This is a genomic window from Streptomyces sp. CWNU-52B (assembly GCF_047444975.1).
Classification (GTDB): Bacteria; Actinomycetota; Actinomycetes; order Streptomycetales; family Streptomycetaceae; genus Streptomyces.
In genome coordinates this window covers 115344-230686 of sequence record NZ_JBLFJV010000030.1, presented here as the reverse complement: position 1 = coordinate 230686, position 115343 = coordinate 115344, and the positions used below count along the sequence as shown (strand labels likewise).

Genomic DNA, 115343 nt, shown 5'->3' with positions numbered 1-115343 from the left:
CTTCGGCGGCGGTGAGGGTGACCCTGGTGTTGATCACCAGATTCTCCGCGTACGTCCCTGGGCGGACGCTGATGAGCGCGCCGGTACGGGCGGCCGCGAGTGCCTCACCGATCGTCCGGTAGCGCTCCCGGTCCCCCGGACCGACCGTCAGTACCTGGCGCGACACGCACCAACCTCCTTGCTACGGCGGCGTCTTCAGCGGACGTTCCCCTCGACGAGGGAAACGTGTCGGCGAGCCGACGGTGCCATCATGCCTCGCCCTGGGGGCGGGCGGGTGTAGAGAGTGTTGCTCTCGGTCCGCGAGCGTCCTGTCAGACGCTCCACTTCTGGTTGTCGCCCCCGTTGCAGCTCCACAGCTGCAGCCAGGCGCCACTGTCCGCGTTGTTGTCCTTGATGTCGACACATTTGCCGACAACGGTGTTGACCAGGTCGTGGCTGCCGTTCAGGGCGAACTTCTGGGCGATGTTGCCACTGCACCAGGCGATCTGGATACGCGTACCGTCGTTGAAGTTCGCGTCGGCCACGTCCAGGCACTTGTCCTTGATCCGGATGGTGCCGTCGGAGGCGAACCGCCACTTCTGCGCCTCGCCGTTGTTGCAGTCCCAGACGAACAGCTGCTTGCCGTCGCTGAAGTCGCCGCCCGGTACGTCGAGGCAGCGGCCCGAGAGGTGGCTGCGCAGGGAGACCGGGGCACTGAAGGTGACACCCGAACCGCCCTTCGCGGGCTCGTCCTTGTCGCCGTCGGACTTCTTGCCGTCGCTCTGCTTCTTCGACGGGTCCTTGTCGGCGGCGGGCTTCTTCGAGGCGCCCTCGCTCTTGACCGCGGAGGCGGGGGCCTCCTGCACCGTCTGCTTGCTCTTGCCGGAGTCCTTCTCGGCGTCCTGCGAGGCACTGGCGTCGGGCTCGGTCACCGCGAAGTCGCCCGGTGTCTCCCCCGGGTTCCCGTTGAGCACGGTCTCCGCCGCCGTGGGCGCCGACCGTTCGTCGTTGTCGTGACCGCCGAGGAGCAGGAGCGGCACGGACACGAGCAGTACGCCCCCGATCGCGGCCCCGGCCAGCACCGCCTTGCCCGGCCGGCCGACCGGGCCGGTCTGCTGCGGCTTGCCGATCGCGGTCGCGGTGACGGTCCGTACCAGCGCCGGCAGGCGGCTCTTGGCCTCGGCGGCGGCCTCGGGGTGGGCGTCGGACCCGGCCTCTGCCTCCGGCCGGGCGCTGGAGGCGGCCCCGCGGTCGGGCTCGCTGTCGGCACCGGCCTTCGCCGCCGGTGGCTCGGCAGCCGTCTCGGCCTCCGCCTTCGCCTCTGCGGGCTCGGCCTCGGCCTCGGGGCGCGGCTCGGGGCGGGACTCGGGGACGGTTGCGGGTTCGACGGCGGTGGCGGCCGCGGTGGTCGCGGTCGTCTCCTCGCTGTCGGTTCCGGACTCCGCGCTCATGGATGTGGGGGGTTGCTCGGCCGGACTCTTCACGGGGTCCTCCCTGTGGTGTGGGGCCAGGGTTCAGGGGAGTTGTCGGCCCGGCCCGCGGGTGGGGCCGCGGCCGAGGCGTCGGTACGGTCCGCCGTACCGGAGAGGGAGGCAGGAGGGAGGGAGCCGGCATCGGGACCGGGTCCGGGCGCGGGAAGGCTGTCCGCCGGGGTGAGCAACGGGGCCGCGGCCCCGGCGTTGACCATCAGCAAGGTGCCCGAACCACTCAGTGACCGGGCCAGCTCCCGAGCCGGAAGGGTGTCATGGACAAGTGCCGGGGACATGAACTCGTGTTCCGTGGAGGTGAACACCAGCACCACCGGCGCCCCGTCCTGCCCGGCGGCCGTGAGCGGCCCGCCGTCCGGTCCGCGCACCACCGTGACGTCCGCCTCGGCGAGCGCCGCGAGCGCCTCGTCCACCGAGCCGTAGCCGGTGGCGGCCCGCTGTGCCGCCGCGTCCACGGGGTCGGTGGGCTCGGGCCAGCCGAGCACACGGGCCGAGGGACGGTACGCCGGGTTGGCGCGGTAGTCGCCCACGCCTCCGTCGTCGTCCGACTGCCATTCGCCCAGCACGGCCCACTCCGGCGGGGTCCGCTCCTCGGTCCACTCCGGGTCCACCATCCCGATCCAGTGCCCGGGGGCCTGGCGGGCGGCGGCCCGCACGGACTCGGGTATCTCGGGGACGACGGCAACGGTGTGGGGCGCCACCGACGAGGCGTCGTGCCCGCCCTCTTGCCGTTCTCCGGGCCGCATCTCCACCTGAACTCTTGGGTCCGTACGAATTCCTCGGTGCCGAACTGCATGCGCACACGCCGACACTGATCAGGTCGGGGAGTCAACAGGATGCCACACGAGCCCCTCGCACGGCGGGCGGGGGAAGCCCCGTATCGGGCCCCCACGTGCCCGTTCACGGCCCGGATCGGGAACTTTCCGGGAGCAGTGAGGCGTGAAGGGACAAAGCGATGAGGCAGTTGGGGTCCGAGTTGCTGCTGTCGTCCCCGTGACGGGCTAGGTTGGGCACGCCATCGGACTCGTCGACGTACACATGTCTTCCGCCGGACGTCCAAGCCAGGGCCGTACGGATCAGGGCCTCGCAGCCCGGAAGGCATCCGATCGGTCCGCGGCCGCCACCGCGGCGGGTCACGCGGGACTCGACGACCGGGACCGAGCCGAACTGGTCCGTCTCGACGCGGCACTTGACCGGTGCCCGCCGAGCTTGTCCGGTTCATCGGCGTCTGTTCGACCCCGGCCGCTGCGCGGGCCCGACCAACCCCCCCGTCAGCTCCGCCATCGAGGAGGAGTACCGCATGTCCCCCCAGCACCACACCCCCGGCGCGAACGCGGAGGCGGCCGCCGCCCGCGCGGAGGGGGCCGGGTCCCCGCCCACGCCCCCCGCGCCCGCACCGGCCCCCTCACCGGCACCGGACGCGCAGGCACCGAGCCCGGCCGCGTCACCCAAGGCCGCCGAGACCGCCGAGGCGAAGGCCGCCGCTCCGTCGGAGGAGCCCACCGCACCGCCCGCGCCCGCCCCCTCGCCGGCACCCGCCGCCACGGCCGCCCAGGCACCGGAGGAGGGCGTCGCCATCGCGGCGGCCGTCGGAACGGCGGCGGCACCGGGCGTCAAGACCGACACCGGCGTCGACCGCACCCGCCCCCGCAAGCCGGTCCTGGCCGGGGCCGCGATAGCCGGCGCCGTCCTGATCGCCATCCCGCTGCTGCTGGCAGGCAGCGCGCAGAAGGACCGCCACGACGGTGCCAAGGGACTGGCCGCGGAGGGCACCGACACGGTCCTCAACCCGGCCACCTCGCCCGCCACCGTCGAGGACTACGTGGCCGGCGAGCCCAGCGCCTCCCCGAGCAAGGAGAAGAAGGCCGAGGCCCCGAAGGTCGCCGCCGTTCCCGCGGCCCCCGCCCCGGAGCCGACGCCCTCCAAGAGCAGCGAGGCCACGAAGAAGCCGAAGTCCTCGCCCAAGCCCAAGGCGGCCGCGAAGCCGAACTGGGGCACCAAAACCGTCTACGCGACCAGCGTTCTGCAGGTCAACCAGGCCTGGAGCACCAACCGCATCCGCATGGTCATGCAGGGCGACGGGAACCTCGTCGTGTACAACGAGAAGAACAAGCCCATCTGGGCGTCCATGACCTTCGGCTCCAACCACCGGGCGATCTTCCAGGAGGACGGCAACCTCGTCGTCCACAACGGCGACGACCGCCCGATCTGGGCCTCGAAGAGCCACGGCCACGCGAACGCGCAGCTGGTCCTGCGGGCCGACGGCAAGGTGGTCATCCTGCACAACGGCGGAGTCATCTGGTCGACCTGACCGGCACGTGTCCGGCCCCGCCCAGCACGTCCCGGGACGTGCTGGGGTCAGGGGCCGGACACCCCCGCCTACGGCGGCGGTTTCGTCTCCCTGGACGCCGCCCGCAGGTCGGCGAGCAGTTCGGCCTGGTTGGCGAGCACTCCGGACAGGATCGTCCGGGCCACCCTCAGCAGCTCCGCCACGTGCGGACTGGTCAGCGAGTAGAAGACGGCGGAGCCCTCCTTGCGGGTCACCACCAGGTTGGCCCGGCGCAGCACGGCCAGTTGCTGCGACAGGTGGGCGGGTTCGATCCCGACCTCGGGCAGCATCTCCGCGACGGCGTGCTCACGCTCACTGAGCAGTTCCAGGACCCGGATCCGCGCCGGGTGGCCCAGTGTCTTGAAGAACTCGGCCTTGAGTTGGTACAGCGGCGTGCTCACCGAACCGGCCTCCTGCCCTGCTCGTCGGCGGACCGCCATGAGGGTCGTCGCGCGTGCGCCACGCATCGCGTCCGCCCGGAAATCGTCAGCATGGGGTCATCCTCGCTCCCACCCGAACCTGTACGGGCCACAGGGGCCGGGTGATCGGTCACAGGGGCAGGGTGATCCAGATGCTCTTGCCCCCGCCGTCGGCGTCCTTCCGTACGACCGCCGTGCCCGAGAGGGCGAGAGTGAGCTCGACGACGGTGGCGAGCCCGCTGTCGCCCGGACCGAGCGACGCCCCGTGCAGGACGGGCTGAAAGGGGTGCCGGTCGTGCACGCCGAACGCGAGGGTGTCGTCGCTCGCCGCGTAGATGACCGTGGTCTGCGGTGATTTCTCGGCGGCGTGCCGTACGCAGTTGGTGACCAGCTCGCTGAGGATCAGCAGGGCGGGGTCCATCGCCGGGTGGTGCCGGCTGATCCCCCACTCGACCAGGGCCTGTTCGGCGGTCTCCCGCGCCATCCGTACGGCCGACGGGGCCGTCGGCACGGTCAGCACGTGCCGGTAGGGCAGGGCCGCGAGGCCGCCCGCCATCATGCCGGTGCCCCGGTGGCTGTCTCAGCGTCTGCCTCGGCGGCTGTTTCGGCGCCGACGGCCCTCTCGCCCTCGACCGGGCGGGGTGGAGCGGACTCTGTGGTGGTCACGCGGACTCCTCTCCTGTGGTGCGGGCGGTTCCGGCGGGTACGTCTGCGGACGCGGTGGGACCCACAGGGCCCGCGGGCCCTGTGGGTCCCGCGGGGAGGATGCCGGCGTGTTCCAGGTGGGTGCGGGCCCCCGCGATCGCCTCGGGTGTGGTGGCGTACTCCCGGCCCTTCTGCCGCAGCAGGCCCAACGCCCCGACGGAGTCGAGGACTTGGCGCTGCCCGGTGCGTATCCCGGAGGCCATGACGACGATGCCACGCCGGTTCAGTTTCTCCACCGCGTCCTTGAGGACCAGCGCGCCGGTGGCGTCCATGGTCGTCACCCGGGACAGGCGCAGCACGACGACGCGGACGTCGGCGACCTCGCTCAGCTCCAGCAGGAAGCGGTGGGCGGCGGCGAAGAACAGCGGTCCGTCGATGCGGTACGCGACGATGTGCTCGGCCAGCAGCTCGTGCTCCTCGGCGGAGTGGTCGCCCCGGTCCAGGGGCACCTGGTCCATACGGACCTGCTTGGCCACCGCCCTGAGCGCGAGCACGCCCGCGACCACCAGGCCGATGATCACCGCGTACACCAGGTCGAGGGCCAGCGTGGCGACGGCGGTCAGGACGAGGATCAGCGCGTCGGAGCGGGTGGCCCGCGCCATCGCCCTGAGCGAGCCGACCTCCACCATGCGGACCGCGGTCGCGATCAGTACGCCCGCGAGCGCGGCCAGGGGGATCCTCGACACCAGCGGGGCGGCCGCGAACACGATCGCCGCCAGCACCGCGGCGTGCGCGAGCGCGGCCAGCCGGGAGCCGGCGCCGGTCCGTACGTTGACCGCGGTCCTGGCGATCGCGCCGGTGGCCGGGACACCGCCGAACAGCGGGGCGGCGATGTTGGCGAGGCCCTGGCCGAACAGTTCGCGGTCGGGGTCGTGCTTCTGCCCGACGGTCATGCCGTCGGCGACCGAGGCGGACAGCAGGGACTCCAGGGCCGCGAGCGCGGCGACGGCGACGGCGGGCGCGAGCAACGAGCCCAGCGCGCCCAGGTCCAGGAAGGCCAGGGACGGCGCGGGCAGTCCGGCCGGCAGGTCCCCGATCGGCGGGGCGGCGTCGAGGTGGAAGAGCTGTGCGACCAGGGTGGCCGCGACGACGGCGACGATGGAGAAGGGGATGGTGGGCCGCCACCGGGCGCCGACGAGCATCACGGCGGCCACCGCGAGGGCGAGGGCGAGGGCCGTCCAGTTCGGCCGCTTCGCGAACTCCCCGACCGCGTGCCAGGTCACCAGGAGGACCTTGTCGCCCTCGGGCTTGGCGACGCCCAGCGCGTTCGGCACCTGCTGCAGCCCGATGACGCAGGCGATGCCGAGGGTGAAGCCCTCGACCACGGGCGCGGGGATGTACTGCATGTACTTCCCGGCCCGCAGCACCGCGAGGGTCACCAGCAGCACACCGGCGAGCAGTCCGACGGTGAGCACACCGCCCGGCCCGTGCTGCGCGACGATCGGCACGAGGACCACGGTCATCGCGCCGGTGGGCCCGGACACCTGAAGGTTCGACCCGCCGAAGACCGCGGCGAGCGCGCCGGCGACCACCGCCGTCGCGAGACCGGCCTCCGCGCCGAGCCCCGAGGAGACCCCGAAGCCGAGCGCCAGCGGCAGGGCCACGATCGCCACCGTGAGCCCGGCGAGCAGGTCACGGCGCGGGCTGCGCCGCATCTGGGCCAGATCCGCCGGGACGGGCAGCAGGGAACGCACCGGGCTCCACACCCGGGACAGCAGAGCGCTCACTACGCGGTGACCTCGGCTTTCCGTAGTTCCGCAAGGAGTTCGTTCCGCCCGGCCAGCACCACGGTCAGGATCCGCCGTGCGGCCTGCATCAGATCCGCGACATCCCCACCGGCGAGGTCGTAGACGACCGCGGAGCCCTCCCGCCGGGAGGTCACTATTCCGGACCGGCGCAACACAGCCAGCTGCTGCGACAGGCTGGAGGGCTCCACCTCGATCGCGGCGAGCAGCTCCCGCACCGGCGTCGGCCCGTCCTGCAACAGCTCCAGGACCCGTATCCGTACGGGATGGCCCAGCATCCGGAAGAACTCGGCCTTGGCCTGATACAGCGGAACCGACACGATCCCTCGACTTCCCTCTCGCCTTCTCGACTTCTCGGCTTCCCTCGCACGCCCTGTCCACGGCTGCCGATACAGCCGCCTCACCATCTAATGAATTGCGAAATTTAGCAATTCAGCTAACCGATACCTACACTGCTGCCGTGAGCGAGAACCTTCCCCCCTGCCCCGAGTGCTCCGGCGCCTACACCTACGAGATGGCCCCACTCCTGATCTGCCCGGAATGCGGGCACGAGTGGTCCCCGGCGACCGCCACGGCCCCGGACGGCAGCGGTGGAGCCGTCGCCGTCAAGGACTCGGTCGGGAACACGCTCGCCGACGGCGACACGGTGACCGTGGTCAAGACCCTGAAGGTCAAGGGCAGCCCGACCGGGATCAAGGCGGGCACCAAGGTCCGCAACATCCGTCTCGTGGACGGCGTGGACGGCCACGACATCGACTGCAGGATCGATGGATTCGGGCCCATGCAGCTCAAGTCCGGCGTGGTCAAGAAGGCCTAGCCGGCCGGTCAGCGCCTGACGATGCCGAGTTCGGCGGCGGTGGCGACGGCCGCCGTACGGGAGTCGACACCGAGCTTGGTGTAGATGCGGGCCAGGTGGGACTTGACCGTCCCCTCGGTGAGGTGGAGCCGCTTGCCGACGCCCTGGTTGGACAGCCCTTCGGCGACCAGTGCGAGAACCTCGGTCTCCCGCCGGGTCAGCGCGCTACCGGGGGTACGCAGCCGGTTCATCAGCCGGTCCGCGACGGTGGGCGCCAGTGTGGTGCGGCCCGTCGCGGCGGTGCGTACGGCGGCGGCCAGTTCCTCGGGAGGGGCGTCCTTGAGGAGATATCCGGTGGCGCCCGCCTCGATGGCGCGAAGGGTGTCGGCGTCGGTGTCGTAGGTGGTGACGATCAGCACGCGCGGGGCCTGGGGGCGCGCGGTGATCGCGGCGGTGGCCTCGGCACCGTTCATCCCCCTGCCGAACCGGTCGAACTGGAGGTCCATCAGGACGACGTCGATGTCGCCCAGGGCGGCACGGGCGACGGCGTCCTCGCCGGTGGCGGCCTCGGCCACCACGTCGATGCCGGCCTCGGTCTCCAGCACGGCGCGCAGCCCGGCCCGTACGACGGGGTGGTCGTCGGCCAGGAGCAGGCGGACAGGGGTGTCGGTCATGGACGGGCCTCGGACTCGTTCTCGGCGGAGTGGGTCGCGGTGTGGGGCAGGGGAAGCTGGGCCGCCAGCGCGGTGCCGTGGCCGGGAGCGGACTCGACGGTGAGGGTGCCGCCCAGGGCGTCGACGCGGGCGCGCATGGCCGCCAGCCCGAATCCGCCCTCCCGCGGATCGGCCGTGAGCGGCTGCCGGGGATCGAAGCCGCGCCCCTCGTCGACGATGTCCACGGCGACGAGGTCGCCGAGGTAGCTGAGGGTGACCTCGACGGCGTCGGCCCAGGCGTGGCGGACGGTGTTCGCCAGCGCGGACTGCGTGATGCGCAGCAGCGCGACCTCGTACGCGGTCGGCAGCGGTACGGGGGAACCGGTGAGGTGGAAGCGTGCGGTGAGCCGGTCGCGGGAACTGGTGGTGGCGCACAGCCGTTCCAGGGCGCCGGCCAGGGTGGTGCCCTCCAGGGCCGGCGGGGCGAGGGCGGCGACGAAGCGGCGGGCCTCGGCGAGGTTGTCGACGGCGGCCCGGCGGGCCTGTTCGACGTGGCGTGCGGCGTTGTCCGGGCTCCCGGGCAGGGCTCGCCCGGCGGCGCTCAGCAGGAGCTGGATGCTGGACAGGCCCTGGGCGAGGGTGTCGTGGATCTCGCGGGCCAGGCGTTCGCGCTCGGCCAGTACACCGGCGGTGTGCTGGGCGGTGGCGAGATCGGCGCGTGTGGCGGTGAGCTCCTCGATCAGGCGCCGGCGCTGTTCGCTCTCGCGGTACAGGGCCTGATAGCCCCACACCACGGCCACCGCCACGGCCGCGCCGAGGGCCGGTCCGATCACCATCGCCACGCCGAAGCCGCCCTGGTGCGCGGCGAAGCCCGCGACGGCGGCCACCGCGGTGAGGGCCACGGCGGCGAGTCCGGCGCGCCGGGGCAGCAGGTGGAGCTGGAGGAAGTACAGCGGGAACGCCACCCACACCCCGTCGGCGGTCACGGCGAGCAGTACCAGCCAGACGGCGCCCACGGCGGCCAGCCACAGCGCGGCGGCACGCCGCGAGCGGCTGACGCGGGGCAGCAGGGGGCCTGCGGCGTAGACGAGGCCGCAGGCGGTGGCCGCGGCGACGACCCGTGCGGTGTCCGCCGCGGCGTCCGGGCCGCCGCCGGTCACGGCCCGTCCGACGGCCAGCGCGAGCAGACCGGCGACCAGCAGGTGCAGGCACCGGGCCAGCGCTCTGGTGGTGGGGGTCAGCACGGGGGCGATGGCGTTCACGGTCCTTGCAGCCTGATGACGTTCACAGTCCTTCCAGCCTAGGGAGAAGGCGCCGGCGTGGCCTCTGTCGAAAGGTACAACCGGCCTGCCACCTTTCGACGCACCCCGTGCTGTCCTGGGCGGGATGCCTCTCCGAGGGGTCGGCGGCGATGGTGGAGACGTACCGCTTCCCGCTATGAAGGAGCAGGCCAGAGCCGTGTTCGTCGCCTGGAGAGACCTGAGATTCGCCAAGGGGCGCTTCGCCCTGATGGGTTCCGTCATCGTGCTGATCACCCTGCTGGTGGGGCTGCTGTCCGGCCTGACCGCGGGCCTGGGACAGCAGAACGTCTCCGCGATCACGTCCCTGCCCGCCGACCGGATCGCCTTCGGCGCGCCGGGCGAGGGCGAGGACCTGTCGTACGCGAACTCCACCGTCACCGAGCGGCAGTGGCAGCAGTGGGCGCGGACGCCCGGCGTGAGCGGCGCCGAGCCGCTGGGCATCACCACGACCAGGGCGAGCGCCGGAAGCCGGAGCACCCCGGTCTCCGCCTTCGGGGTGCGGCCCGGCTCCGCGCTCGCCCCCGACAGCGGCCGGATCGACGACGGGGCGGCGGTCCTGTCGTCCGCCGCGGCGGACGGCCTCGGTGTGACGGCGGGCGACAGCATCACGCTCGCCGGGCGGCGGGTGAGGGTCGCGGCCGTGAGCGGTGACGCCTCCTTCAGTCACACCCCGGTCGTCTGGACCGGCCTCGGCCTGTGGCAGCGGACCACGCCCGCCACGAGCGGGCCGGACGGACCGACCGCCACCGTGATCGCCCTGAGCACCACGTCCGGCGCGGGCCTCGAAGCGGCCGACCGGGCGGCGGGCACCAGGACGGTCTCCAAGGACGACTCGCTGTCGGCGATCGGCTCCTACGCCTCCGAGAACGGCTCCCTGCAGCTGATGCGCGGCTTCCTGTTCGCGATCTCCGCGCTGGTCATCGGTGCCTTCTTCACCGTGTGGACGATCCAGCGCGGCGGGGACGTCGCCGTCCTCAAGGCGCTGGGTGCCTCCACCCGGAGCCTGCTCAAGGACGCGCTCGGCCAGGCCGCCGCCCTGCTGCTCGGCGGCACCCTGCTCGGTACCGGTATCGCCGCCGGTCTGGGCGCCCTCGTCGCCGGCGGAGCGGTGCCGTTCCTGCTCACCCCCGCCACCGTCCTCGTACCGGCCGCCGTGACGATCGTGCTCGGTGCCGCCCTGTCCGTCCACCGCATCACCTCGGTCGACCCGCTGACCGCCCTGGGGAGTGTCCGATGAGCCTCGGCCTGACCGACGTCACCCTCACCTATCCCGACGGCGAGGACCGCCTGACCGCACTGGACCGCGTCACCCTTCAGGTGCCCGAGGGCAGCCTGACCGCGGTCGTCGGCCCGTCCGGCTCCGGCAAGTCCAGCCTTCTCGCCGTCGCCGCCACGCTCATCACCCCGGAGGCCGGCACCGTCACCGTCGACGGCACGCCCACCACCGGTCTGAGCCGCGGTGACCTCACCGACCTGCGCCGCCGCACGATCGGCATCGTCTTCCAGCAGCCCAATCTGCTGCCTTCCCTCACCGCGGCCGAACAGCTCCAGGTGATGGCGCAGATCGACGGCCGCCGACCGCGCACGGCCCGGAGCCGGGCGATGGAGCTGCTGGACGCGGTCGGTCTCGCCGGCCAGGCGGACCGGCGCCCCCACCAGCTCTCCGGCGGCCAGCGCCAGCGCGTCAACATCGCGCGCGCCCTGATGAACGACCCCACCGTCCTGCTGGTCGACGAGCCCACCAGCGCCCTGGACCACGAACGCGGCGCCGCCGTCATAGCCCTGATCACCCGCCTCACCCACCAACGGGCCACGGCCACGGTCCTGGTCACCCACGACCGCACCCACCTCACGGCGGCGGACCGGGTGGCGGAGGTCCACGACGGCCGGCTCCGCTCGCCCGCTCCCGCTCCGGTTCCGGCCGACCCGTCGCCGGGGAGTCGCTAGACGACCAGTTGCACGTCCCGGCAGGAGTACCCGAGCGCGTGCGAGTAGACCTCCAGGGTCCACAGGCCCGCTTCGGCCCGCAGCTCGGCGCGGAAACGGCCTCCTCCGCACGACCGCATCGGCTCGTCCGTCGCGGACCTGCCGTCGTCGCCGACGCGGCGGACCCGCAGCCCCATCGCGGGGTCCGCGTCGGTCGCCCACACCTCGAAGGGCTCGCCGGCCCGTGCGAAGTCGGGGAACTCGACCCCTACCGGCTCCCCGGTACTCAGCACCCCGGCGGGTTCGAGGCCGTCGCAGATCCGCCTCAGCTGCTTGAGCGCGTGACCGGAGTTGATGAGGTCCGCGTGCCTGCTGTCGAGCCACACCGTCCGGCCGGTGTCGTGCCACTCGGGCGGGGTCTGCGCGACATGCGCCACGGTGCCGTCGCCGAACAGCGGCAGCCCCCGGTCCTGCGGATCACCGGACTGCGAGAAGTCCTGGTGGAAGGTCGGCCTGCCGTCCGAGGTCAGGGACAGGGCCTGATCGGTACGGTGCTTGTCGCCTCCCAGCGCGACCAGGGTGTACCGCTCGCGTCCGGGCACGGCGTCGTTGTCCTCGATGGCGTTCTGCACCTCCTGGAAGAAGGCGAAGGAGTCGTCGACCATCCGCGTCTGCACCCCCTCGACCGGCTGCCCGGTCAAGCGGGACCTGCGATCCCGGGCGTCGACCACCACCCGATAGGTGGGGATGAGCTGGCCGAGCGAGGGGTAGGTCGAGCAGACCTCGTGGATCCACTCACGGAACGGACTCGGGACCCACCGCACCTGGCCGGTCAGGAACCGCAGCGCCTTGACGCTCCCCGAGAAGGGGGTGCCCAGCGTGGCGACCGACCGGGTCTGCTCCCAGCCGCCGAGCACCTCGGTGTAGTAGCGCACCACCAGGCCCCCCATGGAACGGCACAGGAAGATCACTTTGGCCTCCCGGGCGCGGGGGAACCGCCGCGGGTCGGCGCTCTCCTGCCACCGCGTCAGCCGCTCCTCGACGAACCGCGCCAGCTTGTGGGCCGAACCGCGGTTGCTGAGGCGCCAGTCGTAGGGAAACTCCGCGAATCTCTCCCTCTCGACGGCGAGCACCTCGCGGAGGTCGGGGTACTCCAGGCTGGAGACCAGACCGGGCAGCAGCCGCCGCCCGTGGATCACGCCCCCCACGTCCAGGGCGTGCGACGGCTCCGGGTCGTCGTCCCCGATGCCCTTGGGCAGCTTGAGCAGTTCCCTCGTCCGGCCGGGCCGCAGCAGCCCGTTCATCGCCTCCGGGGTCAGGTCCCAGACGTCGGTCCCGTCACGGGTCAGGGCCGTGCCCATGACGCCCGGGACGAGAACCACCAGATCGTCCTTCACAGGATGCTCCTCGTGTCGCGGGCGAATTCCCCGGCCCGCCGACCGTCGCTGCGGCCGGCCCGCCAGGGCACGTACACCTGATCGCAGCGGACGCTGTTCTGCGCCACGCCCTGGACCATCAGCGTGATGCCACGGCTGTCGAAGGCCGAGTCCACGCCCGTCACTTCGTACCCCCGGGACTCCATGAGGCCCAGAGCCCTCTCCTGTCCGACGTCCCAGAGCCGCAGGCAGCCGGAGTTCCGGCTCCAGCCCACCAGCAGGGGCCGCTCCGCCGGGCCCGCCAGAGCGACGCCGTCCAGCGCTCCGCCCGGCTGCCCCGCCAGGACGCTCGCCGTCCCGTAACCCCCGTCGCACTCGATGTACTTCACCTTCGTCCCGGTGGTGAAGGCGATCAGCGGTACCGGCGCGTCCCGGCTCCGCAGCAGTCCCGTCGCCACCGCCTTCGCCCGGGTGACGGCCACCGACTGCGGCTCGGTGGCGGGCCCGGTGAGGTCCCAGACCCGGACCGCGTTGCCGCCCCACGCCGACAGCCACGACGGGCCCGCGGGAAGCCCCACCACCTCCAGCCGCTGCACGGCGCCGGCCCCGCCCATCCAGAACGTCCGCCCCGGGCGCCACGCCCCGCGCCCGCGCGTCTCGCGCTCCCAGGTGACCACGCTCTGCTCCGACGGCCACAGCAGACGCAGCCCGCCGGACCCTGTGCCGTGCAGCGCCATGGAGGGCACCGGCCCCTCGGCCCGGCCCGGCAGCACGAAGCTCTCGGTCGCCAGCGGTTCGAGTCCCGGCCCCAGGTCCCAGAGCAGCACGCGTCTGCGGCCGACCGCCGCGGCCAGCCAGCCGTCGTCCGTCCTCGTGGCGGCGAGCGCCTCCACCGCGTCGGGGTGCACGAGGCGAATCCCCTCACCGGTCTGCCCGTCGGCGGAGTGCAGGCTCAACAGCACATCGGGGCCCTGCGAACGGCTCAGCAGCACGGTGCCGTCAGGTCCGGGGCCCGTCACCCGCAGCCGTGTCCTGCCGACCGCCCTCACCCCGGTGCGGCGGGGGACGGCCACCTCGCCCTCGCCCGGCGGGTCGTGCGGTTCCCAGACCCGGATCCGGGTGTCGTCCGCCACCGCGATGCGCCCTGTCCCGGAGGGGTCGAAGGCCAGGGACCGATGGTGGTGGTCGCAGGGCAACGGGACCTGTTCCCGGCCCCCTTCGTCCCAGACCCGGACCGCGGTGTCCTCCCGGACCGCGGCCAGCAGCCCGCGCGGGCCCCGCCCGAGGGTCACGGCCCGTCCGGCGCTCGCGGGGCCGGGGCCGAACAAGGGGCGGACCGCTCCGTGGAAGAGGTCGTCCGTCCGCCAGACATGGAGCGTGTGTCCGTCCAGCGCGCCGATCACCGCCCCGGTGCCGTCACCGCCCGGCAGGACCAGCGCCGAGACCGCGACGACCTGCTCGATCCCCTCCCCCAGCGACCGGAACAGCCGTAAGGGTTCGCGCACCGTCCTGCGGCCGGGCACCTCCCACACCTTGACCCCCGCGGGACCCCCGGTGACCACCACGGCCCTCTCCCCCATGGCCAGGAGAGACACACAGCGGACCGGTACACCGAGGGTGTGCTTGCGGACCTCGGCCCGGGAGTACTCCGTGGTGCTGTCCCACCGCCACAGCCACAGCCGGTCCCCGTCGACCGTGGCGAGAAGGACCTCCCGGCCCCAGCGCACCGAGGCGACGGCACCCGGGGTTCCGCCCCAGTACAGCTCCTCCACCGGGTACCTGCCGTTGCCGTGCCACATCCGTACGCACAGGCCGTCGTGCGTGGCGACCACCCGGCCGGCGCCCCGGCCCGACGCCGTCACCCCCCTCTGCCGCGGCGGCGCGGCCCAGGTGGCGGGGCCGGTGTCCCTTCCCCGGATCTCGTGTCCCTCCGCGGTCCACGACTTGACCTCGCCCGCGCCCGACGCGTGGATGTGCCCGTCGCCGTGCGCCTCCCAGTGCACGGCGAGTGCCCCGCCCGGAGGGGCGCTCCAGCTGCGGTGCAGCGGAAGCCGCGCCGCGCTGCTCCACACGTCGTCCCAGAACACCGAAGGCGGCTTGGGCACGCCGGCGAGGAACTCCCTGGAGAACATGGCCAGTGCGGTGGCACGGAGCATCGCCCATCTGGCGTCCTCCGCCGCGTGCCGACGGAAGTGGCCGGTGACGCCGAGGTACAGCGCGCTCTGCGGGGTGGTGGAGAGCCGGGCCGCGACCAGCGGTTCGAGGATGTCGGGCGAGGCGGCGACTAGGAAGTGGAAGTCGCCCACCAGTTCCGCCAGGAGGTCGTCCCCGCCGAGCACGGCATGTGTGGTGAGGTGGCGCCTCACGTACTGCTCCGCGGTCCGCCAGTCCTCGCCCCTGCGCGGGGTCAGGGCCCGGTGGACCGCTCGGTGCTGTTCCCGCCGGCGCAGCTCGTCGCCGAGCAGATGGGCGCCGAAGCTGGGGTGATGGAGTCGGTAGACCTCCTCGCCCGCCTCGACGTCCTTCGCGATGGTCACACCGGTGGCTCGGCGGATCACGTCCCGCAGGTCCCGCTCGTCGTACTCCCTGTTCCCCGGAGCGCGTACCGCGTTGGTCATGGCCAGCCAGACGCGGGGCTGGGGCAGTCCGATTCCCTGGGCCAGGGCGAGGGCGGTCATGAAGTCCCGGATCCGTGCGGTGTCCCGCGGGTCGAGCCGTGCCAGCTCCTCGGCCAGCAGGGAGTCCAGGACGGACGTCCCCTGGCGTAACTCCCCGTGCGCCTGCTCCGCGTCGGACGGCGGCGGCCGCCTGGCCATGTGGCGGGCCCACAGCGTGGCCACGAGGAAGAGGCCGTTGCTGCCGGCCGCGATCCGACGGGCGACGGCGTCGCGTTGCCGCGCCGCCTCGGGCAGCCGGTAGGGGGAGTCGCCCTGGACGAGCAGCCGTTCGACGTGCCGGGCGATGTCCCGCTCGGTCTGTTCCTCCCGGTCCAGCTCCATCAGGGTGGTGCGGTGCAGCACGTCCAGCAGTGTCTCGGCGCGCAGCTCACCCGGCAGACCGCGCCGGGCGTTCGGCCGGGTGGCGACCACCACCCGCACCGCGGGCAGGGCGGCCAGCGGATTGAGCAGGCCGCGTGCGATGTCGAAGGAGTGCCCCGCGGCCGCCTCGTCGAGCCCGTCGAACATCAGGGTGAGGCTGCCCTTGCGCTCCGCGAGGGCCGCGACCTGGCGTACGAGGCCGTGCGGGGACCCCTGTTCGAGCTCCGTCGTGTCCAGCCCGAGCGGTGTCAGACCGCGCGCCAGTTCCTCGCAGAGCGCCGACAGCGTCCTGCCACGGCAGTGGAGCGCGGCGTTGACCGACCGGAGTTCGGGCAGGGTCCGCGGGCGACGGTCGCCGGAGAGGGAGTTGACGAAGTGGGCGACCGTGAGGTGGGCGACGTACGCCAGGAGCGTCGACTTGCCCGCGCCGGACTCCCCCGTCACCGTGAGCATCCCGGACTCCTGGACGCGCAGCCAGTCGACCAGGTCGGCCACCACCCGGTGCCGGGGGGCGAAGTCCCGCAGGTGCCAGCTCTCGCCCGAGCCGGCGAAGACCGGCAGCTCCTCGCTGGCGAGTTCCTCACCGATCCAGGCCAGGTCGTCCTCGGGGCGCAGCGCGGACCGCACCCGCGGGGACCAGTACGGGTTGGGCAGGAACCAGGCGCGCAGCGTCTGTGGCTCCTGCCAGAACGGCACCTGCTCCCCCGCCCGGCTCCTGACGGCGCTCATCAGCTGCTGGAAGGGGACGACGTCGTTCTCCCGCTGGAAGATCCGCGCGCTGCCGTCGATGACCTGGTCCGGGGTGGAGAGGACCTGTTCCAGGCAGTCGACCCAGTGTCCCTCCAGCGCCTCCTGGCGTGACCCGGCGGTCGCGACGACGGCGAACCCGGCTTCCGCGTCGTCCAGACCGGCCCTGAGGCGTGCGTCCTTGATGTGGTGGCTGACGTCCCGCACCGCCTCGCCCGAGAAGCAGGCGTCCAGGATCAGCAGGGTGTCCGTGGGGTCCTCGGCGAGCCAGGAGACCAGTTCCTCGGCGGAGACGGCCCGTCGGGGATCGAACACCCCTTCCTGGTAACTGTCCTCACAGGCGAGGTGAAAGGCACCCGACGCCGACACCTCGCCGTGCCCGGTCCAGTACAGGATCTTCCGGTCCGCGGCCTGCTGTCCCAGGCGCCGCACCAGCTCCCGGATCTGCTCGCGTGCCGCGGAGGGTTCCGCCCCCTGGTCCCCGCCGGTGCTCCTGACCCCCAGGGAAGGCGCGTCGAAACCCAGCCGGGCGGCCTGCTCCACGAAACGAGAGGCCACGCTCATCAGGAGGGGGCGATCCCTGACCCGCCGTGTGCCGCCCCGGTATTCGTCGACCACGACGGTGGCAACCACACCGTCCCGTTTCTGACCCCGGTCCAACCGAACTCCCCCTCCAAAGAGTTCAGCCACCCCATGTGTGCCGCGCAGCAGGATGGTTTGTGGAAACCTGACGTCTCACACCACACACGGTGTGCTGCTCACGCTACTGGACATGGGGCGCTAGGAGGACTCGTGGAGCCGCGCGACCGCATGGTTGTCGGAAATCTGGTGTCGGACTGCCACATCTTCGAAGGGGACGGCACCCGCCCGATCCAGCAGGAGAACGTGCAGATCATCTACGAACCGGGGCTCCGGCACGTGGACCTTCCCGTCGAGGTCCAGCGGTGGCGGGAGGACATCGAGGCGGACATGCAGCGCCGCCAGGCGGCCGGTGAGGCGTATGCCTGGAACAATCCCCGGTTCGCCGTCGAGAGCGTCATCGTCTCGCGGAGCGACGAGGAGGAAGTACCGCTGGTACGGATGAGTCTGTGCGACGCGGACTACTACGACTTCCTCGCCACCTCCGTCAACCTCGACGAGCCGCTGCGTGCGGGGGAGGCGGCCACTCTGCGTTCCCAGTACCTCGAGAACGCCGACCCGGTGGCCGCTCCCGCGTTCCTCTCGTGCAGCTTCGGCGTCAACGTGGCGGTGGAGACGGGGCCCGACCGGAAGATGGTCTTCGCCCGGCGCAGCGTGAATGTGGAGGGCCACAACAAGGTGCGCTGGAATTCCTCGGTCAACGAGGGACTCGCCGCCATCCACGACGTCCCCGAGGACGGTTCCCCCATCAGTCTGCACGCGGTGGCGCGCCGCGCGCTGCGCGAGGAACTCGCCGTCCAGGACGAGGACGACGTCGAGCTCGAACTGCTCGCCTTCGCGCTCGACCTGCGCAACCACCAGTGGGCGGCCTTCTACCGGGCCGTGCTCACCGACCTGACGGCCGACGCCCTCGTGGCCCGGCGGAGCCGCGGCATCGAGGACAAGTGGGAGCACGACCGGTTCGACTTCGTCCCGGCCGACCCCGACAGCGTGCTCGACTTCATCCTGCGGAAGGACCCCGCGGAGTGGACCCCGTGCGGACCGGCGCTCTTCTACCTCGCCCTGGTCCGCGCCGCCGTCGTCGCCCGCGGCGGCAACCGCTCGGGCCGCCTGGACGTCGAGGCGGCCGAACGCCGGGCGACGGAACGGCTCCTGGCACCCACCGACCGCACCTGAACGCGCTGCGCCCCCGCACCGAAACCGGCACCGGCACCGACACCGACACAGAGACAGGGACAGGGACAGGCCGTCAGAAGACGTTCCGCTCCCGGTGCTGGCGGCGCAGTTCGAGGAATTTCGCGCGCACCTCGTCCGGCGGCATACCACCGCCGGACTGGATCCTCAGGTCCGCGAGCGCGTCCCGGGACTCCATGAAGCCACGCCACTTCTGCTGGGGTTTCAGCCAGGTGTCCACGGCCGTCATCACCGCGACGGCCAGCGCCAGCGCGGGCACCCACGCGATCAGCCAGCTCCCGTGGCCGCCGCCGAGGTTCTGGTCGGCGGCCACGACGGCGCTGGCGATGATGAGCAGGATCCGGCTGAGGTAGTAGGTGACGCCGTAGTTGAAGGTGGCGGTCCGCCACCGACGCATCTCCCGGTCCATCTCCCTCAGGAGCGGCTCCGGCAGACGCCCGGCCGCCGCGCGCCCGTCGCCCTCCACCGGGGTCTCCACGAAGTCCTCAGCCATGCGCCCCCCCCTACGAACTCCCCGTCACGCTCCCTGTCACGGCATGAACATCCCCATTCTCACCAACGGACACCGGCGGACGGACGACATCGCCGAACTCGCCTAGCTTTCGTCGACCGCCATCTCACCGAGCGGCGACCAGTCGTCCTGGGGCACCTTCACGTTGATGATCCTCGGCGTCGCGGCGAGGTGGGGCGGCAAGGTGTGCTGCGCCGCCCTGAAGTGCGCCGAGCCCACGTGCGCCGCGCCGGCCTCGTCGTCCTGGAAGGCCTCCACCAGGACGTACTCCGCCGGGTCCTCGACGCTGCGGGACCAGTCGAACCACAGGCAGCCCGGCTCGGCGCGCGTCGCCCGGGTGAACTCCTCCACCACCTCGGGCCATCGGTCGGCGCTCTCGGGCAGGACACGGAACTTCACGGTGATGAAGATCAAGGGGTCACTTCCTCTCCGGTGCGGGGTTCTGGTGCAGGGTTACCGGGGCCGGTCACGGGGTGAGGATCGCCCGGCCCCTGATCCGGCCCGCCCCGAGGTCGTCCAGGGCGTCCTGGAAACGGTCGAGCGGGTACTTGACGGTGTGCAGGCGTACGCGGCCCTGCGCGGCGAGGACCATCAGCTCGCACAGGTCGTTGTAGGAACCGACCAGGTTGCCGATGAAGTTGATCTCGGCGGAGATGATGTCGATGGTCGGGAGGTCGATGTTCTCGCCGTAGCCGACCACGTGGTAGTCGCCCGCCTGGCGCAGCATACCGACGCCGTCCTTGGTGGAGCCGCCCTCACCGACGAAGTCGATGACCGCCTCCGCCCCCTGCCCGTCGGTCAGTTCGCGCACCCGGTCCACCTGGCCGCCGTCGGCGACGACGCCGTGGTCGGCCCCGATGGAGACGGCGAGGTCCACCGCGTCGGGGTTGCGGTCGACGACGACTATCTCGGCGGCGGTGACGGCCTTGAGCACCTGTACGCCGATGTGTCCGAGCCCGCCCGCGCCGATCACCACGCAGCGGTCACCCGGCCGCAGTGTGCGGGCGGCCTTGGCGGCGGCGTGGTACGCCGTGAGACCCGCGTCGGCGAGCGCCGCGACATCGGCTGGTTCGAGCGAGTCGTCGATGCGTACGACACTGCGCGCCGAGGTCTTCAGGTACTCGGCGTAACCACCGGCCGTGTCGATGCCCGGGAAGAGGTTGTTCGCGCAGTGCACGTCGTCTCCGGCACGGCACGCCCGGCACAGACCGCAGGTGATCAGCGGGTGCACGATGACCTTGTCGCCCTCGGCGACATTGGTGACGGCGCCGCCGACCGCGTGGACCCAGCCGGCGTTCTCGTGCCCGATCGTGTAAGGCAGCGTCACGCCGGACTTCTGCGCCCACTGGCCCTCCAGGATGTGGATGTCGGTGCGGCACACGCCGGCCCCGCCGATCCTGACGATCACGTCGTACGGGCCGGTGGCCTCGGGGACCGGGACCTCGGCCAGTTCGAGGTTCTTTCCGTAGCCCACGACCTGGACTGCTTTCACGAGACGTTCTCCTTCTGCGGAACGGTGAGGTGGAGGAGTTCCCCCGCGTCGGCATCGGCGGGTTCCCCCGCGCGAGGGGACTGGTCGGCCGCCGACTGCGGGTACCGGGTGCGGAGCAGGCCCCGGCAGAAGTGCGCGTTGCCGTCGATCGACACCCGGACGGCGCGGGCGAAGCGCAGCCGGACCGGGATCTCCTCCGGCTCGTAGCGCCGCCCGTTCTCGTCCACCAGGACCGGGTCGGTCGGCGCCACCCCGAGCCCCAGCGCCGCGCGCCGCCGCAGCAGCGCGCCGGAGGCCGTCGCGTCGGGCAGGTCGCCGAGCACCACGTCGTGGAGGGCCTCCTCGGTGAGGTCCGGGTCCGCGCGGAGCAGGAGGGCCAGCGCCCGCTCCATCGCCGCGGTGTGGGCCTTGCGGCGGAACGTGAGCCGCAGTTCTTCGAGATCCTTCTCCGCCTCGGCCCCGAAGGTCCCGCGGTAGCCCGCGTCGGCGGCCAGGCCGCGGTTGATCAGGTCCGAGTCGTGGTGGTCGTCAAGCAGCACCTCGACCCGCCGTGCCCAGGGCAGCGCGGTGAGCGCGTCCTTGGAGTCGGAGGCCATCAGATACGCGAAGTTCGGCGAGCAGAAGGAGGTGGGAAGCCGCAGACGCACGGTGAGCGCTCCGTCGGCGGCCACGCTCACGGAGCGTACGAAGCCGAGGTCGGTGATCGGCTCGTCCAGCTCCGGGTCGAAGACCGCGTCCAGCGCCGTGCGCACGTCCTGTTCGCGAGCCGCCTGTTCGCGAAGTGCCTGTTCCCGTATTGCCTGTTCGCGTATTGCCTGTTCCCGTGCGGCGGCGAGCATCTCAGGCCACCGCCGGTTCGGTGACGCCCAGCCCGGCCGGGACCTCGATGTCGTACATGGCGGCCGCGTTCAGTCCGAGGATCTTCTTCTTCTGCGCCAGGGTCAGGGGCGCGTACTCGGTCATGTCCTCGGGGATCCGGAAGTCGACGAACCGCTCGATCAGCCACCGGGGCGTCCACAGCGCGTAGTCGCTGGAGAACTGGATGCGGTCCTCGTCCAGCCAGTACAGCAGTTCGCCGATGATCTGCGCGAAGTACCGGGGCCGGCTGTGGATGAAGGGCATCGCCACCGCGAGACCCGCGTGCACGTTGGGCTCCTGCGTGGCGATCCAGCAGAAGTCCTCCAGGCGGGGCAGACCGCAGTGCTCGACGACGAAGTTCATCTCGGGGAACGTCGTGGCCGCCTTGTCGACGTCCGCCACGTCGAACGCGTCCCGGTCGAGCGGCCGGATCGTCGGCCCCTTGTGGACGTGGATGTTGTTGATCCCGAGTTCCTGGCACGCCTCCAGATAGCGGTACGTCCACGGGTCATCGAGCTTGTAGCCGCGGCTGTCGCCCTTCCACTCGGCGGTGTACAGCTTCGCGCCCTTGAGCTGGAACCGCTCGGCGTCCCGCCGCAGCTGTTCGAGCCCCTTCGCCTCGTACCGGGGGTCCCAGGAGTGGTTGTACGTGAGCTTGTCCGGGTGCCGCTGTGCGAGCGCGAAGGACTCCTCGGTCTGCCCGAAGCCGTTGCGGTAGAACGCCCCCAGCCGCGCCGGCTGGAAGATGGCGTGGTCGACGTACCCGTCGGTGAAGAGGTCCTTCATCAGCCGCTCGCCGCCGTAGTAGAGGTACTCCTCGTACGGCCAGAGCTCCGACTCCGGGCTCAGATTGCGGTGGTAGTCGTAGAAGCAGTCGATGAACTGCTTGCCGTGGATGTTCAGCTGGTTCTCGGGGCGCGCGTCCCACAGCGCGACGTGCGCGTCCACGATGAAGTAGTTCTCGCCGTCCTTGGAATACATCTCGCTTCTCTCCATTCGGTTCGCGGTGGGCGGAGTTCGCGGTGCGTGCTCGACGCGGCGCGTCAGGAGAACTGGATTCCGCCGTCGATCATGACGGACTGGCCGGTCATGTAGTCCGAGTCCCGCGAGGCCAGGTAGGAGACGAAGGAGGCGACGTCCTCGGGCTCCTCGACCCGGCCGAGCGCGATCGCCTCCGCGTACTTCTTGATGGCCCGGCCCTTCTGGAGGCCCTCCTCCTCGGCCAGCCGCTCGTCGATCAGGTCCCACATCGCGGTCCCGACGATCCCCGGGCAGTACGCGTTGACGGTGATGCCGTGCTGCGCCCACTCCATGGCGGCGGCCTGGGTCAGCCCGCGTACGCCCCACTTCGACGCCGAGTACGTGCCGAGCAGCGCGAACGGGCGGTACGCGACGATCGAGGCGGCGCCGATGATCTTGCCGCCGCCGCCCTGGGCGATCATCTGGCGGGCCGCGGCCTGGTAGGAGAGGAAGACGCCGCGCAGGTTCACCGCCATGACCTGCTCGAACTCGTCGAGCCCGGTGTCCAGCAGCGGGGTGACCTTGGCGATACCCGCGTTGGCCACATAGACGTCGACCTTGCCGAAGCGGCCGGCCACCTCCGCCACGAGCGCGTCGGTCTGTTCCTTGCTGCTCACATCGGCGTGCACGGCCAGGGCCCGGCGCCCGGTCTTCTCGATGCCGGCCGCCACCTCGCTCAGCTCCTCCCCCATACCGGGGAGGTCGGCGACGGCCACGTCCAGCCCGTCCCTGGCCAGCCGCTCCGCGATGCTGCGGCCGATGCCCCGGGCGGCGCCGGTGACGATCGCGGTACGGGTCTCGTTGCCGGAGGAAGTCATGGGTGCTCCTGTGCTCGACGTTGAGCGGCCGCACCCTTTTGTGCGGCCCTGCGGTGCTGTTCCTCAGCGTGGCGGCAGGGGGCGGCGTCGAGTTTCCCAATGTGGAACACACCCGGCCCGCGCTCGGCAGAACGCGCGGACAAGCCTCGGCGAACCAGCCATTGACAGCCGCAAACGCGTTCGTAATATGGCGGAAACACGCTCATCGGAGGCGCCATGCTCAGTGACGGCACAGCGCGGGACCGGACCATCGCGCGGGCGCGCCTGAAATTCCTCGAGAGCGCGGAGCTGCCGGCGGCGATCGTGCCCGAGGGCATCCGCAACTCCTGGCAGCGTTCGAAGTACCTGGGGATCTGCACGGACGAGGTGGTCGTCCCCTACCAGCCCGACTACGACCGGGAGAGCCGCCTGGTGCGGGCCGCGACACCGGTCCTGGACCGCCTGGAGCGGGCGCTGGCCGGTTCGGACGCCTGTGTGATCGTGACGGACCGCAAGGGGTGGGTACGCGACCGCCGCGTCGGGGAGAAGCGGCTCTCGGCCCACCTGGACCGGGTCCATCTGGCGCCCGGCTTCAACTACGCCGAACAGTTCGTCGGCACGAACGGCATCGGGGTCGCGCTGGAGGAGCGCCGGCCCAATGTGGTGCTGGGCACCGAGCACTTCAACGAACGCCTCCAGGATGTCTCCTGCGCGGCCGCCCCGATCCGCAACTCGGTCACCGGACGGGTCGAGGGCGCCATGAACCTGACCTGCTGGAGCGGCCCGGCGCGTACCTTCATGGCGGCCCTGGTGCAGGAGGCGGCCGCCGACATCGAGCGGGTGATGTACGAGTTCAGCAGCTCGCACCAGCGGGCCCTGCTGGAGGCGTTCCAGCAGGTCACCCACTACGGAGACCGGCCGGTGCTGTGCCTGGGCCAGGATCTCGTACTCGCCAACTCCGCCGCCTCGACGCGGCTGACCGGCGACGACCACCGGCTGCTGCACGAGGCCGCCACCGAGCTGGGGCACGCGCCCCGCACCCGCAAGCAGGTGCAGCTGACCGGCGGGGAGACCGTCCTGATGCGCTGCCGCCAGGTCGACAGCCCCGCGGGCGCGGCCGGATACCTGCTGGAACTGGCCTTCACGGAAACCCTCTCCGACCGGACCGGCTCCGGGGCCGGCGCGGGCACCGGCAGGGGCTCCCGCTCCCGTGCGGAGCAGCACGACTCCCGGCCGTGGCCGCTGCCGGGCCTGGCCGGCACCGACCCGGCGTGGAACACCGTCTCCCGTACGGTGTCACGCTGCGCCCGCGACCGGACGCCCCTCCTGCTCCAGGGCGAGACCGGAACGGGCAAGTCCGCGCTGGTCCACGCCGCGCACGCGCTCACCGGAGCGGCCTCGGCGCCGGTGATCGTGGACGCCATGGACCCCAGGGCCGCCGCCCCCGGGGCCGACCTGGCGGCCGACCTGCGCGCGGCGCCCACCGGTCCCGGCCACGCCCTCGTCCTGCGGAACGTCGACGCCGTACCCGCCGGGCAGGGGCCCGCCGTCGCTCGGGCGCTGGAGGCCGCGGCGGCCCGGGGCACCTGGACCGTGGGGACGCTCCACCGCGCGTCGGGCCTGCCGGAGACACCTGGCGTGCCCGAGCCCCTGCGGCGATGTTTCGTCGAGGCGGCGGCGGTGCCCGCCCTGCGGCACCGCCTCGCGGACCTCCCGGCCCTGGTCGACTGTCTGCTGCGGCGCGTCGACCCGGGTGTGGAGTGCGCGCCGGAGGTTCTGCCGCTGCTGCGCCGGCACGACTGGCCGGGCAACGTCCGCCAGCTGAACTTCGCCCTGACCGAGGCCGCCGCGGGCCGCCGCACGTACCGGATCGAGCTGGGCGACCTGCCGCCGTCCCTGCACAGCGCGGGCGGCCGGTCCCTCAGCGCCTGGGAGGCGTCGGAGCGCGACACCCTGGTCCAGGCCCTGCTGGAGGTGGACGGCAACAAACTCCTGGCGGCCCGGCGGCTGGGCATCTCCCGCACGACGATCTACCGCAAGATGCGGACGTACGGCATCACGCTCCCCACCCGCCACTGACGGCACGTTCCTCCACCGCCCTCGGCGTCAGGGGGACGTGCGGGCCCCCGGGGTCAGGCGTACGGTCACGATCTGGAACGGGCGCAGCGCGAGCGGGACGCCGTCGGCGGTGACGGGCAGGGCGGGTCCGTCCGGCAAGGGCCGTTCGAGCAGGTCGGTCAGGGTGGCGGTGGCCAACGGGAATCCGGCGCGCAGGGTCGTCGTGGCGCGGGCGCCCAGCGACTCGTAGAGCCGCACGATCACGTCCCCCGAGCGGTCGTCGGCGAGCTTGACCGCCTCGATCACGACGCCGCCGTGGTCGACCTCGGCCGGCGGGGCGACAGCGGCCGTGCCCGGGACGGTCCGTTCGGCGAGGTTGAACCGGTAGCCCTCGCGGACGGCGTCGCCGATGTCCGCGCCGATCACCAGGCCGTAGCGCAACCGGTGTTCGCCCTGGTCGGAGTCCGGGTCCGGGAAGAGCGGAGCGCGCAGCAGCGAGAGCCTCGCGGTGGTCGTGGTGCCGCCGTCGGGGCGGACGTCGCGGGTGACGTCGTGGCCGTACGTGGAGTCGTTGACCAGCGCCACCCCCCAGCCCGGCTCCGCGAGGTGCAGGAAGCGGTGGGCGCAGATCTCGAAACGGGCCGCGTCCCAGCTGGTGTTGGAGTGGGTGGGCCGCCGGACGTGGCCGAAGGGGATCTCGCTGGTGGAGTCGGCGGCCCGGAGGTCGAAGGGGAACGCGGCCTTGAGGATCTTCTCGCGCTCCCGCCAGTCGACGGCTGTGTCGATGTCCAGTCGGCGGGCTCCTTCCCGCAAGGTCAGCACCTGGCGGACGCGCGAGCGGTTGACGCTCCGTACGACCTCGACGGTGTCGCCGTGGACCGTGACGCTGTCGGCTCGGGTGAGGTCCTGCACGGTGTTGCGGTAGAACGCGTCGACGTCCCAGGCGTCCCACTGGTTGGGGAAGTCCTGATGGAGCTGGAGCAGGTTGCCCACCGACCCGGGGGCGAGCGCCTCTCGTCCGGCGGTCAGGTCGTACGCGGACGTGATCAGTCCGCGGGCGTCGACCGTGATCCGCACCAGCCCGTTGTCCAGGACGAGGCTGCCGTCGTCGCCCGGCCGTACGGGTGTCGTCCGCGGTGGCGCCGTACGGGGTGCGGCGGCGAGTGCGGGCACCCCGTCGCGGTGGTGCGGGGCGGCGTTGAAGACGACGTGGCCGCCGTCGGCGTCCGCCGGGCCGGCCAGGGCGCGCTGGGCGGTGTCGATGAGGGCGTTCAGTTCCCGGGCGACCTCCTCGTGGGCCCGCTCCGTCTCCCGGTGCACCCAGGCGATGGAGGAGCCGGGCAGGATGTCGTGGAACTGGTGCAGCAGAACGGTCTTCCAGACGCGGTCGAGCGCCGCGTACGGGTAGGGCTCACCGGTCCGCAACGCGGCCGTGGCCGACCACAGTTCGGCCTCCCGCAGCAGGTGTTCGCTGCGCCGGTTGCCCTGTTTGGTGGCGAGCTGGCTGGTCAGTGTGCCCCGGTGGAGTTCCAGGTACAGCTCGCCGACCCAGACCGGCGCGTCGGGGTACTCCTCGTGGGCCTTGGTGAAGAAGTCGGCGGGCCCCTCCATCTCGACCTTCGCGGAGCCTTCCAGGTTCGCGAGCCGGTCGGCGCGCGCCAGCATCTCGCGGGTGGGGCCGCCCCCGCCGTCGCCGTAACCGAACGGCACCAGGGAGCGGTTGGCGGCCCCCTTGTCGCGGAAGTTGCGTTCGGTGTGGCCGATGTCGGCGCCGGAGAGGTCGCCGTTGTAGGAGTCGACGGGCGGGAAGTGGCTGAAGACGCGGGAGCCGTCGATGCCCTCCCACCAGAAGGTGTGGTGCGGGAACGCGTTCGTGGTGTTCCAGGAGATCTTCTGCGTGAGGAACCAGTCGATGCCGGCGAGCTTCATCAGCTGGGGCAGCGCGGCGTTGTAGCCGAAGGTGTCCGGCAGCCACATGTCGCGCGTCTCGACGCCGAACTCCTCCAGGTAGAACCGCTTGCCGTGGACGAACTGGCGGACCAGGGACTCGCCGCCCGAGAGGTTGGTGTCGGGCTCCACCCAGAGGCTGCCGGTCGGCAGGAACTGCCCCGTCGCCACCTTCTCCAGCACCCTGGCGTACACCTCGGGGCGCTGCTCCTTGAGCCAGGCCAGTTGCTGGGCCTGCGACATGACGAACCGGAAGCCGGGGTGGTCGTCCATCAGCGCGGTCACGTTGGACATGGTGCGGGCGGCCTTGCGGACGGTCTCGCGCACCGGCCACAGCCAGGCCGTGTCGATGTGGGCGTGGCCGACGGCCGAGATCCGGTGGGCGCCCGCGTGCGCGGGGGCGGCGAGCGCGGGGGTCAGCAGTGTCCTGGCCCGTCCGGCGGTGCCGCCGATGTCCTGGAGGTCGATCGCGTCGAGGGCCGCGCCGACCGCGTACCGGATCTGGCTGCGGCGGGTGGAGTCCTCGGGCAGCTGGTGCATGAGCCCGGACAGGACGTCGAGGTCCTGGACGAGTTCCCAGACGGTGTCGTCGAAGACGGCGAGGTCCATCCGCGTCAGCCGGTACAGCGGTTCACCGGCGGACTCGGTCCGCCCGTCGGCGCGCAGCCAGGACGCGACGTCGCCCGCGCGGGTGGGTACGAAGGGGTCGCCCGCGGCGTCGAAGTCGAAGATCAGCGGGTTGGCCGCGGCCTCGATGTGGAACTCGAAGTCCTCGCCGCCCTGGGCCCGTTCGGCTATGAGGAGCCAGGTGTTGCGCGGGTTGAGGGCCTTCACGGGGGTGCCGTCGGCGCGGTACACGAGCCCTTCGGCGGAGAATCCGGGCTGGGTGGCGCCGAAGCCGAGGTCGAGCACCGCTTCGATCCGTTCCCCCGCCCAGTCGGCGGGAACGGTGCCGCGGATCTTGAACCAGCTGGTGGACCAGGCGGGGCCCCAGTGCGCGCCGGTGCGGATCGGCTCGTGGGGTCCGGCGATCCCCTCGCTCACCGGGACGGGTTCGCCGCGGACGTGGTGCGCGCTCACCTCCAGAGGGAGGGAGCGGGCGTGGACTGCGGGCCGAAGACGCTGGTCGAGCACCCGGGCGAGCCGGCGTTCGGTCAGTGTGCGGTCGTCGTGCATGGAGACTCCATCGGGGGTTCCGCGCCAGGGGCGCGGGTTCGTCCGCCGGCCCGTCGCACGGCGACGGCGCTCCCGACCGAAACCGGCGACGCGACGGCAACGGCAACGGCAACGGCAACGGGCGGACGGTGTGCGGCTTACGGTCGGTCGGTCCCGTACCGGATGACTTCGGTGGGGACCACGGAACGTCGTGCGGGCAGCGGGGTGCCGGGGGCGGCGTTGATCCGGTCGATGAGCAGCCGGCCGGCCCTGCGCCCTATCTCGTCGGCGTCGTAGGACGCGATCGTCAGCGGGAGCCCGAGGACGTCCGCGAGGTCGAAGTCGTCGAAACCGGCCAGGGCCACCGGGACTTCGAGGGTGCGGACGGCCCGGATGGCGCCCTGGGTCAGCCGGTTGTTGGTGCAGAAGAGGGCGGTGGGGGCGGCCGGCTCCCGCAGCAGGGCGACGGCGGCGCGCTCGGCCGTGGCCACGTCGGCCAGTCCGCGGCGGATGTGCCGTTCGTCCGGCTCCAGACCGGCCGCCTCATGCGCCGCCCAGTAGCCGCGGAAGCGTTCGGCGCCGGTGTAGAGCGCGGGCGGGTTGCCCAGGAACCCGATCCGCCGGTGGCCGTCCTCGATCAGCCGGCCGGTGGCCGCCTCCGCTCCGCCGAAGTCGTCCACCAGGACGCAGTCGGCGTCCATCCCCGCCGGTGGCCGGGAGGCGAGGACGATCGGCGTGCCGCGCAGCGCGGCCGGTGCCAGGTGGCGGTGGCTGCCGCCCGCGGGGACCACGATCATCCCGTCGACCTGGCGGGACGCCAGGTCCTCCACCAGCCCTCGTTCCCGGTCGACCTGCTCCGCGGTGTTGCCGAGCAGGACCCGCAGGCCGTGTTCGTCGGCGACCTCCTGGACGCCGAGCGCCAGCCGCGAGTAGAAGGGGTTGGCCAGGTTGGTGACGACCAGACCGATCATCCCGCTGCCGCCCACGCGCAGCCGGCGGGCGGTCTCGTTGCGGCGGTAGCCGAGCGCGTCGACGGCGTCCAGCACCCGCTCCCGGGTGGCTTCGGTGACCCGGGGATCGTCCTTGAGCACCCGGGAGACGGTCATCGCGCTGACCTTGGCGCGGGCGGCCACGTCACGCATCGTCGGCGTGGTGACGTCGCTCGGTCGATGCTGCGCCACAGCCGGTCCTTCCTTCGTACCGTCAGGGGGTCTGTGCCGTCCGGGACATGTGCCGTCGGCGGGGCCGGGCCGGCGGCTGGTCCGTGGTCGGTGGGGCTGTGCGGTCCGTGGGCCGCCGGAGCCTCGGGCGCCGTCATTGTAGAGAGTGACCGGCCCGTGGTGCCGTCCGCCCCGGCGGGCGGATCCGGCGGCTCCGCCGGCACGGGGCGGCGCCCTGTCCTCACGGGCCGTGCTCCGTCCGGTGCTCCAGGGCCCAGTGGGCGGCGCCGATCAGGGGCGCGTCGTCGGGCCGCAGTGCGGTCCGCAGGTCCATCTCGGCGACGGCGACGGCCGCTCCCGGTCCGGCGGCCTCGGACCCGGTGGTGAGTCCGGCGCGCAGCGCGGGGCCGATGAGGTCCCAGGACGCGGCCATGGAGCCGCCGACGACCATCACGTCCGGCCGGAACGCGGCGCACCAGGGTGCCAGGGCACGCCCCAACGCGCTGAAGCACCCGCTGACCGTCGCCGCGGCGTGCGGGTCCGCGCCGCGGGCCAGCGCGGCGATCTCGCTGACGTCCGGGCCCTCGGCCCGCTCGTCGAGACCCGCGGCACGGGCGTACCGCGCGCGGATCGCCCGGCGCGAGACCACCTCCTCCAGCGGCAGTCCGTCGACGGTGACACGGTGGGCCCGGCCGCCGGGCGGCACGGTGGGGCCTTCGGTGACGGGGCGCCCCTCGTGCAGGAAGGAGGATCCGACGCCGGTGCCGAGCGTGACGCACACCGACCGGTGCCGCCCTGCCGCGGCGCCGCTGTGGTGCTCCCCGACGGCGAAGGCGTCCGCGTCGTTGAGGAAGCGGACGGCGCGCGGGCGCGGCAGCCGGTGACGCAGTGCCGCCCCGACGTCGACCCCGTGCAGCGCCTCGAACTTGCCGATGCCCCGGAATCCGCCGATGCCGGCCGCGTAGTCGAACGGCCCGGGTACGGCGACGCCCCAGCACGCCCCGGCGGGCGCCCCGAGGTGCCGGGCGGCGTCGGCGAAGGAGTCGAGGATCTCCGTGGCTCCGGCGTCGGCGGACACCGGCCCGCGGACGACGGACCCGGCGACCGGCAGCCCGGTCGACAGGTCCACCAGCGCCGCGGTGACATGGGTGCCGCCGATCTCCAGCACGGGCACCCGCGTCGCGGCCTGCGGCACGGGCCCCCGCTCCCTGGTCTCCGGTCCGGGCATTCCCGTCATGAGGGTGTCACCAGGGACTTGACCACCTGTACGGGCCCGGTGCCGACGGGGCGCAGCCGATAGGCGCCCACGGCCGCCGGCACGGTGAGGGTCTCGGCGAACGCCAGGTCGTGGCGCCGGCCGTCGGCGGTCTCCACCACCACACCGTCCCCGGCGGCGACGTTCAGGATGTGGAAGCGGCCCTCGGTGTCGTCGTCGGCGGGCCCGGTCCCGTCGAGCACGAATCGGTGGACCGCGTAGAACATCTCGGGCAGGGCGCCGAGGAGCTCCTCGCGCCAGCCCGCGCCCTCGCGCAGGACACGCGGCCGCTGGACGAGGTCCTCGACGACGTCGCTGCCGCGCCGCGCGGTGTCGAGGTTGGCGAAGGCGTGCCGGTGGGACAGCGGCCTGGGCACCCCGGAGGTGGAGCGGCGCAGCCAGTCGTAGAGGCGCAGCGAGTAGAGGTAGGGCGTGGCGCTGATCTCCAGCACGAGGTTGCCCGCGCCGGAGGCGTGCGGGGTGCCGGCCGGGATCATGAACAGTTGGCCGGGGTCGGCGGGGAACGTCTGGACGTGGTCCTCCACGCGCAGCGGGGTGCCGTGCGTCGCCGACTCCTCGACCTCCTTGCGCAGGACGTCCACGTCCGTACTCTTGCGCAGCCCGAGGAAGACCCGGGACCCGGGGTCGCTCGCCGTGACGTAGTAGGTCTCGTGCTGGGTGTAGGGCCAGCCGAAGGTCTCCCGCATGTACCGATCCCGCGGGTGGCAGTGCAGGGAGAGGTTGCCGCCGCCGACGGTGTCGAGGTAGTCGAAGCGGATGGGGAACGAGGTGCCGTAGCGCCGGTGGACGTCCGCGCCGAGGAACGGTTCGGGGTGCAGGACGCACAGGAGCTGGAAGGGCAGTTCCACGAGTGCGCCGCTCTCCTGGCCGACGAGGACGCCCGCCTCGGGGGCGATCAGCTCGTAGCCGAGGGCGGTGTTGCCGTGCTCCGGCTCGAAGCCGAGCTTCTCGGCGGCCCACTGGCCGCCCCAGGGGGTGGAGTTGAAGTAGGGGCGGGTGCGCACGGGCTGCCGGGCCAGGTCGGCGAGGGTGGCGCGGACCGCCTCGCCGGCCAGCGAGGTTGGGGCCTTGGGGTCCTGGGTGTCGATCCACCGGTCGATGGTGGGCGCGAGCGCGTCCCGGTGGCGGTCGGTGACGGGCCAGTCGGTGTAGAAGAGGCTGCGCAGTTCGCCCGGGGTGTGCGGGCGCCCGAGGTTGGCGCCCACGGGGAGTGCTCCGGAGGCGACGGCGCTCTCGGCGTACCGCTTGGGCAGGTCCGCCCACCAGATGAGGTCCGGCGAGCAGAGGGCGGCGCCGGGGCCGAAGACCAGCAGGACACCGCTCGTGGGGGCTTCGACGGACGGCGGGCCGTCGAAGAGATCGGCCATCTCGAACTCGGCGAGCGGCAGGAAGAACGCGTCGGCGCCGGCGTCGGGCACGCACAACCGCTCGACGGCGGCCGGCGACCAGTGCTCGCGCACATCGATGAGGGTGACCTCGACGGACCGCTCGCGCAGGGCCGTGGCGATCCCGCGGGCGGCCTCCTTCCAGTCCAGGGCCGCTGGCCCGTCCAGGGCGAGCACGGTCGGCGCGGTGGGCAGGGTCGCGACGGCGTCGGTCCACCCGGTGACCACGGTGCCGGCGGCCGGGTAGCGGGGTTTGTGTTCGTACGGGCGGGGCTCGGGGTGCACGGGTACTCCTGACGGGGTGAGCGGGCGGCCGTCGGAATGGTATCGATAACAAACAGGTCGGACAAGGTCGACGCTCTGCTACCGCCCATAACCGCAGCTAGACATGGGTCCATGGCAAATCCTCGGTGCAGAGTCTTGTTTCGGCCCCATGGTGTCGTTAACATCCTGGCAATCCGGACCGCCGGTGCCCGTGCGGTGCGGCGAGATCTCTCGGAGGGCCACGGCGCCCCCACCCATCACACCCCAGAGCCAGGGATCCGTGCCGGGATCCACAGGGAAGGGAACCCCATGAGATCAATCGGCGGGGCGACAGCACGGTCGTCCCACCCGCTCGGCCGCCGCAGCGTCCTGGCGGGCCTCGGAGCGGGCGGTGCGGCCGTGCTGGCCGGCTGCGCCCGCGGCGACAGCACCGCGGTGAAGCCCGGCACCGTCTCGCTCGCCAACGACAACGCCACCTGGGACCAGGGCTACGTCGCGGCCGGGCGGGAGCTGAAGAAGCTCACCGGCTACGCACTGCGCCCGCTGTCCAACCCGAACCCCACGTCGTACCGGCAGGTCACGCAGATCTCGCTGCAGACGACCAAGGCCACCGACCTGATCAAGTGGGCCTCGGGCTATCTCCTCAAGTCGCTGGCCCGCACCGGGGAACTCAGCGATCTTTCCCCGCTGTGGGCCGACTACGAGCGCAAGGGCTGGGTCACGGCCCAGACCCGGGACGCGATGTCCTACCGCGGCGCCGTGTACGGCCTGCCGCTCTACGAGTCGTACTACGTGCTCTTCTACAGCAAGGCCGTGTTCCGCAAGCACGGTCTGCGGGCGCCCGGCACCTGGGAGGAGCTGCTGCACAACGCCGAGGTGCTCAAGAAGGCCGGCGTCGTCCCGTTCGTCGCCACGCAGAGCGGCAACTGGCCCGCCTACGAGTGGTTCCAGGAGCTCGTCAGCAAGGTGGACCCCGCGTTCTACACGAAGCTGATCAGCGGGAAGGCGCGTTACACCGACCCGCAGGCGCACAAGGCGCTGCAGATCTGGCAGGACTTCATGCGCAAGGGCTGGATGACGCCGGCCGACTTCGACCAGAACAACGGTCCGGCCGCGCTGAAGGCCGGGCGGGTCGGTATGTTCCTGCACGGCTCCTGGCAGTCGCAGGGGATCGCCGCCACCGGTATGAAGCCGGGTGTCGACTTCGACGCCTTCGTCATGCCCCCCGTCACCTCCGCCGCCCGCCGCTCCGTCATCACCGAGTCCGGGGTGCTCGCCGTCCCGCGCAAGGCCGTCTCGCACGAGGCCGCGATGGCGAGCGCGGCGAACTGGCTCGACCCGAAGGTCCAGAAGGTGTGGACCGACTTCCTCCAGGACGCCTCGGCCAACCCCCGCTCGCGGCCCGGCAACCCGGTGATGGCCGCGCTCAAGGACCGGGCGCTGCGCGAGCACTGGACGCTGCTGCCGCGCTACGGCGAGTCGGGCCCGCCCAACCTCATCCAGGGAAACACCGACGACCTGGGGAGCTTCATGACCGGGGCCGCCTCCCCCGAGAGCACGCTGCGCAGCATGGCGGGCCGGGCGGCCGAGGAGTGGGCCACGTGGGAGAGGGACGAGGCATGAGTTCTTCCCTCGACCAGCGCAGGCCGCCGCTCCCCGGGCCGCACCTCCCGTCGGGGCCGGGCCCGGCGGGCTCCGTACCCGCGCGGCGCTCCGCCCGGCGGATCCGGGACAGGCTGGCCGGTGCCGGGTTCCTGGCCCCCGCCGTGCTCCTGGTGAGCGCGCTGCTGCTGCTCCCGTTCGCCACGACCGTGTACCGGAGCTTCTTCGACGACCGGCGCGTCTCACGCTTCGCCGGTCTCGACAACTACGCCCTCTTCCTGAACGACCCCGTGCTGACCCGCTCGATCCAGAACACCCTGATGTGGGTGGTCGGCACGGTCGCGCTGCCGCTCGTGCTGGGCCTGGCCATCGCCGTCCTGACGCACGGCGCCGGGTGGTCCCGGGCGGCCCGGCTGGTCGTCGTCCTCCCCTACGCCCTGTCCGGCTCGGCCGTCGCGGTGGTGTGGAACTTCGTCCTCAACACCGACGGCGCCGCGAACCAGGTCCTCAAGGCGTTCGGCATGGGGTCGTTCGCCCAGGGCTGGCTGCTGGAGTGGCCGGGCAACACCCTGGTGATGATCCTCGCCAACACCTGGCAGTCGGCGGGCGTCGCGGTGATCCTCTTCCTGGTCGGGCTGCAGACCATCCCGCCCGAGACGCTGGAGGCCGCCTCCCTGGACGGCGCGGCGGGCTGGCGGCGGTTCTGGTTCGTCGTGCTCCCCCAGCTGCGCACCGTCTCGGTGATCGTCGTCGGCACCAGCCTGGTCAACGGGCTCAAGTCCTTCGACCTGATCTGGGTGCTCACCCAGGGCGGGCCCGGCCGGCAGTCCGAGACGCTCGCGGTCTCGATGTACCAGGAGACCTTCCTCGCCCTGCACCCCGGAGCGGGCGCGGCGGTGGCGGTCGTCCTCACCACGATCGTGCTGGTCACCTCGTGGCTGTATCTGCGGCGTCAGCTGACCCCGAAAGGCACCTGATCATGCCCACCACCCCCGTCCCCGGCACCGACACCGACAATGGCGCCGACACCGGCCGCAGCACGACCGGGCGCACCCCGCGCACGCGGACCACGCCCGGCCGGATCCTGCGCAACGCGACCCTGGTCGTCATCTCCGTGGCCTGGGCGGTGCCCACCTGGCTGCTGCTGGTCAACGCCCTGGTGCCGGCCGCCGACTACGGCGGTACGCCCCACTGGTGGCCGCAGGGCTTCGGCCTCTTCGACAACATGTCGCAGGCCTGGACGAAGGCGGACCTCGGCCCGTCCATGGGCAACAGCCTGCTCTACGCCGTCAGCAGCGCCGCCGCCGCCATCCTGGTGGCCACCACCGCGGCGTTCGCGACCGTCGTCATGCCGGTCAGGCACAAGGCGCTGTGGTTCTGGCTGATCTACTCGGGGACCCTGCTGCCGCTCCAGGTCTTCCTGCGCCCGCTGTTCCTCGCCTACGCCGACACCGGCCTCTACGACGCCCAGTTCGGGCTGTTCCTGGTGTACGTGGCGATCGCCGTCCCGTTCGCGTACTTCATCATGCGCAACTTCGCGCTGACGCTGGCGCCGGAGATCATCGAGGCCGCCCGGATGGACGGCGCGTCCTGGTGGCGGATCTTCTGGCAGATCCATGTGCCGCTCTCCCGGTCCGCCATGGTGGCCGCCTTCGTCTTCCAGTTCGTCGCCGTCTGGAACGACCTGCTGTTCGGCATCACGCTCTCCACCAGCAAGAACATCCGCCCGGTGATGGCCGCGCTCGCCGAACTCCAGGGCAACTACTCCAATGTGGGGCCGCCGGTGGTCCTCGGCGGCGCGCTGCTGGTCTCCCTGCCGACGGTCGTCCTGTTCTTCTCCGCCCAGCGCTTCTTCGTCAGCAGCCTCAAGCTGCACGGCTGAGCCCCTCCCGGCCGCCTTCCCGGCGTTCCGCGCTTTCCCGGGCCTTCCCGGCTTCCTCGGACTTCCAGCTTGCTCGGACCTCCAGCCTCCTCGACCCGATCGACCTTCCCGAAAGGCAGACCAAGGTGAAGACACCCGTACGCGCCGCGCTGGCGCTCGCCGTCCTCTCCGGAGCACTGTGGGCGAGCCCCGCCGCCGCGGCCGGCAGCGACCGGGAGACGGCGCCCGCCGCCTGGACCCACCGCGCCGAAGTCACCTACGACGCGTTGCAGCGGCACCTCTACCAGGGCCCGCAGGACAACGGCCTGTACCTGGAGAAGACACCGCGCGCCGAGGGGGAGAACCCCCACTCCTACCTCTGGCCGCTGCGCGAGGCGGCCGCCGCCACCGTCGACATGGCCGAACTGCCGCGCGTCGGTGCCCGCTACGAGCGCGACGCAGCCGAGCGCTTCACCACCCTGCGGCTGTACTTCGACCCGCGCGACGGCAGGCCCGGATACGACTCCTACCTGCCCGCTCCCCTCGGCCAGGGCGGCGACGTCTTCTACGACGACAACGCCGTGGTCGGGCTCTCCTTCCTGGACCAGTACCGGGCGACCGGCAAGAAGCTCTACCTCGACCGGGCGCGGGAGACCTACGAGGTCGTCGGCAGGGGCTGGGACGAGGACCCCGCCAAGCCGTGCCCCGGAGGCATGCGCTGGGTCGACTCGCCGAACAACACGATGCGCGCCGCCAACGTCACGGGGCTGTCCGCCCAACTGGCCGCGGAGCTCTACGCCGTCGACCACGACGACCGGTTCCTCGCCAGTGCGAAGAAGTGGTACGAGTGGAACTGGTCGTGCCTGCGCCGGTCCCCCGGCCTCTACGACAACAGCCGCGACGACGACGGCACCGTGAACACGACCCTGTGGTCGTACAACTCCGGCGCGATGATCGGCACCGCGGCGACGCTCTACCGCGCGACCGGTGACCGGAGCTACCTCGACCGTGCCGTCCAGGACGCGGACGGCTCACTCGCGTACTGGAAGCAGGGCGACCGGCTGCACGACCAGCCGGCGATCTTCAACGCCTTCTACTTCGACAACCTCCGCGTCCTGAACGAGGTGCGGCCCGACCGCGCCTACCGTACGACCGCCGCCGCCTACGCCGAGCGGACCTGGCGGGAGAACCGGACGCCGTCCGACGGGCTGTTCCGCTTCCAGCCCTCCGGGGGCGGCGACCACGCCCCCGCCGCACAGGCCGAGACGCTCGAACAGTCCGCGATGGTGCAGATCTTCGCCGGTCTGGCCACCGACCGTTCCTGAGCCTGCCCCCTCCGAAAAAGGGGCCTCGACGCCCCGGCCCCGAGCAGCACGTCCTGGCAGCACGTCCTGACAGCACGCTCTGACAGCACGTCCTGGTGACACCCACGAGTGGAGATCTCTCCCATGCCCCGCCCCGCACTTGCCCGTCCCTCCTGGTGGGACTCGAACATGGCCCGAGACATCCTGCGCGAGCGCGCGGTGTCGGCCGAGGGGTACCTCGGCGGACACCGGGTCAGGCTCTCCTGCGAACCGCTGCTGCGCCACGACGGCGCGGGCGGGCTGCTCCAGTCCGTCCGCGTCACGGCGGACCGGCCGCTCACCCGCGCCCGCGTCACCACCGTCGACGGCGGCGCCGTGCGCTGCGACGTCCTTCCGGCACCGGCACCGGTGCCGGGGTCGGGTTCGGGTTCGGGTTCGGGGCCGGGGCCGGGGGCGAGGTCGGGCACGAGCACCCGGCTGCTGGTCCCGGAGGTGGACACACCCACCACGGTCCGGGTCGAGCTGCCGGAACTCGCCGACGCGGAGAGCGTCGAGGTCCTGCTGACCCCGCAGCGCCACTGGACGCTGCACCTCGTCCAGCACGCCCACCTGGACATCGGCTACACCGACCCGCAGAGCACGGTGCTCGCCGAGGGCCGCAAGTACCTCGACTCCCTGCTCGAACTGTGCCGCACCACCGACGACTGGCCCGACGAGTCGAAGTTCCGGTGGGCGGTCGAGGGCTTCTTCAGCTACGAGAACTGGTCGCGGAACCGGCCGCCGCGGCAGGTCGCGGAGTTCCTGGACCGGGTGCGCGAAGGGCGCATCGAGCTGACCGCGATGCCCTTCAACCTGCACACCGAGACCTGCTCCACCGACGAACTGCACGAACTGCTCCGCCCGATCAGGGAGTTGCGGGAGCGGGACGGCATCGACATCACCACGGCCATGCAGACGGACGTGCCCGGCCAGGTCGTCGGACTGCCCGACGTCCTCGCGGAGAGCGGGATCCGCTATCTGTCGGTCGCGCACAACTGGGCGGGGCGCGCGGTGCCGCACCACACCGGCGGCCAGGACCTGCCGCGCCTGTTCCGCTGGCGGGCGCCGAGCGGGCGCGAGGTGCTGGTGTGGCGTACCGACACCCCGCACGGCCTCGCCTACATGGAGGGCTCGATCATCGGCTTCGACGAGTCCTACGACCGCGTCGACGACCTGCTGCCGGACTACCTCTCGGCGATGACGAACCACCAGTACCCGCACGAGGGCCGCGGCATCCCCGGATTCCCCGTCCTGGACGAGGAGTTCGACGGCGCCCCGTACCCGTGGGACGTCCTGCACCTCAGGGTCCTGGGCAAGTTCGCGGACAACGGACCACCGCGCCGCGTCATCGCGGACACCGTGCGCCGCTGGAACGAGGAGTGGGCCTTCCCCGTCCTGCGCACCTCGCGCAACGAGGACTTCTTCGCCGACGCCGAGGAACGGCTCGGCGACCGGATCGAGACGTTCGAGGGCGACTGGACGGACTGGTGGGTCGACGGTGTCGGCGCGGGAGCCGTGCCACTGGCCGCCACCCGCGACGGGCAGGCCGCGCTGGCCGACGCCCAGACCGTCGCGGGCCACGCGGAGATCCTGGGGGCACCGGGCGGGGCCGGGATCACCGGGGCGGCCCCCGAGGTGTACCGCGCCGCCTCCCTGTTCAACGAGCACACCTGGGGCGCCGGCGACCCCTGGACGCACGGCGACCACGGGCACGCGTCGGGCGAGCGGCAGTGGCACTGGAAGTACGCCCAGGCCCTGGGCGCCCACGACGGCGCGCACACCCTGCTGGACGCCGCGGGTGCGGCGCTGGGAGAGCGGCTGGCCCCGCGCGAGGGGACGCTCGCCGGCTACTACGTTGTCAACACGTGCAGCTGGGAGCGGTCCGAGGCGGTCAGGCTCTTCCTCCCCGAGAGCACGGTGCCCCTCGCCGACGCGGTGCGGGTCGTCGACTCCCGCGACGGCACCCCGTTGGAGGTGACGGAGGAGGCGCAGAGCAACGAACTCCACCGGGCGGCCGGCCGCTTCCTGCTGTTCCGGCTGGCCGGTGTGCCGGCCCACGGAGCGGTACGCGTGGACGTCGAGCCGGCCCCCGCCACGCCGGCCGGCGCCTCCGCCCAGGCCGACACCTCCGCCCAGGCCGACGCCGCCACGTCGGCCGGCGCCTCCACGGTCCTGGAGAACGAGTTCCTGCGCGTCCACGTCGACCTGGCGTCCGCGTGCATCGACTCGATCGTGGACCGGCGCACCGGCGGTGAGCTGGTCCGCCAGGACGCCACCGTCGGCTTCAACGGCTACCTGTACGACGAGTACGCCACGGCCGGCGGGTTCAACCACCAGTCGAGCAAGACCACGGCCGACGACTCGATGCACCTGCTGGCGACCCGGCGGACCGCTCCCCCGGCGGCCCTGGTGGAACGGACCTCGGACGCGACCGGCGAGTCACTGGTCTACGAATGTGCCCCGGCCGGCGCCCGACGGCTGCGGGTCAGGGTCCATCTGCCGCGCGGGAGTGCCCGGATCGACCTGGAGAACCGGATCGACAAGGCCGCGACCCTGACGAAGGAGAGCGCGTTCTTCGCCTTCCCCTTCGCGATGCGCTCGCCGGTCGTGCGGATGGAGGCGACCGGCGGAGTCACCGGTACGGGGCTGCCCACGGTGCCCGGTTCGGCCCGGCACATGCGGGCGGTACGCCGCTGGGTCAGCCTCCAGGAGGGCTCCCTGAGCGCGGCGCTGGCCACCCAGGACGCCCCGCTGATCCAGGTCGGCGGGATCGCCGTCCCCTACGTGCCGTATCCGCAGTCCCTGGCGCAGGAGGAGCCCGGGACGGTGTTCTCGTGGGTCCACAACAACATCTGGGACACCAACTTCCCCTCGGAGCAGGCGTTCGACCACGTCTTCCGCTACAGCGTGGGCTGGCAGGACGCACCGGCTCTCGGCGGCGCGGTGCTGGGCCTGCGCACGGCCGCCGTCGGCAGCCGGCCCCTGACGGCGGTCCGGGCCGGCCGGGCGGCCGAACCCGACCCGGTCACCTCCTACGCGCTGCTGACCCTCGACGACCCGCGGGTGCGGGTGGTCGGGCTGACCGTGCCGGAACCGGGACGGCTGCTCGTACGGCTGCAGTCCTTCGCCGAGGAACCCGTCACCTGCCGGCTCACGCCGGGCTTCCCCACCGCCGGGGCCGCGTCCGCCGACTACCTGGGCACCCCGGGCACGCCGCTGCGAGCCGACCCGGACGGCGCCCTGCCGGTCCCGGTGCCGCGGCTCGGCACGACGGCGGTGTCCCTGACGACGGAACCCGTACAGGACCCGAACTGACCGAGCCTTCCCGAAGCCGCGGCAGCCCTGCGGGAGTTCCCCGGGCTGCCGCGGTTCCGCGCCTCAGCCCGCGAGTTCGATCGCCACCTCCAGCTGGTCGAGACCGCGCAGCCCGTTGTTGATCATCGGCCGGTGTCCGAGTATCTCGAAGCCGGCGACCCGGTCGGCGAGCCGTTCCAGCAGCGCGCTCATCTCCAGCCTGGCGAGGTGCATCCCGACACACACGTGCTCTCCCCGGCCGAAGGCGAGGTGGTCCGAGGGGCGGCGGGTGATGTCGAAGCGCGCCGGGTCCGGGTAGTGCCGCTCGTCGCGGTTGGCGGAGGCGTAGAGCAGCGCGACCCGGGAGCCGGCGGCCAGCGCAGATCCGCCGATCTCGTGGTCCTCGGTGAGTACGCGGCTGAACTGCGGCGCCGGGGTCTCCAGCCGCAGCGACTCGTTGATCGCGTGCGGGATCAACGAGCGGTCCGCGCGCAGCAGATCCCACTGGTCGGGGTTGCGGGCGAACAGCGCGACCGCGTTGGTGATCGCGAGGATGGTCGTGTCCAGGCTGGGGGTGACGTAGTCGAGCATCATCACCGGGCACTTGTCGCGCGGTATCTCGCCGCGGTCGGCGGCCTCGTACAGGTGTGCCGCCCAGCCGTCGGGGTCGATCTTCCCCGGCACGGCGTCGTTCATGGCGAAGGCCATGAACTCCTCGACGGCCGGCCCCGCCGCGGCGGCCCGCTCGTCGGCGGGCCCCTGGGTGTTCCAGATGGCCGCGGCCCACTCCAGCATCTTCTCCCGGCCGTGGTCGGGGAGCCCGACCAGGTCCGACACCACGGTCATGGGCAGGTACTCCGCCAGCTCGGTGACGACCTCGAACCGGCCCCGGCCGACGAGCCGTTCGACGACCTGGTCGGCCTCGGCCTCGATCCGCGGAGTCACCTCACGCATCCGGTCCGGCCGCAGCGGCCGCCCCAGCACCGAGCGCATCGCCGTGTGCTCGGGCGGATCACTGCACAGCGTGATCCCTTCCAGCTGGGCGTTCACTGCCGGGTCCACGAACACCCCCCGCGCCGACGAGAACGTCTGCCAGTCCATCAGCGCGGCGCGCACCTCGTCGTAGCGGGGCAGCGCGTAGAGGTCGTAGCGGGACAGGTACACCACGGGCCCGAGATCCCGGAGTTCGGCATAGATGTCGTACGGGTCGATGCGGGCCGATTCGGTGTAGAGATCGACATCGCTGGTGGGTATGGGGGACAACAGGGCTCCAGGAGACGGGTGGAGAGACGATGAGGAGTGCAAGCAAGGGAGTGGAAGGGCCCGTACGGATCCGGTGAACCCGGTGGACCCGGTGGACCCGGCCTAGGTCAGCCGCTTTCGGTCAGCCGCCCTCGGTGACGGGCGTGGGCGTCCAGTCCGGTGACCGGCCCGCGAAGCCCAGCAGCCGGTCCAGCGCCGGGGCGTCCGGGCTCACCGGCACCTCGGGGGCGAACGGCATGCCCGCGCCCCGGTACTCCGGTCCGATCTGGTCGGCGAGCAGCGCGTACGCCTGCTCCACCGCCGCGGGACCGGGCTGCCAGGCCTGGCCGGTGGCGCGGGCGACGTCCCAGCCGTGCACCACGGCCTCGGCCACCAGCATGCTCAGCACGTAGTCGCCGGGGAACGTGCCGCCCAGCGCGGGCACCCGCACGGGGACCGTCTCGACGCCGCAGGCCAGGGCCGCGCGCACGGCCGCCGACAGCTCGCCGATCGCCGCGACCAGGACCTCGGTCCCGTCGGGACCGGCGTAGGCCCGCGGATCCGGCCGCCGGTCGCCTTCGGGGTCGGCCAGGACGACGGTGAAGTACCCGATTCCGCCGAGCAGGTGCCGGCGCAGCGAGACCACGTCGAGACCGGCGCACGGCGTCGGCGCCGTGTCCTGCTCGGGGGTCGTCGTGCCGATCACGCGTGCCAGGTGGTCCAGGACGGGGAGCACCGGGTGAGAGGACATCGGTTCCATTTCGCTCTACGGGATGAACACGGGCTGCGGGCGGCGGGAGCCGGGAGGTGTTCCGCGTCCCGTGGCGGTGCGGCGACGGCACCGCGGTCCCGGCAAAGCCTGGGAGAACCCTTTCGCGACGAGGAGTCCTTCGCGTCGGTGAGAACTACGTACGTCAACGAACGGAACGTCTACGTACGCCGAGGTCGGACCGGGGGCGCCGCATCCGCGGGCTGAGCCGTCGGCGGGTCACCGGATCTACGTAATTTGCGCCGACGCGACGGGAACCTCCGGCGCGGAACGGTGTCCCCATGAAACGACGCACAGTGCTCAAGGCCCTCGGATACGGCATCGGGGGTTCGGTCGTCCTCACCGGCGGCGGTTACGGCATCTACTACACCGCCGCGAAGCAGGACACGGTCGGCGATGTCGACTTCGACAAGGCCCTGACGATCCCGCCGCTGGCGGAGTCGAAGGTCGACGCGTCAGGTGTCCGGGTCTTCACGCTCGGCATCCAGTCGGGCGAGACCCGGTTCAAGTCCGGCTCGGCCACTCGTACCTGGGGCGTGAACGGCACGTACCTCGGTCCGACGATCCGCGCGCGGCGCGGCGAGCGGGTCGGGTTCGACGTGAGCAACGGCCTGGACGAGGACACCTCGCTCCACTGGCACGGAATGCACCTGCCCGCGGCCATGGACGGCGGACCGCACCAGGTCGTCCCGGCCGGCGGGACCTGGCGGCCGCGGTGGACGATCGACCAGTTGCCCGCGACGCTCTGGTACCACCCGCACATGCACGGCTCGACCGCGGACCACATGTACCGCGGCCTGGGCGGGCTGTTCATCGTCGACGACAAGGAACTGGAAGACGACGACAAGGAAGGCAAGAACGGCAAGGAAGGCAAGGCGTCGAAGCTGCCGTCCGAGTACGGCGTCGACGACATCCCGATGATCGTTCAGGACCGCGCGTTCGACGGGGACAACCAGTTCGAGAAGCGGGTGCCGCTGGGCGGTTCGCTGGGCGTGATAGGCGACGAGGTGCTGGTCAACGGCACGATCGGCCCGTACGTCGACGTCACGACCGAACTCGTACGGCTGAGGCTGCTCAACGGTTCCAATGCCCGCCTGTACAACTTCGGGTTCTCCGACGACCGGACGTTCGCCCTCGTCGCCACCGACGGCGGCCTGCTCGCCCGGCCGTGGAACACCGAGCGCCTGTACCTCTCGCCGGGGGAACGCGCCGAGATCGTGGTCGCCTTCAAGCCGGGAGAGCGGGTCGAACTGCGCTCCTACGCGTCCGAGTACGGCGGCTTCCTGGGCCGGGTGGACGGCTTCGACGACCGCCTCGACATCTGCCAGTTCCGGGCCGCGGCCACCCTGTCCGACGGCGCCGAGCTCCCCACCTCGCTCGGCACCGCGCCGGACCTCGCCGCCGAGCACGTCACGATGGAACGCTCCTTCGTGCTCGCGTCGGACCAGATCAACAGCCGGTCGATGGAGATGGACCGCATCGACTTCGGCGTCCTGGAGGGCACCGTCGAGGTGTGGGACGTGGTCAACGACAACGGGTTCCTGCACAACTTCCACGTCCACGACGTGCAGTTCCAGGTACTGACGGTCGACGACGACAAGCCGGAACCCCACCTGCGCGGCTGGAAGGACACCGTCCTGCTGGCCCAGGGGAAGCACTACCGGCTGGCGATGCGCTTCCACGGCCACACCGACCCGAACACGCCGTACATGTACCACTGCCACCTGCTGCAGCACGAGGACGACGGAATGATGGGCCAGTTCGTGGTCCTGGGCAAGGGCGAGAAGGTCGGCACCGTACCCCAGGCCCACCACCACGCCTGAGGTACCCGGCGAAGGACCGGGCCGCGCCGCCACGCCCGAGCACACCGGACGCCACGGCACTCACGCCCGGCCCAACCGCAGATCGAGTGCCGCCCCCACATCGGGGCAGTTCCTGCGGACGGTGTCGAGGAAGGCGCCCAGCGCCGGGGAGCGGTCCCGGTCGGCGAAGGACAGGACCAGGTCGGGCAGCGCCGTCCTCGGGGTCACCTCGCAGAACCGGATCCCCGGTCTCGGGGCCTCCCTCATGCGGGAGGGCCCGAGGCCCACGCCGACCCCGCAGGCGGCCAGGCCCATGATCGTGTGCACGTCCCTGGCCATGGTGGCGCCTTCCAGCGCGGCGGCGTCCTCGCCCAGCAGGACGCGCAGCCCGGTGGCGACGGCCGGCTCGTCCTCCCCGGCGGCCACGATCAGCGGCTGTTGCCGCAGCTGGTCCACGCTGACCGAGGCCTGCCCCGCATAGGGGTGCGCACTGCCGACCACGGCGATCAGATGGTCGTGGCCGACCGGCACGGACACCAGATGCTCGGCGCCCGCTCCCCGGGGCGGTCCGAGGGTGACGGCCACGTCCAGCTCTCCGGCGACGAGGGCGGCGGAGCTGCGGCCGGACGCCATCTCGTGCAACTCCAGCCGCACGTCGGGCCGTTCGCGGCCGAACCGGCCCAGGACGTCCGGGAGCGGGTCGAGCAGCGCGGAGGCGATGAATCCCAGCCGCAGTCGGCCCGTCTCACCGCGCGCCGCCCGCTCGGCGTCGGTCCTGGCCGCCGCCATCTCCTCCAGTGCCCGCCGCGCCCGCGCGAGGAACGCCTCGCCCGCGGCGGTCGGGAGCACCCCCTGGCGCGTACGGTCGAACAGCCGGGCCCCGGTCTCCCGCTCCAGGTCGGCGATCTGCTTGGACAGCGGCGGCTGCGCGATACCCAGCGCGCGGGCGGCCCGTCCGAAGTGTCCGTGCTCGGCGAGGGCGAGGGCGTACCGCAGATGCCGCGCTTCCATGACCCTGACCCGCTCCGTCCATACATCTGAAGTATCGCCACCCAGCGTGCCATATCTTTCGCTGGATCGACCCGCCGTGGTCACTTGGGATGGGAGCCATGACTCCCTCCCCGAACGACACCGTCTTCGTCCTGGTCCACGGTGCCTGGCACGGCTCGTGGCAGTGGGCGGCGACACAGCGGGCACTCGCCGGCCTCGGTGCCGCGAGCCTCGCCGCCGATCTGCCAGGACACGGCTTCGGCGCCCCGCTGCCCAGCGGGTACCTGCGGCCCGGCCGGCCCGGTCTGCTGACCGAGCGGTCGCAGCTCGCCGACGTGACGATGGACGACTGCGCCGACGCCGTCCTGGACACGCTGCGCCGCGTCCGCCGCCACGGCCGTGTCGTGCTCGTCGCGCACAGCGCGGGCGGCGGTCCCGCGTCGCTGGCCGCGGAGCGCGCGCCCGAGCTGGTCGACCACGTCGTCTACCTCTCCGCGTTCGTCCCCGCCGGCCGTCCCCGGTTCTTCGACTACCTGAGCGCACCCGAGAACGCCACCGCACGGGGGCAGGGCCTCAACCTCGGTGATCCGGAGGCGTTGGGAGCCGTACGGATCGACCCGCTCTCACCGGACCCCGCCTACGTCGAGGAGCTGCGGCAGACCCACTACCACGACACGCCCGCCGACCGCTTCGACCGTTGGCGCTCCGCGCTCAGCCCCGATCTGCCGCTGGCCGTCCCGGCGACCCCCATCACCCTGACCGCGGCACGGTGGGGCCGTATCCCGCGTACCTTCCTGCGCTGCGCGGACGACCGGGCGCTGCCGACCGCCGCGCAGGACCTGATGATCGCGGAGGCCGACCGGGCCCTGCCGGGGCAGCCGTTCACCGTCCGCACCCTGCCGGGCAGCCACAGCCCGTTCGCCGCCCGCCCGCAGGAACTCGCCGAGGCCCTGGTCCGGTGAACGGCCGGGGCCTCCTGCTGCCGGTGGTGCTGAGCGCGACCTTCGTACAGCTGCTCAATGTCACGATCGCGCAGATCGCCGCTCCCGCCCTCCAGTCGGACCTGGGCGCGGGCCCCGGCGCGGTACAGCTCGTACTGGCCGGATACACCCTGTCGTACGCGTGTCTGCTGATCACCGCCGCACGGCTGGGCGACCGCTACGGCTACCGGCGGCTGTTCGTGCTGGGCACCACGGTGTTCACGGCCGGCTCGGTGGCGTGCGCCGCCGCGCCCGGCGCCGGATGGCTCATCGCGGCCCGGCTGGTGCAGGGCGCGGGCAGCGGCCTGGTCGCCCCGCAGGTGCTCTCGCTCATCCGCACCGGCGTCACGCCGGACCGCCGCCCACGAGCCCTCGCCCTGTACGGCGCCACGATGGGCGTGGCCTCGCTGGCCGGACCGCTCATCGGCGGGCTGCTCGTCGGCGCCGACCTCTTCGGCCTGGGCTGGCGCGCGGTCTTTCTGGTCACCGTCCCGCCGGCCCTCCTCTCGCTGGCCGGGGCCGCCCTGCTGCCTCCTGCGCGCGGTACGGACGGACAGCGCGTGGACCGGCTGGGAGCGGCGCTGACCACCACCGGCTTCGCCACGCTGGTCCTGCCCTGCGCGCTGGGCCGGGAGGCCGGCTGGCCCTGGTGGACCTGGGCCTCCTTCGCCGTGGCCGCGGTGTCCCTCACCTGCTTCGTCCGCACGCTCCGGCACCGGCCGGACCCCTTGATCCACCCGTCGGTCCTGCGGGACGGGACCGCGCGGCGGGGTGTGCTGCTGGTGTTCGTCTTCAACGCCGGAGTCCCGTCGTTCACGTACCTGCTGTTCCTGCATCTGCAGTCCGCTCTCGGGTACACGGCGCTGTCCGCCGCGCTGGTGTCGGCGCCGTTCGCCGCCGCGGCCGTTGTGGGCAGCCGTGCCGCCCCGGCCCTCTCCCGCCTGCTGGGCACGACCGCGCTGACGGTCGCCGCGCTCGTGCTGGCGGGCATGGCCGTGGCGCTCGCGCCGCTCGTCGCGACCGGGTCCGGGCGTCGTGCGGCACTGCCGGTACTGGCGGCCGGAGGCGCGGCGTTCGGCCTGTTCACCGCCTCGGTGTTCACGCTGGTGCTGGCGGGTGTGCGGGGCGACGCCGCGCGTTCGGTGTCCGGGCTGCTGCCCACGGCCCAGCAACTCGGCGGCTCGATCGGGGTGACGGTGGCCGGGCTGGCCTATTTCGCGCCGGCCGACGGTGCGAACGCGGCGTTCACGCATGCCATGGCCTACGAGGCCGCGGTCTTCGTACTCACCGCCCTGATCGCCCTCCGGCTGCGACGAGCCGGTTCCGGGGCGGTTCCGGACCGGCGCGTTTCCGGCCGGGGCGGCCGGCGGTAGGGGCGGCCGGGACCAGGGCCGGGGCCGGCCTCCGGAGCGCACGGGCAAACGGTGAAACGGGGTTCCGTGATCCGCCGACTCCCCTCCCGGACGTGGGGGTTTCCGGCCACCGCTGAGCGGCGCGGCGCCGGAGAGTCCCGAAGGGGCGCGGACGCAGACGTCTCGCCCGAGGAGTCCGAGGGAGCCCGGGGGAGCGCGAGGGAGCCCGGGGGAGCGCGAGGGAGCCCGGTGGGCAGAGTGGGCCGGTGGGCACGGTGACGTCGCAGGTCAGCTGTCTCCCCCAGCGGTTCGTCCGCTCGACCCTCCGCGCGATGGAAAGCGCGAGCGACCGTCCTCTGCCGCAAACCACAGCTCAGGCCCCGCTCTCCGTAAACATCGAAATGGCCGCGCACTTCACGTTGACCGAAATGCCGACCCGCGATCGGAGTCGCGAACACAACCGGCCCGCATTCGCGCAGTTCATCGCGGCGTAGCGCAAGTTCACCCCGGTGAAAGACACACCCGCGAAGTCGCTGTCGAGCGGAAGTGAGAGCGGACATTCAATTTCAGCCACCCCGGGAGAAGCGACCTGCCGTTCGGGCATGAAAGTTGCCCGAACGCGCCTCTTATCGGCCTGTTTCCCGCCTGAATGTCCCGCACTCTCCACACGCACACGCCATGCCACGGGAAAGGGACCGGTAACATCGGCCAATCCGGCATCGCGCAGGCCCTCCGTCCGCACCGCGCCGCCGAGGCATACCGGCGAATCCTGGATGGAAAATTACATGAGCCCTAAAACACCCACCGCGGGCCAAACAATGATCATCGGGCAGGAATTCGGTGTCATTCACTCCCGCGTCCACACGCCCGATTGCTGAGCATGATTCCCGCCAGGCTGACCGCACGTCGTTGACATGACCGGGAGAGGTCGCAGAGACTCACATCCGGTAAGGCTGATTCCGGCAGCCGGCCCAATTTCGGAAAGGAAGCCGGACGACCTGCGACGATGCCGGAGGCACGGAAAACCGCCCGCACCTCTGTATCGGAATCACACTGCACGACGAAACAACAGGAGGTGAAGAGGTGTCATGACACGCTTACAAAATGTTCACCACATTGACGATCGCCTGATGTTTCCGTCGGCGAATTCCATGTGGTCGGTCCACCCACGCGGCTGGGGAGGAAAAGCGATGAGCACGGAGAACGCCTCGCCCACCGGATCACGTGCCCTGGTATCGCCCGATACGGCACGCACCGCGGTGGCGCCTTTCCTCGAGAAGAACGATTCCGCGAAGGAGCCGGCCCTGACCCGTATCTGCGGTCCGGACGACGTACGGATCCGGGCGGCTACCACAGCGCCGCGCAACGCGCCGCTCCACGACGGCATCGCGCACTCCGACGGTCCGCGGCCGAGCCGGACGCGTGGAAGGCATTCGGCCTGAGCCTGGCGATTCACACCGGAAACGACTCCGACCAGGAGGTCGCACTCGAACTGGTCGTGGACGGTTCCGCACTCGGCAACAGAGAACCGGAAAGAGAGAAATCGCCCAGTCGTTCACCGAGGCTTTCGCCCTGGTGGACATCGGCCAGGCCCACGCACCCACTCTCCTGCCGGCCCGGACGCCGGACTGGCGGCGTACGACCAGGTGGTGAGGGACAAGGGCGTCGGCATCGCCGCGGTTCGCGCTGGGAGCACCAGCGGGACGAAGGCACCCGAGAGCCCGCCGGACCACCCTGCGCGACGCGGCCCGGCTCGGCTGGGCACCTGGGCATCGCCCGTCCGGGGAGACCTCGGCCGTCGCCACCGCCGAACCGACCGTCCCGTTCGATCGCATCGTCCATCGCACGGCATGACCGCGCCGTCCCCAGGCGCGACATCTCGATAGGAGTAGCCCCCCACCATGCTCTCTCCTCACGACACCTCCGCTCCCCCTGTCATTCGCTCCGCCGGCCGCTCTGTCATCCGCATCCGCACATCCGCGCGCGAAGTCCCGGCGGCCGAGCGGGAGATGACTGCCCTCTCCCGGACGGGCCGTTCCGAGAACGAGCGGGTCGAGCCGGTCACCCGCGGACTCGCCCCGCTCTCCTGCGCCGCACGGACCGGCTGAGGCCCGGCGGCGAGGCAGCCGGTGGAGGTCCTGTCGTAGCGGGTGGACCGGGCTGACCAGGCCGTGCCACCGCTTGAGCTCGTCGATGCGGCTCTCTCGGCGGTGGGCCGCTGCTCGTACGCCCGAGGGCGTCGCGGTCGAAGTCCGGCAGTCCGTCGCCACGGCCGCCAGATGCCTGCCAAATGCCTGCGAGACGCTTGCGAGACGTCTGCGGTGGGCCGCTCGGCCGAACCGGCTGCGAGACCCCGCCCGGACACCCGCGCCGCCCCAGACGATCGCGGATCACCTGGGACGAGTACGCCCTGTCGCCGAGGCCCATGCCCGGTGTGCCCTGGGCCGACCGATCGGCCGGGACCACGACCTCGCGGGGGTGCGGGTACGCCACGGCGTCGGCCATGCGTGCCGACGAGCGCCGGCGCGAGCGGACGGCGGTGGGCCGCCGTCGGCATCTCCACCGCTCGGAACGCTCGGGCAGGCCCCTCCATGGAGTCTCCGCCCGGCGCCTGAACACGATCGCGCCGATCGCACACCGGACTTCGCCCACCGGACAGCACGCGACAACGCACATGAACCAACGACCAGATCATCCGAAGGACATGGCCCTGCCGGGCTGTACCGAATGGACGGGTTCCATGGATATCGATCAAAATGGCTGCGAAGTGTCCCAGCCGGTCGGGGACTGGGTTCCCAGCACGATCCAGGTCAGGATCCTGGAAGGTGTCGCGGCCGGCTTCACCAGCGGGCGACTTTCGCGGGAGTTGTACCTCAGTTCGAAGACCATCGACTATCACATCCGCGTCATGTCCGACAAACTTCAGGCGCAGAATCGTGTGGCGCTGGTTTCGAGGGCGTTCGTCCTCCAGATTCTGCGAACAGATGAATGGCCTCCGCGTATCTCCTGGGAAACCCTGGATTGATTCTGGGTAGTCAGCCGGCTTCGAATCGCCCCGCCTGGACCGGACCGGTCGGTCACGGCACGTCCGCCACTCCGGTCAGCCGGGCGGGCGGGGAGAACACGATGTCCTCGGTCGCTACCCGTTCCACGGACGTGTCCGCGTAGCCCAGTTCGGCGAGCCGGTCGAGCAGCTGGTCGACGAGGATCTCCGGCGCGCTCGCCCCCGCGCTCACTCCGACCGTGCTCACGCCGGCCAGCCACGTGGCGTCGAAGTGGGTCACGTCCGGCACCAGTTCGGCCCTGCCGCCGAGCCTGCGCGCCACCTCGACCATCCGGATCGAGTTGCTGGAGTTGGTCGAACCGACCACCAGCACCAGGTCGCACCGGTCCACGATGGCCCTGATGCCGTCCTGGCGGTTCTGGCTGGCGTAACAGATGTCGTCGCTGCCGGGCCCGCGCAGATCGGTGAACCTGCGCCGGAGCACGGCGATGATGTCCTTGGTCTCGTCCACCGAGAGCGTGGTCTGGGTGAGGTAGGCGACCGGAGTGTCGAGGGGGAGGTCCAGTGCTTCCGCCTCGTCGACCGTCTCGACGATGACCGTCTGGTCGGGAGCGTGCCCGTAGGTGCCCTCGACCTCCTCGTGGTCCGCGTGGCCGATCAGCAGCAACGTCCGCCCGTCGCGCGCGAACCGGCGGGCCTCCTGATGCACCTTGGCCACCAGGGGGCAGGTCGCGTCGAGCACGTCCAGCCCGCGTGCGTCCGCGTTCCGACGCACCTGCGGCGAGACACCGTGCGCGGAGAAGACACACACCGCGCCTTCCGGCACCTCCTCCTCGGAGTCGACGAACCGGACGCCCCGGCGCTCGAACCCGCGCACCACGTGGTGGTTGTGCACGATCTCCTTGCGGACGTAGACCGGCGCGCCGTGCTGTTCCAACGCGAGGTCGATGATGGCTATCGCCCGCCGCACTCCGGCGCAGAAACTCCGCGGCTCGGCCAGCAAGACCCGTTTACCGTCACTCATCCCGCTCCGCTCCGTTCCGCGCCACGACGTCCGCGTCGGAACGCCTGGCTCGCGTCGCCGAACAGGGCATCCACGCCAGTCGGTGGAAACCGAGTCCCGCTCAGGAAGTCTTAATCGGCCGTTGGCTGCCGGCTTAACAGCCGGACTCGAAGTGCGGCCTTGCGGCGCCGCCCAGCGGCTACCAATCCACAGAATAGTCCAAATCCGGTTGCGTGCCGCGTTCTTTGGGGTTTTTCCCAAACCCGAAGATGCGCCCGCCGCATCGTTGACACACCCAGGGCCGCCCTCCACGATGGAAACCAATGGCTGCCACTCGATTCGGCACCACTATGGAATCCGGTCCGGCGATCCTTACCGAACCAGGTATCCCCGCGGAAATCGTGGCGAGCGCTGCATGACGTTCAGCAGGCCATTCGCCAACGTCGTCGGCATCCGAGCTCTGGAGGAGTGACCCGTGTCGAATCTGGATGAGCTTACAAGTTCACCTCAAACAGCCCTGGACCCTCAGGATGAGGTGAAAATAGTTGGCCAATACTACGACGACAAAACAGCCAGGCTTGTTCGCAAATACGGACCTGGGCCCCGAATTCACTATCACGTGGGTCACTACCCTTCCCTCGAATCGCCGCTGCGTGCCGACGATGTGACGCCGGACGCCATTCGCGCCAGCATTCGGCTCCACCAGGAGGGTCTGCTGCGGTACGCGGCCAAGATCTGGGACGCCGAACAGCGGCTGTCGGGCAGGATCCTGGACGTCGGCTGCGGTCTCGGCGGCGGCTCGCTCTTCTGGGCGCAGGAGTACGGGGCCGACGTCACGGCGGTCACCAACGCGCCGGAACACGCGCCGGTGGTCGAAGGGTTCGCACGGGAATGCGGTGTGGGCGACAGGGTCCGCACGCTGGTCAGCGATGCGAAGAAGCTGCCCCTGGACGGCGGCCCCTACGACGCTGCGGTGGCGATCGAGAGCAGCGGCTATTTCGACCGCCCCCGGTGGTTCGAGCGTATGGCGCGCGTGCTCCGTCCGGGCGCGAGCGTCTGCATCGAGGAAGTGTTCATCACCCGCCCGCACGGGGCCGATGTGTGGGCCGAGTACTTCTACACGAAACCGGCTTCGGTGCTCGACTACGTCAAGGCCGCAGAGGCCGCGGGTTTTGAATTGGTCGACGACGTCGACGCCACGGCGGAAACCGCGCCGTTCTGGGAGGAGAGTGCCGCCTGGACGAAGGCGATACTCGACAATGACAGCACCCTCTCCTCGGTCGACCGCAGGCAGCTGAGGATATCCCTGCTGGCGAACCAGGCGCTCGGCACCGAATGGCGGGCCGGGGGCGTGCGGCTGGGTTTCCTGCGCTTCGAACTGAAGTAGACCCAGCCCCGGCGCAGCGGGTTTTCGCCCGCCTTTCGATGTGGCCGCCGAATTCCAGGGCGGTCGACCGGGATCCTCGGCGCGGGAGGCTCAGGCACCGGCCGGCGTGGACCAGTTCGTGATGAGCCGCCGGCCGGGCCGCGGGTCGCACCGCACTGCACTGCACGCACCGCACCACGAGAGCCCTGGGGACAACGGGCGGGACCTGCGGCGGCGTACCGGCGGATCATTCGCGGGCTCGCCGCCGGTAGCGCCGAACCACCATCGGCTTCCGCCGCTTTCACCAAGATACGGAGTTCTACATGACGCTCGAACAGTCTCCCGCTCACAGCGATGTCCTGAACGTGTACGACGGGTTCGGCAAGATCTACGGTTCGGCGTGGGGCCCCAATATCCACTACGGCTACTGGGAGAACGACGCCGACGACAGCTCCGTCGAGGTAGCCACGGACCGCCTGACCGACCTGATGATCTCAGGCCTCGCCGCGCAGCCCGGCCAGCGGGTCCTGGACATCGGCTGCGGCATCGGCTATCCCGCACAGCGGCTCATCCGCACCTCCGACGTGGACGTGGTGGGCATCACCGTCAGCCACATCCAGGTGTCGGACGCCACGAAACTCGCGGCCGAGGCCGGGCTCGCCGACCGGGCGTCGTTCCAGTTCGGCGACGCGATGGACATGCCCTTCCCCGACGGCTCGTTCGACGCGGCCTGGGCGTTCGAGTCGATGTGGCACATGCCCGACCGCGGCCAGGTGATCTCCGAGGCCGCCCGTGTGCTGCGCCCCGGCGGCCGCTTCGTCGTCGCCGACGTCATCCAGCGCGACCCGATCACCCCTGAGGGACGCGAGGTCCTGGACCACGTCGTCGAGCACTACGGGGTGCGCTCCCTGGGCACGATCGAGGAGTATCGGACGGCGCTGGCCGACCACGGTTTCGTCGACGTGGAGATCACCGACATCACCGACAACGTCATCCGCACCCTGGGACTCATGGCCGACGCCGTGGAGACCGTCCGCGACAAGCTGGCCGAACTGGTCGGCGAGGAACAGGCCTCCTCGCTCCTCCACTTCATGCGCAAGCTCGGGTCCATCCCGGAGAGCGGCTACCTCTTCCTGACCGCGGTCCGCGCCTGACCGCGAGCGGCGTCCCCGGTCGTCCCCGGGCGTCCCCGTGGCGCGTAAGGCGTAAGGCCGAAGCCGGATAAGGCATACGGCCGAAGCCGGATAGGGCGTACGGCCGAAGCCGAAGCAGGACTCCCCGCCGACGAGGCCCCCGAGCAGCGTGATGGAGATGTCAGACATCTCGATCAACAGCTCGGGGGCCTCGTCGGCGGGCGGCCCTGTCGCTTTCCCGTCCTGCCGCACGCGGCCTGCCCCGTCCGGGCGTGGAGCAGGCCACCGTGCTCGTCGTCACCCGTCAGTACGGGCTTGTCACGCCGCCGACCAACCGGATGCCCATGTCACCGCTGCCGCACCCGCAACTCGGTCAACGCCCGCAGCGGAAACACCGGCCGGTGACGCGGCAGCGGCCCCGGTGCCAGGGTCAGACCGGGCATCCTGGTGGCGAGGGCCTGTATCGCGATCTCCAGTTCCGAGCGGGCGAATCCGGCTCCGAGGCAGAAATGGATGCCGTGCCCGAACGCGAGATGCGAGGCGGACCCACTGCCCGGACTGAACGAGACCGGGCACCCGGAGGCCTCGCCGACCCGGCCGGCCGCTCCGTACAGCAGAAGGAGTCGGCTCCCCGCGGCCAGGGGGACGTCGCCGACCACGACGTCATCGAGCGCGGTCCGGTACATGCCCGCCAGCGGGCTGTCGAACCGCAGCCCCTCCTCGACGAGGTCCCGCGTGGTGATCGTCCCGTCGACCACCTCGGTCCAGCCGCCGGGTGTCTGGAACTGCTGGAAGAGGATGGTGCCCAGCGCCTCGGCGCAGGTCATGTGGCCCGCGAAGATCAGCGTGGGGATCATGACGGAGGCCTCGTCGGCGGTGAGCGTACGGCCGGCCTTGCCCTCGTGGAGCAGTTCACTGATCAGGTCGTCCTGCGGCGCGGCGAGCCGCTCCTGTACGAGTGCCCGGGTGAACGCGCCGAACTCCATCAGCCCGTGGGCGAATTCGCGCAGCCCGTCGAGATCGGTGTTGCCCCGCGCCATCATGAGTTCGATGCGCTGCTCGGACCACGTGCGGCAGCGGTCGAGGTACTCGTCCGGTATCCCGAGGCGCCGGCCGATCACCTCCAGGGAGTACGGAACGGCGAACTCCGTGATGAAGTCGAACTCCTCCTTGGCCGCGATCCGCTCGACGAGACCGGTGGCGATCGTGCGCATCGTGGGTTCGAACGCCCTGACCCTGGCCGGTGTGAATCCGATATTGAGCACTTCCCTGATCCTGGTGTGCTCGGGAGGGTCGAGCGAGCCGACGGCCAGCGCGTCGGCGCCGCGCCAGGTGCGCAGCATCCGGCTCACGTCCTCCGGCAGGGCGACCGCGGGACGGGGATTGTGGTCGCGCGCCGAGAAGTTCCGGTCGTCCCGCAGCACGGCGACCATGTCCTCGCGCCGGGTGACGCACCACGCGTCGAGCAAAGGGGCGTAGAAGACCGGTTCCTTCTCTCCGATGCCGGCCAGAAAGGAATACGGGTCGTCACGATGCGCGCCGTACGGATCGAACGACCTGTCCTCATGCAATTGCCCCGAATCAACAGACATCGCCATTCCGCCTCTCAAGCTTTCTGTGAGTCATAACCGGCAATGATCAGTGACGTTGTGTGATATTGCTCGGCCTGGGAGCCATTCAACGGCCTCGGCCCGGCCGGACCGGCCTGAGCGCGGCAGTTCTTCGCCGTTTCGACGGCGTTCGTCCCGACGACGGCCGGCGGGAGTGCCCGTGGGTACCGTGCGCGGAGAAGACACACGGCAGTCGGCGGAAAACGAGTCCCTTCGCAGGAAGTCCTATCCGCCGCGTAAACGCCGGTTCAACGGACCGGACTCGTAGTACAGGCTCGGGCGCGGCCCAGCGGCCACCACTCCGCAGAATAGTCCAAATCCAGTACCGCGCCGCGTTCTTTGGGGTTTTTCCTAAACCCGAAGATGCGCCCGCCGCATCGTTGACACACTCAGGGCCGCCCATCAGGATGGCAGTCAGAACGATCACGCAAATTCCGGCTGCGTCACCCCGGGTTCAGGCGGCGCCATATTCAGTACAGCTATTTTCAGTGGTGCAATTCGCGAACCGCATGCGCACAGCTTCTGACCGGTAATAAGGAGCGCGACCGGAGGAGAATCCCGATGAGCGCACTCGGCACCTCGTCGACCAGGCCCCGCGCCTTCCCGTCGTCGGAGACGGCGCGGTCCACGGTGTTGCCCGTGATGCGGCGGCGGGCCTCCGCACTGGAGCCGACCCTGGCCCGGATCTGCTCCTACCACCTCGGCTTCGTCGACGAACACGGTGACCCGACCGGCGAGGAGGGCGGCAAGCTGACTCGTGCCGCCCTCATGCTGGCGGCGGCCGAGGGAGTCGGGCTGCGGCCGGAGGACGTGCGGGACCAGGCGGCGGCCCTGGAACTGCTGCACAACTCGACCCTGATCCACGACGACATCATCGACGCGGACGAGCTGCGCCGCGGCCGCCCGGCCGCGTGGAAGGTGTTCGGTTCCAGTCCGGCCATCCTGGCCGGGGACGCGTTGCAGGCTCTCGGGATGCGGTTGGTCGTCGACGACCGCGGCCCCGGCCGTGCGGAGATCTCCAGTGTGTTCGCCGAAGCCCTCGGCCTCGTTCTCGCGGGCCAGACCCGCGAGTTGACGGTCCGGCTGGGTCCGGACACCGGGATCTCCGAGTACGACCGCATCGTGGAGGAGAAGACGTCCGCGCTGTTGGAGTGCGCACTGGTGACACCCGCGCTGCGGGCGGGGAAACCGGAGCACGTCCTGTCCGCCCTGCGCGGCGCGGGCAGGCATCTGGGCCTCGCCTTCCAGATCTTCAACGACGTCGAGGACATCTGGGGCGACCCCGCGGTGACCGGCAAGCCCGTCCGCAGCGACATCCTGCGGCGCAACCCGACGTTCCCGGTGCTGGCGGCCCTGTCCGCCGACAGCCCGGCCGGTGAACGACTGCGCCGGCTGTGGCACTCCGACGACACCACGGCGGCGCACCTCCAGGAGATGGCCGACCTCGTCGAGGAGTGCGGCGGCCGGCACACGGCCCTGCGACTGTCCCGCGGCCGTCTGGACTCGGCTCTGGAGCACCTCGGACGAGCCGAGCTGTCCCCGGCCGCGACCACCGAACTGACCGCGCTGTTCGACCGCATCGTCCATCGCACGGCCGACCACGCGGCTGATCACACGGCCGGCCTTCCGGCCGACCGTCCGGCCGTTCACCCGGCCGATTCCACGGCATGACCCGTGACTTCCCGGCAGGACCGGCATCCGGATCGGAGTACATGATCATGGCCAGGGCCCACGACGACCCGGCCCCGCCCCGTGCGTGGCACCAGCCCGGCGAGCAGGCCCTCCGCGTTCCCCTACGGGCACCGGGACGACGAGCCCCCGTACGTCGTGACCGTCCTCGACCCAGTGGTCCGAACCTCGATTCCGGCGGAGGCCGTCAGTGAGCACCCCCACTCAATTGCCCTTCGAGCAGACGCACGTGCTTCACCTCGCGCCGGCGCTGCGCACACTCCAGTCCAAGGGCGCGGTCCATCGGGTCCGTACCGCCGAGGGCGACGAGGCATGGCTGGTCACCGGTCATGCCTGGGTGCGGCAGTTGCTCGACGACGACCGGCTCAGCCGCTCGAATCCCGATCCGCAGGCCGCGGCGAAGGACAGCGGCTCCGCGGTTCTCGCCGGCCTGCTGGGCGACTTCGCCACCGACCACGCCCGGCTGCGGGCCCTGCTGGAGCCGCACTTCTCACCCGAGCGGATGCTGGCGCTGCGGCCCTACGTCGAAGAGGTGACCGGACGGCTCCTGGACGCGGTGGCCGCCCAGGAGCAACCGGTGGACCTGCGCGAGGCGCTGGCGCTGTCACTGCCGATCCAGGTGATGTGCGAGTGGCTGGGCGTGCCCCAGGATGACAAGGACCGGTTCGGCGGCTGGACCCAGGACGCCGCGAGCGTCGGGGACCCGGTCAGGTCCAAGCAGGGGCTGGGTGAGCTGTTCGCCTACTGCAGGCAACTGGTCGCCGACAAACGGCAGAACCCGGGCGACGACGCGATCTCCAGGATCTGCGCGTCCGAGGGGATCAAGGACACCGAGGTCATCGGGCTGACGGCGTTGCTGCTGTTCGGCGGTTACGAGACCACGGTGGCGCGGATCGGCACCTGTGTGTCGCTGCTGCTGGCCGACCCCGAGCAGTGGCAGGCGCTGGTGCGCGACCCGGGTCTGGTCCCCGGCGCGGTCGAGGAGACCCTGCGGAGGTCGATGCCGAATCCGCACAACGGCGGCATGCCGCGCTACGCGCTGACGGACTTCGAGATCGACGGAGTCACCGTCCGGGCCGGCGACTTCGTGATGCTGAACATCATCGCGGCCAACCACGACGAGAAGGCCTTCACCGGCCCCGACCAGCTCGACGTCACACGCGACACCACGGGCAGTCTCGCCTTCGGGCACGGTGCGTACCACTGCGTCGGCGCGACGCTGGCCCGGATGCAGCTGCAAGTGGCGATCACCCAGCTCGTCACGCGCTTCCCGACCCTGCGCCTGGCTGTCGGTACGGACGAGCTGAGGCTGCGCCTCAACACGCTGATCGGCGGGTTGATCCAACTTCCGGTGACATGGTGATTGGATCCTGATGCTCCACGAAATATCCAGAGGCGTCGTCACGAAGAGCCCCACTTCGGTCCGCGCGTATCTCCTGTTGATGCGGCTGGACCGGCCCACGGGGTACGTGCTCTACCTCCTCCCCGGGCTGTGGGCCGTCGCCCTCGCCTCCGAACGACGGCCGGACCCGCTGGCGGTGGTGCTCCTCGCCGTCGCCGCGGTACTGGTGCGCGGCGCCGCCTGCGCGGTGAACGACGTGATCGACAAGGAGGTCGACGCCCGGGTCGCCCGCACCGTGTCGCGTCCGGTCGCGGCGGGGACGGTCAGCGTCAAGAACGCCCTCCTGTTCGCCACCGCACAGGCCCTGGTCGCGCTGCTGGTCCTGGCGGTGGTGAACGTGGAGACAGCCCTGGTCGCCGCGGCCTCGTACCCGCTGATCGTCGCGTACCCCTACATGAAGCGCGTCTTCTTCTGGCCCTCGGCGTTCCTGGCGCTGGTGATGAGCGTCTACGCGCTGATCGGCTGGACGGCGGCGACCGGAACGGCCGACTTCCCGCTCGCGGTGTACGGCCTGTACGCCGGCGGCGCCTTCTGGACCATGATCCACGACGCGATCTACTCCCATCAGGACAAGGAGTACGACCGTCAGATCGGCGTCAAGTCGTCCGCTCTGCTGTTCGGCGACGCCACCAAGGCGTGGCTGGGGATCTTCGCCGCGATCAGTGTCGGCGGTGTGCTGTGGGCCGGTTCCCGGATGTCGATGGGGTGGGCGTTCTACCTGATCGCCGTGCTCGCGGGGGCCTACCTGGCCTACTTGATCGTACGTGCGGACCTGGACGACCCGAAGTCGTGCTGGGACACCTTCGTCTCCAACACCTACTTCGGCTGGCTCATTCTCGCGGCCATCGTCGCCGGGCAGTTCACATGAGGGGTGAGCTACGTATGACGGATTCGATGTGGCAGGGCGACGGCGTCGACCTGGACGCCTATCTGACCCGCGTGGGCTACCGGGGCGACGTGGCCCCGGACCTCTCCACACTGCGCGGCCTGCACGCCGCCCATGTCGACGCGATCGCCTTCGACAACCTCGACGCGCTGCTGGGCCGCACGTCGGTACCGCTCGACCTGGACAGCGTCCAGGACAAGCTCGTGCGACAGGGCCGCGGCGGCTGGTGTCTGGAGCACGTCGTGCTGATGGCGGCCGTGCTCGACCGCGTCGGGTTCACGTTCACGGCGTTCGCCGGCCGGACGCGGATCCGCACCGGCAACAAGTTCGGGCCGGCCCTGCACGTGGCCCTGTGCGTGGAGCTCGACGGCGAACGCTGGCTGCACGACGTGAGTTTCGGTGCCTACGGACCGCACGAGCCGATCCGGCTCGCGGAGGACGCGCGGCTGGACGGCGACTTCTCGTTCGATCTCGTACGAGAGCCGTCCGGTGAACACGTACTGCGGTTCCTGGGGCCGGAGGGACCTGCCGAGCTCTACGGCTTCACCACGGACGTGCGCCACCCCTCGGACTTCGAACTCCTCAACCACTTCTGCCTCACGCATCCGCGCTCCCCGTTCAACCACCAGATGGTCCTCCAGCGCACCCGGCCCGAGGTGAGGCACCTGCTGGCCGGCAGCACTCTCGCGGAGATACGTCCCGCGAGGCCGGCGACCTTCCGGGAACTCGACAGGGACGAGCTGCTCGCCGCTCCCGAGGAGATCTTCGGAATCACCTTGGAGCCGGGCGACGTCCAGGCGCTGCGGAAATTCCTGGACGGTCCGTGACGCGTGAGGTCCTCGGCGTCGCGCCGGAACCGGACAAGATCGAATCCCTCAGGACCAAGACCGGCGCGATCCGTGCCGGACGGCTCTGACCTGGACCGAGGTCACCATGAACGACATACCCAACGAACCCAACGAGGCGGATCCCGGCACGTCCACCGTGGCGGATCCCGGCGCGTCCACCGTGGCGCGACGGCTGCGGTCCCTCCCGGAGCACGACCCGCACGACGCGGTGGAGAACGCCGTGCTCAGCAGACTCGCGGGCAACTGGCACCGGCGCGCCACGGTCAAGCAGGAGGAGCCGAACCTGGACGACGTCTTCGAACTGGACCGGCCGGACTTCCCGGAGGCCCTGCTGCCCTTCCGTCAGCACCCCACCTATCTCGCGCTCGACGACGGGACGAAGGCACGGATCCTCGCGTGGGGCTGGATCTCGTTCAACAAGAACATCATGGACATCGAGCAGCACGTGGTGAACCCGGGCTTCGCCCTGGTCACGCAGGACGTCTTCGACACGGGCATCGACGGCGAGTCCATGGCGCTCGCGGTCACCCAGGCCATGGTCGACGAGCAGTACCACACGCTGATGCACCTCAACGCGAGTGCCGTGACGCGCCGCAAGCGCGGCTGGCGGATGCCGGAGACGGCGCTGCCCCTCGCGTACAAGGCGCGCAGGCAGGCGCACCGGCTCGCCACGGCCGCGACGGACGAGGAGCGCGCCCTGGTGTCGCTCGCCTTCACCACGGTCGCGGAGATCTCGGTCAACGCCCATCTGGACCTCGTCGCCGAGAACCACGAGATCCAGCCCGTGAACCGGATGACGGCCGTCCTGCACAACCGCGACGAGTACTGCCACGCCTCGATCGCGGACACCCTCGCCCAGGAGGCGTGGAGGCACTTCTCCCCCGGGCAGCGCGTCTACTTCCTCACCGCGCTGGCCGACGGGATGGAGGCCTTCGCCTCGCACGACTTCACGACCTGGGCGAGGATCCTGGACCTGCTCGGTGTGGAGGGGGGCGCGGAGATGCTGCGGGACGTCGGCAGCGCCTCCGGCGGCAAGCGGCTCCTCCAGGACTTCAGCGGGTTGCGGCAGCTCTGCCAAGAGCTGGACGTCCTGGACACCCTCCCCTTCGACTGGTCAACGGTGTCGACCCGAACCCCCTGACCACCACCCCACCCAAGGTGCTGACCCATGCGCGTCCTGCTCATCGACAACTACGACTCCTACACCTACAACCTGTACCAGTTGCTGGCAAAGGTGTACGGCGTCGCCCCCGTCGTCGTACGCAACGACGCCGAGGACCGGGACCGGTTCGACCCGCACGGCTTCGACGCCGCGGTCATCTCCCCGGGCCCCGGACACCCGGCGCTCCCCCGTGACTTCGGCCGCTCCCGCGACGTCCTGGAGAACTCCGGGCTGCCGGTCCTGGGGGTGTGCCTGGGGCACCAGGGCGTGGGTCTGCTGGCGGGCGCGCCGGTCACCCCCGCGCCGGAGCCCCGGCACGGCTATCTGTCCACGATCCGGCACAGCGGTACGGGCCTCTTCGCCGGCGTCCCGCAGGACTTCACCGCCGTGCGCTACCACTCGCTGAGCGTCGCCGAACCCGTGCCCGCGCACCTGGAGGTCACCGCGCGCGCCGAGGACGGCGTGATCATGGGCCTGGCCCACCGCGAACGGCCGTGGTGGGGTGTGCAGTTCCACCCGGAGTCGATCTGCACGGAACACGGTGCCCGCCTCGTGGCCAACTTCCGGGACCTGGCACTGGCGGGGCGCGACAGCGGCACGGGTCCGTACGAGGGCCGGGCCGGCACCGTACCCGTACCCGTCCCGGTCGCGGCATCGGACGCTGCGTCGATCGCGGTGTCGGACGGGCTGCCGGACGCGTCACCGCCGCGGCTGCTCGCGGAGTACGAGGTCCTGGACCGGGCCGTGGACGCGGAGGCCGCGTACCTGGCGCTGTACGGGACGAGCACCCGCTCCTTCTGGCTCGACAGCTCGCACGTGGAACCCGGGCTGGCCCGCTTCTCGTTCTTCGGCGCCGCCGAGGAGCCGGGCGCGGAGATGCTGACCTACCGCGTCGGGGACGGGCACACCGTCGTGGACCACCCCGACGGCGCCTCGCACCGCGAGGACGGCACCGTCTTCGACGCGCTCGGCAGCCGCACCGGCCGCGTGGTCGAGGGGGCCGGACAGCTGCCCTTCGACTTCACCGGCGGTTACGTCGGCTACTTCGGCTACGAGTTGAAGGCCGACCTCGGCGGGCGGCGCGCCCACCGGTCGAGGACCCCGGACGCGGTGTGGCTCCAGGCGGACCGCTTCGTCGCCGTGGACCACGCCGAGGACCGTACGTACGTCGTGGCCATCTGCGAGGAGCAGGACTCCGACGCCGCGCAGAAGTGGATAAGAACGGTCGTCCCCGTCCTGGCCGAACTCACCGACGAGCACGCCGACGCCACCGTCGCGCCGTCCCCCGAGCAGCACGACGCCTCGGCATGGCTGGCCCGCCCGCGCGCGCGGTACCTGGCGGACATCCAGGAGTGCGACCGCAGGCTGCGCGAGGGCGTGAGCTACGAGATCTGCCTCACCACCAATCTGCACCTGCCCGCACCGGCCGACGACCTCGCCTACTACCGGCGTCTTCGGCGGCTCAACCCCGCCCCCTACGCGGCGCTGCTGCGCCTCGGCGACCTCGCGGTGTTCAGCTCGTCGCCCGAGCGGTTCCTCAAGGTGGACGCCGCCCGCACGGTCGAGGCGAAGCCGATCAAGGGCACGGCGCGCCGGCACGCCGACCCGGACACCGACGAGGCCACGCGCCGCGCCCTGCGCACGGACCCCAAGACACGCGCCGAGAACCTGATGATCGTGGACCTGCTCCGCAACGACCTCGGGCAGATCTGCGAGATCGGCACCGTCACCGTCCCCTCGCTCATGGCGGTGGAGTCCTACGCCACCGTGCACCAGCTCGTCTCCACCGTCACCGGCACCCTGCGCGAGGGCGATTCCGCCGTGGACGCGGTCCGGGCCTGCTTCCCCGGCGGGTCCATGACGGGGGCGCCGAAACTGCGCACCATGGAGATCATCGACGACCTGGAGGGCGAGGCCCGCGGCGTCTACTCGGGCGCCATCGGCTTCGTCGGCTACACGGGCACGGCGGACCTGAGCATCACCATACGCACCGCCGTCCGCCACGACGGCGAACTGACCATCGGCGCGGGCGGCGCCATCGTCCTCGACTCCGACCCGGAGGCGGAGTACGAGGAGATGCTCCTCAAGGCCCAGACCACGCTGCGGGCACTGCCGAAGGAGACGTACGCGCACGAGGAGGAGACCGGCGACCGATGACCGGCCAGTGGCCACTGGCCACTGGCGACAGGCGACGGGTACGGGTACGGGTACGGGTCACCGCCAGAGGCAGGTGACGTCACGCGGGGACGCCGAGCGGCGGATGTTCGAGCACGCGGGGCTTGTACTCGACCAGCTGGGTGCGGCCGTCGAAGGTGCGGTGCCCGATCATTTCGAGGGCGACGTCCGGATAGCCGTCGTAGATGCGTTCTTCGCCCGTGGCCCCGGTGATCACCGGGAACATCACGACCCGGAAGCGGTCGACGAGTCCGGCGCGCAGCAGGGACCGGCACAGGCTGAGGCTGCCGATCGTGCTGAGGAGCCCGGAGCCATTCGACTTCATGGCGCGGACCGCCTCGACGGCGTCGTCGCGGACGAGCGTGGAGTTGGCCCACGTCAGCGGCTGATCGAGCGAGGAGGAGAACACGACCTTGGACGCCTGCGTGAGCTCGTCGACGGACGCCTCCTCTTCGGGCCTGAACTCGTCCTGGCCACTCGGGACCTCGCCTGCGGCGAAGCCCGACATCAGGCGGTAGGTGTTCGCTCCCATCAGGTAGGTGACCTCGGGCTGCTCGCCGAGCCACGCGAGATACTCCGGACCCTCAAGGCCCCAGAACCCGGGCCATCCCTCTCCGGACGCGTAGCCGTCGAGGGAGGTGATGAAGTCGACGAGGAGCTCCGACATGGTGGTGTCCTTTCTCAGGCTGTCAGTCACCAGCTTGGACCGGCGGGGAGCCACAAACTCATCGGCCGCGCTGTGGAACAACGAGAAGCCCTCTGACGCCGCAGCCGATCAGGTCGGCGGAGCGGCACTGCTTCGGAGGGCCCGAGGGCCACGTGATCGCGCTGTGCACGCAGTCGGGCGAGGATCTCCACGCGACGGGGAACGGCGGTGGTCGTCGTCCCCGGTCGCCGGGTGGCGAGGGCGTCCGAGAGCAGTGGCGGGAACAATTGGAGGGCGAGCGTTTCGAGTACTCCGACCCGGAACAGCCACACCGGCCGACCCGTCGCAGACCGGGCCTGCGACTCCCGCCCCTCCTCCGACACGAACCACTGGCTGAGCCCGGACCACCACGCGACCCTTCTGGCGTACGCGGCCTGCTGGGCGTCCTCGACGTCCTCGACGTCCTCGGGGGTGGCGTCGGCGGCCTCCCGCACGGCGGCCGGCGACAGCAACGGCTCCGCCCGCCGGGGGTGATGAGGTCCTGGACGAACCGCTCCAGGTACTGGATCAGATCAGCCGTACCGAGCGCCATCTCGGTCGCCGCACCGGCCCGGTCCCCCAACTACCCACTCACAACGGCCCATTGGCCGCTGTCCACTGGTCGAGACGAACCGGGACTGAGCGGAATCGGTGTGTCCGACAGGGAACCTGAGACATCCGAATCGCTTCATAGCCAGTGCCGCAGACCGGCAACTCCCTCTCCCTGAAGGCGCAATGACTCAACTCGCACGAACTCTCCGCAGCACCGGCCGCACCGCGTCACTGGCCGCGGCGGCACTCGGCACCACTGCCGGGCTCATCGGTGGCTTCATGGCCCCGACTGCATCTGCTGCCGAGTCGGCCCAGCCGACCTACGACAACTACGTGGCGCTCGGTGACTCGTACGCCTCCGGTGCGGGTCTCAGCTCGGTGGACGACGCCAACTGTGATCGCACCAGAGAAAGTTACCCCGCGGTGATCGCCGGAGCAGTGAAGGCCAAGTCCTTCAAGAACGTCACTTGCAGCGGTGCCACCACCGCAGAGATGGCCAAGGCTCAGGGCACCAACCCGGCCCAGCTCAGCGCCCTGTCGGGCGACACCGATCTGGTCACGCTGACCATCGGGGGCAATGACATCGGGTTCACCGAGATCATCACCAACTGCGTCGTCGGCAGCTTCAGCGATCCGACCGGCAGCCCCTGCAAGACGCATTACAACGCGTCCGGCACCGACGCCGTCACCACTCGCATCAACTCCACAGCGGCAAAGCTGACGGTCACCCTGCAGTACATACGCGCTCTCGCACCCAAGGCCCGGGTCCTGGTGGTCGGTTACCCATCGCTCGTGCCGGACGACGGCAAGCCCTGCCGTCCCGGTGTCCCGTTCGCGGACGGCGACGTGCCCTACCTCCGCGATGTGAACAAGAAGCTCAACCAGGCCCTCGCCGACCGGGCCAGGAGCGCCGGCGCGGAGTACGCAGACACGTACACGATGACCATCGGCCATGACATGTGCCAGAACGAAACGAACCGGTGGATCGAGCCCATCGAGACGAAGCTCGCACCGGCGCACCCGAACAGCTGGGGCCAGACCGCGATGGCCTACGGCACCTACAACCAGCTCCGCAAGTAGGCTCCCAAGACCGCGGAGCACGGGGCGCACCCATGGGGAGCCTGCCGGACGTTCTCCCGGCCCACCTCCACTGACTGAGAGGGCATGCTCATGGCTCGCAGCCATGAGCATGCCCTTCACTCCGCGCACAGCGAAAGATTTCCAGATACCAGGTACCAGGTACCAAGATGCCCTTGGCTTGGTGAGTGACCTGGCAGCGACACTCACCGGACTGCCCGTACTCGCGCAGGATCCGGTACATCGTCGAAACCGACCAGTGACAAGCGCCCGCGTCCAGCTCACGGGCCCAGATCAGCGCCGCGGCAGCTCGGCGTACTCTGCGCACACGTCAAGGACGTCACACTCGGCGACGATCCGCAGTTCGTACCCTGAGGCGAAGGCCCGGCGCTTCAGCCTCGGCGCCGGGGTCGAACCTCCCACACCGCACATCAGACACACGCACAAAACAACAGGTCAGGCGCCCTTCGCCACCGGCTCCAGGATCGCCACGCACTCCACATGATGCGTCATCGAAAAGGTGTCGGCCCGAAGGGATCCAATAAAACACCTGGTCAGAGCGATTTTCTCGACTCGTCGTCCTTCGTGCAGACACCCAGAGCGTCGAACGAGCGTCACGCCAGAGAGTCCGTGCTGCTCAAAGCTGAGCAGACTGCGACGACCAACTCACCCGTAGATGCGCCCCCGCTCGCTCCGGATGCCAGCTCGCACATCTGACCCTTGCACGTCTTCGGCCATCACAACGGGGTCATGCCCTCCAGCCCATGGCATCCCGCATCCACGCCGGGAGACCTCTCGGATGCGGTCGCCGAGGGCCTCGCGCTGTACCGAGAGAAGTTGCGCCGCCTGCCGGAGTCACTGGACGAGCTGCGCGGGCCGACCCATGGTGTCGTGAAGCTGCCGCTGCACATGACCTGGCCCGGGATCAGGGCCCCTTGCATGATCGACGTCTGTCCGGATTCATCCGGGTCGGACGGTGACGATCTGCCGCACCAGTGCGCAGAGCTCACCAGCCGGGTCGGTCAGCTCCACGTCGACCACCGTCGATCTTCCGAGGCGAGCAATCCGGGCTTCAGCCGTTGCGGCGCCATGGACGGGCCGAAGGAAGTTGGTCGAGGACTGCATAGTGGCCGGAGCAGCGGCGGCATCGCCGCTCGCGAGGACAGCCACAACGGCGGCGCTGACGTCGGCAAGCGCCATGAGCGCGCCGCCGTGCACACCGCCGCCGATCGTGGCGAGGTCGCCGCTCTCGGATAGGTGGGCGACAACGCGGTCGGGTTCGATCGTTGAGAAGGTGACGCCCAGGTACCGGGCGAAGGGCACAAGGTCGTGGATGGTGTCGGTGGTGATGGGCGGCGTGACGCTCATGGTCATGTCTCCAGTGCTGAACCGTGGTCGTTGAGGTGTTGCCGAAGGGCAGTGAGATGTCCGCGGTGCGTCGCTGGATGTAGCCGGCGAAGTCAAGTTGGTCGCGGAGAGAGCACCCCTGGTGGATGAGGTCGCCCTGCGCCGTCTCGATGCGTTGGATGCGTGGGCGCCCCACAGCACGATTCCGGCGAGGGCGGCTTCCGCGAGCCGCAGATCGGCGATGCAGTCCTCCTCGCGCCTGCCTCCGTTGTCGATGACGAGGACGTCGCTCCTGTCCGACTCGGCGATCACTTCGAGGATCGAGTCCACGCTGCCGAGGTGGGTCACGGGGCGCGCGGGTCCAGAGAATGGTGCGCCCGGCAGGAGCGGCCGAAGCGATGGCGGCGCCCACCTCACGGGGAAGTTCAGACAGACGAACGCATCTGCGATCGCGGCGGCGTCGGCACCCGTTCGTCTCCGGCAGTAATGGTGCTCATGACGGGGTCGCTGTGGGATGGTCGGCGAGCTCTCGGATGACGCCGGCGACATCGTCCAGCAGGTCGATGGGGCAGCCCCAGTAGTCGTAGATCCCACCGTGATCGCTGTTGCTGCCGCACACGACGAACAGTCCGGTCCCCAGACGTTTCTTCAACTCGGTGGCGAGCCAGCCGACGAAGCCGCTGTTGTCGAGGCCGGGTGGGAAGTGGAAGGACAACAGACCGAATCGTTCTCTCTCCTTGTCACTCCCGTCATCCGGGCGAAGGGCGCTCCAGCATTCATCGTCGCGGATGACCGCGAGGACGTGCTCATCCAAACGGGGCGGCTCGTTCATCGGTGTTTCGACGAATGACCACGCCCCGTCGAGCACCACGATCTCAGAGTTCGCTATGACGGCCCGTAGCCGGGTTCGTGTCTGAGTCGAGGTCTCTTGGCTGACGCTGACCATCGTGGTCACCTGATTCCGGTCGAGGCTGGGCGGGTTGGTTCGTCGAGCGAGAGTTGCATCAGGAACGTCGGCGCGGGCGTAGTAGTCGGGGAGAGGAAGTTCCTCCCGGCCGATCCGGCGAAAGGGCGAGTCCTTGTAGAGCCGGAGCGCGGCAGCCGGCCGGCTGTTCGTCCCGAGAAGGAGACGCCGGGCGTCCAGCCGTCGAGCCCGAGCGATCGCAGCCTCTCGAAACCTTTGGCCGGCGCCGCGGCTCCGGAATTCAGCACGTACAACCATCGTGGCGAGCACGAGAAGATCGGAGCTGTATCGCAGGAGCGCAACGCATCCGGCGGCGGTGCCGTTCGGCATTCGCGCGATCAGAACATCCCCGCCCGGCTGAACGATGTGGGTGAAAGGATCGCCCAGCAGGTGTCGATCCTCGTCGGTGAGAGCGAACAGCACCGTGGTCCACTCCTCGTTGACGCTACGGAAGTCCGCTGCATCAACAGCGTCAGATGCCGACCGGATCACGAAACCAATGGGCGCAGCAGGTACACGCCCGTTGCGTGAATCAACATTCAAGCCCGGCGTTCCAGTCCTGCCAGCAGCGTGAGACCACCCTCGATCACACGGTCGAACGCTGCCTGGCTCCGGTCTGCGCGAGCAAGAACGTGCGCTCCTTGCACGATGGCAATGATCGTGGCAGCAACGGCCTCGGCGGAGAAGTCGTCTCGCAGCTCCCCTCGCGCTTGCCCGTCGATCAGGAGATGTTCGATTCGTCGGCGATACCAGGTCAGGCTGTCCGCCACGGGCCCCCGCAGCCGTTCGTTCTCCAGCACGGCGTTGTCGAGGGTCATCCGCCCGAACCGGCAGCCTTTCTGGCCGTCGCGCGGCTTGCTCAGATAGCTCTTGACGCTTCCGGTTGGTGATGGCGTCTGCTTCAGGTAGTCGTCCATTACGCGTTCGAGTTCGGCACTGTTGCGGAGCATCGCTTCGGCTGCGACGTCGGCCTTGGTCGGGAAGTGGTGGTACATGCTTCCTTGTCCGACGCCCGCGCGCGCTCGGATCTCCGCAGGGGTGGTCGATGTGTAGCCCTGCTCCCACAGCAGCTCCCGGGTGGCCTCGACGAGACGCTCTCGTGAGCTGGCAGCCGGGTGGTGGCGTTCCGTGCTCTTCACGTGGTCGGTCCTTCCTCGCAGGCCGGCAGCTCTTGCCGTTCTGTTCTGTACCTACCTACAGGTACAGTATCAGTATGACAAGGACGGGACCGGGGGCAACTCCTCGATCGTGCGGCTACTGCGACTGGACGGGATGAGGCCAGATGCCGTCGCGGGCTTCGGTGGCGGCCCAGCTCTCCAGCAGCTGCAAACGCTCCCGAGTCGACTCGTCGGCCGGGTAGTAGACAGGCTCAGTGTCGTGGAGTCGGGCAGCGCGAGCGCCTCGAACCCGAGGTCGAGATCCCCGACGACCCGGTGACGGAGGACCTTGCGGCCGGTGCGGTGGTACTTCACGTCGTAGACGGCCCACCGGCGGGAGAAGTCGTCGCTGCGCGTGACGAGCTCGCCCACGAGTTGGGAAAGGCGCCGATCCGCCGGGTTCGCGCCGACGTAGCCGCGCAGGACGGCGACGACGTCGTTGGCGGTCTGCTCCCAGTCGACGTAGAAGTCGCGTGCGAGCGGGTCCAGGAACGTGAACCGGGCGTTGTTCCAGTCCGCGATCCGGCTCTGCAGGAGGTCGGAGTAGAGAGCTTGCGCGAGCGGGTTAGGCCGTGTCCGATGGATCTTTCCCGGCTCCTGATGGATCGGTGAGTCGTGTGCTCCGGGGTTGCGGCAGGGTGCCGGCCGCGTCGTCTGAAGGGGTGGCCATGATGGTGCCGAGTAACAGCAACTCCGACGAAGGCGGCATGACATGGCCTATGGCTACATCGGTTCGATGAAGACCCAGCCCGGCAAGCGCGACGACGTGGTTGCGATCCTGCTGTCCGGAGCCGATAGCCTCCGCGACCTTGGCTGCAGAAGCTACGTGGTGGGCCTGGCCGCCGATGACCCGGACACGATCGTGGTCACGGAGGTCTGGGAATCTAAGGATCACCACGACGCATCCCTGCGGTTGCCCGAGGCCAAGGAAGCGATCGCTGCCGCCATGCCCATGCTCACCGGCGAGTTCACCAGTCGCGAACTGGTTGTCGCCGGCGGCCTCGGCGCTGGTGACTGATGCCTCACGGTTTGAGCCAGAGGAAGACGACATCGTCAACGAGACGACAACGACGCCCGCCCTGCAACAGGCCGCAGAACTCGCCTCCCTCCTGCGGCGTCTGGGTATCGGTGCTCCGCAGGCCCATGCCAGCAGACCCCGCTTCGGGGACCGGTCCCCGATCGAAGCGGGGACCGGTCCCGGAACCGAACCCGGCACCGAACGGGGACCGGTCCCCAACGGACTAATCGGGTACGGGGACCAAGGCCGGGACCGGGACAACGAGCAGGTCAACGCCTCATTTAGTGTGGCTCGCGGACGTGATGCGGGCGATCGGCCAGGACATTCCTTAACGGCCCTGTCCTCCGGGGAGCTGCCGCGAAGTGAAAAGTAGCTCTCTGTAGCAAAGCTGGGGGGCTTGTCCGGGCTGGCCGGCCCACGCAGCGGCGCGCCGGCCACGGTCTGACGAAGACGAGGAGGAGGAGGCGTCTTCAGTCAGGTGATGGCCGACTGCCCGCTGGAGGGCTGCGTCAGTTCAGTTGCGTTCAGCAGTCAGGGTGCTCCAGTCCTGCCGTGCTGCCCACTGTGCGAAGGGCGTCGTGGTCAGGCCGTAGGCGGCGGCGTGGTGGGGGCGTGCGGGGTAGCCGACACGGTCGTTCCAGCGGTCGCCGAACGCTGCGGATACACCGCTGCGCTGTGTCTTTTCTTCCAGGGAGATGAAGTCGGTGGTGATCTCGCGGCTGGTGGCCTGGGAGAGGACGTCGGCCAGCTGCGGGTAGGTCAGCGCATCGCCGGCGAGGTCGACCTCGGCCTCGTGGAACCTGTTCGGCTCGGCGACGGTGGCTGCCACGGCGGCACCCAGGTCGTCGGCGCAGATGAGCGCCAGCTCGGTCTGCGGGCTCATGGCGGTGACCAGCTTGCCGTGAGGCAACTCGGGGGCCATGTACTCCCGGCGGGGCGGGAGGAAGTTCTCCATGTACCAAGCGGGCTTGAAGATGGTCCAGTGTTGCAGCCCTGAGCGCCGGATCGCTTCCTCGGTCTTGTCCTTCTGGTTCCAGTATTCCTTCATCACCGGATCGTTGATCTCGAAGTCCGGGTGCTGGGTACGCCACCTGGTCGCCGATACCGACGTGTGCAGGAGCTGGGTGATGCCGGCGCGCTGGGCCGCGGTAACGATGTTGCCGGCCTGGCGGAGCTCGGCGGGATCGGCCGGGTCGATACTGGCCAGCTGCACCGAGAAGACCGCGTCGTGTCCGGCGCCGGCCGCTTCCAGGGAGGCGACGTCCTCCAGGTCCCCGGTGGCCAGGACCGCACCCAGTGCGGCCAGGGCCTGGGCGGGAGCCGAGGAGGGGTTGCGCACCAACGCGGTGACGGGGTGTCCCGCGCGCAGGAGCGCGCGGGCGACAGCGCCGCCCTGCATTCCGGTCGCCCCGGTGACCAGCACCTTGGCCTTGTCGTTGGATGTCATGGCGAGCCTTCTTTCGGTTGATCGTGTTCTCTGGGATCTGGGCACGGGGCTGTCGGACTCGGCACGGCATCGCCGAGCCGGCCAGGACTGAAGTGGCCGGGGTACTGGGTTCTCGGCTTAGAACACGAGCACGGGCCGTCCCCGCACTCCGCCTTCCTCGATGAGCTGGTGCGCTTCGGTGACTTGTTCGAGCGGGTAGCTCCCCGCGACGCGGAGCGTGAGGGCGCCGGATTCGGCCTGGTCGCGCAGCCGCGTCAGAGTGGCCGTGTCGCGGATGCGGTCGTAGACGAAGACGGGGAACCAGCGCACGCCCCGGTCGGTGGCGCCGGTGAATCCCTTGAAGGTCGCGATGGCGCCGCCGTCGCGTACCGCTGCGGCTACCGCCTCGCCCACCGATCCGCCGTCGATGATTCCGTCCGCGCCGTCGGGGCGCAGCCGGCGGACCGCGTCGGGGAAGTCGTCTCCGCGGGGGAGTACGTGATCGGCGCCCAGGTTCGTGACGAGGTCGCGGTCCTTGTCCGCTGCGTCGGCGATGACTGTCAGCCCGGCCGCCTTGGCCAGCTGCACGGCGTAGCCGCCGATCCCGCCGGCGGCGCCGGTGACCGCCACTGTCGCTCCCGGGGGCAGGGCCAGCGCATCCAGGCCCATCTGTGCGGTCAGTGCGGCCATCAGCAGGGTCGAGGCCGCCGTCAGGTCGACGCCCATGGGTGCGCGGACCACCGATTCCGCCGGTGCGACCACGTACTGTGCCTGTCCGCCCTGGTCCAGCTTCGGCTCCGTGACCGCTACCACCTCGGTGCCGAGGGCCAGCTCCGGACGTGCGCCCTCTCCGACCTCGTCGATCGTCCCGGCGATCTCCCACCCCACGACGTACACGTCCGAGGGCGGGTTCATCTCCGGGCTGTACTTGGCGGAGAGGCCGGTGCGGATGTTGACGTCGGCCGGGTGGACGGCGGCGGCGGCCACCTTGATCCGTACCTGCCCCGGTCCGGCGTGCGGTTCGGGCAGCTCCAGTACCCGCATGACCTCGCTGCCGCCGAACTCGGTGAAACCTACGGCCTTCACTGCGCCACCTCACTCCCTATCGCTAACCGTGCACCCGAACCCGAGACGCAGATGTTCCGGGTACTCGGTGACGTTAACAGCCCGGCTATACTCGAAACAAATCGGTCCTAGTTCGCGAGGAGAGCCCCATGCCACAACCCGGTGCACAGCTGCGGCGGCCTTCCGGCCTCTCCGGACCGCCCCGCGATCCCGCCCGGGACGCCCGGATCCTCCGCGCGGCGACGGAGCTGCTCGCCGAAGGCGGCTACCCGGCCATGACCATGGACAAGGCCGCGGCACGGGCCGGGGTGGGCAAGGCGACCGTGTACCGCCGCTGGCCCTCGCGGGCTGAACTCGCCGCGGAGGCTCTCAGCCACGCCGGACTGACCGACGACGTCACGCCGGTCATCCTCGGCAACGGGCACCTGCGCGACGAACTCCTCGCCACCCTGGCCAGCGCCATCGGCAACCAGGACACCTCCCGGGCTGACCTGGTCTCGGCCCTCCTCGACACGGCCCGCCAGGAGCCGGAGCTGTGCAGCCTCATCCGCGTGCGCTATGTCGAGTCCCTGCACCAGGCACTCGCCGACGTGCTCGACCACGCGGCACAGCGTGGCGACCTGCCTACCCGACCCAACCACCCCCAGGACGGACACACGATCGCGGTCTCCGCCGCCATCGCCCTCCTTGTCCACTGGGGAGTTGTCCACGACCGCCCGATCAATGACGAGGACATCGCACAGATCATCGACGGCGTCCTCATGCCCCTGCTCCGATAACCCTTGGACCACGCCGTGCACGGGCACGCCAGTGAGCGGTGACGTCGACTGCGACGCAGCGTCGGCTCCACACCGTGCTGCGGCGCCGCGCGGGCGGCGAGTCCGTCGAGCAGATTCCGCCCGACCTGTTCATCCCCACCGGCAAGCGCAAAGGGCCACAACCCCTCCGTGGCCAGCGCCTACCGGGCCCTCACCGAGCACGCCAAGCGCAAGGCATACCCCGAAGCCGTCGCCCAGGCGCACGCCGACTTCGACGCCCTACGGGCCGACGGCACCCCCGGGCCCGCCCCGCACCGTCTGACCGAGCGTCACTCCGATGACAGAGAGTCACTTGTCACTTCGCGGCAGCTTCGGGAGACAGGGCCCTAACAGGGCTGCTGACGCGTCACGAGCGGAGCCATAGGCGGAGCGAGGCAACGGTCACCGTTCCGTGGAAGACGTAGGCACGCTTGTCGAAACGGGTGGCTACGGCCCGGAAGCACTTGAGTGCATTGAACGTCCGCTCTACTTCGTTGCGGCATTTGTAGATCGACTTGTCAAAGCCGGTAGGCCGACCGCCCGCGCTGCCACGGCGCTGGCGATTGGCCCGCTGGTCCATGCGCTCGGGAATGGTGTGCTTGATCTGACGCCGCCACAGATACCAGCGGTTCTGACGGGATGAGTACGCTTTGCCGCCGCCCTCGCTAGCCAGGTGGATCTTGCATGTCAGCCCGCCCCGAGAACGGCCCAGAGCTTCATCGGAACGATGCTCAACAGGATGGCCAGGGCGACCTGGAATACGCGGCGCTGCAGCATGGGCACCGGCGGCTTGTTGGTGGGCACGACAGGGGGTCGAGTCCACGCTGACCATGCTCCAGTCGATCCGTCCGTCCACATCAGCGTCGGCCTGAACGGCCCGCAGGATCTTCTCCCATGTGCCGCCCCCTGATCACCGCCGACGCCTGTCATGTACCGTCTTCCATTTCCCGAAGCGCGCTGGAAGATCACGCCAAGGAATCCCGGTCCGTTGCCGGAAGAGAAGAGAATGCCGTGCCGTTGATCACCCTGCGGTGACTCTTCCAGCGACCGCCCCGCCCTACGTTCATCGGCAGATGAGACTCCAACCGCGCCCACTCCTGATCCGACAGATCACCTCGCCCCACGCATGTCGGAACGATTCTCGGGTGGACAGGTCACCCGACCCATCGGACAGGACCTAATACCGCACGAAAAATCGCCGCGAGATCTACGTTTCCGCAGGTCAGAACGTTTCCGCAGGGGAAGGCTGGCGGGGCGGGTGGGACTCGAACCCACGGCCGGCGGATTATGAGTCCGCTGTTCCTCTCTACGAGGTATCAACCCGGCCGACAGCGTGCGTCAGCAGACTGATTCCACTGACTGCCGGGGCACGCTCTGAACCAAGGTTTCGAAGCCAAGATCCGGACCAGACGCGGGCCAGCGGCCAGTCACACATTCCAACTAGCATCGTTTCTACTGGTCAGCGACGTGCGAGCCCTGTACCACCAGAAGGCGAAGAACCTGCCGGGCGGTCCGCACCGGTTGGCTGAGCCTGACCGCTTGGCACCACGAAATTCTCGGCGATCACGCTTGACCGGCTTACGCATCGGAGCGCCTGACCAGCAACGCAACACACCTGACACCCCATCAGAACGAGCGTCAAATGAGCGTCACGGGCGTCATTTCAGCGTCAAGATATCGCCCGTAACGCCCACACCGCCCATAACGCGCACGGGCAAAACCGCAGGTCAGGCGCCCTTCGCCACCGGTTCCAGGATCGCCACGCACTCCACATGATGCGTCATCGGGAACAGATCGAACGCCCTCAGCGTCCGCACCCGGTACCCGCCCTCCTTGAAGTACGCCAGGTCCCGTGCCAGCGCCGCCGGGTCGCAGGCCACGTATGCGATCTTGCGGGCGCCCAGTGACGCCAGGTGCTGGACCGTCTTCTTGCCGGCGCCCGCTCGGGGCGGGTCGAGGACGATCAGGTCGACCTCCTTGATGCCGGTGCGTGGCAGGACCGTCTCGACCTTGCCCTGTTCGATGCGGACGCGGTCGAACGCGGCCAGGTTGTGCCGGGCGTCCTCCACCGCGCGCTTGCCGGACTCGATGCCGAGGACCGCGCCCTTGTCGCCGAGGCGGTCGGCGAGGGCGCCGGCGAAGAGGCCGACGCCGCAGTACAGGTCGAGCGCCATGTCGCCCTTGCGCGGCAGCAGGCCCTGCATGACGGCCTTGACCAGCGTGTCGGCCGCCATCGGGTGGACCTGCCAGAAGCCGCCGCTGCCGACCCGGTGCGTACGCCCGTCGGCCCGCTCGCGGACGAAGGCGCGGCCGTGGACCCGGTGGATCCCGCCGTCGTGCTCCTCGACGCGCATCACGGAGGCGGGCTTGTCCAGCTCGACGAGGGGCAGGCGCGCGCCGGGCCGCGGTTCGAGGATCACCATGCGGTCCTGCGAACCCGTCGCCGCGATCGCCTCGACCGACTCCATGCCCGACCAGTCGTGCTTCTCGATGCCCAGTTCGGAGACCCCGGGCGCGGCGATCATGCAGTGCTCGATCGGCTCGACCTCGTGCGACCGGTGGCGGCGCAGACCGGCGTTGCCGTCCTCGTCCACCGCGTACTGCATGCGCGTACGCCAGGCGGGCACCTCACCGGCGGGCAGCTTGTCGCCCTCGGCCGGCATCACCGTGCCGTCCCAGCCGGCCTCCTCCGGTGTGAGGCCCGCCAGCCGCTGGAGCTGCTCGGTGACGACCTCGCCCTTCAGGCGCCGCTGCGCACCCGGCTTGGCGTGCTGCCAGTCGCAGCCGCCGCAGCGCCCGGGGCCGGCGTAGGGACACGGGGCGGCCACCCGGTCCTTGGACGCCTCCCGGATCTCGACCGCGTCGGCGCGCAGGAAGCGCGAGTCCTCCTCGCCGTCCGTCACCCGCGCCAGGACCCGCTCACCCGGCAGCGCGTGCCGTACGAAGAGGACCTGCCCGGCGTCGGTACGGGCGATGCAGTGCCCGCCGTGCGCGACGGGGCCGATCTCGACCTCGTACTCCTGCCCCACGAGCGACCCCGCCGGCGTTTTCTTCGGTTCTGCCTGCATGGCGGGGTGACTCCAAATGCGAAAGGAAGGGGGGAACGGCCGGAACAACCGGAACGACCGGACAACAGCCCACCAGTCTACGTGGACGCCGCCCGGCCGCTCACCACACCGCTCACCGCACCGCCCGCCGCGCCGCTCACCGGGCCGGAGGCCACCCCGTTCACCGTGCCTCAGCTCTTCGGAGTCTGGGACTCCTTGTGCCGCTCCTCCGCCGGGCCGCGCCGCACCGAGCCCGGGGCGGTCCACTCCGAGCGTCTGCGGGCCCGCTTCTTGGCCACCTCGGAGGACTCCAGCTGGTACGGCACCGACGTCACCATGACACCCGGCGTGAACAGCAGTCGGCCCTTGAGCCGCAGGGCGCTCTGGTTGTGCAGCAGGTGCTCGTACCAGTGGCCGACCACGTACTCGGGGATGATCACCGACACCACGTCCCGCGGCGACTCCCGGCGCAGCCCCTTCACGTACTCGATGACCGGGCGCGTGACCTCGCGGTACGGCGAGTCGAGGATCTTCAGCGGCACGGTGAAGCCGCGGCGCTCCCACTCGTCCCGCAGGGCCTTCGTCTCGGTCGGGTCGACGTTGACGCTCAGCGCCTCCAGCGAGTCGGAGCGCATCAGCTTGGCGTAGGCGAGGGCGCGCAGCGTCGGCCGGTGGATCTTGGAGATCAGGACGACGGAGTGGACCCGGGAGGGGCGCAGGCTGTCGTCGGACGGGCCCTCGGGCGCGGCGATCTCCTCGGCCACCCGGTCGTAGTGCTTACGGATCGCGGACATCGTCGCGTAGAAGATCACCATGCCGAGCAGGGCGACCCAGGCACCGTGTGTGAACTTGGTGCCGAGGACGACGACCAGGACCAGCCCGGTGAAGAAGGCGCCGAACGCGTTGATGGCGCGGGAGCGGACCATGTGGCGGCGCTTGGCCTGGTCCTTCTCGGCGGCCAGGTGGCGGTTCCAGTGCCGGACCATGCCGGTCTGGCTCAGCGTGAAGGACACGAACACGCCGACGATGTAGAGCTGGATGAGGCGGGTCGAGTCGGCGCCGTAGACCCAGATCAGCAGGATGGCCGCGCCGGCGAGCAGCACGATGCCGTTCGAGAACGCGAGCCGGTCACCACGGGTGTGCAGCTGGCGCGGCAGGTAACGGTCCTGGGCGAGGATCGAGCCGAGCAGCGGGAAACCGTTGTACGCGGTGTTCGCGGCCAGGAAGAGCACGAGCGCGGTGGCCGCCGCGAGCACGATGAAGAGGAAGCTGCCGTCACCGAACACCGCCTCGGCGACCTGGGAGATCACCGGGTTCTGGACGTAGTCCGCGCCGACCGCGGCGCCGTTCTCCAGCAGGTCGTGCGCCGGGTTCTCGGCCATGCGGACCTTCGTCGCCATGGCCAGCGCGATGATGCCGCAGAACATGGTGACGGCGAGCAGGCCCATCGCCGCGAGCGTCGTCGCCGCGTTCCTGGACTTGGGCTTGCGGAAGGCCGGGACGCCGTTGCTGATCGCCTCGACGCCGGTGAGCGCGGCGCAGCCGGAGGAGAAGGCGCGCAGCAGCAGGAAGACGAGAGCGAAGCCCGCGAGCCCCTGGTGTTCGGCCTTGATCTCGAAGTCGGCGGTGGGCGCCTTCATGGTGTCGCCGAGGACGATCCCGCGGAACGCGCCCCACGCGATCATCAGGAAGACACCCGTCACGAACACGTACGTCGGGATGGCGAAGAGCTTCCCCGACTCCTTGACCCCGCGCAGGTTCATCAGCGTGAGCAGCACGATCACGGCGACCGCGCAGAGGACCTTGTGCTCGACGACGAAGGGGATCGCCGAGCCGAGGTTCTCGATGCCGGACGCGATCGACACGGCGACGGTGAGGACGTAGTCCACGAGCAGCGCGCTGGCGACGGTGAGACCGGCCTTGGGGCCGAGGTTGGTGTTGGCCACCTCGTAGTCGCCGCCGCCGCTGGGGTAGGCGTGCACGTTCTGCCGGTAGGAGGCGACAACGGTGAACATCAGCACGACGACCGCGACGGCGATCCAGGGGCTGAAGTGATAGGCCGACACGCCCGCGATGGACAGGACGAGCAGCACTTCTCCCGGCGCGTACGCCACGGAGGAGAGCGGGTCGGAGGCGAAAACGGGGAGTGCGATGCGCTTCGGCAGGAGTGTCTCTCCGAGCCGGTCACTGCGCAGTGCGCGCCCGATCAAGATCCGTTTGGGCACGTCGGTCAGTTTGGACACGGTGAGGATCGTAAGCGGTCGAACAGCCCACCGCCCACCCTCCCCCGCACTCCGTGGCGCCCGATCGGAAGGACACGCGCCCGGATCCACTCGCGATCCGCTCCCACGCCAGTCCCGAGCCCGTCCCGATCCGGTCCCGATCTGTTCGCAATCCGCTCCCGAACGTCCGTCGAACGGCTCCCGACCCGCTCACACCCCGTCCCGGACCGGTTCACGACCCGCTCACTACCCGTTGACGACCCGCTCTACGAGTGAAATCCGATGCGGGCGCGCCGCTGGATCCCTGACCGAGTGAACGCCCATGCCTATATGAAAAAAGCCAAATCTTTGCCGCTCTTTGCCCATTCATGGAGGTCCCATGCACGCCACCGCTGAACTCATCGGCGCCGCCGCCGGACTTGTCGGACTGGGAATCCTGACTCTCGTCAGCGTGCGGAGCATCAGCCGACGCTGATCGTCAGCGGGTACCGGCGAGTCGTGGGTGAACGTGCACGGGGGTGCCGCCCACGGACCGTGCGTGTGTAGCTTGGGCGTCGGTCTGAGACCCTGTTTCAGCCTGAGCAGTACTTTCACACCGGAAGGACGGTCGTGCACATCGTCATCATGGGCTGCGGAAGAGTGGGTTCCGCTCTTGCCCAGACCCTGGAGCAACAGGGGCACACGGTCGCCGTGATCGACCAGGACCCCACCGCCTTCCGACGGCTCGGCTCCGGGTTCGGCGGCCGTCGTGTGACCGGCGTCGGCTTCGACCAGGACACTCTGCGCGAGGCGGGCATCGAGGAGGCCGGCGCGTTCGCCGCCGTCTCCAGCGGCGACAACTCGAACATCATCGCCGCCCGGGTGGCCCGCGAGATGTTCGGCATCGAGAACGTGGCCGCGCGCATCTACGACCCCCGCCGCGCCGAGGTCTACCAGCGCCTGGGCATCCCCACCGTCGCCACGGTCCGCTGGACGGCCGACCAGATGCTGCGCAGGCTGCTGCCGTCGGGCGCCGAGCCGTTGTGGCGGGACCCCACCGGAGGGGTGCAGCTCGCCGAGGTGCACGCGTCGACGGCGTGGGTGGGCCAGCGGATCAGCCGGCTCCAGGAGGAGACCGGAGTGCGGGTGGCCTTCCTGACGCGGCTGGGCGAAGCGGTGCTGCCCAGCTCGCAGACGGTGCTGCAGGAGGGCGACCTGGTGCACGTGATGATGCGTACGGACGCCATCGAAAAGGTCGAGGCGTCGTTCGCCGAGGGCCCCGAAGAGGAGAGCGGTCACTGATGAGGGTCGCCATTGCCGGTGCCGGCGCCGTGGGCCGCTCGATCGCGGGCGAGCTCCTGGAGAACGGGCACGAGGTCCTGCTGATCGACAAGGCGCCGACCGCCATCTCGGTCGAGCGCGTCCCGATGGCGGAGTGGCTCCTCGCCGACGCCTGCGAGATCACGTCCCTGGACGAGGCGGCGCTCCAGCGCTGCAACGTGGTGATCGCGGCCACGGGTGACGACAAGGTCAACCTCGTCGTCTCCCTGCTCGCGAAGACCGAGTACGGGGTCCCGCGGGTCGTCGCCCGCGTCAACAACCCCAAGAACGAGTGGCTGTTCAACGAGTCGTGGGGCGTGGACGTCGCCGTCTCGACCCCGCGTCTGATGTCGGCCCTGGTCGAGGAGGCGGTGAGCGTCGGCGACCTGGTCAGGCTGCTGCGCTTCAGCCACGGCGACGCCAACCTCGTCGAGTTGACGCTGCCCCCGGAGTCCGCCCTGGCCGGTACCCAGGTCGGTGACGTGGCATGGCCCGAGGACACCTCCCTCGTCACCATCATCCGCGGCACCCGCGTGCTCACCCCGAGCCGCGAGGACTCCCTGGAGGCGGGCGACGAACTGCTGTTCGTCGCGGCCCAGGCCCGCGAGGAACAACTGGAGGACCTCCTGTCGGTACGCCGCCAGGACATGACGGGCTGAGCCCGGAGAACGGGCTGAGCCCGGAGATACGCAGAGATACGAGAATGGGGGCGCCCGGATTTCCCCGGGCGCCCCCGACTTCCCTGACTTCCCAGCCCTGGCCGGCCGCCGACCAGCCCGTCCGGCGTTCGAGGACGAGGCCGAGGCCGTTAAGGCCGACAGCGGGGACCCGGGGCGGCAGCGCCCAGTGCCCCACACCGGCAGCGGGTGCCTACTCGGCGGAGCCGGACACCGACTTGCGCTCCTGCTCGGCCTTCTCCGCCGCCTCCATCTCCGCGAACACGTCGATCGGCGGCGGAGCCTTCGCGAGGAAGACCCAGGTCAGCCAGACCGCGAGGAGGAAGGGCGGGATCTTCAGGGCGATCAGCACCCAGCCGAACTGGGTGGTGTCACCCCACCAGTACAGCGGGAAGAGGATCGCGCACTTGGCGAGCAGGATCAGGCCCCACGCGTAACTGGCCTTCGCGTACGCCTTCTTGCGACCGGGGTTGCGCGTGCGCCAGGAGAGGTTCTCCTTGAAGACCGGGCCGAGGATCAGGCCGATCAGGGGGACTCCGGCGAGCGTCGTGACGATGTAGGCGAGGGCGAGGCCGAGCGTGTAGAGCATGCCCGGCAGATAGAAGTCCTTCGCGTTGCCCGTCATCATCGCGAAGACGACACCGAAGGCGACACCGAAGACGCCGCTGAACGCGTGCTTGACGGTGCCCTTCATGACGAGGCGCACCACGACCAGCAGGATCGACACACCGAGGGCCGCGATGGCCGCCGAGTGCAGGTCCTTGTTGATCGTGTAGATCGTGACGAAGAGCAGGCCCGGCAGGACCGTCTCGATCATGCCCCGCAGACCGCCGAACGCCTCGAAGAGGGCGGCCTCGGTCACCGCCCGCGAGTCCTGCGCATCCCGCTGGGCGTCTTCGGTCGGCTTGTCGAGGGACGTCACCGGCTACTCCCGTCCGAGGGGTCTGAGTTCGTACTTCGGATTGAACAGCACGCGGCGGCCCCGGCTCATCGAGATCCGGCCCGACGCGATCACCTTGCGTCCGGGTTCTATCCCCACTATGGAGCGCCTGCCGAGCCACACCACGTCCAGGGCGGCCGAACCGTCGAACAGCTCGGCCTCCAGGGCCGGGACACCGGCCCTCGGGCGCAGGGTGACCGTGCGCAAGGTACCAGTAACCGTGACCACCTGTCGGTCACGGCAGTCGCCGATGCGTGTACAGCCCGCCGTCTCGGCGTCCTCCCGCAGCTCCTCCGACTCCAGGTCCTCCTGGGAGGAGGAGAGCCGGTCGAGCATGCGCCGGAACCGGCCCACCGGCTTTTCGGAACGAGGGACAGCACTCATGTCTCAAAGCGTACCGGCGGTGGCTGACACCTACGTACCCGTGGCGCTTTACCACCCGAACCGGTCCGCCCCACGGCACCCCGCTCACGGCCCCACGGCTCACGGCTCACGGCTCACGGCTCACGGCTCACGGCTCACGGCTCACGGCTCGAACCGGTACCCCATCCCCGGCTCGGTGACGAAATGCCGGGGATGCGACGGGTCCGCCTCCAGCTTGCGGCGCAGCTGGGCCATGTAGACCCGCAGGTAGTTCGTCTCGGTGCCGTAGGAGGGGCCCCAGACCTCCTGGAGCAGCTGCTTCTGGCTGACCAGCCGGCCCGTGTTGCGGACCAGCACCTCCAGGAGGTGCCACTCGGTCGGGGTCAGGCGGACGTCGCGGCCCGCCCGGTTGACCTTCTTGGCCGCCAGGTCGACGGTGAAGTCCTCCGTCGAGACGATCACGTCGTCCTCGCCGCCCCCGGTGGGCTCGGCCCGGCGGACGGCCGCACGCAGCCGGGCGAGCAGCTCGTCCATGCCGAAGGGCTTGGTCACGTAGTCGTCGGCGCCCGCGTCGAGGGCCTCCACCTTCTCGTCGGAGGAGTGCCGGGCGGACAGCACGAGGATCGGTACGCGCGTCCAGCCGCGCAGCCCCCTGATCACCTCGACGCCGTCCATGTCGGGCAGGCCCAGGTCGAGGACGATCACGTCGGGGTGGCGGGCGGCCGCGAGCTGGAGGGCGGTGGCGCCGTCTGGGGCCGCGTCGACCTCGTACTTGCGTGCCTTGAGGTTGATCACGAGGGCCCGGGTGATCTGCGGCTCGTCGTCGACCACGAGGACGCGGGTCATGAAGCCTGCCTTTCCGGCTGTACGGGTTCTGCGCCTTGTCCGGGTTCTGCGCCGGGTCCGGCTTCCGGGGCCGGCCCGGTTTCCGTGCCCTGTCCAGGTTCTCCGGCCGGTACGGATTCCGCGCCTTCTCGTACGGGTTCCGCGGCCTCCCCGAGAGATCCGGGACCGAGCAGCCCGGGGCCGGGGCGGGAGGGGCCCGCTCTGAGGGTGAGGACCATGGTGAGGCCGCCGCCCGGGGTGTCCTCGGCGTTGAGGGTGCCGCCCATGGACTCGGCGAAACCGCGGGCGACCGCGAGGCCGAGGCCCACCCCGGCGCCGCGCGGGGCGTCACCGTAGCGCTGGAAGGGGGCGAAGATACGATCCTTCGCCTCGTCCGGGACGCCCCGGCCGCGGTCCACGACGCGCAGCTCCACCCGGTCGCCGAGCGCGCTGGCGGCGACGAGGACGCGTTCCCCGGTGGGGCTGTACTTGACGGCGTTCTCGACGATGTTGGCGACCGAGCGCTCCAGCAGGCCCGGGTCGACCGCGACCATGGGCAGGGTCTCGGGGATCTCCAGTTCGACGCTGTGTTCCGGTACGCCGCCCAGGGCCATCGGGACGACCTCGTCCAGGTCGATCTCGCGGATCAGCGGGGTGACCGTGCCGGTCTGGAGCCGGGACATGTCGAGCAGGTTGCCCACCAGGTGGTCGAGCCGGTCGGCGCCCGCCTCGATGCCCTCCAGGAGCTCCGCCTCGTCCTCCTCGGACCAGGCCACGTCGTCCGACCTGAGGGACGTCACGGCGGCCTTGATGGCGGCCAGCGGCGTACGCAGGTCATGGCTGACGGCGGCCAGGAGCGCCGTACGGATGCGGTTGCCCTCGGCGAGCGTGCGCGCCTGATCGGCCTCCTCCTGGAGACGCTTGCGGTCCAGTACGACGACGGCCTGGGCGGCGAAGGCGGCGAGGACCCGGCGGTCCTCGGCGGGCAGCACCCGGCCGGAGAGGGCGAGCGCGGTGTGGTCGCCCACCGGCATGTCCACGTCCGCGGACTCGGGGAGCTTCGGCGGGTTCGGGCCCACGCTGCCCGCGCAGGTCCACGGTTCGAGGTCGCCGACCCGCTCCAGGAGCGCGACCGACTCCATACCGAAGGTCTCGCGGACCCGCTCCAGCAGGGCATCGAGGCTGGTCTCGCCGCGCAGGACACTGCCCGCCAGGAAGGAGAGGATCTCCGACTCGGCGCGCAGCCGGGCCGCCTGGTGGGTGCGGCGGGCGGCCAGGTCCACCACCGACGCGACCGATATGGCCACGCCCACGAAGATCGCGATGGCGACGAAGTTCTTGGGGTCCGCGATGGTCAGCCGGCGCAGTGGCGGGGTGAAGAAGTAGTTCAGCAGGAGGGAGCCGAAGGCCGCCGAGGCGAGCGCCGGGAGGAGCCCGCCGAGCAGGGCCGCCGCCACGATCAGGGTCAGGAACAGCAGCATGTCGTTGGCGAGCCCGAGATCCGCGTCGACGTGGGTCAGCAGCAGGGCGAGCAGCGCCGGTCCGACGACTCCGACGAGCCAGCCCGCGATGATCCGCGACCGGCCGAGACGGGCTCCCCTGGCGACCGGCAGGCCGCGCCCCTTGCCCGCCTCGTCGTGCGTGACGATGTGCACGTCCAGGTCGGGCCCCGACTCCCGGGCGACCGTGGCGCCGACGCCGGGCCCGAACACGTACTGCCAGGCCTTGCGCCGTGAGGAGCCCAGGACGATCTGGGTGGCGTTGACCCCGCGGGCGAACTCCAGCAGCGCGGTCGGGATGTCGTCGCCCACCACGTGGTGGAAGGTGCCGCCGAGGTCCTCGGCGAGGGTCCGCTGGACGGCCAGTTCCTTGGGCGAGGCGGAGGTGAGGCCGTCGCTGCGGGCGATGTAGACGGCGAGGACCTCGCCGCCGGCGCCCTTCTCGGCCAGCCGGGCCGCGCGGCGGATCAGCGTACGGCCCTCGGGGCCGCCGGTCAGGCCGACGACGATGCGCTCGCGGGCCTGCCAGGTGGAGCGGATGCCGTGCTCGCCCCGGTACTGCTGGAGGTACTCGTCGACGCGGTCGGCGACCCAGAGGAGGGCCAGTTCCCGCAGGGCGGTGAGGTTGCCGGGGCGGAAGTAGTTGGACAGGGCCGCGTCGACCTTGTCGGGCTTGTAGATGTTGCCGTGGGCCATCCGGCGGCGGAGCGCCTGGGGCGACATGTCGACCAGCTCGATCTGGTCGGCCCGCCGCACCACCTCGTCCGGGACGGTCTCGCGCTGGCGTACGCCGGTTATGGACTCGACCACGTCACCGAGCGACTCCAGGTGCTGGATGTTGACCGTGGAGACGACGTGTATGCCGGCGGCGAGCAGCTGTTCGACGTCCTGCCAGCGCTTGGCGTTCCGGGAGCCGGGGACATTGGTGTGCGCCAGTTCGTCCACGAGGGCGACGGCCGGGGCACGCTCCAGGACGGCGTCGACGTCCATCTCGGTGAAGGCGGTGCCGCGGTGGGCCAGCTCCCTGCGGGGGACCTGCTCCAGGCCGTGCAGCATCACTTCGGTACGCGGCCGGTCGTGGAGCTCGACGAACGCCACCACGCAGTCCGCGCCCCGCTCGACCCGGCGGTGCGCCTCGGACAGCATCGCGTACGTCTTGCCGACGCCCGGTGCCGCACCGAGGTAGATCCGAAGCTTGCCGCGTCCCATGGCCTCATTGTCTTCCCAAACCCACCGCGTACGCCTCGCACGCCGAGGAGACCGACCCTACGGCCGACGATCCGGGCGAACCGGACGAGGAGGCACGCGGACGGGCTCCTTGACAGAACCCTGACGCACCGGACCTGACCCACCGGGCCCGAGGCATCGCACCTGTCCGGGACCCGGTCGGCCCGGCGCGGCTCCGGCAGCCCGCTCTCGCCCGGTCCGGAGAGGCCGAGCCCGTCGACGAGGTTCAGCAGAGTGGTCCTGACCCGCGACGCCTCAGCTCGGGTTGTCGCCGTGTGTGAGCGTCTCCCAGGCGACGAAGAGGTTGTTGCTCCCCGCCGGACGGTTCTGCGCCGTCAGCCGCTCGGTGTTGGTCATGGCGTGGCCGAGACGGTTGTGCAGGGCGTTGTGGCCGACCTCGGTGACGGGTCCGAGTCCGAGGTGCAGCGTGCCGCCGCACAGCCAGCTCGGGGCCGCCTCGCCGAGCTGGTACTTCGCCTGGAAGCCCAGCGCGTACCGCAGCCGCTCACCGACGTCGGTGCCGTACAGGTCCTGGCCCTGGATACGGCTGGTCTCGGCGATGTGCGAGATCGCGGAGATGCCGTACCCGGTGTGGGTGAAGTCCCGGCAGGTCTCCTGGGTGAGCCCGTCGACGAAGGTGGACTGGCCCTGCCAGTAGTTGACGATCTTCTGTACGGTGTCGAGGTTCTGGCTCGGCACGGTCTTCGGCAGGGCGCCGTCGGACGAAAGATAGACGTAGGCGGCCGTACGGGTGCGGAACTTCGCCATGGCTTTGTCGTACGAGCTCTTGTCCTCCAGGAAGACGGAGATGCCGACGGCGGCCTCCATCATCGACAGCTCCCAGTTGCCGTTGGAGTTGGAGCCGTTGACGACCTTGGGCAGATAGACGTCGCGCAGCATGGTCGCGAAGCGGCCGGAGCCGGCCCAGCCCCCGTCGTACGTGTACTTGATGATCTCGGCGGCCTTGGGCCAGGACGAGCCCGCCCAGCCGGTCTGCAGCGGGGCGTTGCTGTTGGTGTGGTCCTTGATGGTCGCGGACCAGGCGTCCATCAGCTCGATCGCCTTCTTCGCGTGCCGGGCGTCGCGCGTGACGTACCAGGCCAGGGCCTGGGTGTACGCGGCGATCGCGTCCTCGCGCTCGTCGGTGCAGCCGTTGTTCGGGTTCGAGTACGAGCCGCACTCGACGACCGCCCGGGGTTTGGCGGTGCGGGTGAGCGAGCCGTACTTGCTCGCCATCATCTGGTCGTACGCGCCCTTCCACGGCTGGGCACCTGCGCCGACCTGCTGCCGGGCGAAGTCCAACTGGCCGCGGGAGACGGTGACTCCGGGGTGCGCGAAGGCGGCGGGCGCGGCCTCGGCGCGCTGCGCGGCGGGCCAGGCGAGGGCACCGGCCAGCAGGGCGACGGCGGTGGCGAGGAGCGCGAAGCGGGATGCTCCGCGGTGACGGTGACGGTGACGCGGGGGAACCGGAGCGGTCGGCATCATGTGGGGGGCCATCCGTTCTCGTATGTGAACACGGAATGCCTTTATGAACACAGGCGTTGGCCGGTGACCATAGGTACAGACCATGTCCGCGTCAAGAGAATCGGCAGCCACGGGATGCCGGCCGCAGGTCACGCGGACGGGCGCCGTCCGAAAACCACCCGGAACCCACGGGCCCACGCGAACCGACGGCCCCGCCAGTTCGCCCCTGCCGTGTGGTTCGCACAGACCCCTGCCGCCACGGAGACCCGAGGCCCGCCCCTCCCATCGAGCCCGCCCTGGGCCCCTCCGAACCCGCCAAGCCCGCACGCCAGGGCGCCGCCCTGGCATCGTCAGGCCTTGACCGTGAACCCGTGCCGCCGGCCGAGCTTGCGCAGGGTCGTTCGGCCCGGGATGCCGTTCGCGTCGGCGCCGCTGAAGCCGTAACGCCGCTGGAGGGCCGCGTACGCCTCGACGGTTCTGGAGCCGAAGGAGCCGTCGGCCCACTGTTTGGGCAGCAGCCCCTCCGCCACGAGGGCCTTCTCGACCACCAGGACGTCCGGCTTGTGGGTCGTGCCGCCCTGGGGCAGACCCGGGTCGCGGCGCGCCGCGGCGATCAGGTTACTGAGGTCGACGACGGGCTCGTCGGGAGTGGTGCCGGTGTCCGGGGCGTCCACCGGAGCCGCCTCGAAGAGGGCGGACTTGTCGATGCTGCCCGGGTCCCAGTGGTCGTTGCCCGGGATGTTCGCGTGGCCGTAGTGACCGCCCTTGCTCATCCACACCGCGCGGGGGCGGTTGGTCGCGTCGGCGCCCGAGGTCGCGAGGCGCCCGGCCGGGAAGGTGTCCGGGATCTTCCAGGAGCGGATCGCGGCCATCAGGGCCCGGTAGTTCGCGCCCGGCTTCCAGGTATCGGTGAACGGCTTGGTGGCCCGCCCGAGCACCTCGATCTGGATGCAGACCTCTCCGACGCGGTTGGTCCTCGTGTCCCCGTCGTTGCGCAGGGCGCGGGCGCTCTGGTTCAACGGACCGAACTGGCCGAGCCGGTCGGTCGTCGGGTCGTACAGGAGGTGCGGCTCGGCGGCGACAGCCATCAGGTGCGCCGACACGGAGCTGAACGCGCCGTCGCCCGTACCGCTCTCCGTGGTGTGCCAGACGACGCGGCCCGGGACCGACGGAAGATCCATCGCGCCTCCGATGCTCCCGTCGCCCAACCGCTGTGCCTTCTCGATCCAGTTGGTACCCATCCCGAACCCCCCATGGCCTTTCTTGTCCTGTCGGCTCTCTCCCCCGCCACGCCCAGGGTGACGCAGCGTAGCCACTTCTGAGGGGCGACTCGGGCCTTTCTTCACCCGTTCGGCCCACCGGCCGGGCCGGAAACGACGGCGGGCCGCACCCCCCGAAGGGAATGCGGCCCGTCACACTCACGTGCACACGGCCAGGTACCGGCTAGCGGACCTCGGTGGTCTCGGGGCCGCGCTGCAACTGCCCCATGCCGCCGGAGAAGCGGGACCCGGCCTGCTCCTCCTGCTGGACACCCTCCGCGACCATCTGCGCGTCGTCCGGCAGCTTCAGGACGATCGGGTCGCGCGGCGCCATCGGGCCCTCTCCGCGGACCACCACGGTGTCCCGGAAGATCTGCTCCAGCAGACCGGCGGCCTGCGGCTGCACCGCGCCCTGACCGGAGATCACTCCGCGCAGGAACCAGCGGGGGCCGTCCACACCGATGAACCGGACGACCTGGAAACCGCCCGTCCCGTCCGGCAGTTGCACCGGTACCTGGGCACGCAGCTCCCAGCCCAGCGAGCCCTCGACCTCGTCGATGACACCGCCCTGCTGGGTGATCCCGGTGGCGATCTCCTCGCGCACCTCGCCCCAGATGCCCTCCCGCTTGGGAGCGGCGAAGGCCTGCAACTGGACGGCGCTGTCCTTCAGCACCACCGTGGCCGCGACGATCGCGTCACCCGCGACCTCCACCCGGAGCTCCATGCCGTCGACCCCGGGCACGAAAAGACCGCCCAGGTCGACCCGGCCCTCGGCCGGGTCGCGCACCTCGGTGCTGTCCCAGGGACCGTCGGGGCGCGGCTCCGGCTCGAGCCTCACGCGCCCGCGCTCCCCCTCGTCCGCCTCAGTGTCGACTCCGTCGACGACCTGCTCGGCCTCGCCCGCCGCGTCCTCGGCGGCACTGCCCTTCTTGCGACGTCCGAACACGTCACTGTCCTTCCCGGTCGGATACGACCGAAGCGTATCGATTCCCACCCGTTGTGCCGTCCACCGCCAGATGCCCGCCGGTGGACCCGAAGCCCCCTGCGGCCCGCGCCGAGTCGGGAAGCTCCGCGACCTCCTGGAAGCGCACCTTCTCGACCTGCTGGACGACCAGTTGGGCAATCCGGTCGAAGCGCTCGAACCGCACGGACTCGCGCGGGTCGAGATTCACCACGATCACCTTGATCTCCCCACGGTACCCGGCATCAACCGTCCCTGGGGCATTCACGAGAGCGACACCGCAGCGGGCGGCGAGCCCGGAACGGGGGTGCACGAAGGCCGCGTACCCCTCGGGGAGCGCGATGCTCACCCCGGTGGGGAGCACGGCACGTTCCCCGGGGTCCAGCACATGGCTCCGCGTGGTCCGCAGATCCGCGCCGGCGTCGCCGGGGTGCGCGTACTCCGGGAGCGGTACGTCCGGGTCGACGCGCTTGATCAGCACACCCACGGGGTCCTTGGCGGGGGTCACGGGTTCACCTCGAAGGCACGGGCACGGCGGACCTGGTCGGGGTCGTCCATGGCCGCCCGGATCTCCTCCTGGCGGCCGTTGGCCACGAAGTGGTCGACCTTCACCTCGATGAAGAGCGCGTCCGCGCGGACGGCGACGGGCCCCTCGGGGCCGCCGATGCGCCCGGTGGCGGACGAGTAGATCTTGCGTCCCGCCACCGCCGCGACCTCGGCCTCCAGGTACAGCACGGTGCCCACGGGCACGGGCCGCACGTAGTCGGTCTCCAGCCTGCCGGTCACCGCGATGGTGCGCAGCAGCCAGTTCAGTGCGCCGAGGGTCTCGTCGAGGGCGCTGGCGAGGACTCCGCCGTGCGCCAGACCGGGAGCGCCCTGGTGCGCGGACTTCACGGTGAACTCGGCGGTGATCCGCACGCCGTCACCGGCCCGCGCTTCGAGGTGCAGCCCGTGCGGCTGTCCGCCGCCGCAGCCGAAACAGCGGTCGTAGTGCGCGCCGAGGAGTTCGCCCGGGGCGGGCGCGTCAGGATGGCGCACCGGCGCCACGGCGTCGGCCGGGGGCCGCAGGGCCGAAGATGTACCACTCACAGGCGCAGACCTTACCTCCGCGTCAGCGCACCGCACGCACCGTGGCAGGCTTGGCACCATGCAGCCCTCCGCCTCGCAGCCCCTTGCCCCGCCGTACGAGGAACGTCTGACCGCACCGCGCACCTGGTGGCTCGTCTGCCTGCTGGTGGGCGTCTCGATGGCCCTGATCCTGCTCCCCTTCGGCACCCTGCCCCTCCTGGGCGGACTGGTCGGCGGCACGGCGGTGTCGGCGGTGGTGGCCAGTTCGTACGGCTCGGTGCGGATTCGGGTGGTGGGCGGCTCCCTGATCGCGGGCGACGCCCGGATCCCGGTCTCCGCCCTGGGCGAGGCCCATGTCCTCGACCCCGAAGAGGCCCGCGCCTGGCGGTCGTTCAAGGCGGACGGCCGCGCCCACATGCTGCTGCGCGCCTATGTCCCCACGGCGCTGCGCGTGGACATCACCGACCCGGCGGACCCGACGCCGTACGTCTATCTGTCGACCCGTGATCCGGAGCGTCTGGCGGCGGCGCTGGACGCGGCGCGTACGGCCGCGTAGCGCACCCGTCCACGGCTCCACCCCGGTGGAGCCGTACAGGCGCCCGTACGAAAGCTTTTCCTCCAGCGGGTCAGACCTTTACCCCACGGCCACGCCGGCCGGTGTCCGGTCAGGACCCGGCCGGGCTCAGCTCCCCAGCTCTCTGGGGGCGTCCCCCATGGTCAGCGGGTCGGCCGGGGTCTCCAGGGGCGGCAGTGCCGGGAGCGCGTCCCAGGGCACCTGCGCCTTGCGGAGGTCCTTGCGGACTCTCTCCGCGAGCTTTCTCGTGTCACGGCGGTTCATGACCGCCCCCACGGCGGCGCCCACCATGAACGGCATCAGGTTCGGCAGGTTCCTGACCATGCGCTTCATGATCTGCTGGCGCAGTTCGCGCTTCATGTGGCCCCCGAGGGCCGAGTTGAACGTCGACGGCTTGGTCACGTCGATGCCGCGCTCCTGCGACCACGAGTTCAGATACGCGGTGGAGCGGTCCTTCAGGCTGCCGGGCGGCCGGAGTCCGTAGACCTCGTACAGCTCGGCGATCAGCTTCAGCTCGATCGCGGCGACGCCGGTGATCTCGGCGGCCAGTTCCGCCGGCATCGCCGGTGGTACGGGCATCATCGCGGCGGCGCCGACTCCCGCGCCCACCGTGGATGTCGCGTTGCACGCGCCCGCGACGAGCTTGTCCGCGAGCTCCTCGGGCCCCAGGGCCGGGAACTGCTTCCGGAGCGCGTCGAGGTCGCGTACGGGGATCCGCGGGGCGTTCTCGATGATGCGGTCGGTGAGGTACGCCAGGGCGCTCCTGGCCCGGCTGCCGCCCCGACGGACACCTTCCTTGACCCCGTGGCCGACTGCGGCCGCTCGGCGTCTGGCGACAGGCGCCTTGGTCACCGGTACCTCCAAGGCACCGGAGGCGCCTGTCGCGTCCACTGCTTCGAGCGAGGCCGGGTGGCCCCGCTCGTCGTCACGCATGCCGTCCTGAGACGGACCGGCCGCTCCCCGGTCACGAAAGCGGCGCTTCCAGGGCGGGGTCGAGCCTGTCACGGCCGCCCTGCCTCAGTCGCAGTCGCGGCAGATCGGCTGACCGTTCTTCTCCCTGGCCAGCTGGCTGCGGTGGTGGACCAGGAAGCAGCTCATGCAGGTGAACTCGTCCTGCTGCTTCGGGAGGACCCGGACGGCCAGTTCCTCGTTCGAAAGGTCCGCTCCGGGCAGTTCCAGGCCTTCGGCGGCCTCGAACTCGTCCACGTCGACCGCCGAAGTCGACTTGTCGTTCCGGCGAGCCTTGAGTTCTTCAAGGCTGTCCGAGTCGACGTCGTCGTCGGTCTTGCGTGGGGTGTCGTAATCCGTTGCCATGTCGCTCTCCCCCTCTGGGTGTCTGCGGTGTCTCAGCGCAGGTAACGCGTGAGAGGCCGGACTTGTGCCCGACCTGAGGCGGAGATTTTGCCTCACATCAAGGTCTGTTACTCAATCGACACCCAACCGGACTCCTCAAGAGTGATCGGCTTGGATGGCGAACGGGACCGTACACGGTCCGAATGCCGCACTTCAAAGGCGTCTCACCATGTACTTCCCGTGATCTCGGCCCCCGAAAACCCGGATTTTCCCGGCTTTACGGCAGCCCTGTCGATCACGGAGGGTAGATGACGGAAATTCGACCTTGTGATCGATCACACACGGGAGTGCGCTGGGCGCGGACAGAAATTTCCGCGCAAAGCGAACATCCTCGCGTGTCGGCGACATGGTCTCAGATGGGGAGGGCTACTCGCATCACCAGGCCACCCCCCTCGCGGGGCTCCGCGACGATGTGACCGCCGTGGGCGCGGGCCACTGACCTGGCGATGGACAGTCCCAGCCCCACGCCCTTGTCGCTTCCCGTCCGCTCGGTACGCAGCCGCCGGAACGGCTCGAAAAGATTATCGACCTCGTACGCGGGGACGACGGGCCCGGTGTTGGCCACCGTGAGGACCGCCTGGCCGTGCTGCACCGCCGTGACGACCTCGACCCAGCCGTCCCGCGCCACGTTGTACCGCACGGCGTTCTGGACGAGGTTCAGGGCGATCCGCTCCAGGAGGACGCCGTTGCCCTGGACGACCGCGGCCGCCCGCTCCCCGCGCACCTCCACACCCTTCACGTCGGCCTCGCCGCGCACCTGGTCTATGGCCTGCGAGGCGACCTCGGCGAGGTCGACCGGTTTGCGTTCGACGATCTGGTTGTCGCTGCGGGCGAGCAGCAGCAGGCCCTCGACGAGCTGTTCACTGCGTTCGTTGGTGGCCAGCAGGGTCTTGCCCAGCTGCTGCAGCTCCATGGGGGCACCCGGGTCCGACAGGTGCACCTCCAGGAGGGTGCGGTTGATCGCCAGCGGCGTCCGCAGCTCGTGCGAGGCGTTCCCGACGAACCGCTGCTGCGCCGTGAAGGCCCGCTGCAGCCGCGCCAGCATGTCGTCGAAGGTGTCCGCCAGCTCCTTGAGCTCGTCGTCGGGACCGTCCAGCTCGATCCGCCGGGACAGGTCCGAGCCCGCCACCGCGCGCGCGGTGCGGGTGATGCGGCCCAGCGGCGCGAGCACCCGGCCGGCCATCGCGTAGCCGAAGGCGAAGGCGATCACGGCCAGCCCGAGCAGGGCCATCAGCGAGCGGCTCAGCAGGCCGTCCAGGGCGTGCTGCCGCTGGGCGGCGGTGCACTCCTTGAGCATCCCGTTCAGTTCTTCGTTGCTGCTGGCCCCGCTCAGCTGTGGACACGTGCCACTGGTGAGCTGGAGATTGCTGCCGGTCACCCGGAAGTCGACGCCGCTGCCCTCGTGGAGGGCCTGGGCCGCCAGCAGGTAGATGATCGACAGCAGCAGGATCCCGGCGATCAGGAACATCCCGCCGTACAGCAGCGTCAGCCGTATCCGGATGGTCGGGCGCAGCCAGGGGAACGGCGGCTCCGGTTTCCTGGGGTCCCAGGTGGGCTTCGGTGGCGCCTTGGGAGGCGCCGGTGTCGTGGTCATGGGGATCAGATCCGGTAGCCGGAGCCCGGCACGGTGACGATGACCGGCGGCTCGCCGAGCTTGCGGCGCAGGGTCATCACCGTGACGCGCACGACGTTGGTGAACGGGTCGGTGTTCTCGTCCCAGGCCTTCTCCAGGAGCTGCTCGGCGGAGACGACCGCGCCCTCGCTGCGCAGCAGCACCTCCAGGACGGCGAACTCCTTGGGCGCGAGCTGGACCTCCTTGCCGTCGCGGAACACCTCGCGGCGGTTGGGGTCGAGCTTGATCCCGGCACGCTCCAGGACGGGCGGCAGCGGCATGCTCGTCCGCCGGCCCAGCGCGCGCACGCGTGCCGTCAGCTCGCTGAACGCGAACGGCTTGGGGAGGTAGTCGTCGGCGCCGATCTCCAGGCCCTCGACCCGGTCGCTGACGTCTCCGGAGGCCGTGAGCATGAGGACGCGGGTGGGCATGCCGAGCTCGACGATCTTGCGGCAGACGTCGTCGCCGTGCACCAGCGGGAGGTCACGGTCCAGGACGACCACGTCGTAGTCGTTGACTCCGATGCGCTCCAGAGCGGCCGCGCCGTCGTACACGACGTCGACGGCCATGGCCTCCCGGCGCAGTCCGGTGGCCACCGCATCGGCGAGCAGTTGCTCGTCCTCGACGACGAGTACGCGCACGTCGCTTGTCCTTCCTGTGTCCACCCGCGCGGCGGCCTGTCGGCGCGCGCGGGCGGTCTCTGATGGGGTCCTCCCGCCCGAGCACAGCCGAGAGCGGGGAGAGTGGGACTCCATCCTGCCCTTTTCGGCCATAAGTCGGCTGTAAGACGAGTTCTGGGGACGGGGAATGCGAGATTTTCTCGGGGGGTTGAGGTTTCCGTGGAAGGGAGCGGGGGGAGGACGGTTTTACACCCCGCGATCACGCTCTGCTTGTGCCGCACCACCATCCGGCACGTCATGGTCCGCTTCCGCAGGGCGGGCGTGGGTGTTCGGCACTGACGCCACCGGCTGGGCAGCGCCGGGCATCCCTGGAGACGTGATCGCCCCTTCCGAACGGCACACCCCCGTGCCACCGACCCACGACCAGGACGAGGGGGCGCAGCATGGACGCTTTCACCGCAGGACTTCTGCAGCGCATAAGGGCGACCGAGTCCGACCTGACGATGGCTCGCGAGACCGGCGACGACTTCCTCGCGGAGGTCGAGCAGGCGGAACTCGACGACCTGCACCGCCTTGCCGCCGAGCACGGTGTGCAGGTCGGCGTGTCACACGTCTGACCGAGCTGGATCCGAAAGACCGAGAGCGGGGCCCCGGGGGCAGATCCAGCCCGGGGCCCCGCTCCGTCGTCACCGTGCGTCACCCGTCAGTCGTGCCAGGCGCCGAGCTCGTCGAGGCGGGCCTGGAGGGGTTCGAAGAGGCCGGGCGGGGCCGCGACCGTCAGGTCGGTCGACAGGACCTCGCCGGGGCGTCCGCCGGTCAGCGCGCCGGCCTCCCGGGCGATCAGGTCACCCGCCGCGTAGTCCCAAGGGTTCAGCCCGCGCTCGTAGTACGCGTCGAGGCGGCCCGTCGCCACGTCGCACAGGTCGATCGCGGCCGAGCCGCCGCGCCGGATGTCCCGGACCTGGGGGACCAGCTGCCCGAGCACCTCGGCCTGCCGGGCCCTGCGGTCCGCGAGATAGCCGAAGCCGGTGCCGACGAGGGCCAGCGCGAGCTCGGGGGCGGGCCGCACGCGCGCGGGGCGGTCGTTGACCTGCGCGCCCTGGCCCAGGACGGCCCGGTAGGTCTCGCCGCGCATCGGGGCGTGCACGACGCCGACGAGCGTCTCGCCGTCCTTGCGGACCGCGATGGAGACGGCCCAGCTGGGCAGGCCGTACAGGTAGTTGACCGTCCCGTCGATCGGGTCGATCACCCACTGGACTCCGCTGCTGCCCTCGATGTCGGCACCCTCCTCGCCGAGCACGCCGTCGTCCGGCCTGGCCTCGGCCAGCAGACCGGTGATCAGCTTCTCGGAGGCGATGTCCATCTCGGTGACGACGTCGACCGCGCTGGACTTGGTCGCCGCCACACCGAGGTCGTCGGGGCGGCCGTCCCGCAGGAAGGCCCCCGCTCGGTGCGCCGCGTCGAGCGCGATCTCCAGCAGCTCGGCCTTCAGCTCGTCGTTCGCTGTGGCGGTCACGGGACTCCTATACGTACGGGCTGTCGGCGCCCGCGGCTGCGGGCTTGGGGGTGCGGGCCGGGCAGCAGCCCACGGGGCAGAGGCGGTGGCTCGGGCCCAGGGCGCCGAGGGCACAGGGCGAGACGTCCCGGCCGCTCTCGGTCGCGGCCCGCTCCAGGACGAGGTCGCGGATCGCGGCGGTGAACCGCGGGTCGGCGCCCACCGTGGCCGAGCGGCGCACCGGCAGCCCCAGCTCGGCGGCCTTCGCCGTGGCCTCCGTGTCGAGGTCGTAGAGGACCTCCATGTGGTCCGAGACGAAGCCGACGGGCGCCATGACGACGGCCGGGACGCCGGCCGCGTGCAGTTCCTCCAGGTGGTCGCAGATGTCCGGCTCCAGCCACGGGATGTGCGGGGCGCCCGAGCGCGACTGGTAGACGAGCCGCCAGGGGTGGTCGGTGCCGGTCCGCTCGCGCACCGCGTCGGCGACGACCCGGGCGACGTCCAGGTGCTGTCGCACGTACGCCCCGCCGTCGCCGTGGCCCTCCACGGGGCCCGAGGTGTCCGCCGCGGCGTCCGGGATCGAGTGCGTCGAGAAGGCGATGTGCGCGCCCGCGCGGACGTCCTCCGGAAGCTCGGCGAGGGACTTCAGGACGCCCTCGATCATCGGCTCCAGGAAGCCCGGGTGGTTGAAGTAGTGCCGGAGCTTGTCGATCCGCGGCAGTTCGAGGCCCTCCCCCTCCAGGGTCGCCAGGGCCCCGGCCAGGTCCTCGCGGTACTGCCTGCAGCCCGAGTACGAGGCGTACGCGCTCGTGGCGAGGACCAGGACGCGACGGCGTCCTTCGGCGACCATCTCGCGCAGGGTGTCGGTCAGGTACGGCCCCCAGTTCCGGTTGCCCCAGTACACCGGCAGGTCCAGGCCGTGTTCCGCGAAGTCCTTGCGGAGGGCGTCCAGCAGGGCGCGGTTCTGGTCGTTGATCGGGCTGACCCCGCCGAACAGGAAGTAGTGCTGCCCCACTTCCTTGAGGCGTTCCTTGGGGATGCCCCGGCCGCGCGTCACGTTCTCCAGGAACGGGACCACCTCGTCGGGGCCTTCGGGGCCGCCGAACGAGAGCAGGAGCAGGGCGTCGTAGGGAGTGGCATCGAGCGCGTCTCGCATGCCTCGATCCTCCCACCTGCCCGACGGCGGCCGGGCACCGGCGGGGGCCGGACGAAAGGCGGCCGCAGGCGCGGCGGGCCGGCCGGGCGGATCCATGGCGTCGTCAGCGGCCCCGACCGGGTGGCTGCGTCGGGGATCGTCCGACCCGTAAGCTGTATCAGCCACATTCACGCCTTACCGGAGCCTGACCGGAGACCGCCCGTGCCCAGCCCCTACCGCGCCTTGTTCACCGCACCGGGCTCCAGGGCCTTCAGCACCGCGGGCTTCCTCGGCCGGATGCCGCTGTCGATGATGGGCATCGGCGTGGTCACGATGATCTCCCAGGTCACCGGCCGGTACGGGCTCGCCGGCGCGCTCTCGGCGACCATCGCGCTGTTCGCGGCGGTCCTGGGGCCGCAGATATCCCGGCTGGTGGACCGGTACGGGCAGCGGCGGGTACTGCGGCCCGCCATGCTGGCCGCGTTCACCGCGGCCTCGGGCCTTCTGCTGACCGCCCACTTCGACGGGCCGGACTGGGTGCTGTTCCTCTGCTCGGCCGGCATCGGCTGCGTACCGAGCATCGGCGCGATGACCAGGGCGCGCTGGGCGCTGCTCTACCGGGACAGGCCCGAGCTGCACACCGCGTACGCCTTCGAGTCGGTCGTCGACGAGATCTGTTTCATCTTCGGGCCGATCATCTCCATCGGCCTGTCCACGGCCTGGTTCCCGGAGGCCGGACCGCTGCTCGCGGCCTGCTTCCTGGTGGTCGGCGTCTTCTGGCTGACGTCCCAGCGGGCCACCGAGCCGCCGCCGCATCCGCGCGGACAGCACACGACGGGTTCGGCGCTGCGCTCGGCGGGGCTCCAGGTCCTGGTCGTCACCTTCGTGGCGACGGGTGCGATCTTCGGCGCGGTCGACGTGGTCACCGTGGCCTTCGCGGACGAGGAGGGCCACAAGGGAGCCGCGAGCGTCGTCCTGGCCGTGTACGCGGCGGGCTCCTGCACGGCGGGTGCCGTCTTCGGGCTGCTGCGCTTCGCGGGGGCGCCCGCCCGCAGGTGGGCCCTGGGCATATGTGCCATGGCCGTGAGTATGATCCCCCTGCTACTGGTCGGAAACCTGCCGTTCCTGGCCGTGGCGCTGTTCGTTGCGGGCCTGTCCATCGCACCGACGATGATCACGACGATGGCCCTCGTCGAACTGCACGTACCACGCGCGCATCTGACCGAGGGCATGACCTGGGTGAGCACCGGGCTCCTGGTCGGCGTCGCGCTCGGTTCCTCCCTGTCCGGCTGGGTGATCGACGCCGCCGGGGCGCGGGCCGGGTACGGGGTTCCGGTCGCGGCCGGGGCCGTCGCGGTCGCGGTGTGTTTCCTCGGGTATCGCCGGCTCGGCAGGCCGGTTCCGCAGCGGGGAGGAACCCATGGACAGCACAGTGAGCAAGAACAGCGGCACCTGGCGTAACTGGGCGGGGAACGTCACCGCCCGCCCGGCGCGGCAGGTCACTCCGGCCTCCGTCGAGGAGCTCTCCGCCGCGGTGCGCCGGGCGGCCGAGGACGGGCTCAGGGTCAAGGCTGTCGGCACGGGCCACTCCTTCACCGCGGCCGCGGCGACCGACGGGGTATTGATCCGCCCTCAACTGTTGACCGGTATCCGCGAGATCAACCGTGAGGCCGGCACCGTCACCGTGGAGGCCGGTACACCGCTCAAGCGACTCAATCTGGCCCTGGCCCGGGAGGGGCTGTCGCTCGCGAACATGGGCGACATCATGGAGCAGACGGCGGCGGGCGCGATGAGCACCGGCACGCACGGCACCGGCCGCGACTCCGCCTCGATAGCCGCCCAGGTAGAGAGCCTCGAACTGGTGACCGCCGACGGCTCGGTCCTCACGTGTTCGAAGGAGGAGAACCCCGAGATCTTCGCGGCGGCCCGGATCGGGATCGGCGCCCTGGGGATCGTCACCGCGATCACCTTCGCCGTGGAACCCGTGTTCCTGCTCGCCGCCCGCGAGGAGCCGATGAGCTTCGACGAGGTGACGGGCTCCTTCGACGAACTGTTCACGGAGAACGAGCACTTCGAGTTCTACTGGTTCCCCCACACCGGCAACTGCAACACCAAGCGCAACAACCGCAGCGTGGGCCCCGAGCGGCCGGTCGGCACCGTCCGCGGCCTCTACGAGGACGAGTTCCTCTCCAACGGCGTCTTCCACGCGGTCAACTACGTGGGCCGCACCGTCCCCGCCACGATCCCCTCGATCGCCCGGATCTGCAGCCGCGCCCTGTCCGCGCGCACCTACACCGACATTCCCTACAAGGTCTTCACTTCTCCTCGCCGGGTGCGTTTCACGGAGATGGAGTACGCCGTCCCGCGTGCCGCGCTCGTCGAGACGCTGCGCGAACTCAAGGCCATGGTGGACCGTTCGCCACTGCGCATCAGTTTCCCGGTGGAGGTGCGCACGGCCCCGGCGGACGACATCACGCTGTCCACCGCGTCCGGCCGGGACAGCGCGTACATCGCCGTCCACATGTTCCGAGGGACGCCGTACCGGGCGTACTTCAGCGCCGCCGAGCGGATCTTCACCGCGCACGAGGGGCGGCCCCACTGGGGGAAGGTGCACACGCGCGACGCCGCGTACTTCGCCGGTGTCTACCCGCGCTTCGGCGAGTTCACCGCGCTGCGGGACCGGCTGGACCCGCAACGGCTCTTCGGGAACGACTACTTGCGGCGGATCCTGGGCGAGTAGCCGCCCACGCCGACCGGTTGCCCGAGCACAGGACGTACGGGCGAAGCGCGGCTTCCGTTTCTGCCGACCATGTGAAGAGCTGGTCGCGCCATGATCACCGAAGCGTCACCCCGGGCGGCCGCTCCCCGCCCCCGGACAGAAGTTCGGCCGTCCGCCGATCCACGCGAGTGGCCCGAATGGAGTACTGTTGCGAGCCCTGGGTCCGGACACTCGCCAGGGCGTCCGGAGCCTTGCCAGGACCGCCGGGAGGGGGCTCGTTGCTCAGGGTGATGAGGTTCGTTACTCAGCGTTGCGAATAGGTAACCGTGCCATAACGGCGAGTCAGGGCCCGCGCCCGACACGCCGGGCAACTCGGCAAGGTTGTGGCAGGCTGCACCCGGGCAGGCCACACTCGACTAGCGGAAGCAGCGACGCACGTGACGTCGGCAGGCACCACCCGGGAGGTCCCCATGCCCGAACTGCGTGTCGTGGCCGTCTCCAACGACGGCACACGGCTGGTGCTGAAGGCTGCGGACAGCACGGAGTACACGCTTCCGATTGACGAGCGTCTACGCGCCGCCGTACGCGGCGACCGTCCCCGCCTCGGCCAGATCGAAATCGAGGTGGAGAGCCATCTCCGCCCCCGAGACATCCAGGCACGCATACGTGCGGGAGCCTCCGCCGAAGAGGTCGCCCAGCTCGCCGGTATCCCCGTCGACCGTGTGCGCCGCTTCGAGGGACCCGTACTCGCCGAGCGCGCCTTCATGGCGGAGCGGGCCCGCAAGACCCCCGTCCGCCGCCCCGGTGAGACCACAGGTCCCCAGCTGGGTGAAGCGGTACAGGAGCGCCTCCTGCTGCGCGGCGCCGACAAGGAGACCGTCCAGTGGGACTCCTGGCGCCGCGACGACGGCACCTGGGAGGTGCTGCTGGTCTACCGGGTGGCGGGCGAACCGCACTCGGCGAGCTGGACGTACGACCCGCCCCGGCGGCTCGTCCAGGCCGTGGACGACGAGGCCCGCTCGCTGATCGGCGAGTCCGAGGACCTCGCCTCGGCCGAGCCCAGCTTCCCGTTCGTGCCGCGGATCGCGCGGCTGCCGCGGGACCGGCCCCTCGACCGCGCCCTCGACCGGCAGATCGAGCGTCCCGGCCTGCCCCCGTCGCCGCCCGACCCGGACGGCGAGGAGAGCGTCAGCGAGCGGGACTCGCTGACCAGCCTCCTCGAAGCCGTGCCGAGCTTCCGCGGTGACATGGTCGTGCCCGAGCGGCCCTCGGCCGCCCCCGCCGCCTCGGCTTCCACGGCCTCGGCCGCGGAACTTCCGGCGACGGGGGAGGAGTCCGGGCAGGAACCCGAGGTGGAGGAGCCGCCGGCGCCCGCCGCCTCGGCCGGTTCCGCCTACGCGGACGTGCTCATGCCGCGCTCGGTGGCCAGCCACCGCGACCGGCTCGTCGGTGCCACCGACCGGCAGGCCGAGGCGGACGGTGTGCGTCCGGGACGCAGAGCGGCCGTACCGAGCTGGGACGAGATCGTCTTCGGGACACGCCGCAAGAAGCAGGACTAGAACAGGACCAAAGGTGAAAGGGGCTCGCACCGTCATGGTGCGAGCCCCTTTCACTCCTGTCCGCCCCCTGCCTGCCCGTCCGCCCGCGCGGGCGGGCGGGCGGCTACCGCGGGTCCGGGCCGGTCGCGACCGGGCGCCCCTCGTCCTGGGACCACTCGGACCAGGAGCCCACGTACAGCGCGGCCGGGATGCCCGCGACCGCCAGCGCGAGGACCTCGTGCGCGCCGGAGACGCCCGACCCGCAGTAGACGCCGACCTCGGACGTGCCGTCGGCACCCAGGGACCTGAAACGGTCGGTGAGTTCACCGGCGGGCAGGAACCGACCGGATTCGGCCACGTTCCCGGTGGTCGGCGCCGAGACCGCGCCGGGGATGTGACCGCCGACCCGGTCGATCGGCTCGACGTCGCCGCGGTACCGCTCGGCGGCCCGAGCGTCGAGCAGCAGCCCGGTCCCGGCCAGCGCGGCCGCGCCGTCGGCGTCCAGCAGGGGCACCGCCCCGGGGGCCGGTTCGAAGGTGCCGGTGGCCGGATCCTGACGGCCGGCCTCCACCGGACCGCTCCAGGCCGCGAGGCCGCCGTCAAGCACGCGCACCGCCGGGTGACCCGTCCAGCGCAACAGCCACCAGGCCCGCGCTGCGGCCCAGCCGAGCCCTCCGTCGTACACGACGACATCGCGGTCACCGCAGACCCCGGCCGCGCGCATGGCCGCGCCGAAGGCCTCCGGGTCGGGCAGCGGATGCCGGCCCGCCGCACCCGCGGGAGCGGCGAGTTCGGTGTCGAGGTCCACGTAGACGGCTCCCGGAATGTGCGCCTCCTCATAGGCGTGGCGCAGGTTCGGACCGCCCAGCTGCCAGCGGATGTCCAGCACGACCGGGGGCGTCGGCCCCGCCAGGTCGCTCGCGAGTCGGGATGCGGAGATGATGGCGTTCATGGCCACCATCCTCGCGCACGGGGTGGCCACATCGTCCAGGTCCGGCTACTGTGCCCCGCCGGACAGGACCGACCACTCGGCGTGCAGGAACGGGCACTCGCTGTACAGCCGATGGACATGTTCAGGCAATCGCGGGGAAATGGATGGGCAACAGGAATGCGGGCGTCGGCCGGCCGTGGGCCGCACGGCCGGGGCGCGGCATGCCGTCGGTGGTGCGACCATCGGCACCGGGCGGCCGGGGTGCACGGCGGCGGTACGCCCGGTCCGGAAGCGGAAGCGAAGCGGCCCCACGAGGCGCCGAGGAGAGGGTGACGATGACCGAGGCACCGGGGTCGGCCGACCTGAACGGGACCGCGTACGCAGCAGGTACACCCTGCTGGGTGAGTCTGATGGTGCACGGGATGGCCGCGAGCCAGGAGTTCTACGGGGAGCTGTTCGGCTGGGAGTTCCAGCCCGGTCCGCAGCAGTTGGGCGCGTACGTGCGGGCGCAGCTGGACGGGCAGGAGGTGGCGGGCATCGGGCAGCTCCCGCCGGACCGGCATCTGCCCGTCGCGTGGACGCCCTATCTGGCCTCGGACGACGTCGACCTGACGGCGGAGACGGTCCGGCACTGCGGCGGCACGGTCGGCGTCGGTCCGCTGGTCGCGGACGAGGCCGGCCGGCTGGCGCTCGCCTCGGACCCCTCGGGCGCCGTGTTCGGCGTCTGGCAGGCCGCGGCCCACCTCGGCGCGGGCCTCGCGGGGGTCCCCGGGACGCCCGCCTGGAACGAGCTCGTCACACGCGAGTCCTCGGGCGTCGCCAAGTTCTACGAGACGGTCTTCGGCTACGAGCAGGAGCCCGCCGTCTCGTCCGACCTCGACTACGTCACCCTGCACGTCAAGGGCCGCCCGGTGGCCGGCATCCACGGCGTGGGCAGCGCGCTCCCGCGTGACCGCGGCGCCCACTGGATGACGTACTTCGAGGTCGTCGACGTGGACGCGGCCGTGGCCCGGGTCGTCGGCCTCGGCGGCCATGTCGTCGAGCCGGCCCACGAGAGCCCGCACGGCCGGGTCGCCACGGTGGCGGACCTGGAGGGGGCGGCGTTCTCGGTCGTACGTACGAGCCGCTGAGTCACGCCACGCGCCCCCGCACGAGACGGGTTTCGCCCGATCGAGGTGGGTAGGTTCGGGGGGTCGGCGGACCCGGAGGACCGCACGTCGGCGCCGACTGGGGGGAGGGTCCGCTGTGGACGGCGGCACGGTGGGACTGCGGATCGCGTCGGCGGTGGTCGTGCCGGTGCTCAAGCGACTGCTGCTGCCGGCCGCTCGCGTGCCGGGGGCGGAGTACGGCGACCGCCCTGTTCCGATCCGTCGGCTCGTGTCGTTCGGCAAGGAGCACCGCGCGCTCTCCGAGGACGATCTGCACAAGCTGGCCCGCGAGTTGGTCCGCCGCGCCGTACGGGCCGCCGGACCGCACGACCCGCCGATCGGCGCCGACGAGCACGACGCCGTGGGGCAGGCGCTGACCCGCACCCTGCACGCTCTCGGCGATCTCGACATGGACGACGTCCACGCCTTCGCGCTCGGCCCGGAGAGACTGGCCGTGGAACTGTCCAGGAGCGCGGGTCCGGACACCCGAAGGCTGCTCAGCGAGGACGCCGCCCGGTTTCACGACCGGCTCCTCGAGACGGCTTGCGTGCATCTCATGCGCTTCTTCAGCCAACGGCCCGGGTTCGCGGCCCGTGCCCAGATCGAACAGAGCCGCGAGATGCGGGAGCAGCGCGAAAAGCTGGACAGGATCCTTCAGCGGCTGCCGGACATCAGCAGCCAGGACGCGCAGTTCGAGGAGGAGTACGCGCGCTTCATCGTCGAGTTCCACGGCAGGCTCACCATCTACGGCGTCGACCTGCGCGAACCGGACGGCCAGGACTGGCCGTTGGAGGCCGCGTACCTGAGCCTGGAGGCCATTCCGTACCGCGACGGAGCCGATCCGGTTCCCGTGGTGCACGACGAGCCGGGAGCCGACCGGGACACGGAGACCGAGCGGGCCGCGTGTCCGGCCGAGGCGGTCCTCGCCGGCCATGAGCGCGTGCTCCTTCGCGGGGTCGCCGGTACGGGCAAGACGACCCTGGTCCAGTGGCTGGCCCTCGCCACGGCACAGCAGGAGCGGCTGCCCGGCGCTCTCTCCCATCTGTTCGGACGTGTGCCCTTCGTCCTGCCGTTGCGCACCCTGGCGCGCAAGGACGCCGAACTGCCCGTGCCCGAGGACTTCCTGCGCTGGATCGGCTGCCCCTTGGTGGGCACGGAGCCCGACGGCTGGGCGGCGAGGGTGCTGGGCAACGGACGCGGTGTGCTCCTGATCGACGGGGCCGACGAGATCCCGAAGGACGACCGGACCCGTACGCGCGCCTGGCTCAGGAAGCTGCTCGCCGCCTTCCCCGGCAACCTGTGGCTGCTCACCTCCCGCCCCTCGGCCCTCGACCGGGGCTGGCTGGCACGGGACGGCTTCCAGGAGTTCGCGCTCGCCTCGATGCGGCCCGCCGACATGAAGCAGTTCATCCGGCGCTGGCACACCGCGGCCGGGGCCTCCCAGGAGCTCGGTGACGCGCTCACGCTGTCGCTGCGCAGCACCCCCGAGCTGAGCCGCCTCGCGACCAATCCGCTGATGTGCGGTCTGATCTGCGCCCTGCACCGGGAGCGCCGCGGCTTCCTGCCGCAGGGCCGCGCCTCCCTGTACGAGGCGGCGCTCTCCATGCTCCTGGAGCGGCGCGACGTGGAGCGCGAGGTGTACGGCCGCACACCGGTACTGGACCAGAGATCGGCGACGGAGCCGCTCCAGAGACTGGCGTACTGGCTGATCCGCAACGAGCGGACCCAGCTCGACCGGGCGGACGCCGTGGACGTGGTGCGACGTCTCCAGCCCTCCGTGCCCCGCCTCGCGGAGGTCGGTACGGCGGAGGAGGCCCTGCAGCACCTCCTGGAGCGCTCCGGTCTGCTGCGCGAACCCTCCGCGGGCTCCGTGGACTTCATCCACCGGACCTTCCAGGACTTCCTGGGCGCCAGGGCCGTGCTGGAGGAGCGTGACATCGGCATGCTGGTGAACAACGCGCACCTGGACCAGTGGGAGGACGTCGTCCAGATGGCCGTCGCGCAGGCTCGCCACCAGGAGCGCGCCGACCTGCTGACACGGCTGCGCGAGCGGGGCGACAGGGAGCAGGACGCGGCGGTGCAGGCGCGGCTGCGGCTCCTCGCCCTCGCCTCCCTCGAACAGGCCACCCGTCTGGAGCCGGCGGTGCGCGAGGCGATCGAGGACCGGGCCGCGCGGATGCTCCCGCCGCGCAGTCTGCGGGAGGCCAGGTCGCTCGCCCAGCAGACGGGCCCGTTGCTCCTCGGACTCCTGCCCGGGGCGAAGGACCTGGAGGGCGACGAGGAACTGGCCACCGTCCACGCGATATGCCAGCTCGGCGGGGACGCGGCGATCCCCAGGCTCCGGGAGTTCCTGCGCACCGAGCAGCCGGCCGTACGGGCACAGCTCCTCGGCCACTGGGACCGGTTCGACACCACGGTGTACGCCGAGGACATCGTGCGCCCCCTCCTGGAAACCGCTCCCGACGAAACCGTCACGGTGCGCTCGCACGCCGAGCTGGACGCGCTGCGCACCATGTCCGGGTACCAACGCGTGGGCATCCACGGCGACTTCAGCCCCGAGGAGATCCGTACGTCGCTCGACCCGCGGCGGCTGCGGGAGCTGCGGCTGCGCAACACGCTGCAACTCGAGGATCTCGACCTGCTCTCCGCCTATCCGGAGCTCGAGACGCTGGTGCTCCAGGGGTGCCGGAACCTGAAGGACCCCACCCCGCTGACCCGGCTGCCGCGTCTGCAGAAGCTGGAACTGCGGGATCTCCCCCAGTTCGAACCGCTGCTGAAGCTGGCGGGCTGCCGGCGTCTTGAGGGGCTCCTCGTTGGCCCTGAGGTGCCCTGGCGCGGTCTGTCCGACCTTCCGCGCGCCGCCGAGCTGCGGCTGCTGTCGCTTCCGTCGTCGGCGGCACAGCTCACGGACATCGTGGTGTGCCAGGGGCTGGAGGAGCTGCGCCTGCACGACGCGAGCGAGCGGCTGGCGCCGGACGAATGGGGCTCACTCCTGGGCGAGTTGTCGAACCTGCGCACCCTGGCGCTCTCCTCGCAGCAGCTGAGCGTCCTGCTGTTCGCCCCACGCACCGAGATCCCTCAGGTCACCCATCTGAACGTGCGGGCCAGGGCCGGTTCCGCCGTCTCCCTGCGGCGGATCGCCCGGCGGCTTCCCGGGCTCGAGGAGATCCATCTGTCGCAGGCCGCGGAGCTCGATCTCGCGCCCCTCGCGGGGCTGCCCCGACTGCGCCGGGTACGGCTCGCCTACCCCGGTGAGATCCGCGGGGCGGATTCGCTTCCCGAAAGCGTCGAACTCGCCATCCATCCGCACCCCTGACCTCCCGTGCGCCCGGCCCCGGACACCGGGGCGGGGCGGGGCGGGCTTCTGCTGGTCCTCGCCCCGCGGCAGGGAGGCACGTGGTGGCATACGGCGGCACCAGGCGGCGAGTGCACCTGGCGGGATGTTTGCGGGAACGGTAAATTCTATGCCTTCAGGCGTAGTTGGTATCAAAATAGGCGTCTGATGTCTCGGGGGACGATGCCGCCTGTTGCCGCGGTGGTGGCTGCCGGGCGGCGCGGGACGACGGAGGCGGGGCGCAGCCAGATGCACGGATCGGACGGGGCACCGCTCCATGGCCGGGACCCACTGCTGCGCTCGCTCGTTCCCCGGCTCACCGGCCTGGACCACGACGAGCGGTCCCGTACGGTCCGGGAACACCAGGGCGACCTGCCGGTGGTGCTGGTGACGGGGTACCACGGCATGGGGCGCAGCGCCGTCCTGGAGGAACTGGCGGTGCGTTACGCGGGCCGGCTGCCCCTCGCCCATGTCCGGGCCGTGACCGCCGAATCCGGAACACTGCCGCTCTCCTCAGGTGCCGCGCCACTCACCTCGGGCGGTGGGACGGCTCCGGTCGCCTCGTCCCTCGTCGAGATCCTCACGGAGCTGGTCTGCGGGCTCGCACCCGGGCTGCGCCGGCGGTTCCCCGTCCTGGTGCCGGGCCTGTTCGCGGTCTCCGGCTGGGAGCACGGCGAAGCCGAGCAGCGGGACGCGGCGTGTCTGCGGTGCGCGCGGCTGCTGCTCGCCTGCCGCCTCGCCGGTGGCGACGAGAGCACGCTGCGGCACGCCTGGGCCACGGCGGTCGAGGGCCGTATGGAGAGCGTCGCCCCGGACACCGGCGCGCGGGAGAGCCGCGCCGCGCTGGATGCCGCCATGGTGGCGGAGTACACCGAGCGGTACCGGCCGACCGCGGCCCAGGAGTGGTACCGGCTGCGTTTCCCGCGGGGCGTGCGGGAGCGGGATCCGCTGGTGCTGCTCGGTGAGTGGTTCCGGCAGGGCGGCGACTACCGGCACGCGGCCGAGCAGAGCCTGATGGCCGCCTTCCTGCACGACGTCGCCGCCTCCTACGGCAGGCTGCAGCGGTGGAACCGTGAGCCCTGGCCGCTCGTCCTGCTGGACGACGTGCACCACGCGGCGGGGAGTGTCTTCCTCGATCTGCTCCTCGAACACCGTGCGATGCCCCGGCGCCCCGACCACGAGGAGATCTCCGTGGTGGCCACGCGGCTCGGCGGCCTGCCGGAGAACGCGCCGGACGCGGTCCGCCGCGACCTCCCGGAACTGGTCCGCTCCTCCGGCTGGGAGCGCAAGGGCCTCGCCCCGTCCGCCGGGCTGCTCGCCGTCACCCTCACACCGCTGAGCCGGGACGACATCCTGCCCCTGCTCGTGCGGGACCGGCCCGACCGGCCGCTCCACCCTCATCTGGCCTCCGCCGTGCACTCCTTGACCGGCGGACACCCCGCGGTGACCACCGTGCTGTGCGCGGCGGTCCTGGACGCCGCCGAGCAGGGCCGCGAGGTGGGGCCGCGGGACCTCCTCGAACTGCGTACGGGGGACGGTCGCCCCGTCACGGCGGCGGTCCTCGAACAGCTGCTTCCGGACCGGCGCCAGCGTGACCGGCTGACCGTGCTCTCGCTCGCCCGTGACAGCACGGCGGCCGAGGCGCTGGCCGCCCATCTGCGGCTGCAGGGGCCCGATCAGCTGCCGGCCAACTCCGCCACCGACTACCTGGAGGAGCAGCAGTGGCAGCAGTCCACGGATCCCGACGAGCCGCTGGTCGCGGACCGTCTGCTGCGCACGCTGCTCGTGCACGAGGCGCGGCACAGCTCGCAGGGGGCCGCCGACGGCCGCGGCTGGCAGGAGGTACACCGCTTCCTGCGGCTGCATCACGCCCAGCGCGGCGAGAGCGGCGAGGCGGACGCCCTGCGGCACATGCTCGCGGCCGGGAACGCCGAGACGGTGGTGGCCACACTGACGGAGGAGTTCCAGTCGGAACAGGACGAACAGGGCGCCGCGCACTGGTTGCTGTGCCTGCGGTACTCCGCCACGGCGCCCACCCCGCCGGCCGGTGAGTGGACCGACGAACGGATCGAGGTGGCTCTCGGCGCGCACGACCGGCGGTACGCGCAACTGCACGAGATCGAACGCTGCGTCAACCGGCTGCTGCACGCCCTGTGGCACGTGTCCGAGCCGCATGCCCAGCCGGACCCCGACATGTGCAGGGCGGTCGGCGAGGAACTGGCGTTCCTCTCCCCGCGGCACCCGTCCTGGCACGCCGTCCTGGGCCAGGCCGCCCGCAGTTGGCCCGCGGCGGCACGGCAGAAGCGTCCCTTCCCCGTCCCCGGTCAGTGAGGAAACATGCTGTTCCGTCGTCATCCTCGCGAGTGGGGACCGGTCGAGTGGCTGGCCGTCCTCGGACTCGGTGCTCTGCTCACCGCGGTGATCGCCCTCTTCGCCGGTAACACCCGAGGTCCCGGCAGATGCGGTGACGATCTGCGGGAGGTCGGCGGAGACTGCGTGGGCGTGACCGCGGACGCCTTCGAGGCGGACCCTGGTCTCGCGAGCCTCATCAAGGCGGTGGCGGCGGAGAACGCCCGGGTGAAGCAGGGCTGGGAGTCTCCGCCCAGCGGCCCCAGGATCCCGTACGTGCGGATCGCGCTGATGATGCCGTTCACCTCGGACGAGCACAGCGCGATGACCACGGACATGATCCGCCGGGGCCTCGTCGGTGCGCTGGCCGCCCAGCAGCAGGCCAACCGCTTCGGCGGGCCCCGCTTCCAGATGCTGCTGGCCCCCGACGGCCGGAACCTCGACGCGTGGGAACCCGTCGTCGCGCGGCTGGCCGAACTGACCGAGGACACCGAGGCGCCGCTGGTCGGTGTGAGCGGCATCCCGAGCAGTACGCCGGAGACGCGGCAGGCGATCACCGCGCTCAGCGCGCACAAGATCCCCACCGTCGGCCCTGTCATCACCGCGGCCACCATGAACGCCCGGTACTTCTTCAAGACCTCGCCCAACAACGACGAGTTCGCCCGCGCCCTCAAGCTCTACCTGGACGACGGACCGGCGCGGCGCAAGGGCTTCCTGGTCTGGGACAACCGCAAGGACGACGTCTATTCGCAGAATCTGCGCAGCGTCTTCGAGAAGTACTTCACCGACGAGTACGACCTGACCGTCAACACCTCGAACTTCGCCGGCTCGTCGGGCACCGGACAGGGCGTGCCCCAGAGGTTCAGCGACGCCGTGCAGAAGATCTGCCGGGAGCGGTCCGACGTCGTCTTCTTCGCCGGGCGCGACCAGGACCTGCCCGCGTTCATCGAACAGCTGGCGGAGGAGAGTTCCTGCGGACGCACCTCGAAGCTGCGCATCCTGAAGATCGGCATCGGTCTGGAACCGACCCTCACCACCCCCGCGCTCACCCGCAGGCTGGCGGAGGCGAACGCCATGATCGTCAACGCGTCCTCCGTCGATCCCGCCTGGTGGAAGAAGGGGAGCAAGCCGGGGAAGGGACTCGGTCCGTTCCTCGACCGTTTCGACAGGCTCGCCGCTCAGCACGACCTGGGCGGCGAGCCGCTCGCCGACGGGTACGCGATCATGTACCACGACGCCTTCACGCTGCTCACCGATGCCGTGGACCGCACGGTCACCGAGTTCGAGCAGACCGACGGAGCCACGTCGAGCGCCCTGCGTCTGCCCGACAAGGACGACGTGTACAACACCCTCATCCTGCCGAGCATCGCCGGCGCCTCGTGCAGCAACAACAACTGCCTGGTCGGTGCCGCGGGGACCTACGGCTTCGAGGGCCCGGAACGGAACAACCAGTGGGCCGTGTGCAAACCGGTGCCCATCGTCGAACACCCGTCCAGCGGCGCGAACTCGCTCCCTCTGTACCGCACGTACCGGAGCGGCGCCGAGGACGCGTGCCCCTCCTGACGGAAGTGACGCCGGACGACGACGGAGTCGGCGGTCAGGTGACCGGCAGGACGTCAGGCGAGATGACGCCCACGTTCGCGCTGGCGCTGGTCATCCGGCGGCGGTGGTGGCGCCGGCACAGCACCTCGTAGCCGATCTCCGCGGCCGTCCGGTCCACGTCGCCGACCACGACCTGCTCGCCCTCCACCACCATCTCGCCGCCCACGGTGCGGGCGTTGTGCGTGGCTCGCGCACCGCACCAGCACATCGCCTGGACCTGGAGGGTCTCGACCCGGTCCGCCAGTTCGATCAGCCGCTGCGAGCCGGGGAAGAGCTTGGTACGGAAGTCGGTCGTGATGCCGAACGCGAAGACGTCCAGATCCAGGTCGTCCACGACCCGCGCCAACTGGTCGATCTGCTCCGGCGCGAGGAACTGCGCCTCGTCGACGATCACATAGTCTGCCTTGCCGCCGCTCGACATCCGGGCCACCAGGTGGGCGTGCAGATCCATGCCCGGAGCCGCCTCGACCGCCTCCGTGACCAGACCGAGCCGCGAGGAGAGCTTCCCCTCCCCCGCACGGTCGTCACGCGTGAAGATCACACCCTGCAGGCCGCGCGCCGACCGGTTGTGCTCGATCTGCAGAGCCAGCGTCGACTTCCCGCAGTCCATGGTTCCGGAGAAGAACACCAGCTCAGGCATGGGAGGTCGAGCACCTTTCGGCAGGAGTGGTTCATGGGCTGCGAGCAGGTCAGGAACGTACTTCCAGGAGCGGGACGTGCTGTTCCGCCGGAGTCATCGAGCCGTGGTTGCCGACCATCGACGACTCCTTCGGCTCCCGCTCGGACGCGATGATCAGCACGTCGTCACGCGCGGCCGCGACCACGTCGCCGATGCGCGCGTACACCCGCTCGTCGATGTGCGGGCCGAACCATCCGGCGTCGATCGCCTCGTCGCGCGAAGCCACCCAGAACTGCTCGCCGAGCACCTCGCGCCAGCAGGTCAGGACGTCCGACTCGGCGCCCGGGACCGCGTAGACGTGCCGGGCCCGGCCCTCGCCGCCGAGCAGGGCGACCCCCGCGCGCAGCTCCCAGTCCTCGTCGAAGTCGATGCGGTGCTGCTCGTCGAAGGGGACGTCGATCATGCCGTGGTCGGCCGTGACGTACAGGGCCGCGCGCGGCGGCAGTTGCTCGGCCAGCCGCTGGACCAGCCGGTCCACGTACATGAGCTGTCCGCGCCAGGCGTCGGAGTCGACGCCGAAGCGGTGCCCCTTGCCGTCGACCTCGGCGTAGTACGTGTAGACCAGCGAGCGGTCCCCCGCGGCCAGTTGCTCGGCCGCCATGTCCATCCGGTCCTCGCCGGTCAGGCGTCCGTGGAACGTCCCGCCGCTGAGTGCGACCTTGGTCAGCGGGGTGTTCTGGAAGTGCGGTGAGGACACCTGGGCCGTGTGCACGCCCGCCGCGTCGGCCAGCTGGAACACCGTGGGGTACGGCTGCCAGGCGCCCGGCTTGGTCCAGGGGATCCAGCGGAGCTGGTTCATCAGCTCGCCGGTGTCCGGATTGCGCACGGTGTAGCCCGGCAGGCCGTGGGCCCCCGGCGGCAGTCCGGTGCCCACCGAGGCCAGCGAGGTCGCGGTGGTCGCGGGGTAGCCCGCCGTGATCGGCCGGCCGGTGCCGCCGCGCGAGCTGCCCAGCAGGGAACTCATGAACGGGGCCTCGTCCGGGTGCGCCTTCAGCTGCTCCCAGCCGAGGCCGTCTATCAGGAAGACGCAGTTCCGGTCGGCCTGGCCCAGCTCTCCGAGCGAGGCGGTCATGTCCGGTACGCCCATGCCCGCGGCCAGCGTGGGCAGCAGGTCGGCGAGCGAACCGGTCCCGTACTCGGGCACGGGCGCGGAGGCGACGGTGAGTGGTTCCGGGTCGTCCCAGACGTGCTGGGACATCAGCGGGTGACGTCCGCGGTCGCCTCGGAGAGCGACTGCGCGAAGGCGAGCGTCTGGCGCACGGCGTCCGGGCCGTCCCCGGCCTCGCTGACGCGCAGGCTCAGGTCGTCCGCCGTCGAACTGCCGGTGTAGCCGTGGTCCGCCTCGCAGTTGGGGTCGCCGCAGGCCGCGGGCTCCAGGTCGATACGGGCGACCGCGCCCCAGCCGATGGTGAGGACGACCTCGCGCGGCAGCGTGCCCACCACGTACTTCTCCGGGTTCGCCACGACCCGGCTGAGAACGACCGACGAGATCCGGCCAATCTTCACGGACTCGGTGGACGTGGTCGCGTACGGCGTGGGTGACGTGCTGTCCGCCGCCTGCTCATCCGTGTGGCTCACGATGAAACGGTTGCCCGTGAGGACGAGCACCGTGACGTGCCTGCGCACCTCGTTGGCGTCGAACGTCGTCTCCTGGTGGACCAGGTACGACCGGATGGGCTCGCCGCCGACAGCGGCCTCCACCGCCTCGGCCACGAGGGCCGGGTAGTAGCCGCTGCGCTCGATCGCCGCTCGCAGCCCCTGGGTCGTCGTACTGGTCTTGGCCATGACGTCCATCCTACGGGGGCGCGCCGGCTGCGAGGCACCGCTCAGGGCAACCGCTCAGTACACGGGAAGCGTGCGTGGCCCGAGGTCGTCGCGGGCGGGCGGCGGCGCGAGCCGCACCGATGCGCCGAGCACGCTCAGCCCGCGCGGGGCGACGACCACGGGTTCCAACGAGACCGAGACGACCTCCGGGTGGTCGTCGACGAGCCGTGACAGACGCAGCAGCAGCTCCTCCAGCGCCACCACGTCCGCCGGGGCCGAGCCCCGCCAGCCGAAGAGGAGCGGCGCGGTCCGGATGGACCGGACCAGTGAGGCGGCGTCGCGGTCGGTGACCGGAATCAGCCGATGCGCGGTGTCCCCGAGCAGCTCCGACGCCGCTCCCGCGAGCCCGAAGGAGAGCACCGCTCCGGCCGCCGGGTCGATGACGGCGCGCACGACCGTGTCGACACCGCGTGGCGCCATCCCCTGCACCACCGGGCGCAGCTCCTCGGGCGTGCCGAAGAGGCTGGTCAGCTCCGCGTACGCCCGTCGCAGCTGTTCCTCGTCCGTCAGGTCGAGCCGGACACCGCCCAGGTCGGCGCGGTGCCGCAGGTGCGGGGCGGTGGTCTTCAGGGCCACGGGGTAGCCGATCCGCCCGGCCGCCGCCACGGCCTCCTCGGGGGTGGGCGCGGGCAGGGCGCGGCGCACGTCGATCCCGTACCGGGCGAGCAGGGCGCAGGTGTCGTCGGGGCCGAGGGTGAACCCGGCCTGCTCCGCGGCTCCCGGCTCGTCGGAGGTGCCCGGGTCCCGGTCCGTCAGGAGGCGGTCGATCTGTTCGGCCGCGCCCTTCTCCTCGATGTCCTCGTACTCGGGCACCCGCCCGGGATCGGCGGCCTCGCGTCGCCACTGGCCGTACTTCACGGCCTCGGCGAGCGCGCGCACGGCCCGCTCGGCGGCGGGATAGGCCGGGATGAGCCGGGCGCCCACCTCGGTGGGCTCCGCCGCGGCGGGAGGCGGGCCGGTGGGGTGGCCGGTGGAGTGGTCGGGTCGGCGGGTGGCGCCGGCCGACGCGTCCTCGGAAAGCACGCCCCGGGCGGGGGCGGAGGCTGGGGCGGGGGCGGTCTGTGGCGCGGTACTGGCGGCCGCGGACAGGGCTTCCGCGAGCCCTCCCAGCTCCACGTGCACCACCAGGACCGGCTTGGCGGGAGCCGAGGCCGAGGCCGACCGCAGGGCCTGCGCCAGAGCCGCGTCCGCCACGGACCTCTCGCCCACCGCCGGAACCGCGGTGACGACGACGGCGTCGGAGGTCTCGTCGGCCAGCGCCCCCGCCAGCGCGGCGTGGAAGTCCTCGGCCGAGGCGTCCGTCGTCAGGTCACGGGGCGGCTGCGGGCGCAGCCCCTGGGCGAGACAGGCGTCGTACGTCAGCAGCCCGAGCGACTCGGAGTTCCCGAGGATCGCCACGCGCGGGCCGGCGGGCAGGGGCTGGCGCGCCAACAGCAGCCCCGCGTCGACCAGTTCCGTGATCGTGTCCACCCGGATGACCCCGGCCTGCCGCAACAGGGCGGACACCGTGGCGTGCGGCAGCCGGGTGGCCCGTACCGCGTGCCCCTGGGGCGCGGCCCCGCCGTGCCGCGCGCCCTGGACGACGACCAGCGGCTTGGCCGCCGCCGTGCGCCGCGCGAGGCGGGTGAACTTCCGCGGGTTGCCGATCGATTCGAGGTACATGAGCGCGACGTCGGTGTCCGGGTCGTCGTACCAGTACTGAAGGACGTCGTTGCCGGACA

At 71.0% G+C, this 115343-nt stretch carries 93 protein-coding genes and 1 pseudogene (2 of these 94 cut by a window edge); 38 read left to right on the top strand and 56 right to left on the bottom strand.

Annotation, left to right across the window (positions count from 1 at the left end):
• The 3 genes from ACLVWQ_RS27785 to ACLVWQ_RS27775 all read right to left on the bottom strand — a co-directional run.
• Positions 1-166, bottom strand: the 5' portion of a protein-coding gene (locus ACLVWQ_RS27785; protein WP_414111924.1) for a right-handed parallel beta-helix repeat-containing protein. The gene continues 3152 nt to the left of window position 1, outside the view; 166 of the gene's 3318 nt are visible here — the first part of the coding sequence; the start codon lies at positions 164-166; the stop codon falls past the left edge of the window.
• Between the two features lie 145 nt (positions 167-311).
• Entirely contained in the window at positions 312-1430 is a 1119-nt protein-coding gene (locus ACLVWQ_RS27780) for a ricin-type beta-trefoil lectin domain protein (protein WP_414111923.1), read from the bottom strand.
• Positions 1431-1459: 29 nt separating this feature from the next.
• Entirely contained in the window at positions 1460-2212 is a 753-nt protein-coding gene (locus tag ACLVWQ_RS27775; protein WP_414111922.1) for a type VII secretion system-associated protein, read from the bottom strand.
• A gap of 554 nt (positions 2213-2766) precedes the next feature.
• Here ACLVWQ_RS27775 and ACLVWQ_RS27770 point away from each other — a divergent pair.
• The gene (locus ACLVWQ_RS27770) at positions 2767-3777 is read left to right on the top strand and encodes a mannose-binding protein (protein WP_414111921.1); all 1011 of its coding nucleotides are present in this window, start codon (positions 2767-2769) and stop codon (positions 3775-3777) included.
• A gap of 68 nt (positions 3778-3845) precedes the next feature.
• Here ACLVWQ_RS27770 and ACLVWQ_RS27765 read toward each other — a convergent pair whose 3' ends face one another.
• The 4 genes from ACLVWQ_RS27765 to ACLVWQ_RS27750 all read right to left on the bottom strand — a co-directional run bounded on the left by ACLVWQ_RS27765 (position 3846) and on the right by ACLVWQ_RS27750 (position 6984).
• Entirely contained in the window at positions 3846-4196 is a 351-nt protein-coding gene (locus ACLVWQ_RS27765) for an ArsR/SmtB family transcription factor (RefSeq protein ID WP_414111920.1), read from the bottom strand.
• 148 nt (positions 4197-4344) lie between these two features.
• Complete coding sequence (locus tag ACLVWQ_RS27760) at positions 4345-4770, bottom strand: ATP-binding protein (RefSeq protein ID WP_414111948.1); 426 nt, start codon at positions 4768-4770, stop codon at positions 4345-4347.
• Between the two features lie 106 nt (positions 4771-4876).
• Complete coding sequence (locus ACLVWQ_RS27755; RefSeq protein WP_414111947.1) at positions 4877-6574, bottom strand: SulP family inorganic anion transporter; 1698 nt, start codon at positions 6572-6574, stop codon at positions 4877-4879.
• A 71-nt stretch (positions 6575-6645) separates the two neighbouring features.
• Positions 6646-6984: an ArsR/SmtB family transcription factor gene (locus ACLVWQ_RS27750; protein WP_414111919.1), complete on the bottom strand. Its 339-nt coding sequence runs from the start codon at positions 6982-6984 to the stop codon at positions 6646-6648.
• 140 nt (positions 6985-7124) lie between these two features.
• On the opposite strand from ACLVWQ_RS27750, the gene ACLVWQ_RS27745 reads away from it, so the two are divergent.
• Positions 7125-7481: a zinc ribbon domain-containing protein YjdM gene (locus tag ACLVWQ_RS27745; protein WP_414111918.1), complete on the top strand. Its 357-nt coding sequence runs from the start codon at positions 7125-7127 to the stop codon at positions 7479-7481.
• A gap of 8 nt (positions 7482-7489) precedes the next feature.
• On the opposite strand, the gene ACLVWQ_RS27740 is transcribed toward ACLVWQ_RS27745, so the two are convergent.
• Together ACLVWQ_RS27740 and ACLVWQ_RS27735 are read right to left on the bottom strand one after the other, a co-directional pair.
• Positions 7490-8134 (bottom strand): response regulator, encoded by a 645-nt coding sequence (locus ACLVWQ_RS27740; protein WP_414111917.1) that lies wholly within the window; start codon positions 8132-8134, stop codon positions 7490-7492.
• Positions 8131-9375, bottom strand: coding sequence for a sensor histidine kinase (locus ACLVWQ_RS27735; RefSeq protein WP_414111916.1), 1245 nt, complete (start codon positions 9373-9375; stop codon positions 8131-8133). Before ACLVWQ_RS27735 ends, ACLVWQ_RS27740 begins: the two co-directional genes overlap by 4 nt.
• Positions 9376-9571: 196 nt before the next feature.
• Here ACLVWQ_RS27735 and ACLVWQ_RS27730 point away from each other — a divergent pair, with 196 nt between their 5' ends.
• Complete coding sequence (locus ACLVWQ_RS27730; protein WP_414111946.1) at positions 9572-10651, top strand: ABC transporter permease; 1080 nt, start codon at positions 9572-9574, stop codon at positions 10649-10651.
• Positions 10648-11361: an ABC transporter ATP-binding protein gene (locus tag ACLVWQ_RS27725; RefSeq protein WP_414111915.1), complete on the top strand. Its 714-nt coding sequence runs from the start codon at positions 10648-10650 to the stop codon at positions 11359-11361. The genes ACLVWQ_RS27730 and ACLVWQ_RS27725 overlap by 4 nt, the downstream gene beginning before the upstream one ends.
• On the opposite strand, the gene ACLVWQ_RS27720 is transcribed toward ACLVWQ_RS27725, so the two are convergent.
• Together ACLVWQ_RS27720 and ACLVWQ_RS27715 are read right to left on the bottom strand one after the other, a co-directional pair.
• Positions 11358-12737, bottom strand: coding sequence for an esterase/lipase family protein (locus ACLVWQ_RS27720; protein WP_414111914.1), 1380 nt, complete (start codon positions 12735-12737; stop codon positions 11358-11360). The genes ACLVWQ_RS27725 and ACLVWQ_RS27720 overlap by 4 nt on opposite strands.
• Positions 12734-17065, bottom strand: a complete 4332-nt coding sequence (locus tag ACLVWQ_RS27715; RefSeq protein WP_414111913.1) for an NACHT domain-containing protein — start codon at positions 17063-17065, stop codon at positions 12734-12736. Before ACLVWQ_RS27715 ends, ACLVWQ_RS27720 begins: the two co-directional genes overlap by 4 nt.
• A 246-nt stretch (positions 17066-17311) precedes the next feature.
• On the opposite strand from ACLVWQ_RS27715, the gene ACLVWQ_RS27710 reads away from it, so the two are divergent.
• A complete protein-coding gene (locus ACLVWQ_RS27710; RefSeq protein WP_414111912.1) occupies positions 17312-18316 on the top strand; it encodes a translation initiation factor 2 in 1005 nt (334 codons plus the stop codon).
• 73 nt (positions 18317-18389) lie between these two features.
• Here ACLVWQ_RS27710 and ACLVWQ_RS27705 read toward each other — a convergent pair whose 3' ends face one another.
• From ACLVWQ_RS27705 to ACLVWQ_RS27680, 6 genes are all read right to left on the bottom strand, one after another.
• On the bottom strand, positions 18390-18827 hold the full coding sequence (locus ACLVWQ_RS27705; RefSeq protein ID WP_414111911.1) for a DUF4231 domain-containing protein: 438 nt from the start codon (positions 18825-18827) through the stop codon (positions 18390-18392).
• Positions 18828-18929: 102 nt separating this feature from the next.
• Positions 18930-19259, bottom strand: a complete 330-nt coding sequence (locus ACLVWQ_RS27700; RefSeq protein ID WP_414111910.1) for a putative quinol monooxygenase — start codon at positions 19257-19259, stop codon at positions 18930-18932.
• A gap of 52 nt (positions 19260-19311) precedes the next feature.
• On the bottom strand, positions 19312-20337 hold the full coding sequence (locus ACLVWQ_RS27695) for an NAD(P)-dependent alcohol dehydrogenase (RefSeq protein WP_414111909.1): 1026 nt from the start codon (positions 20335-20337) through the stop codon (positions 19312-19314).
• On the bottom strand, positions 20334-21089 hold the full coding sequence (locus ACLVWQ_RS27690) for an iron-sulfur cluster assembly protein (protein WP_414111908.1): 756 nt from the start codon (positions 21087-21089) through the stop codon (positions 20334-20336). The genes ACLVWQ_RS27695 and ACLVWQ_RS27690 overlap by 4 nt, the downstream gene beginning before the upstream one ends.
• Before the next feature lie 88 nt (positions 21090-21177).
• Positions 21178-22176 carry an amidohydrolase family protein gene (locus ACLVWQ_RS27685; protein ID WP_414111907.1) on the bottom strand — a complete coding sequence of 333 codons (999 nt, stop codon included), beginning with the start codon at positions 22174-22176 and terminating at the stop codon, positions 21178-21180.
• Between the two features lie 62 nt (positions 22177-22238).
• Positions 22239-23033 (bottom strand): acetoin reductase, encoded by a 795-nt coding sequence (locus ACLVWQ_RS27680; protein WP_414111906.1) that lies wholly within the window; start codon positions 23031-23033, stop codon positions 22239-22241.
• Positions 23034-23249: 216 nt separating this feature from the next.
• Here ACLVWQ_RS27680 and ACLVWQ_RS27675 point away from each other — a divergent pair, with 216 nt between their 5' ends.
• The gene (locus ACLVWQ_RS27675; RefSeq protein WP_414111905.1) at positions 23250-25091 is read left to right on the top strand and encodes a sigma-54-dependent Fis family transcriptional regulator; all 1842 of its coding nucleotides are present in this window, start codon (positions 23250-23252) and stop codon (positions 25089-25091) included.
• A gap of 27 nt (positions 25092-25118) precedes the next feature.
• On the opposite strand, the gene ACLVWQ_RS27670 is transcribed toward ACLVWQ_RS27675, so the two are convergent.
• The 4 genes from ACLVWQ_RS27670 to ACLVWQ_RS27655 form a co-directional block, all read right to left on the bottom strand.
• Positions 25119-28193 carry an alpha-mannosidase gene (locus ACLVWQ_RS27670; RefSeq protein WP_414111904.1) on the bottom strand — a complete coding sequence of 1025 codons (3075 nt, stop codon included), beginning with the start codon at positions 28191-28193 and terminating at the stop codon, positions 25119-25121.
• 137 nt (positions 28194-28330) lie between these two features.
• The gene (locus tag ACLVWQ_RS27665) at positions 28331-29314 is read right to left on the bottom strand and encodes a LacI family DNA-binding transcriptional regulator (protein WP_414111945.1); all 984 of its coding nucleotides are present in this window, start codon (positions 29312-29314) and stop codon (positions 28331-28333) included.
• Positions 29315-29573: 259 nt separating this feature from the next.
• Entirely contained in the window at positions 29574-30569 is a 996-nt protein-coding gene (locus tag ACLVWQ_RS27660) for an ROK family protein (protein WP_414111903.1), read from the bottom strand.
• A complete protein-coding gene (locus ACLVWQ_RS27655; RefSeq protein ID WP_414111902.1) occupies positions 30566-32278 on the bottom strand; it encodes a class I mannose-6-phosphate isomerase in 1713 nt (570 codons plus the stop codon). Before ACLVWQ_RS27655 ends, ACLVWQ_RS27660 begins: the two co-directional genes overlap by 4 nt.
• A 288-nt stretch (positions 32279-32566) precedes the next feature.
• Here ACLVWQ_RS27655 and ACLVWQ_RS27650 point away from each other — a divergent pair, with 288 nt between their 5' ends.
• The 5 genes from ACLVWQ_RS27650 (at position 32567) to ACLVWQ_RS27630 (ending at position 40378) form a co-directional block, all read left to right on the top strand.
• Positions 32567-33880, top strand: a complete 1314-nt coding sequence (locus tag ACLVWQ_RS27650) for an ABC transporter substrate-binding protein (protein WP_414111901.1) — start codon at positions 32567-32569, stop codon at positions 33878-33880.
• A complete protein-coding gene (locus tag ACLVWQ_RS27645) occupies positions 33877-34836 on the top strand; it encodes a carbohydrate ABC transporter permease (protein ID WP_414111900.1) in 960 nt (319 codons plus the stop codon). The genes ACLVWQ_RS27650 and ACLVWQ_RS27645 overlap by 4 nt, the downstream gene beginning before the upstream one ends.
• Before the next feature lie 2 nt (positions 34837-34838).
• The gene (locus ACLVWQ_RS27640; RefSeq protein WP_414111899.1) at positions 34839-35741 is read left to right on the top strand and encodes a carbohydrate ABC transporter permease; all 903 of its coding nucleotides are present in this window, start codon (positions 34839-34841) and stop codon (positions 35739-35741) included.
• Positions 35742-35866: 125 nt separating this feature from the next.
• Positions 35867-37045, top strand: coding sequence for a glycoside hydrolase family 76 protein (locus ACLVWQ_RS27635; protein ID WP_414111898.1), 1179 nt, complete (start codon positions 35867-35869; stop codon positions 37043-37045).
• Positions 37046-37168: 123 nt separating this feature from the next.
• Entirely contained in the window at positions 37169-40378 is a 3210-nt protein-coding gene (locus ACLVWQ_RS27630; protein WP_414111897.1) for an alpha-mannosidase, read from the top strand.
• Positions 40379-40441: 63 nt separating this feature from the next.
• On the opposite strand, the gene ACLVWQ_RS27625 is transcribed toward ACLVWQ_RS27630, so the two are convergent.
• Positions 40442-41620, bottom strand: coding sequence for a cytochrome P450 (locus ACLVWQ_RS27625; protein ID WP_414111896.1), 1179 nt, complete (start codon positions 41618-41620; stop codon positions 40442-40444).
• 121 nt (positions 41621-41741) lie between these two features.
• A complete protein-coding gene (locus ACLVWQ_RS27620) occupies positions 41742-42350 on the bottom strand; it encodes a TIGR03086 family metal-binding protein (RefSeq protein WP_414111895.1) in 609 nt (202 codons plus the stop codon).
• 299 nt (positions 42351-42649) lie between these two features.
• Here ACLVWQ_RS27620 and ACLVWQ_RS27615 point away from each other — a divergent pair, with 299 nt between their 5' ends.
• On the top strand, positions 42650-44191 hold the full coding sequence (locus ACLVWQ_RS27615; RefSeq protein ID WP_414111894.1) for a multicopper oxidase family protein: 1542 nt from the start codon (positions 42650-42652) through the stop codon (positions 44189-44191).
• A gap of 60 nt (positions 44192-44251) precedes the next feature.
• Here ACLVWQ_RS27615 and ACLVWQ_RS27610 read toward each other — a convergent pair whose 3' ends face one another.
• Positions 44252-45181, bottom strand: coding sequence for a LysR family transcriptional regulator (locus ACLVWQ_RS27610; protein WP_414111893.1), 930 nt, complete (start codon positions 45179-45181; stop codon positions 44252-44254).
• Between the two features lie 98 nt (positions 45182-45279).
• Here ACLVWQ_RS27610 and ACLVWQ_RS27605 point away from each other — a divergent pair, with 98 nt between their 5' ends.
• From ACLVWQ_RS27605 to ACLVWQ_RS27590, 4 genes are all read left to right on the top strand, one after another.
• Entirely contained in the window at positions 45280-46122 is an 843-nt protein-coding gene (locus tag ACLVWQ_RS27605; protein ID WP_414111892.1) for an alpha/beta fold hydrolase, read from the top strand.
• Entirely contained in the window at positions 46119-47513 is a 1395-nt protein-coding gene (locus tag ACLVWQ_RS27600; protein WP_414111891.1) for an MFS transporter, read from the top strand. Before ACLVWQ_RS27605 ends, ACLVWQ_RS27600 begins: the two co-directional genes overlap by 4 nt.
• Positions 47514-47758: 245 nt before the next feature.
• Positions 47759-47986, top strand: coding sequence for a hypothetical protein (locus ACLVWQ_RS27595; protein WP_414111890.1), 228 nt, complete (start codon positions 47759-47761; stop codon positions 47984-47986).
• A gap of 2009 nt (positions 47987-49995) precedes the next feature.
• A complete protein-coding gene (locus tag ACLVWQ_RS27590) occupies positions 49996-50517 on the top strand; it encodes a LuxR C-terminal-related transcriptional regulator (RefSeq protein WP_414111889.1) in 522 nt (173 codons plus the stop codon).
• 52 nt (positions 50518-50569) lie between these two features.
• Here the strand turns inward: ACLVWQ_RS27590 and ispH are convergent, their stop codons facing one another.
• Positions 50570-51520 (bottom strand): 4-hydroxy-3-methylbut-2-enyl diphosphate reductase, encoded by a 951-nt coding sequence (gene ispH, locus ACLVWQ_RS27585; RefSeq protein WP_414111888.1) that lies wholly within the window; start codon positions 51518-51520, stop codon positions 50570-50572.
• 454 nt (positions 51521-51974) lie between these two features.
• On the opposite strand from ispH, the gene ACLVWQ_RS27580 reads away from it, so the two are divergent.
• Positions 51975-52886, top strand: coding sequence for a methyltransferase domain-containing protein (locus ACLVWQ_RS27580; protein WP_414111887.1), 912 nt, complete (start codon positions 51975-51977; stop codon positions 52884-52886).
• Between the two features lie 302 nt (positions 52887-53188).
• On the top strand, positions 53189-54019 hold the full coding sequence (locus tag ACLVWQ_RS27575) for a methyltransferase domain-containing protein (RefSeq protein ID WP_414111886.1): 831 nt from the start codon (positions 53189-53191) through the stop codon (positions 54017-54019).
• Between the two features lie 326 nt (positions 54020-54345).
• Here the strand turns inward: ACLVWQ_RS27575 and ACLVWQ_RS27570 are convergent, their stop codons facing one another.
• A complete protein-coding gene (locus ACLVWQ_RS27570) occupies positions 54346-55590 on the bottom strand; it encodes a cytochrome P450 (protein WP_414111885.1) in 1245 nt (414 codons plus the stop codon).
• Positions 55591-56169: 579 nt separating this feature from the next.
• On the opposite strand from ACLVWQ_RS27570, the gene ACLVWQ_RS27565 reads away from it, so the two are divergent.
• From ACLVWQ_RS27565 to pabB, 6 genes are all read left to right on the top strand, one after another.
• Positions 56170-57279, top strand: coding sequence for a polyprenyl synthetase family protein (locus tag ACLVWQ_RS27565; RefSeq protein WP_414111884.1), 1110 nt, complete (start codon positions 56170-56172; stop codon positions 57277-57279).
• Positions 57280-57487: 208 nt separating this feature from the next.
• Positions 57488-58660: a cytochrome P450 gene (locus ACLVWQ_RS27560; protein ID WP_414111883.1), complete on the top strand. Its 1173-nt coding sequence runs from the start codon at positions 57488-57490 to the stop codon at positions 58658-58660.
• 10 nt (positions 58661-58670) lie between these two features.
• Positions 58671-59567, top strand: coding sequence for a 4-hydroxybenzoate octaprenyltransferase (locus ACLVWQ_RS27555; RefSeq protein ID WP_414111882.1), 897 nt, complete (start codon positions 58671-58673; stop codon positions 59565-59567).
• A gap of 14 nt (positions 59568-59581) precedes the next feature.
• A complete protein-coding gene (locus tag ACLVWQ_RS27550; RefSeq protein WP_414111881.1) occupies positions 59582-60412 on the top strand; it encodes an arylamine N-acetyltransferase family protein in 831 nt (276 codons plus the stop codon).
• A 106-nt stretch (positions 60413-60518) separates the two neighbouring features.
• A complete protein-coding gene (locus tag ACLVWQ_RS27545) occupies positions 60519-61574 on the top strand; it encodes an AurF N-oxygenase family protein (RefSeq protein WP_414111880.1) in 1056 nt (351 codons plus the stop codon).
• A 27-nt stretch (positions 61575-61601) separates the two neighbouring features.
• The gene (pabB, locus tag ACLVWQ_RS27540) at positions 61602-63752 is read left to right on the top strand and encodes an aminodeoxychorismate synthase component I (protein WP_414111879.1); all 2151 of its coding nucleotides are present in this window, start codon (positions 61602-61604) and stop codon (positions 63750-63752) included.
• Between the two features lie 79 nt (positions 63753-63831).
• Here pabB and ACLVWQ_RS27535 read toward each other — a convergent pair whose 3' ends face one another.
• Positions 63832-64437: a dihydrofolate reductase family protein gene (locus ACLVWQ_RS27535; protein WP_414111878.1), complete on the bottom strand. Its 606-nt coding sequence runs from the start codon at positions 64435-64437 to the stop codon at positions 63832-63834.
• 753 nt (positions 64438-65190) lie between these two features.
• Between ACLVWQ_RS27535 and ACLVWQ_RS27530 the strand changes: the two genes are divergently transcribed.
• A complete protein-coding gene (locus tag ACLVWQ_RS27530; protein WP_414111877.1) occupies positions 65191-66087 on the top strand; it encodes an SGNH/GDSL hydrolase family protein in 897 nt (298 codons plus the stop codon).
• Between the two features lie 957 nt (positions 66088-67044).
• On the opposite strand, the gene ACLVWQ_RS27525 is transcribed toward ACLVWQ_RS27530, so the two are convergent.
• The 4 genes from ACLVWQ_RS27525 to ACLVWQ_RS27510 form a co-directional block, all read right to left on the bottom strand.
• A complete protein-coding gene (locus tag ACLVWQ_RS27525; RefSeq protein WP_414111876.1) occupies positions 67045-67761 on the bottom strand; it encodes a PaaI family thioesterase in 717 nt (238 codons plus the stop codon).
• Positions 67762-67924: 163 nt separating this feature from the next.
• Positions 67925-68818 carry a DUF6196 family protein gene (locus tag ACLVWQ_RS27520; RefSeq protein WP_414111875.1) on the bottom strand — a complete coding sequence of 298 codons (894 nt, stop codon included), beginning with the start codon at positions 68816-68818 and terminating at the stop codon, positions 67925-67927.
• A 116-nt stretch (positions 68819-68934) separates the two neighbouring features.
• Positions 68935-69534 carry a TetR/AcrR family transcriptional regulator gene (locus tag ACLVWQ_RS27515; protein WP_414111874.1) on the bottom strand — a complete coding sequence of 200 codons (600 nt, stop codon included), beginning with the start codon at positions 69532-69534 and terminating at the stop codon, positions 68935-68937.
• 69 nt (positions 69535-69603) lie between these two features.
• On the bottom strand, positions 69604-70266 hold the full coding sequence (locus ACLVWQ_RS27510) for a hypothetical protein (RefSeq protein WP_414111873.1): 663 nt from the start codon (positions 70264-70266) through the stop codon (positions 69604-69606).
• Here ACLVWQ_RS27510 and ACLVWQ_RS27505 point away from each other — a divergent pair.
• Positions 70265-70570, top strand: a complete 306-nt coding sequence (locus tag ACLVWQ_RS27505) for a putative quinol monooxygenase (protein ID WP_414111872.1) — start codon at positions 70265-70267, stop codon at positions 70568-70570. The two genes, ACLVWQ_RS27510 and ACLVWQ_RS27505, sit on opposite strands and share 2 nt — an antisense overlap.
• A 514-nt stretch (positions 70571-71084) precedes the next feature.
• On the opposite strand, the gene ACLVWQ_RS27500 is transcribed toward ACLVWQ_RS27505, so the two are convergent.
• Together ACLVWQ_RS27500 and ACLVWQ_RS27495 are read right to left on the bottom strand one after the other, a co-directional pair.
• Positions 71085-72017, bottom strand: a complete 933-nt coding sequence (locus ACLVWQ_RS27500) for an NmrA family NAD(P)-binding protein (RefSeq protein ID WP_414111871.1) — start codon at positions 72015-72017, stop codon at positions 71085-71087.
• A gap of 117 nt (positions 72018-72134) precedes the next feature.
• Entirely contained in the window at positions 72135-73082 is a 948-nt protein-coding gene (locus ACLVWQ_RS27495) for an NADP-dependent oxidoreductase (protein WP_414111870.1), read from the bottom strand.
• Positions 73083-73210: 128 nt separating this feature from the next.
• On the opposite strand from ACLVWQ_RS27495, the gene ACLVWQ_RS27490 reads away from it, so the two are divergent.
• Positions 73211-73840 carry a TetR/AcrR family transcriptional regulator gene (locus tag ACLVWQ_RS27490; protein ID WP_414111869.1) on the top strand — a complete coding sequence of 210 codons (630 nt, stop codon included), beginning with the start codon at positions 73211-73213 and terminating at the stop codon, positions 73838-73840.
• Between the two features lie 385 nt (positions 73841-74225).
• On the opposite strand, the pseudogene ACLVWQ_RS27485 reads toward ACLVWQ_RS27490, so the two are convergent.
• From ACLVWQ_RS27485 to ACLVWQ_RS27475, 3 genes and pseudogenes are all read right to left on the bottom strand, one after another.
• Positions 74226-74982: pseudogene (locus ACLVWQ_RS27485) on the bottom strand (IS5 family transposase).
• Between the two features lie 603 nt (positions 74983-75585).
• The gene (locus ACLVWQ_RS27480) at positions 75586-76926 is read right to left on the bottom strand and encodes a class I SAM-dependent RNA methyltransferase (protein WP_414111868.1); all 1341 of its coding nucleotides are present in this window, start codon (positions 76924-76926) and stop codon (positions 75586-75588) included.
• 170 nt (positions 76927-77096) lie between these two features.
• Positions 77097-79148, bottom strand: coding sequence for an APC family permease (locus ACLVWQ_RS27475; RefSeq protein ID WP_414111867.1), 2052 nt, complete (start codon positions 79146-79148; stop codon positions 77097-77099).
• Between the two features lie 588 nt (positions 79149-79736).
• Here ACLVWQ_RS27475 and ACLVWQ_RS27470 point away from each other — a divergent pair.
• Together ACLVWQ_RS27470 and ACLVWQ_RS27465 are read left to right on the top strand one after the other, a co-directional pair.
• Positions 79737-80408: a potassium channel family protein gene (locus ACLVWQ_RS27470; protein WP_414111866.1), complete on the top strand. Its 672-nt coding sequence runs from the start codon at positions 79737-79739 to the stop codon at positions 80406-80408.
• Complete coding sequence (locus ACLVWQ_RS27465; protein ID WP_414111865.1) at positions 80408-81085, top strand: potassium channel family protein; 678 nt, start codon at positions 80408-80410, stop codon at positions 81083-81085. Before ACLVWQ_RS27470 ends, ACLVWQ_RS27465 begins: the two co-directional genes overlap by 1 nt.
• A gap of 211 nt (positions 81086-81296) precedes the next feature.
• On the opposite strand, the gene ACLVWQ_RS27460 is transcribed toward ACLVWQ_RS27465, so the two are convergent.
• The 9 genes from ACLVWQ_RS27460 to ACLVWQ_RS27420 form a co-directional block, all read right to left on the bottom strand.
• On the bottom strand, positions 81297-82025 hold the full coding sequence (locus ACLVWQ_RS27460) for a DUF3159 domain-containing protein (RefSeq protein WP_414111864.1): 729 nt from the start codon (positions 82023-82025) through the stop codon (positions 81297-81299).
• Between the two features lie 3 nt (positions 82026-82028).
• On the bottom strand, positions 82029-82427 hold the full coding sequence (locus ACLVWQ_RS27455; protein WP_414111863.1) for an OB-fold nucleic acid binding domain-containing protein: 399 nt from the start codon (positions 82425-82427) through the stop codon (positions 82029-82031).
• A 141-nt stretch (positions 82428-82568) separates the two neighbouring features.
• On the bottom strand, positions 82569-83252 hold the full coding sequence (locus tag ACLVWQ_RS27450) for a response regulator (protein WP_414111862.1): 684 nt from the start codon (positions 83250-83252) through the stop codon (positions 82569-82571).
• Complete coding sequence (locus ACLVWQ_RS27445) at positions 83249-85939, bottom strand: ATP-binding protein (RefSeq protein ID WP_414111861.1); 2691 nt, start codon at positions 85937-85939, stop codon at positions 83249-83251. Before ACLVWQ_RS27445 ends, ACLVWQ_RS27450 begins: the two co-directional genes overlap by 4 nt.
• Before the next feature lie 273 nt (positions 85940-86212).
• Positions 86213-87439, bottom strand: a complete 1227-nt coding sequence (locus ACLVWQ_RS27440) for an alginate lyase family protein (protein ID WP_414111944.1) — start codon at positions 87437-87439, stop codon at positions 86213-86215.
• A gap of 332 nt (positions 87440-87771) precedes the next feature.
• Positions 87772-88662 carry a peptidoglycan-binding domain-containing protein gene (locus tag ACLVWQ_RS27435; RefSeq protein ID WP_414111860.1) on the bottom strand — a complete coding sequence of 297 codons (891 nt, stop codon included), beginning with the start codon at positions 88660-88662 and terminating at the stop codon, positions 87772-87774.
• Between the two features lie 202 nt (positions 88663-88864).
• Positions 88865-89626, bottom strand: a complete 762-nt coding sequence (locus ACLVWQ_RS27430; protein WP_414111859.1) for a DUF3710 domain-containing protein — start codon at positions 89624-89626, stop codon at positions 88865-88867.
• A 1-nt stretch (position 89627) separates the two neighbouring features.
• Positions 89628-90149, bottom strand: a complete 522-nt coding sequence (gene dut, locus ACLVWQ_RS27425) for a dUTP diphosphatase (RefSeq protein WP_414111858.1) — start codon at positions 90147-90149, stop codon at positions 89628-89630.
• A complete protein-coding gene (locus ACLVWQ_RS27420; RefSeq protein WP_414111857.1) occupies positions 90146-90730 on the bottom strand; it encodes a PaaI family thioesterase in 585 nt (194 codons plus the stop codon). Before ACLVWQ_RS27420 ends, dut begins: the two co-directional genes overlap by 4 nt.
• A 58-nt stretch (positions 90731-90788) precedes the next feature.
• On the opposite strand from ACLVWQ_RS27420, the gene ACLVWQ_RS27415 reads away from it, so the two are divergent.
• On the top strand, positions 90789-91265 hold the full coding sequence (locus tag ACLVWQ_RS27415; RefSeq protein ID WP_414111856.1) for a DUF3093 domain-containing protein: 477 nt from the start codon (positions 90789-90791) through the stop codon (positions 91263-91265).
• A 126-nt stretch (positions 91266-91391) separates the two neighbouring features.
• Here ACLVWQ_RS27415 and ACLVWQ_RS27410 read toward each other — a convergent pair whose 3' ends face one another.
• From ACLVWQ_RS27410 to ACLVWQ_RS27395, 4 genes are all read right to left on the bottom strand, one after another.
• Positions 91392-92288, bottom strand: coding sequence for a hypothetical protein (locus ACLVWQ_RS27410; RefSeq protein WP_414111855.1), 897 nt, complete (start codon positions 92286-92288; stop codon positions 91392-91394).
• Between the two features lie 12 nt (positions 92289-92300).
• On the bottom strand, positions 92301-92597 hold the full coding sequence (locus tag ACLVWQ_RS27405; protein WP_005481602.1) for a DUF4193 domain-containing protein: 297 nt from the start codon (positions 92595-92597) through the stop codon (positions 92301-92303).
• A 391-nt stretch (positions 92598-92988) separates the two neighbouring features.
• Positions 92989-94230, bottom strand: a complete 1242-nt coding sequence (locus ACLVWQ_RS27400; RefSeq protein WP_414111854.1) for a sensor histidine kinase — start codon at positions 94228-94230, stop codon at positions 92989-92991.
• Between the two features lie 5 nt (positions 94231-94235).
• Positions 94236-94889: a response regulator transcription factor gene (locus tag ACLVWQ_RS27395; protein ID WP_055615445.1), complete on the bottom strand. Its 654-nt coding sequence runs from the start codon at positions 94887-94889 to the stop codon at positions 94236-94238.
• Positions 94890-95311: 422 nt separating this feature from the next.
• Here ACLVWQ_RS27395 and ACLVWQ_RS27390 point away from each other — a divergent pair, with 422 nt between their 5' ends.
• A complete protein-coding gene (locus tag ACLVWQ_RS27390) occupies positions 95312-95485 on the top strand; it encodes a hypothetical protein (RefSeq protein WP_169801958.1) in 174 nt (57 codons plus the stop codon).
• A gap of 86 nt (positions 95486-95571) precedes the next feature.
• Here the strand turns inward: ACLVWQ_RS27390 and ACLVWQ_RS27385 are convergent, their stop codons facing one another.
• Positions 95572-96384, bottom strand: a complete 813-nt coding sequence (locus tag ACLVWQ_RS27385; protein ID WP_414111853.1) for an inositol monophosphatase family protein — start codon at positions 96382-96384, stop codon at positions 95572-95574.
• A gap of 7 nt (positions 96385-96391) precedes the next feature.
• Positions 96392-97519, bottom strand: coding sequence for a ferrochelatase (locus ACLVWQ_RS27380; protein WP_414111852.1), 1128 nt, complete (start codon positions 97517-97519; stop codon positions 96392-96394).
• A 201-nt stretch (positions 97520-97720) separates the two neighbouring features.
• On the opposite strand from ACLVWQ_RS27380, the gene ACLVWQ_RS27375 reads away from it, so the two are divergent.
• The 3 genes from ACLVWQ_RS27375 to sepH all read left to right on the top strand — a co-directional run bounded on the left by ACLVWQ_RS27375 (position 97721) and on the right by sepH (position 101776).
• Positions 97721-98959: an MFS transporter gene (locus tag ACLVWQ_RS27375; RefSeq protein WP_414111851.1), complete on the top strand. Its 1239-nt coding sequence runs from the start codon at positions 97721-97723 to the stop codon at positions 98957-98959.
• Complete coding sequence (locus tag ACLVWQ_RS27370; protein WP_414111850.1) at positions 98919-100238, top strand: D-arabinono-1,4-lactone oxidase; 1320 nt, start codon at positions 98919-98921, stop codon at positions 100236-100238. Before ACLVWQ_RS27375 ends, ACLVWQ_RS27370 begins: the two co-directional genes overlap by 41 nt.
• Before the next feature lie 449 nt (positions 100239-100687).
• Positions 100688-101776 carry a septation protein SepH gene (gene sepH / locus ACLVWQ_RS27365; RefSeq protein WP_414111849.1) on the top strand — a complete coding sequence of 363 codons (1089 nt, stop codon included), beginning with the start codon at positions 100688-100690 and terminating at the stop codon, positions 101774-101776.
• Positions 101777-101879: 103 nt separating this feature from the next.
• Here the strand turns inward: sepH and ACLVWQ_RS27360 are convergent, their stop codons facing one another.
• The gene (locus ACLVWQ_RS27360; protein ID WP_414111848.1) at positions 101880-102707 is read right to left on the bottom strand and encodes a sulfurtransferase; all 828 of its coding nucleotides are present in this window, start codon (positions 102705-102707) and stop codon (positions 101880-101882) included.
• Positions 102708-103021: 314 nt separating this feature from the next.
• On the opposite strand from ACLVWQ_RS27360, the gene ACLVWQ_RS27355 reads away from it, so the two are divergent.
• The 4 genes from ACLVWQ_RS27355 to ACLVWQ_RS27340 all read left to right on the top strand — a co-directional run bounded on the left by ACLVWQ_RS27355 (position 103022) and on the right by ACLVWQ_RS27340 (position 111080).
• Complete coding sequence (locus ACLVWQ_RS27355) at positions 103022-103816, top strand: VOC family protein (protein WP_414111847.1); 795 nt, start codon at positions 103022-103024, stop codon at positions 103814-103816.
• 115 nt (positions 103817-103931) lie between these two features.
• A complete protein-coding gene (locus ACLVWQ_RS27350; protein WP_414111846.1) occupies positions 103932-107150 on the top strand; it encodes an NACHT domain-containing protein in 3219 nt (1072 codons plus the stop codon).
• 201 nt (positions 107151-107351) lie between these two features.
• Positions 107352-109499, top strand: a complete 2148-nt coding sequence (locus ACLVWQ_RS27345) for an ATP-binding protein (protein ID WP_414111845.1) — start codon at positions 107352-107354, stop codon at positions 109497-109499.
• A 6-nt stretch (positions 109500-109505) separates the two neighbouring features.
• Positions 109506-111080 (top strand): ABC transporter substrate-binding protein, encoded by a 1575-nt coding sequence (locus ACLVWQ_RS27340; RefSeq protein WP_414111844.1) that lies wholly within the window; start codon positions 109506-109508, stop codon positions 111078-111080.
• Positions 111081-111114: 34 nt separating this feature from the next.
• Here ACLVWQ_RS27340 and ACLVWQ_RS27335 read toward each other — a convergent pair whose 3' ends face one another.
• The 4 genes in view from ACLVWQ_RS27335 to ACLVWQ_RS27320 are tightly spaced (at most 54 nt apart) and all read right to left on the bottom strand, a layout consistent with a single transcriptional unit that may run on beyond the window.
• Positions 111115-111759 (bottom strand): thymidine kinase, encoded by a 645-nt coding sequence (locus tag ACLVWQ_RS27335; RefSeq protein WP_414111843.1) that lies wholly within the window; start codon positions 111757-111759, stop codon positions 111115-111117.
• Between the two features lie 49 nt (positions 111760-111808).
• Entirely contained in the window at positions 111809-112996 is a 1188-nt protein-coding gene (locus ACLVWQ_RS27330; RefSeq protein WP_414111842.1) for an alkaline phosphatase family protein, read from the bottom strand.
• Positions 112996-113583 (bottom strand): DUF5998 family protein, encoded by a 588-nt coding sequence (locus tag ACLVWQ_RS27325; protein WP_414111841.1) that lies wholly within the window; start codon positions 113581-113583, stop codon positions 112996-112998. Before ACLVWQ_RS27325 ends, ACLVWQ_RS27330 begins: the two co-directional genes overlap by 1 nt.
• Positions 113584-113637: 54 nt before the next feature.
• Positions 113638-115343, bottom strand: partial view of a GNAT family N-acetyltransferase gene (locus tag ACLVWQ_RS27320; protein ID WP_414111840.1) — the 3' portion only. It continues 1210 nt past the right edge of the window; only the last 1706 of its 2916 coding nucleotides appear in the window; the start codon falls outside the window, past its right edge — the gene reads right to left on this strand; it ends in the stop codon at positions 113638-113640.

Coding starts and splice junctions, on each gene's coding strand:
- ACLVWQ_RS27775 (WP_414111922.1), bottom strand. CDS start 2,212: ATGCGGCCCGGAGAACGGCAAGAGGGCGGGCACGACGCCTCGTCGGTG.
- ACLVWQ_RS27725 (WP_414111915.1), top strand. CDS start 10,648: ATGAGCCTCGGCCTGACCGACGTCACCCTCACCTATCCCGACGGCGAG.
- ACLVWQ_RS27340 (WP_414111844.1), top strand. CDS start 109,506: ATGCTGTTCCGTCGTCATCCTCGCGAGTGGGGACCGGTCGAGTGGCTG.
- ACLVWQ_RS27550 (WP_414111881.1), top strand. CDS start 59,582: ATGACGGATTCGATGTGGCAGGGCGACGGCGTCGACCTGGACGCCTAT.
- ACLVWQ_RS27620 (WP_414111895.1), bottom strand. CDS start 42,350: ATGTCCTCTCACCCGGTGCTCCCCGTCCTGGACCACCTGGCACGCGTG.
- ACLVWQ_RS27505 (WP_414111872.1), top strand. CDS start 70,265: ATGGCCTATGGCTACATCGGTTCGATGAAGACCCAGCCCGGCAAGCGC.
- ACLVWQ_RS27330 (WP_414111842.1), bottom strand. CDS start 112,996: ATGTCCCAGCACGTCTGGGACGACCCGGAACCACTCACCGTCGCCTCC.
- ACLVWQ_RS27400 (WP_414111854.1), bottom strand. CDS start 94,230: ATGACCACGACACCGGCGCCTCCCAAGGCGCCACCGAAGCCCACCTGG.
- ACLVWQ_RS27555 (WP_414111882.1), top strand. CDS start 58,671: ATGCTCCACGAAATATCCAGAGGCGTCGTCACGAAGAGCCCCACTTCG.
- ACLVWQ_RS27325 (WP_414111841.1), bottom strand. CDS start 113,583: ATGGCCAAGACCAGTACGACGACCCAGGGGCTGCGAGCGGCGATCGAG.
- ACLVWQ_RS27570 (WP_414111885.1), bottom strand. CDS start 55,590: ATGTCTGTTGATTCGGGGCAATTGCATGAGGACAGGTCGTTCGATCCG.
- ACLVWQ_RS27650 (WP_414111901.1), top strand. CDS start 32,567: ATGAGATCAATCGGCGGGGCGACAGCACGGTCGTCCCACCCGCTCGGC.
- ACLVWQ_RS27450 (WP_414111862.1), bottom strand. CDS start 83,252: ATGACCCGCGTCCTCGTGGTCGACGACGAGCCGCAGATCACCCGGGCC.
- ACLVWQ_RS27645 (WP_414111900.1), top strand. CDS start 33,877: ATGAGTTCTTCCCTCGACCAGCGCAGGCCGCCGCTCCCCGGGCCGCAC.
- ACLVWQ_RS27535 (WP_414111878.1), bottom strand. CDS start 64,437: ATGTCGGAGCTCCTCGTCGACTTCATCACCTCCCTCGACGGCTACGCG.
- ACLVWQ_RS27755 (WP_414111947.1), bottom strand. CDS start 6,574: ATGCGGCGCAGCCCGCGCCGTGACCTGCTCGCCGGGCTCACGGTGGCG.
- ACLVWQ_RS27390 (WP_169801958.1), top strand. CDS start 95,312: ATGGACGCTTTCACCGCAGGACTTCTGCAGCGCATAAGGGCGACCGAG.
- ACLVWQ_RS27710 (WP_414111912.1), top strand. CDS start 17,312: ATGGTTGTCGGAAATCTGGTGTCGGACTGCCACATCTTCGAAGGGGAC.
- ACLVWQ_RS27575 (WP_414111886.1), top strand. CDS start 53,189: ATGACGCTCGAACAGTCTCCCGCTCACAGCGATGTCCTGAACGTGTAC.
- ACLVWQ_RS27510 (WP_414111873.1), bottom strand. CDS start 70,266: ATGTCATGCCGCCTTCGTCGGAGTTGCTGTTACTCGGCACCATCATGG.
- ACLVWQ_RS27685 (WP_414111907.1), bottom strand. CDS start 22,176: ATGTATTCCAAGGACGGCGAGAACTACTTCATCGTGGACGCGCACGTC.
- ACLVWQ_RS27545 (WP_414111880.1), top strand. CDS start 60,519: ATGAACGACATACCCAACGAACCCAACGAGGCGGATCCCGGCACGTCC.
- ACLVWQ_RS27615 (WP_414111894.1), top strand. CDS start 42,650: ATGAAACGACGCACAGTGCTCAAGGCCCTCGGATACGGCATCGGGGGT.
- ACLVWQ_RS27415 (WP_414111856.1), top strand. CDS start 90,789: ATGCAGCCCTCCGCCTCGCAGCCCCTTGCCCCGCCGTACGAGGAACGT.
- ACLVWQ_RS27610 (WP_414111893.1), bottom strand. CDS start 45,181: ATGGAAGCGCGGCATCTGCGGTACGCCCTCGCCCTCGCCGAGCACGGA.
- sepH (WP_414111849.1), top strand. CDS start 100,688: ATGCCCGAACTGCGTGTCGTGGCCGTCTCCAACGACGGCACACGGCTG.
- ACLVWQ_RS27360 (WP_414111848.1), bottom strand. CDS start 102,707: ATGAACGCCATCATCTCCGCATCCCGACTCGCGAGCGACCTGGCGGGG.
- ACLVWQ_RS27590 (WP_414111889.1), top strand. CDS start 49,996: ATGCGTGCCGACGAGCGCCGGCGCGAGCGGACGGCGGTGGGCCGCCGT.
- ACLVWQ_RS27665 (WP_414111945.1), bottom strand. CDS start 29,314: ATGCGTGACGTGGCCGCCCGCGCCAAGGTCAGCGCGATGACCGTCTCC.
- ACLVWQ_RS27500 (WP_414111871.1), bottom strand. CDS start 72,017: ATGACATCCAACGACAAGGCCAAGGTGCTGGTCACCGGGGCGACCGGA.
- ACLVWQ_RS27380 (WP_414111852.1), bottom strand. CDS start 97,519: ATGCGAGACGCGCTCGATGCCACTCCCTACGACGCCCTGCTCCTGCTC.
- ACLVWQ_RS27465 (WP_414111865.1), top strand. CDS start 80,408: ATGAGGGTCGCCATTGCCGGTGCCGGCGCCGTGGGCCGCTCGATCGCG.
- ACLVWQ_RS27780 (WP_414111923.1), bottom strand. CDS start 1,430: ATGAGCGCGGAGTCCGGAACCGACAGCGAGGAGACGACCGCGACCACC.
- ACLVWQ_RS27675 (WP_414111905.1), top strand. CDS start 23,250: ATGCTCAGTGACGGCACAGCGCGGGACCGGACCATCGCGCGGGCGCGC.
- ACLVWQ_RS27660 (WP_414111903.1), bottom strand. CDS start 30,569: ATGACGGGAATGCCCGGACCGGAGACCAGGGAGCGGGGGCCCGTGCCG.
- ACLVWQ_RS27435 (WP_414111860.1), bottom strand. CDS start 88,662: ATGGGTACCAACTGGATCGAGAAGGCACAGCGGTTGGGCGACGGGAGC.
- ACLVWQ_RS27490 (WP_414111869.1), top strand. CDS start 73,211: ATGCCACAACCCGGTGCACAGCTGCGGCGGCCTTCCGGCCTCTCCGGA.
- ACLVWQ_RS27335 (WP_414111843.1), bottom strand. CDS start 111,759: ATGCCTGAGCTGGTGTTCTTCTCCGGAACCATGGACTGCGGGAAGTCG.
- ACLVWQ_RS27370 (WP_414111850.1), top strand. CDS start 98,919: ATGGACAGCACAGTGAGCAAGAACAGCGGCACCTGGCGTAACTGGGCG.
- ACLVWQ_RS27440 (WP_414111944.1), bottom strand. CDS start 87,439: ATGCCGACCGCTCCGGTTCCCCCGCGTCACCGTCACCGTCACCGCGGA.
- ACLVWQ_RS27680 (WP_414111906.1), bottom strand. CDS start 23,033: ATGACTTCCTCCGGCAACGAGACCCGTACCGCGATCGTCACCGGCGCC.
- ACLVWQ_RS27565 (WP_414111884.1), top strand. CDS start 56,170: ATGAGCGCACTCGGCACCTCGTCGACCAGGCCCCGCGCCTTCCCGTCG.
- ispH (WP_414111888.1), bottom strand. CDS start 51,520: ATGAGTGACGGTAAACGGGTCTTGCTGGCCGAGCCGCGGAGTTTCTGC.
- ACLVWQ_RS27480 (WP_414111868.1), bottom strand. CDS start 76,926: ATGCAGGCAGAACCGAAGAAAACGCCGGCGGGGTCGCTCGTGGGGCAG.
- ACLVWQ_RS27530 (WP_414111877.1), top strand. CDS start 65,191: ATGACTCAACTCGCACGAACTCTCCGCAGCACCGGCCGCACCGCGTCA.
- ACLVWQ_RS27705 (WP_414111911.1), bottom strand. CDS start 18,827: ATGGCTGAGGACTTCGTGGAGACCCCGGTGGAGGGCGACGGGCGCGCG.
- ACLVWQ_RS27760 (WP_414111948.1), bottom strand. CDS start 4,770: ATGGCGGGCGGCCTCGCGGCCCTGCCCTACCGGCACGTGCTGACCGTG.
- ACLVWQ_RS27715 (WP_414111913.1), bottom strand. CDS start 17,065: ATGAGCGTGGCCTCTCGTTTCGTGGAGCAGGCCGCCCGGCTGGGTTTC.
- ACLVWQ_RS27740 (WP_414111917.1), bottom strand. CDS start 8,134: ATGACCGACACCCCTGTCCGCCTGCTCCTGGCCGACGACCACCCCGTC.
- ACLVWQ_RS27455 (WP_414111863.1), bottom strand. CDS start 82,427: ATGAGTGCTGTCCCTCGTTCCGAAAAGCCGGTGGGCCGGTTCCGGCGC.
- ACLVWQ_RS27355 (WP_414111847.1), top strand. CDS start 103,022: ATGACCGAGGCACCGGGGTCGGCCGACCTGAACGGGACCGCGTACGCA.
- ACLVWQ_RS27640 (WP_414111899.1), top strand. CDS start 34,839: ATGCCCACCACCCCCGTCCCCGGCACCGACACCGACAATGGCGCCGAC.
- ACLVWQ_RS27770 (WP_414111921.1), top strand. CDS start 2,767: ATGTCCCCCCAGCACCACACCCCCGGCGCGAACGCGGAGGCGGCCGCC.
- ACLVWQ_RS27345 (WP_414111845.1), top strand. CDS start 107,352: ATGCCGCCTGTTGCCGCGGTGGTGGCTGCCGGGCGGCGCGGGACGACG.
- ACLVWQ_RS27630 (WP_414111897.1), top strand. CDS start 37,169: ATGCCCCGCCCCGCACTTGCCCGTCCCTCCTGGTGGGACTCGAACATG.
- ACLVWQ_RS27405 (WP_005481602.1), bottom strand. CDS start 92,597: ATGGCAACGGATTACGACACCCCACGCAAGACCGACGACGACGTCGAC.
- ACLVWQ_RS27445 (WP_414111861.1), bottom strand. CDS start 85,939: ATGGGACGCGGCAAGCTTCGGATCTACCTCGGTGCGGCACCGGGCGTC.
- pabB (WP_414111879.1), top strand. CDS start 61,602: ATGCGCGTCCTGCTCATCGACAACTACGACTCCTACACCTACAACCTG.
- ACLVWQ_RS27670 (WP_414111904.1), bottom strand. CDS start 28,193: ATGCACGACGACCGCACACTGACCGAACGCCGGCTCGCCCGGGTGCTC.
- ACLVWQ_RS27605 (WP_414111892.1), top strand. CDS start 45,280: ATGACTCCCTCCCCGAACGACACCGTCTTCGTCCTGGTCCACGGTGCC.